Genomic DNA, 114,732 nt, shown 5'->3' on the forward strand with positions numbered 1-114,732 from the left:
TGCGGCGCGCTATTTTTTGACTGCTTCCTGACGATGACCGCGCTCGCACGGCGCGGCGGCCAATGGCGATCGCGGCTTAGGCGACCGCGTCCGCCGGTTGATGGCTCAACAGTGCCATCAGTTGCGCCAGTTCCTCGCGCAGCTTGCGACGGTCGACGATCATGTCGATCGCGCCCTTCGTTAGCAGGAACTCGGCGCGCTGGAAACCTTCCGGCAATTTTTCACGCACGGTTTGTTCGATCACGCGCGGGCCGGCAAAGCCGATCAGCGCCTTCGGCTCTGCGATCACGACGTCGCCGAGGAACGCGAAGCTTGCCGACACGCCGCCCATGGTCGGATCGGTCAGCACGGAGATGAACGGCAGCTTGGCTTCGGCGAGCTTGGTGAGCATGGCCGTGGTTTTCGCCATTTGCATCAGCGACAACAGGCTTTCCTGCATGCGCGCGCCGCCCGAAGCGGTGAAGCAGATGAACGGCACTTTCTGTTCGAGCGCGTTCTGCGCGCCGCGCACGAACCGTTCGCCGACCACCGAACCCATCGAGCCGCCCATGAACGAGAACTCGAAGCATGCGACCACCACCGGCAACGTGTGGATTGCGCCGCCCATCACGACCATTGCGTCGGTTTCGTCCGTGTCGTCCATCGCCTCTTTCAGGCGATCCGGGTACTTGCGGCTGTCCTTGAACTTGAGCGCGTCCACCGGGACGACTTCCTGACCGATTTCATAGCGGCCTTCGGCGTCGAGCAGGCCGTCGAGCCGCTCACGCGCGCCGATGCGCATGTGATGCTCGCACTTCGGGCAAACGTGCAGATTGGCCTCGACGTCGTTGCGATACAGCACGGCTTCACACGACGGGCACTTGATCCACAGGCCTTCCGGAATTCCCTTGCGGTTCTTCGGGTCGGTTTGTTTGATTTTCGGCGGCAGCAGCTTGTCGAGCCAGCTCATATTGAATCCTTCTGGGGTCAGCGGTTGCGCAAACGGCGGGACGAACCCGCCGCTCACACTTCAGACGACAAAAAATGACTGTTATCGGGCAGTCGCGACGCTATCGAGCGCTTCGCGCACTTCGGCGACGAAACGCGTGAGCGCCTCGGCGGCGGCTTCCGGGGCCGCTTGTTCGAGCAATTGCACGATACGGCTACCGATCACGACGGCATCGGACACCTCCGCCACCAGACGCGCCGTTTGCGCGTCGCGGATCCCGAAACCGACGCCCACCGGCAAGGGCACGCGCGACTTGATGGCCGGGATTTTACTCGCGATGCTGGAAACGTCCAGATTTGCCGCTCCGGTCACGCCTTTCAGCGAGACATAGTAGACGTAGCCGCTGGCGATCTTGCCGACTTCCGCGATGCGTTCATCCGTCGAGGTGGGCGCAAGCAAAAAGATCGGATCGATGCCCGAGGAGCGCATCTGTTCGGCGAACTTGACGCATTCTTCAGGCGGATAGTCGACTACCAGCACACCGTCGACACCGGCTTCCTTCGCCGCCTTGGCAAAGGCCTCGGTGCCCATGCGCTCAATCGGATTGGCGTAGCCCATCAAGACGACGGGCGTCTTGTCGTTGGTCTCACGGAAACGCTTGACGTCGGCGATTACATGGCGCAGCGAGACGCCCTGCGCCAACGCGCGCTCGGACGATTGCTGGATGACCGGGCCGTCGGCCATCGGGTCGGAAAAGGGCACGCCGAGTTCGATGACGTCCGCACCGCCAGCGGCAAGCGCATGCATGAATTCGACCGTACGGGCCGGGTCTGGATCGCCGGCCGTCATGAACGGAATCAGGCCTTTCTTGCCTTGGGCGGACAGTGCGGCAAACGTATTCTTGATACGGGACATGGAAATATTCTCGGTTTTGGGCTACTGCGCTTGTTGCACGTTGCTCATTGCACTTCGGTCTGCCGTTGAGTTTTGGCTTTAACCGAGCGGGTCACGGCGGGGGCTGCCGCGGCACTGACGCGTTCACGCGCTATCGCGCAGTAACTTTCATTGATCTCATAGCCGACGAATTCGCGCTGCTGACGGGCGCAAGCGACTGCGGTGGTGCCGCTGCCCATGAACGGGTCGAGAACGCGCCCGCCCTTTGGGCAGCTTGCCAGCACCATGCGCTCGACAATTTCCAGAGGTTTCTGGGTGGGGTGATCGACGCGCTCGGCATGTTGCCGATGCAGCCGCGATACCGACCAGACGTCCTTCGGGTTATAGCCGAGCTCCAGCCACTTGCTGCCTTCGAACAATTTACGCGAACGCGCCTTCTTCGTGACGGCATCGTACGGGATGCGGACGGGATCGAGGTCGAAGTAGTAATCCTTCGACACCGCGAAAAAGCCGATGTTGTCATGCACCGAGGTAAATCGGCGCACCGTCCCGCCCATGCTCGGCACGCGCCGGTCCCAGATGATTTCGTTGATCATCGTGAGTTTGGTCTTCAGATAGCTGAAGATTTCCGGGGCGTACTGCCAGGTGCAGAAGATATAGAGCGAACCCGACGGCTTGAGCTTCGGAATAGCCAGCTCAAGCCAGCCACGCGTCCAGGCGAGAAAATCGTCGCCGCTTCGCATGTCGGAGTCGTTGCCATAATCCTTGCCGAGCCCGTAGGGCGGATCGCAAAGGATCAGGTCGATCGACCCGTCGGGAATGTTCGCCACATCGGTCAGGAAATCGCGGTTCAACAGCTGGATGCCGGCCGGCACCTGCGGCAGCAGGGATGCAGGTGCCTCGGCCGCCGGTGTTACGGCGGCCGGCGTGGATTCAAGCGCCGGCTGCGGCTCGTCGAACTCGTCGCGCATCGTCGCGGCGCTCAGAACTGAATGCCCGATCGCTCGGCGACCGTATGCATGTCCTTGTCGCCACGGCCCGACAAATTGACTAGCAGCACTTTGTCCTTGGGCAACGTGGGCGCGAGTTTCGCGGCGTAGGCCAGCGCATGGCTGGATTCCAGCGCCGGAATGATGCCCTCGATGCGGCAGCAATCGTGAAATGCCTTGAGCGCTTCCTCGTCGGTGATGCCGACGTATTGCGCGCGATTGCTCTCTTTTAGCCAGGCATGCTCCGGGCCGACGCCCGGATAGTCGAGACCCGCCGATACCGAATGCGTCTCGATGATCTGACCGTTCTCGTCTTGTAGCAGATAGGTGCGGTTGCCGTGCAGCACGCCGGGACTGCCGCCGATCAGGGAGGCTGCGTGACGCCCGGTTTCGAGGCCGTCGCCGGCCGCTTCCACGCCGATCAGCTTCACCGAAGCGTCGTCGATGTACGGGTAAAAGATACCCATCGCATTCGAACCTCCGCCAACGCACGCGATGACGGCGTCCGGCTGGCGGCCGACGAGTTCGGGCATTTGCACCTTGCATTCGTCACCGATTACCCGCTGGAAGTCGCGCACCATCATCGGATACGGATGCGGTCCCGCCACTGTGCCGATGATGTAGAACGTGCTTTCGACGTTCGTCACCCAGTCGCGCATCGCTTCGTTGAGCGCGTCCTTCAACGTACGCGAGCCCGACTCGACCGGCACGACGGTCGCGCCGAGCAGCTTCATGCGGTACACGTTCGCAGCCTGGCGGCGGACGTCTTCCGAGCCCATGTAGACCACGCACTCCATGCCGAAGCGCGCTGCGATGGTCGCCGTGGCGACGCCATGCTGGCCCGCGCCGGTTTCCGCTATCACGCGCGGTTTACCCATCCGCTTGGCGAGTAGCGCCTGGCCAATCACGTTGTTGATTTTGTGGGCGCCGGTGTGATTCAAGTCTTCCCGCTTGAGGAAAACTTGCGCGCCACCCAGCATTTCGCTCCAGCGCTGCGCGTGATAAATCGGCGACGGACGGCCGACGAAATACTTCAATTCGCGCTCATACTCGGCGACGAATTCGGGGTCTTTCTGATATTTCTCGTAGGCGGTGCGCAGCTCGTCAAGTGCGTGAACCAGCGTTTCGGCGACGAACACGCCGCCAAATTGGCCGAAATGGCCTCTTTCATCAGGCAAGTTGTACATGTGATCACTCTTCTCAGTGTGGCGCGCGGCCTTGCTATGCGAAAGCCGCGCCGCCGGAGTCATTCGGCGTCCGCTGCGCGCACCGCGCGTACGAACGCCGCCATCCGGGCGTGATCCTTCACGCCCTTGGCGCCCGGCACTTCGATGCCGCTCGAGACATCGACCGCGTACGGGCGCACGTGATGGATCGCATCACTGACGTTTTGCGCGTTCAACCCACCACTCAAAACGGCCCGACGCGCGAGCTCTGCTGGAATAAGTGACCAATCGAAAACCTTCCCGCCGCCGCCATAGCCCTCGACATGGGTGTCGAAGAGAAAGCTGCTGGCTGCTGAATAGTTAAGCGCCGATTTTACCAAATCGGCCGGCTGAGTATCCGCCGCAACGCGCAGCGCACGCAACCAAGGCAAACCCGCAACGCCGGCGAGCGATTCGCACTGTTCCGCCGTCTCGTCGCCGTGAAATTGCAACAATGTCAGCCCGACGTTGCTCGCGACTTCGCGAATCCAGTCGGGCGTGGCGTTGACGAACAAACCCACCACCGACACGAACGGCGGCACATCGCGCACCAGTTCGACGGCCTGCGCGACGCTCACCGAGCGCGGGCTCGGCGGATAAAAGACGAGGCCGATTGCGTCGGCGCCGAGTTCGATCGCGTAAGTCACATCCTCCGGCCTGGACAACCCGCACAGTTTGATGCGCGTGCGATGAGGCACGGCGGCGCCGGTTTCGTCTGGTAGTTTGTCGGTTGAGTTCATGTCTTCGGTTGCTCGGTCCATACGGTGCTCCACGGCACGCTGCCCGTTTGCGGCGCGGGCACGGCGAAATGCTCAGGATAGCCCACCTGCGCGAGATACAAGCCGTCCGGCATGAAGGTCGGTGCGGCGTATTCGCGGTCGCGGCTCGCCAGAACCTCGGCCATCCATTCGGCCGGGCGACGGCCACGGCCGATGTAGACCAGACAGCCCATCAGGTTGCGCACCATATGATGCAGGAACGCGTTCGCCCGGAAGCGGAAATGGATGAAGTCGCCCTGCCGCACGACGTCGATCTGATACAGATGCTTGAACGGCGTCTTCGACTGACATTGCGACGAACGGAACGCCGAAAAATCGTGCTCGCCGATCACATACGCGGCGGCAGCGCGCATCGCGTCCACGTCGAGCGGCGTGTGCACCCAGCCGGCCCGCGTCGCCAGCATGGGCGAGCGCACCGGATGAACATACAGAACGTAGTAATAAGTCCGCTCGAACGCCGAGAAACGCGCGTGGAATTCGTCGGGCATCGGCTTGGCCCACTGCACCGCAATCGTCTTCGGCAAGAACGAATTGGTGCCGCGAACCCAGGAAACGTCCGCGCGATCGAGTTCGGTATCGAAATGCACGATCTGGCCGAGACCATGCACGCCCGTGTCCGTGCGACCCGCGACGACGGTTTGCACCCGCGTCTGCGCGAATTCGCGCAGCGCCCGTTCGAGTTCGTCCTGCACGGTCTGGCCGTGCGGCTGCGACTGCCAGCCGAAGAATGCCGAACCGTCGTACTGGACGCCTAGTGCAATACGCTTCACGACAACGGTGCGAGCGTCGAGAGCAACGCGCGGGCCTCGGTGCGCGTGGCCGGGTCGTTTGCCTCGATGACTTCGTTGATGAGCGCGCGGGCGCCGGACAGATCGCCGAGTTCGATGTACTCGGCGGCAAGGTCGAGCTTGTTGCGGGCGATGCGGACGAGATCGGCCTGGGTAAACGCCGGCAACGGCTGAGCCGGACTCGGCGGCAACTCGAGGTCGAAATCGAGCTTCAACGCCCCGAAGCCGGCCGCGCCGAGACCCGCGATGGCGGCGTGACGCCCGGTGCCGGCGGCAATTTCGTCGGCGATATGTGGGGCGTCTTCCTCGTCGTGCGGTACGGCCGGATGCTGTGGGGCCGCTTCCGGCGAAGTCGCGGCACGCACGCTTTCCGCACCCGGTTCGGCGCGAGGCGGCAACGGCATGTCGAGACTGCCGAATGCGTCGACAGCGTCGCGCGGGAATTCGGTCGGCATGGCCGGCGCGGGCTGAGCTTGCGACACGGGCGCGGGCTCGAACGCCGGCGCGCCGCCTGGCGTCGCTGTTTGCGTCGACGGTGGTTGCTCGTCGGACGGTTGATAGGGGGGGGCGACGTGCGCTGTTTCCTGATGCGCTGGCGGGGCGCTCTCGGACAGCGGAGGCGCTGAGGTCTCGCTGTACGGCTCGCCGGACAGCGAAGTCGTATGCGGCTCGACGTGTTGCTTCGCGAAGCCGGACGCCTGTGACTGTACGTTCAGAGGCTCGTGCGGTTCGCTCGACAACCGTGCATCTGCATCCTGCGTTGTAGCTGGCGCGCCCGGTGTGGGTTCGTCAGTTGCGACGTGTTCTGCTGCTGCGTGTTCTGCTGCTGCACGCTCTGCCTCAGCACGTTCCGCCTCAGCACGTTCCGCCTCAGCACGTTCCGCCTCAGCACGTTCCGCCTCAGCACGCTCCGCCTCAGCACGCTCCGCCTCAGCACGCTCCGCCTCAGCACGCTCCGCCTCAGCACGCTCCGCCTCAGCACGCTCCGCCTCAGCACGTTCCGCCTCAGCACGTTCCGCCTCAGCACGCTCTGCGGCCGCCTGCTCTCTCGCCGCTTGTTCCGCCGCTGCCTTCTCCGCCTCAACTCGCTCTGCCGCCGCTCGTTCCGCGAGTGCGTGTTCCTCAGCCGCACGCTCCGCAGCCACCTGCTCGGCCTGCGCACGTTCCGCCGCAACTCGCTCCGCAGCCGCCTGCTCCGCCAACGCACGTTCCGCCGCAGCTCGCTCCGCCGCCGCTGCTTGTTCCACCGACGCCGCCTCCGCCGCAAGGCGCTCTGCCTCCGCCCGCTCAGCAGCTTCGCGTGCCGCCGCCTCCCTGGAGGCCGCCCGGAGAATTTCCGCCTCGCGCTCCGCTGCGATCCGCTCCGCCATCTCGCGCGCCGCCGCCTCGCCCTCGGCGGCTTCGCGTTCAGCGGCGGCAAGCGCCGCCGCCTGCCGCACCGCGTCGTCGTCGCTTACATCCGACGCCTCACGTACCGGAGTCGGCTCATGGGCCGACTCGACCTGATGCAAATCCGCGCTTTTCGCCGATGCCGGCGCCGCGGCTTCGGCATCCGCCGACGCAGCTTCCGCCCCGGCAAGCCGCTCGCGCTTAGCCCGCCGCAGACGCAAGGCTCCCAGCAGCACGACCAGCGCAGCGCCAATCGCTGCCGCCACGCTCAAACTCGTTTGAGACATGCCAGCTTCGTTCGATGCCGGGATCGCCGCGCCGCCGTGGCCCGACACCACCGCGGCGGCTGAAGCGCCAGCCGCCGGCTGCGCGCCGCTCGTCGACGCAGTGCCCGTGGCCGCCGGCGCGCCACCGATGCCATGCTTTTGCAACTCCATCAACACGCGGTTTTTCAACGCCAGCAATTGCTGCAGGCTCGACACCTGCGCGCGAGGCTGCGACGCGGATTGCACGGCTGACGCCACCGGGGCGGCGCCTGTGATGGCTGCCGATGCGCCTTCGGCAGCCTCGCTGGCCGACGGCTGGATCGATCCGGACCAGACATGCGCGCCGCCGGCGGCCGACGCCGCCGTCTGCGAACCTGCGAGCGGCGCCGACGACGCGGCTCCGCTCACCGCCGCGCCGCCCGACGTCGTCGGGCTTGCCTCGCTCGCCGCACTGCCTGTTGCCGAAACCGCGGGCGTGACCGGCGCCGCAGCCGCATTGACCTGCGAAGCGCCGCTCGCCGCCCCGACCGCCACCGCTGCATTCGGCGCCGAAGCAGCCGCGGCCACGGGAGCCGAAGCGGCCGACGCCGCCGTGGTCGCCGACGCGCCAGAGCCCGCAGCCGCCGCAGAAGCCGCCAGCGCACCCGACGCATCCAGTGCCGGCACGGTCAACACCGCACCCACACGCATCCGGCTCGGGTCATGCCCCATGAAAGCGCCCGGATTCGCGTCGAACAACGCGCGCGTCGCGCGTGCGAGCGTCGCGCGGTCGCGGGACTGGGTGACGGCGATCGCGACGTCGTTCAACGACTGTCCGGGCTTCACCGTATATTGGCCGCCGGCCGCATAGGAAACTGAAGCGGCGTCCGGCGCGCTCGCCGCCTCGGCGGGCGCCGCGATTGCGCCGCTGACGCCACCGCCAGTCAGCGCAAGCGCCAAAACGACGGCAGCCGCCAATCGACCCGTCAATCGGCCGGTAACTCGATGAATGAACATAGCCCGAAGGGAAGAGAGTCGAAGATTCATCGGGACTCCTGGCGCTTCAGCGCGCAGCCCTTTTTTGCGGTTGGAAGGAGACAAGATAATCGGAGCACACAATGAAAAAGCGCCGCGCAAGCGCGACGCTTCTTGAGTTTTCTACGCGTCGTGAGCGCGTAGTTTACTTTACTTGTCGAGCACAATGCGAAGCATACGACGCAATGGTTCGGCTGCGCCCCACAGCAACTGGTCACCGACCGTGAAGGCCGACAGGTATTCGCCGCCCATCGCCAGTTTGCGCACGCGGCCGACCGGCACGGTCAGCGTGCCCGTCACCACTGCGGGCGACAGATCGCGCATGGATGCTTCACGTTCGTTCGGCACGACCTTGACCCAGTCGTTGCCCGAGGCGAGGATGCTGTTCACTTCGTCCAGCGGCACATCCTTGTTCAGCTTGATGGTGAGCGCCTGCGAGTGGCAGCGCATCGCGCCAATCCGCACGCACAGGCCGTCTACGGGGATCGAGCCCGGCGTGCCCATGGCCGGCTTGCCGAGAATCTTGTTGGTTTCCGCGCCGCCCTTCCACTCTTCCTTCGACATGCCGTTGCCGAGATCCCTGTCGATCCACGGAATCAGCGAACCGGCGAGCGGCACGCCGAAGTTGTCTGTCGGCATGCGGTCGCTGTTCATCGCGCTCAGCACGCGACGGTCGATGTCGAGAATCGCCGACGACGGATCCGCCAGATCTTCCTTGGCCGCACCGTAGAGCGTGCCCATTTGCTGCAGCAGTTCGCGCATGTTCTGCGCGCCCGCGCCCGAAGCGGCCTGATACGTCATGGCCGTCATCCAGTCGACGAGGTTTTCGCGGAACAGGCCGCCCAGCGCCATCAGCATCAGGCTGACCGTGCAGTTGCCGCCGATGAAATTCTTCTGGCCCTTGACCAGTGCGTTTTTGACTACGTCGAGATTGACCGGATCGAGAATGATGACCGCGTCATCCTTCATGCGCAGCGACGAAGCCGCGTCGATCCAGTAGCCATTCCAGCCCGCCGCACGCAGCTTGGGGAACACTTCGTTCGTGTAATCGCCGCCCTGACAGGAGATGATCGCTTCACACTTCTTCAGGTCTTCGATGCTTGTCGCATCTTTGAGCTTGGTCTCGTTTTTGGCGAACGACGGCGCGTTGCCGCCCGCATTGCTGGTGCTGAAAAACACCGGTTCGATCAAGTCGAAATCGCCTTCCTGCTGCATACGCTGCATCAGGACGCTGCCGACCATGCCGCGCCAACCTACGAGACCTACGTTCATGACTTCATACCCTTCGAATGGAGACTTCCCCGCATCTTTGCCCGCAGTGACCGCGCGGGGAAGATGAGCGGGCACGACGGACGATCAGCGTTTCGTGATCGTTTTCGGGGTAATCGTTTTGGTAGTAATGGCGAGCTCAACCACACGTGCCGTTTTGCCGTGGGTTTGACCGTGAATGGTCGAAATCGAGGAGATTTGAGAGATCCGCGCCATCGCTACAATATACACGAAAACCGAAATTTGGCGACGCCAGTCGCCGCTATCGTCCGAATTGCGCGCGAATCCACCCATTTCGAGGCGGATTCACGCTTTAAAGGTTGCTTGACAGCCCGTTTGACAATCCGACTATTGCTTCAGACCGGCGACATTGTTTTTACAGCGCGGCAACCACCGCATCGCCCATTGCCACTGTGCCGACCTGCTTGCAACCCGGCGTGAGAATATCGCCGGTGCGATACCCCTGTTCGAGCACCTTTTTCACCGCGGTTTCGATGCGGTCCGCCTGCTCCGCCTTGTTCAGCGAATAGCGCAGCATCATGGCGGCCGAGAGGATCGTCGCCAGCGGATTGGCCACGCCCTTGCCGGCGATGTCGGGCGCCGAACCGTGCGACGGTTCGTACAAGCCCTTGTTGTTCTTGTCCAGCGACGCCGACGGCAGCATGCCGATCGAGCCCGTGAGCATCGCCGCTTCGTCCGAAAGAATGTCGCCGAACATGTTGCCGGTGACGATCACGTCGAACGACTTGGGCGCCTTCACCAACTGCATCGCGGCATTGTCGACATACATATGCGACAACTCGACGTCAGCGTATTCCTTCGACACGTCGATCATCACGTCTTTCCAGAACTGCGACGTTTCGAGCACGTTGGCCTTGTCCACCGAGGTCAGCTTCTTGTCGCGCTTTTGCGCCGCCTGAAACGCGACGTGCGCGATGCGGCGCACTTCGGGCTCCGAATAGCGCATCGTGTCGAAGCCTTCCTTCGAGCCGGCAAAGAGACCATCCGGCGCTTCACGCACGCCGCGCGGCGCGCCGAAGTAGATGTCGCCGTTCAGTTCACGCACGATCAGGATGTCCAGACCCGAAACGATCTCTTCCTTCAACGACGAAGCGCCGGTGAGTTGCGGATAGCAGATCGCCGGGCGGAAGTTCGCGAACAGTTGCAGATGCTTGCGCAGACCGAGAATCGCCTGTTCGGGGCGCAGCGCGCGTTCGAGCTTGTCGTACTTCCAGTCGCCGACGGCGCCGAACAGAATCGCGTCGGCTTCCTTCGCCAGCGCCAGCGTTGAATCGGGCAGCGGGTGGCCCTTCGCTTCGTAGCCCGCGCCGCCGACCGGCGCTTCTTCGAGTTCGAACTTTTCGCCGAGTACGTTCAGGACCTTGACGGCCTCCTTGACGATTTCGGGGCCGATGCCGTCACCCGGCAACACTGCGATCTTCATGCGAATTCCTTGATGATTTTCTTGGGACGTTCAAGCGCGAATCAGCGAGCGGCGCTTTAACCGACAATGCGATGAGCCAGCCAAGGCTGCTTCGCAATACGCTCCGCTTCGAACTGGCGAATCTTGTCCGCGTGACGCAGCGTCAGGCCGATATCGTCGAAACCGTTCAGCAGGCAGTACTTGCGAAAGCCCGCGACTTCGAACGGATACTCCGCGCCGCCGTCCGAGGTGCGCACCACTTGCGCTTCCAGATCGATGGTCAGCTTGAAGCCGTTGAACGCGTACGTTTCGTTGAACAGGTGATCGACTTGCTGTTCGGTCAACACGATCGGCAACAGGCCGTTCTTGAAGCAGTTGTTGTAGAAGATATCGGCAAAGCTCGGCGCGATGATCGCGCGGAAACCGTATTGCTGCAGCGCCCACGGCGCGTGTTCACGCGAGCTGCCGCAGCCGAAATTCTTGCGCGCCAGTAACACGGACGCGCCTTGATAACGCGGCTGATTCAGCACGAAATCCGGATTCAGCGGGCGCTTCGAATTGTCCTGACCCGGCTCGCCGTGGTCGAGGTAACGCCATTCGTCGAACGCGTTCGGCCCGAAACCGGTGCGCTTGATCGACTTCAGGAATTGCTTCGGAATGATCGCGTCCGTGTCGACGTTCTCACGATCGAGCGGCGCCACGACGCCGGTGTGTACGATGAATTTATCCATGACGCTTGCGCCTGTTTCAAGACCGGGCGATGCGCGTGGCGGCTGTCGAACCGCTCGGCGCATTGCCGGCAAAAATCAAAAACCGCTTATTTGTCAGCGTGGTTGCTGATCGAATTGCCGAGGTGCGACATGTCCTCGCCGAATCCGTGCACCGTGTTGCAGCCCGTCAGACCGAGCAGCAACCCAGCCAGCGTACCGAGCGCGAAGCGGCGCAGTAGAGTGATGCGATTCATGTTCTTCATGATGCGTTTTATCCAAGCTTGCGAATATCGACGAAATGCCCTTCAATGGCCGCGGCTGCGGCCATTGCGGGGCTCACGAGGTGGGTACGGCCACCGGCGCCCTGACGACCTTCGAAATTACGATTCGACGTGGACGCGCAACGCTCGCCCGGATCCAACCGGTCGGCGTTCATCGCGAGACACATCGAGCAACCCGGCTCGCGCCATTCGAAACCGGCGTCGGTAAAGACCTTGTCCAGCCCTTCCCGCTCCGCTTGCGCCTTCACCAGACCCGAACCCGGCACGACCATGGCGAGGCGGATGTTCGGCGCAACGCGGCGACCGAGCTTCTTGACGACGTAAGCCGCGGCGCGAATGTCTTCAATGCGCGCGTTGGTGCACGACCCAATGAAGATTTTATCCGGCTTGATCGACTCGATCGGCGCATTCGGTTCGAGCGCCATGTATTTCAGCGCGCGCTCCATGGCGTCGCGCTTGACCGGGTCCTTCTCGCGTTCCGGGTCCGGCACGCGGCCGTCTACTGCCGTAACCATTTCCGGCGACGTGCCCCACGTGACTTGCGGCACGATTTCGGCAGCGTTCAGCTCGACCACGCGATCGAACTGCGCGCCTTCGTCCGACTTGAACTGCTTCCAGTACTCGACCGCGTGATCCCACTCGACGCCTTCCGGCGAGAACGGGCGGCCTTTCAAATATTCGATGGTGGTGTCGTCCACTGCGACCATGCCAGCGCGCGCGCCCGCCTCGATCGCCATGTTGCAGACCGTCATGCGGCCTTCCATGGACAACGCGCGAATCGTCGAACCGCCGAATTCGATCGCGTAGCCGGTGCCGCCCGCCGTGCCGATCTTGCCGATGATCGCGAGCACGATGTCTTTCGCGGTACAGCCGCGCGGCAACGGACCTTCCACCTTGACCAGCATGTTCTTGCTCTTCTTCTGCAAGAGCGTTTGCGTGGCGAGCACATGCTCGACTTCCGAGGTGCCGATGCCATGCGCGAGCGCGCCGAACGCGCCGTGCGTGGACGTGTGCGAGTCGCCGCAGACGATCGTCATGCCCGGCAAGGTAGCGCCCTGCTCCGGCCCGATGATGTGCACGATGCCTTGGCGGAGGTCGTTCATCTTGAACTGCGTGATGCCGTAGGCGTCGCAGTTTGAATCGAGCGTGTCGACTTGCAGCCTGGAAACCGGATCGGCGATGCCGTGGCTGCGATCCGTGGTGGGGACGTTGTGGTCCGACACCGCCAGATTCGCGCTGATGCGCCACACCGGACGCTCAGCCAGCTTCAGGCCCTCGAACGCCTGTGGGCTGGTCACTTCGTGCAGCAGGTGACGGTCGATATAAAGAATCGTCGTACCGTCTTCTTCCGTGTGGACCACGTGTGTGTTCCACAATTTGTCGTAGAGAGTCTGTGCCATGGTATGCGGGGTAGTAGTGACTGCGGACTGACCGTGTCGGTCGATTATGCCATGCAGCGGCTCGCATTGTGCCCCACGCCATCGAAAAAACCGATAAAAAACAGTGAGTTGGGTGGTAGTGTCGATACCTGTATTGGCGTTACCCGGCAAGGGTGCGGAGTGGCGCCCCACGCGCCGCCCCCGTGCGTGCGAACGCTTAGCGTGCGAGATCGAAACCGAATTGCGCACGTCCCAGCGGAGTCAGGTCGCTTTCTTCCGCGCGTCCGATGAAGTCGGTTTCGAAGTGATCGGCCGGAAAATCCGGCGGGCTCTCGCCGCGCAGGAAGCTCGGCAACTGGCGCTTGAGATACGCCTCGTTTTTCGCGCACCAGGGCGCGGACGAGATGTACATCACGTTGCTGTAGCCGTTGCCGCGGTGCGCGTCTTCCACGGAATGCACGACGTCGCTATGCCAGAACACGGCGTCTCCGGCATGCATGTGCGGAATCGGCGTGACCGCTTCGAGCAGCAGGCTGTGCCACGCCGGTTGGATCGACAGCGCGCGGGCCGGTTGGGCGCCGCAGAGTTCGTCGTCGGGCACGTCGTCTTGCAGCGCGCGCAGGATCACGTAGGCCATCGCGTTGGCGATCGGGATCAATTGCAGCGTGCCGTCGCCGGGCCCTTGCGGCGTCAGCGCGGTCCAGCCCTGGAAGGTGCGGAACATCGAGCAGACCGCCGGGGAGGGAATCTCCTGCACGTCGGGACGGAATGCGGCGTCGAACGGATCGTACGCGCGCCAGTTGCCCGACAGCACGTGCCGATACACCTTGCGGAAATTCGGATCGAGCCAGCGCTCGACGGAGCCGCCATCCACGTGCGGCGACAAACCCAGCGATTCCGATCCGGGCGGCCGGCGACGAATCCGGTCGGCGTAGACCGGTATGCGCTCGGGATCGAAGTGCTGTCTGCCTTCGCTCTCCGACGTCCAGAGGCGGTTCAGGAACACGCGCGTGTTGGTGAGTTGCTGCGATTGGCGCGCCATCGTCTGCGGCCTCGACCAGTAGACGCCATAGATCTGCGGCTTGCTCGACGACAGGTTGCCGAAGTATTTGTCTTCGGCGCGGTGCGCGAGCTTGTCGTCGAGCTTGTTGCGCTGCACGTAGTCGGCGATTTCGTCGTTCCAGTCGCTTGCCTGCTGCGGATCGAACACGCGCCGCACGACGCATGCGCCGCGCGTCTTGATGCGGGCGATGGTGGCCTGGTCGACGTCGCCGGAAACGATCGCCGAATAGTCGAAAACGGGAATCGCGTCACGCCCTTGGTCGCGCTCGCGACGGATGGCGTCGACTTGCTGCCTGATCGCGCTATCGACTTCGTCGAACACCTGCCTGTGGTTCGGTAACGCCGTTTGCAGCGCGCGCTTCGTAGCGCGGATCGCGTCGGGAAGATTGTCGATCACGAGCGGCATGGCCTGTCTCCTTGCATCGGTTTTGTCGGGATGGGGTGCGTCCAGATTAGGCATCTTTGGCACCCAGCATGCATCTCATCCGGCCAATTCTCGATACAATCTGGACATTCGCCGCTTGCCCCACGCGCGGCCAGGTTGCGTCCCGTGAAACCTCAGTACGAACGCGTCACCATCCCGGACGGCTGTTCGATTCGCGTCTACCACCGGCAGCTCGCGCAGATCCCGTTCGAATGGCATCACCATCCCGAGTACGAACTCACGCTGACGATGAATAGCCGCGGCCGTCGTTTCGTCGGCGATCACAGCGCTGATTACAGCGGCGACGATCTCGTGCTCGTGCCGCCGGATATGCCGCACACGTGGGCGTCGACGGAGCCTATCGATGCGCGCGAGCCGCAAGTGGCGGTTGTCATATGGTTCAGCGGCGACTGGGCGCGACGGGTGGCGGATTGTTGTCCAGAGTTTGCGTCGTTGCGTACGCTGCTGAGACGCGGCGCGCCAGGATTGCGGTTTGCGCCCGAAGCCGCGGCGCTCATGCGCGCGCAGTTGGGTGCGTTGCTGAATGAGTCGCCGCGTGTGCGGCTGGGTGCCGCGTTGGACGTGCTCGCCTGTCTCGCCGAGGCAAAGTCGGAGCCGTTGGCGTCACCGGCTGCGCATGGGCGGAACGGACGACAACAACGGGGCAGCGGCGCGCAACCGGCGCGAACCGCTCAACAGGCTGATCTGGTGCCCACGGCCTCTGCCGGCGGCAGCTCATCAGAAGCGGAACGGCTGAACCGCGTACTGGATCTGCTCGATCGACGCTTCCACGAACGGTTGCGTATCGCCGAATTATGCGAGGCAGCCAATCTCTCGGAGCGCTCGCTGCACCGTTACTTCGTGCGGCACGTCGGCGAAAGCGTGGGACGTTATCTGAACCGGCTGCGCATCGGTTACGCAACGCGGCAATTGACCGATACAAGCTGGCCCATCGCGCTAATCGCCACCAAGGCCGGGTTTCCGAACCTGGCGAATTTCAATCGACAGTTTCTTTCAGCGCGAGGCACGACGCCGAGTGCGTACCGGCGCTTCTTCGAAACCTATGGGCATGCGCCGCAAATCTCAGCGGAACCGCAAGCGCTCGGGATGCGCTCGCCGTCACTGGAGCGTACGAAAGCTAACGGTTCGCGACGTAAAGCACGTTCGGCCGCTTGATGCGCCGTTCACTGCAAGGTTGATCCACGTCAGCCACCGCTCAGGACAGAAGCAAAACGCCTCAAAGGAAGCTCCGTTGAGGCGTTTTCTTACCACTTGCCGCCGCGCGGCTCGCAGGCTTCACAGCGTGCCTGCCGCGCGGTGACGCGACCGCTTAACGCTGCGCAATCGGCTTCGCCTCACGCTGCGTATCGCCAATGAACAGCTGACGCGGACGACCAATCTTCTGTTCCGGATCGGCGATCATTTCATTCCACTGTGCAATCCAGCCGACGGTACGCGCCATCGCGAAGATACACGTGAACATCGACGTCGGAATACCCAGTGCGCGCTGCACGATGCCCGAGTAGAAGTCGACGTTCGGGTACAGCTTGCGCGACACGAAGTATTCGTCTTCCAGCGCGATTTTTTCCAGCGCCATGGCCAGCTTGAACAGCGGGTCGTCGTGCAGGCCGAGTTCGTTCAGCACTTCGTGGCAGGTTTCGCGCATCAGCTTCGCGCGCGGATCGTAGTTCTTGTAGACGCGGTGACCGAAGCCCATCAGCTTCACGCCCGAGTTCTTGTCCTTCACCTGCTTGATGAACTCAGGAATGTTGTCGACCGAGCCGATTTCTTCCAGCATGTTCAGCGCGGCTTCGTTCGCGCCGCCGTGCGCCGGGCCCCACAGACAAGCGATACCGGCCGCGATACACGCGAACGGATTGGCGCCCGACGAACCGGCGAGACGCACGGTCGAGGTGGATGCGTTCTGCTCGTGGTCTGCGTGAAGAATCAGGATACGGTCGAGCGCGCGCACCAGCACGTCGTTGACCTTGTAGTCTTCGCACGGGTTCGAGAACATCATGTGCATGAAGTTCGCGCTGTACGAGAGGTTGTTCCTCGGATACGCAAACGGCTGGCCGATGCTGTACTTGTACGCCATCGCGACCAGCGTGGGCAGCTTCGCGATCATGCGAATGGCCGACACGTCACGGTGACGCGGATTGTTGATGTCGAGCGAGTCGTGGTAGAACGCCGACAGCGCGCCGACTGCCGCGACCAGAATCGCCATCGGGTGTGCGTCGCGACGGAAACCGCGGAAGAAGAAGTGCATTTGCTCATGCACCATCGTGTGATTCGTAACGGTCTTCACGAACTCCGCTTTTTGCTGTTCGTTCGGCAGTTCGCCCTTCAGCAGCAGGTAGCAGGTTTCGAGGAAGTCGGCGTTTTCCGCGAGGTTGTCGATCGGGTAGCCGCGGTACAGCAGTTCACCCTTGTCGCCGTCGATGTACGTGATCGCCGAGTTGCAGGCCGCCGTCGACATGAAGCCCGGATCGTACGTAAATTTGCCGGTCTGGCCGTACAGTTTCCGGATGTCGATCACGTCCGGGCCGAGAGTGCCCTTGTAGATCGGCATTTCAACGCTCGGCGAATTGTCGCTGAACGATAGCGTGGCTTTAACATCTGACGGGGTCATAGCACATCCTCAATCGAAGTATGGAAACAGGGTTTCGATAATTGCACGCCTGGAACAACGGACAAGCGGCGCTCAAGCCGGTTAGGCGTTGCGCAGCAGCTCCAGCACCCGGATCACATCCGGGTCGGCAAGGTCGCCCTCAGGTTCCTTGCGCGCGAGCAGCAAGTCCATCAGGTCGTTATCGCTCAGCTCTAGCAGGCGGGTGAGTGCGCCTACGTCGGCGTCGCTGAGGTCATGCTCATATCGGCTGAAGAAACGCTCAAAGATCAGATCGTTTTCCAGCAAGCCCCGCCGTGCGCGCCAGCGAAGGCGCGCGCGGCGAAGAGGGTCGGACTGATGTGATGATTCGTCCATCTCAGACAGCGCGGCGAACCATCAATTCCTTGATCTTGCCAATCGCCTTGGTCGGGTTAAGGCCCTTCGGGCAAACGTCGACGCAATTCATGATGGTATGGCAACGGAACAGACGGTACGGATCTTCCAGGTTGTCGAGGCGTTCACCCGTCGCCTCGTCGCGGCTGTCCGCGATGAAACGATAGGCTTGCAACAGGCCGGCCGGACCGACGAACTTATCCGGGTTCCACCAGAAGCTCGGGCACGAGGTCGAGCAGCTAGCGCACAGGATACATTCGTACAGACCGTCGAGTTCGTCGCGCTCTTCGGGCGACTGCAGACGTTCCTTTTCCGGCGGCGGCGTATCGTTGATCAGGTACGGCTTGATCGAGTGATACTGGTTGAAGAACTGCGTGAAGTCGCAGATCAGGTCGCGCACGACCGGCAAGCCCGGCAGCGGACGCAGCACGATTTTTTGCGGCAGGTCGTTCAGGTTCGTGAGGCACGCCAGGCCGTTCTTGCCGTTGATGTTCATTGCGTCCGAACCGCACACGCCTTCACGGCACGAGCGGCGGAACGACAGCGTTTCGTCCATAGCCTTGAGCTTGACGAGCGCGTCGAGCAGCATGCGTTCGTGCGAGTCGATTTCGATGTCGTACGACTGCATGCGCGGCGCTGCGTCCTTGTCCGGATCGTAGCGGTAGATTTCAAATGTACGCTTAGCCATTTCTGAATTCCTTTGACTTGTGCCTTAGAAGGTCCGCGCTTTCGGCGGAACCGATTCGACCGTCAGCGGTTGCATGTGAACCGGCTTGTAGTCGAGGCGATCGCCTTCACTGAACCACAGCGTATGGCGCAGCCAGTTTTCGTCGTCGCGATGTTCGAAGTCGTTTTGCGCGTGGGCGCCGCGGCTTTCCTTGCGCGCTTCGGCGGAGACCATCGTGGCGCGCGCCACTTCGATCAGGTTCGCCACTTCCAGCGCTTCCACACGTGCCGTGTTGAACACCTTCGACTTGTCTTTCAGGTGGATGCTGTCGACCCGCTCAGCCACTTCGCGGATGCGTTCAACGCCTTCGGACAGCAATGCCGAAGTACGGAACACGCCGGCGTGCTTCTGCATGGTCGCGCGAATGTCGTTCGCGACGTTTTGCGTATACTCGCCCGACGACGACTTCTCGAGCTTGTCGAGGCGCGACAGCGCGAAATCGGCGGCGTCGGCCGGCAGCGGCTTGTGCTCCTTGATTTCCTTGACGTGCTTGACGATGTGGTTACCGGCGGCGCGCCCGAACACCACGAGGTCGAGCAGCGAGTTCGTGCCGAGACGGTTCGCGCCGTGCACCGACACGCACGAGCATTCGCCCACTGCGTAGAAACCGTTCACCGGCTCTTCGTGCCCCTTCGACGTGCCCACGACCTGGCCGTGGATATTCGTCGGAATGCCGCCCATCTGATAGTGAATGGTCGGCACGACCGGAATCGGCTCTTTGATGCAGTCGACGTTCGCGAACTTCAGCGCGATTTCGCGGATCGACGGCAGACGCTTCATGATCGTCTCCGCGCCGATGTGCGACAGGTCGAGCAGCACGTGGTCCTTGTTCGGACCGACGCCGCGGCCTTCCTTGATTTCCTGGTCCATCGAACGCGAGACGAAATCGCGCGGCGCCAGATCCTTCAGCGTGGGCGCGTAGCGCTCCATGAAACGCTCGCCGTTCGAGTTGCGCAGAATGCCGCCTTCGCCGCGCACGCCTTCGGTAATCAGCACGCCCGCGCCGGCCACGCCGGTGGGGTGGAATTGCCAGAATTCCATGTCTTGCAGCGCGATGCCCGAACGCGCGGCCATGCCCAGGCCGTCACCGGTGTTGATGAACGCATTCGTGGATGCCGCGAAGATCCGGCCCGCGCCGCCCGTGGCGAGCAGCGTGGTCTTGCCTTCGAGAATGTAGACGTCGCCGGTTTCCATTTCCAGCGCGGTCACGCCGAGCACGTCGCCCTCGGCGTCGCGGATCAGGTCCAGCGCCATCCATTCGACGAAGAACTGCGTCTTGGCCGCCACGTTCTGCTGATACAGCGTGTGCAGCAGCGCGTGACCGGTACGGTCAGCAGCCGCGCAAGCGCGTTGCACCGGCTTTTCGCCGTAGTTCGCGGTGTGGCCGCCGAACGGGCGTTGGTAAATCGTGCCGTCGGCGTTACGGTCGAACGGCATGCCGAAGTGTTCGAGTTCGTAGACTGCGTTCGGTGCCTCGCGGCACATGAACTCGATCGCGTCCTGGTCGCCGAGCCAGTCGGAACCCTTGATCGTGTCGTAGAAGTGATAGTGCCAGTTGTCTTCGCTCATGTTGCCGAGCGAGGCGCCGATGCCGCCTTGAGCAGCAACCGTGTGTGAGCGCGTGGGGAACACCTTGGACAGCACGCAGACCGACAGACCGGCGCGCGCCAGTTGCAGCGAAGCACGCATTCCCGAGCCGCCCGCGCCGACGATAACCACGTCAAACTTGCGACGCGGCAGAGAATTCTTGATTGCAGCCATTCTTTTACACTCTCCAGAGAATCTGCGCAGCGTAGCCCGCACATGCGAGCAGCCAGACGATCGTCAGCGCCTGAAGGAACAGGCGCGTGCCCACGGGTTTCACATAGTCCATCCAGATGTCGCGGATACCGACCCACGCGTGATAGAACAGCGAGAGCAGCGTGACAAACGTGGCGAGCTTCATCCATTGCGTGGCGAAGATCGAGGCCCAGCCTTCGTACGAGAAATCACGCGCGCCGAAGAACCATGCGAGCAGGATCACCGTGTAGATCGCCATCACGCAGGCGGTAATGCGCTGGGCGAGCCAGTCGCGCAGACCGTAATGTGCGCCGACGACGAGACGCTTCGGACCGATTCGGTTATTAGCTGCCATTTTTTTAAAAAACTCCGAACAGTTTTGCCGCGAATGCAATCGTAAGAAGGGACGACACGACGAGAACGACGATGGAGGTTTGCTTGCCGCCTTCCTTCGTGACCGCGCGGTGCGTGTCCATCACGAGGTGACGGACGCCCGCGCAGAAGTGAAACAGGAAGGCCCACGCAAGAACGAGCGTGATGAGCTTGACGATGACGTTGGAGAGGAAACCTTTGAAGACCTCGAAACTCAGTTCGGAAGTCAGGCTTTGATCGAAGAGGTACAGCAGGAACGGAAGAAAAACAAAAAGCAGACCACCGCTTAAGCGATGCAAGATCGAAACTCGCCCCGCTAGCGGGAGACGGTATGCCGTCAATATCTGCCCGATACCGATGTTCCGGAACTCCGGCCTCGGTTTTTTTACGGCTTCAGCCATGCTAGACCCCTACTATGTAGTCACACTAATCCGCGATTTTAGCGCCTTTTTATATCGCGCTGCAGCGAAAACCACGACAGGTCCGTTACAGCGTGCGCGATAAAGGTGCCTTCAAACAGGCGTGCGTGTGGGACGCCGCGCCTCGTTCAGCCCGACTCAGCTCAGGTCGTTCTGATAGTAATACCCGGTTGTGACATACCAACCTCGCCGCACTTCCACCGGCCGATCCCCATACGTATACGACACCCGCTCGACCGACAGCAGCGGGAAGCCCGCAGGCACGCGCAGGAGATCCGCAACCGTTGGCTCGGCCGCCACCGCGCGGATTTTTTCCGTTGCGCGGATCATGCGCGTGCCGAATTCCGTCTCGAACATCGCGTAGAGCGGACCCTTGTACTCCGACAGCCGCTCGAGTGTGAGTCCGCGAAATACCGCGCCGGGCAGCCAGATTTCGTCGAGTACGGTGACTTCGCCATCGAACTGCAGCAAACGCTTGATCAGCACCACGGGATCGGCGGGTTTCAGATCGAGCTGCCGGGCGATATCCGCCGATGCTCGCAAACGCCGGCATTCCAGCAGGCGGCTCACGTGCGGATGTTCCGCGCCGTCATCGGCCAGCAATCTAAGGAAGCGAAACTGGGCGCGGTCTTCGTTGTGCGTTGCGACAAACGTGCCCTTGCCCTGGCGGCGCACCAGCAGGTTGTCGGCAGCGAGTTCGTCGATCGCTTTGCGCACCGTTCCCTGGCTGACCTTGTATCTGGCCGCCAATTCGACTTCACTAGGAATGATCTCGCCGGGTTTCCATTCGCCACTTTCGAGGCTCTGCGTAATCAAGCCCTTGATCTGCTGATACAACGGGCTGAAGGTGGGCGACGCAGCGGCGGGCACGGCAGCGGATACACCTTCTCCCGTGGCGCTGGAGCCATTCGGATTCGTGGTGTTCGCCGGGTTCGAATTCATGCGCGCATTTCATCATAAAGGGCTGGGCCACGTCTAGGGTTTTCCCCTCAATAGATATGTCTTATATAAGACATAAGATAATGTTGACTTTGTGTCTGACGACTCCTACACTCCCTTCCGAGCAAGGGTTTGCGGGTTTTTCGGCGCCTCTTTTCAGGCCGCGCCGTAGCGCACCGGCAGTCACTCTGCACCATGCTGTTCCCACGCAGTCCCGGTTTCGATTCGCCGCCATTCGTTGGCCAGACGTTTGCCGAAACGCGCTGTTTGCAGGAGCCCGCACCGTGCAGCGGCTATCCGGCGCTACCCCTATCCACCCCCTGCTCGTGAGTAAGGTTTCCGGCATGGCGGTCTTGCCGCAGCGCGCCGCACCGCCTCGGCATTTCGGGGCTGTCCGCGAACAGTGAATTCCGCCGTGTTTCACAACGCTTCGCTGAACGCGCATATAGAATGGCGTTTTCCCTAGCGTCTAACGCATCGTCCTGGAGATTTCTCAATGGCTAAGCCCGCAAAGCGCGTTGCCGTCACCGGCGCCGCAGGTCAAATCGCTTACTCCTTGCTGTTCCGCATCGCCAATGGCGACCTGCTCGGCAAGGACCAGCCGGTTGTCCTGCAATTGCTCGATCTGCCGCAAGCGCAAGGCGCCGTGAAAGGCGTCGTGATGGAACTGGATGATTGCGCATTCCCGCTGCTGTCGGGCGTCGTGATCACCGACGATCCGAAGGTTGCATTCAAGGACGCCGACGTGGCCCTGCTGGTCGGCGCGCGTCCGCGTTCGAAAGGCATGGAACGCAAGGACCTGCTGTCGGCCAACGCCGAGATTTTCACCGTCCAAGGCAAGGCGCTGAACGAAGTCGCCAGCCGCGACGTGAAAGTGCTGGTGGTCGGCAACCCGGCCAACACGAACGCCTACATCGCCATGAAGTCGGCGCCGGATCTGCCGAAGAAGAACTTCACCGCCATGCTGCGTCTGGACCACAACCGCGCGCTATCGCAACTGGCGGCCAAGTCGGGCAAGCCGGTCGCTTCGATCGAAAAGCTGGCTGTGTGGGGCAACCACTCGCCGACCATGTACCCGGACTTCCGTTTCGCCACCGCGGAAGGTCAAGACCTGACCAAGCTGATCAACGACGACGAATGGAACCGCAACACGTTCATCCCGACCGTCGGCAAGCGTGGCGCGGCAATCATCGAAGCGCGCGGCCTGTCATCGGCGGCGTCGGCGGCTAACGCTGCAATCGACCACGTCCGCGACTGGGTGCTCGGCACGAACGGCAAGTGGGTCACGATGGGCATCCCGTCGGACGGCTCGTACGGCATTCCCGAAGACATCATCTACGGTGTGCCGGTCACGTGCGAAAACGGCGAGTACAAGCGCGTCGAAGGCCTGGCAATCGACGCGTTCTCGCGCGAAAAGATGGACGGCACGCTGCAGGAACTGCTGGAAGAGCGCGAAGGCGTTCAGCATCTGCTCGGCTAAGCGCCTGATGCAGGCAAACCGGAACTCGTGAGAAACCGCTGGGCCGCCCAAATTTTTTTCGCTCTGCTGGGATCCTCTTGAGCATGGAGATCCCCTCGGGCGGCGCACCGCGAAACGCCATGTCCGGGGGCGCTCCCGGGCATCGCCTCAGCGAGTGAGTTCCGGTTTTTTACGTGCGAATGCAGCTATTCGCATCTGATCCGAGCGCGTTTTGCGCCGCTGCGCAATGAGCGTCAGCAGAGCGCGCCCGAATCAGATTCCCTAAACACGACCACCCCAAACCCTGACGCCGAAGATGCGCGCCCTCACACCCGCCGAAGTGCTGTTTGACGGCGAAGTGCCGCCCGCTGTGCTGCCTGCCTGCGATCACTACGCCGGCAGCGAAAAGCTGATGCTGAAATCGCTCGCGTTGCAGCAACAACTGGGCCCGGTGTTCGACATCACGCTTGATTGCGAGGACGGCGCGCAGGTCGGCCGGGAGGCGGAACACGCTGAGCTGGTCGCTTCCCTGCTGGGCAGCGAGCATGACCGCTTCGGCCGGGTCGGCGTGCGCATTCACGACTTCGATCACGCGCACTGGCGCGACGACGTCCGCCTCATTCTGCGTGCGGCGAGACGAGCACCTGCTTACATCACCCTGCCGAAGATCCGCAACCTGCCCGACGCCGCCGAGATGGTCGCGTTCATCGAGGCGACGCGATGCGAATTCCGCATCGCCCAGCCGGTGCCGGTGCAATTACTGGTTGAAACCCACGGCGCGCTCATGCGTGTGTTCGATCTGGCCGCGCTACCAGGTGTGGAAGCACTGAGCTTCGGCCTGATGGACTTCGTCTCCGCGCACGACGGCGCAATTCCCGATACCGCGATGCGCTCGCCCGGCCAGTTCGATCATCCGCTGGTGCGGCGCGCGAAGCTGGAAATTTCGGCAGCCTGCCATGCGTACGGCAAAGTGCCATCGCACAACGTCAGCACCGAAGTGCGCGACATGGGCGTGGTCGCCAACGATGCCGCCCGCGCCCGCAGCGAGTTCGGTTACACGCGCATGTGGAGCATCCACCCGGCGCAGATCGAGGCGATCGTAGCCGCGTTCGCACCGCGCGACGAAGAGATCGCCACCGCAACCGAAATCCTGCTGGCCGCGCAGTCCGCGCATTGGGGACCGACGCGCCATCACGACACGCTGCACGACCGCGCCAGCTACCGCTACTACTGGTCCGTACTTCGCCGAGCGCAATCCACTGGCCGCGCCGTTCCGCAAGACGCCGCGCCGCTCTTTGCGAAAGTGGGCGCTAACGTGCAAACCGCTTCATGAAGGCGATGACCAATGCGACAGCCGGCGCCGCAGCGTTCAACGGCGTTCACAGGCAGTGCGATTCGGCCGGATCATGGCATGACCTGCCGCGGCGCAAAGCAGTCACCAGCGCTGCAAGACGACCGCAAGCGGCACAGAGGCACCAAGGAGACAGCGGGAGATGAGCGATACGACGCAAACCGCCGGCGCACAAGGCGGGAACGAAGCCCAAGGCGGCTTCAAACCGAAAAAGTCCGTGGCGCTGTCCGGCGTGACCGCGGGGAATACGGCGCTGTGCACGGTCGGCAAGACCGGCAACGACCTGCACTACCGGGGCTACGACATTCTCGACCTCGCCGGCGCGTGCGAATTCGAGGAGATCGCGTATCTGCTGGTCCACGAGAAACTGCCGACCCAGGCCGAACTGGGCGCCTACAAGACGAAGCTCAAGGCGCTGCGCGGCCTGCCCGCGAACGTGAAGGCCGCGCTCGAATGGATTCCCGCCGCCGCGCATCCGATGGACGTGATGCGCACCGGCGTCTCGGTGCTCGGCACCGTGCTCCCGGAAAAGGACGATCACAACCTGCCGGGCGCGCGCGACATCGCCGACAAACTGATGGCCTCGCTCGGCTCGATGCTGCTCTACTGGTATCACTACTCGCACAACGGCAGGCGCATCGAGGTCGAAACGGACGACGATTCGATCGGCGGCCACTTCCTGCATCTGCTGCACGGCGTCGCGCCGTCGAAGTCGTGGGTCGACGCGATGCATGTATCGCTGAATCTGTACGCCGAGCATGAGTTCAACGCGTCGACCTTCACCGGCCGCGTGATCGCGGGCACGGGCTCGGACATCTATTCGGCGATCACCGGCGCGATCGGCGCGCTGCGCGGCCCGAAGCACGGCGGCGCGAACGAAGCCGCGTTCGAGATCCAGTCGCGCTACCCGACGCCCGACGAAGCCGAGGCGGACATCCGCCGTCGCGTGGAGAACAAGGAGGTGGTGATCGGTTTCGGTCACCCGGTGTACACGATCTCCGATCCGCGCAACAAGGTGATCAAGGAAGTCGCGCGGAAGCTCTCGAAGGAAGCGGGCAACACCAAGCTGTTCAGCATCGCGGAGCGACTTGAAACAGTGATGGCTGAAGTGAAAAAGATGTTTCCAAATCTCGACTGGTTCAGCGCGGTTTCGTACCACATGATGGGCGTGCCGACGGCGATGTTCACGCCGCTCTTCGTGATCTCGCGCACGGCAGGCTGGAGCGCGCACATCATCGAGCAGCGCATCGACAACAAGATCATCCGTCCGAGCGCGAATTACACGGGACCTGAGAATTTGAAGTTCGTGCCGCTAAATAGGAGAAAATAGCGGTCGCTGTGCGCTTCCAAAGCGCGTGCAGTTCAACCCTTGCGGTCGGCCTGGACCGGTAGCCCGCACCGTTCAACTGAAATTAGATAGAAAGGTTTTCTCCATGAAAAAGCTGATGATCGCCGCCGTGATTGGCGCCCTGTCCACGACGGTGTTGACCGTCGCGACTGACGCCGCTGCGCAAACGGCGACGACCACGAAGCCCGCTGCCACGAAAGCCACGCCGAAAAAGCCGCAACCCAAGCGCCTGATCAAGCGCAAGCCGAATCCCGCGAAGGAAGCGAAGATCGACCCGATTCCGGAAGGCGCGGAAAAGTGGTCGTGCAACGAAGGTCTGGCCTTCCAGCTCAAGGGCGACATGAAGCGTGACCAGATCGTCACGGTTCACTGGGCGAACAAGAACTACAACTTGCCGCGCGCAACGACCACCACGGGCGCGGACCGTTTCCACGACGCTGCGTCGGGTATGGATCTGATCGTGATCCCGACCAAAGCCATGTTGTTCTCGGATAAGGACAGCTCGCGCCTCGCCGACGAATGCAAGACGGCGGCGATGCTGGAAGGCGCGCCGGCTCCGACGCAATCGAACGCGATCGACAAGACCAGCAACTAATTTTCCTCACCAGGAAAGGCCTCGATGTCCGCTCCCATTTCCAACGTGCGACCCGCCCCGGACAAAGTCCTGGTCGATATCGTCGATTACGTGCGGAATGAACAGATCGGCGGCACGCTCGCGCTGGAAACCGCGCGTCACTGCCTGATCGATACGCTTGGCTGCGGACTCGAGGCGCTCACCTACCCGGCTTGCACCAAGCTGATGGGACCGATCGTGCCGGGCACGATCGTCCCCAACGGCGCGAAGGTGCCGGGCACGTCGTTCCAGCTGGACCCGGTTCAGGCCGCCTTCAACATCGGCGCGATGATCCGCTGGCTGGACTTCAACGACACGTGGCTTGCGGCCGAATGGGGCCATCCATCCGATAACCTCGGCGGGATCCTGGCCACGGCCGACTGGCTCTCGCGCAGTGCCGTCGCAGCGGGCAAAGCGCCGCTGACGATGAAAGACGTTTTGGTCGCCATGATCAAGGCGCACGAAATTCAAGGCTGTATCGCGCTCGAAAACTCCTTCAACAAGGTCGGGCTCGACCATGTGCTGCTGGTGAAGCTGGCCTCGACCGCCGTGGTCGGCCAGATGATCGGCCTGAGCCGCGACGAGTTGATCAACGCGGTATCGCAGGCATTTGTCGATGGACACCCGCTGCGTACCTACCGTCACGCGCCGAACACCGGTTCCCGCAAATCGTGGGCCGCGGGCGATGCGACGTCGCGCGCCGTGCGTCTCGCGCTGATGTCGAAGACCGGCGAGATGGGCTATCCGTCGGTGCTGACGGCCAAAACGTGGGGCTTTTACGACGTGCTCTTCAAGGGCAATGCGTTCAGATTCCAGCGCCCGTATGGCTCCTACGTCATGGAAAACGTGCTGTTCAAGATCTCGTTCCCCGCTGAGTTCCACGCGCAAACCGCGGTGGAAGCCGCGATGACGCTGCATGCGCAACTCGCCGCCCAAGGCAGGCGCGTGGAAGATATCAGGAAGATCACGATCCGCACTCACGAGGCCGCGATCCGCATCATCGACAAGAAGGGTCCATTGAACAATCCGGCCGACCGCGATCATTGCATCCAGTACATGATCGCCGTGCCGCTGATCCATGGCCGCTTGACGGCTGCGGATTACGAAGATTCGATCGCGCAGGACGCGCGTATCGATGTGCTGCGCGCCAGGATGGAATGCGTCGAAGACGCGCGGTTCACGCAGGATTACCACGATCCCGAGAAGCGTTCGATCGCCAATGCACTGACGGTCGAATTCAACGACGGATCGAAGTTCGACGAAGTCGTGGTCGAATACCCGATCGGTCACAAGCGTCGTCGCGAAGACGGAATTCCGTTGCTGGTCGAGAAGTTCAGGACCAACCTCGCGCGCCGCTTTCCGGTCAAGCAACAACTGGCGATTCTCGACGTATCGCTGGATCAGGCAAGGCTCGAAGCCATGCCGGTTCATGAGTACGTCGATCTGTACATCATCTAGTCAAAGTTAAGTACTGTAGTTCCGCGATCAAACCAAGGAAAACACCATGGCCCACAACCTCCACAAAACGCTCAAGGAATTCGACAGCGGTTCCGGCAAAGGCAAGTTCTACTCCCTGCCGCAACTCGGCAAGGCATTGAACATCAAGATCGAGCGTCTGCCGGTCTCGATCCGTATCGTGCTGGAATCGGTGCTGCGTAACTACGACGGCAAGAAGATCGCCGAAGAACACATCACGCAACTCGCTAACTGGAAGCCGAGCGCCGCGCGCGTCGACGAAATCCCGTTCGTGGTGTCGCGCGTCGTGCTGCAGGACTTTACCGGCGTGCCGCTGCTCGCCGACATCGCTGCGATGCGCGGTGTCGCGCAACGCGTCGGCAAGAACCCCAAGTCGATCGAGCCGCTGGTCCCGGTCGATCTGGTGGTTGACCACTCGGTGCAGATCGATCACTTCCGCGAAAAGAACGCGCTCGACCTGAACATGAAGCTGGAATTCCAGCGCAACAACGAGCGCTACCAGTTCATGAAGTGGGGCATGCAGGCCTTCGACACGTTCAAGGTCGTGCCGCCGGGCGTCGGCATCGTTCACCAGGTGAACCTGGAATATCTCGCACGCGGCGTGCACAAGAAGGCCGAAGGCGCGGATACCGTGTACTACCCGGATTCGCTGGTCGGCACCGACAGCCATACCACGATGATCAACGGCATCGGCGTGGTGGGCTGGGGCGTGGGCGGTATCGAAGCTGAAGCCGGCATGCTCGGTCAACCGGTGTACTTCCTGACGCCGGACGTGGTCGGCGTGAACCTGAAGGGCAAGCTGCGCGAAGGCGTGACGGCGACCGACCTGGTGCTGACCATCACCGAACTGCTGCGCAAGGAAAAGGTGGTCGGCAAGTTCGTCGAATTCTTCGGCGAAGGCACGCGCTCGCTGTCGCTGCCGGACCGCGCCACGATCGGCAACATGGCGCCGGAATACGGCGCAACCATGGGCTTCTTCCCGGTCGACGAAAAAACCATCGACTACTTCAAGGGCACGGGCCGCACCGACGCGGAAATCTCGGCCTTCGAGAACTACTTCAAGGCGCAAAACCTGTTCGGTATTCCGAAGGACGGCGATATCGACTACACCAAGGTCGTTACGCTGGATCTCGGCACGGTTGCTCCGTCGCTGGCAGGCCCGAAGCGCCCGCAAGACCGCATCGAAATCGGTCACGTGAAGTCGACCTTCAGCGACCTGTTCTCGAAGCCGGTGGCGGAAAACGGCTTTGCGAAGAAGGAAGCCGACCTGGACGCGCAATACACGACGAGCAACGGCGTGAACGTGAAGAACGGCGACGTGCTGATCGCCGCGATCACGTCGTGCACGAACACGTCGAACCCGAGCGTGCTGCTGGCCGCCGGCCTGCTGGCGAAGAAAGCGGTGGAAGCCGGCCTGACGGTCGCGCCGCACATCAAGACGTCACTCGCGCCGGGATCGCGCATCGTCACCGAATATCTGACGAAGACCGGCTTGCTGCCGTACCTCGACAAGCTCGGTTTTACGCTTGCCGCTTACGGCTGCACGACCTGTATCGGTAATGCAGGCGACCTGACGCCGGAACTGAACGAAGCGATCACGAAGAACGACATCGTCGCGGCAGCGGTTCTGTCGGGCAACCGTAATTTCGAAGCGCGTATTCACCCGAACATCCGCGCGAACTTCCTGGCCTCGCCGCCGCTGGTTGTCGCTTATGCGATCGCCGGCAACATCACGCGCGACCTGATGACCGAACCGGTCGGCAAGGGTAAGAACGGCAAGGACATCTACCTGGGCGACATCTGGCCGACCAGCGAAGAAGTCAACGCACTGCTCAAGTTCGCGCTGGATGCGGACGCGTTCCGCAAGAACTACTCGTCGCTGACCAAGAAGGGCGACCTGTGGAGCAAGATCGAAGGCGAAGAAGGCCAGGTCTACGATTGGCCGAAGTCGACCTACATCGCCGAGCCGCCGTTCTTTGGCAACGATTTCTCGATGACGCCGGCCGACAGCATCGCAGCCGTGAAGAACGCGCGCGCATTGGGCATTTTCGGTGACTCGGTCACGACCGACCACATCAGCCCGGCTGGCTCGATCAAGGAAGACTCGCCGGCAGGCAAGTGGCTGAAGGAAAACGGCGTGCAGAAGGCCGACTTCAACAGCTACGGCTCCCGCCGCGGCAACCACGACGTGATGATGCGCGGCACGTTCGCAAACGTCCGGATCAAGAACCTGATGATCCCGGCGAAGGCAGACGGCTCGCGTGTGGAAGGCGGCCTGACGATTCACCAGCCGAGTGGCGAACAGCTGTCGATTTACGACGCAGCGATGAAGTACATCGACGCCGGCACGCCGACCATCGTATTCGCAGGCGAAGAGTACGGCACGGGTTCGTCACGTGACTGGGCTGCGAAGGGTACGCAACTGCTAGGCGTGAAGGCCGTGGTCGCACGCAGCTTCGAGCGGATCCACCGTTCGAACCTGGTCGGCATGGGCGTTCTGCCGCTGCAGTTCAAGGGCTCGGATAGCGTGCAATCGCTGGGCATCACCGGCGAGGAAACGTACGACATCGAAGGCCTGGGCGCGGACTTCAAGCCGCAACAGGAAGTGACGCTGGTGATTCGCGGCAAGGACGGCAAGGAAAAGCGCGTTCCGGTGCTGCTGCGTATCGACACGCCGATCGAAGTCGATTACTACAAGCACGGTGGAATTCTGCCGTTCGTACTGCGCTCGCTGCTGGCTGCCTAACTTCGGCGGTAGCGCAAACGGCTTTGCTGTTTTGCAGGGGCTGCATTCTGTGGAGGATGCAGCCGACTTTAGAAGCCCGGCCAAATGGCCGGGCTTTTTTTTCGTTGCTCGAAATAGCAACCGCGGACAACCGGCTGTTGAATGCGGCGACTACTTCGGACCGAAGTCTGACCGAAAAGCGTCGGGGTTGTCGGTGATCCGTAAGCGCGAATTTAAACGCACCTAGAATTCCAAGCTGAACGAGCGCAGGCTTGCGTCCGCAACTACAACTTGCGGACGCAACCGATGACAGAGAACGAAGTTGATTTCTTTCCGCTGCGGGTGACCGGCGTGACTGCGGCAGGCAAGAGGAAGTTTGACGCCGAGGGCAAGCGCAGGTTGATTGACGCCTGCCTGCAGCCTGGTGCGTCAATTGCCGGACTGGCGTTGAAGGCGGGTGTGAACGCGAACCAACTGCATAAGTGGATTCAGTTGCGCGAACGCGAGAATGCTGCCGCAGCGACGGTGGCCGTTGCGCCTTTGCCGTCGTCGGCGTTCGTGCCGGTCGTCACGGTCAACGAGGCGGCGCCGGTGCGCGTGAACCGCGAGGCCGTGGCAGTGCGGGAGCCGGCCAGGAGATACGAATCGGCAAAGCCCGCGACACCGGCCCGACTGTCGACGCAGTTGCCCAACGGCGTGACGCTACAACTCGAATGCGGCGCCCACGATGGTGCTCTCGTGAAGGCGATGATCGAAGCGTTGGGAGCGCGCTGATGTTCCGCTTCGACGCGGACCTGCGGATCTACCTGCACCGTGAGCCAATCGACTTCCGGGCCGGGATCAATAGCCTGGTCACGCTGGTTGAGCAGTCGATGCAGCTCGATCCGCTGGCGCGCGCCGTGTACGCATTCCATAACCGCAAGCGCAACCGTGTAAAGCTCCTGCTTTACGATCGCTCCGGCTTCTGGCTCATGTTGAAACGGCTCGAGGCGGACCATTTCGTCTGGCCTCGCCGTCAGCAGGCCGTGGTCGAGCTGACGACGGAGCAGCTTCATTGGCTGCTCGAGGGCATCGACATCGACGCCGTTCGCCGCCATCCCAAGCGGCAGTACCTTCACGTGGACTGAAGCGAGCCTGACCTTGTTGCCGGTAAACAACGGCGGGGGCGACGGTTACAAATTCACGTAAACCCATCGGGCCTCGCGCTTCGCTATGGTGGAGCGCATGACCATCCCCGATCCGTCCCGACTGCCCAAGGCCACCAAGGCCTACATCGACGAGCTCGAAGCGCGTGCAGCGGCTGATGCGCAGCGCATCGCCGAGCGCGACGCGCAGATTGCGGAATTAACCAGGCGCCTGGATACGCTCGAAGAGCAGTACCGTCTTGCGTTGGCCCAGCGTTTCGCCCCGAAGAGCGAGAAGCGCAAGGACCGCGTGTTCAACGACGCCGAACAGATTGCCGCAACGGAGCCGGCTGAGGAAGACGACGATCTTCCCGAACTGCCCGATACGGGACTACCTGATACAGGCGCCCCTGCGCCGGGCAAACGCGGTCGCAGGCCGCTTCCAGCGGATCTGCCGCGCGAGCGCGTTGAATACGATCTGCCGGAAGATCAGAAGGTTTGCTCGTGTTGCGGCAACGCACTGCATCGCATCGGCGAGGACGTGAGCGAGCAACTGCATATCGAAGTGAAGGTCACGGTTCGCCAGAATGCACGTTTCAAATACGCGTGTCGGCATTGCGACACTCATGCCGAACGCACGCCGGTCGTGCTTGCACCCATGCCCGCCCAACCGCTGCCGGGCAGCCATGCCAGCGCGGCGATGATCGCCACCGTCACTGCGGGCAAATTCGTTGACGGCACGCCGCTGTACCGCATGGCCGATGTGCTTGCGCGCTCGAACGCACCGGTCAGCCGTGGCACGCTGGCAAACTGGATCATCCGCCCCAGTGAACTGCACTACAGCCGGCTGTATGAAGCGCTGCACAGAACGCTGCTGTCGCAGGGCTTGATCCACGGTGACGAAACGACGGTTCAGGTGCTCAAGGAGCCCGGCAAATCCGCGCAGAGCAAGAGCTACATGTGGTGCTACCGCAGCGCCGAAGACAGTGCCGAACCGGTCGTGCTGTTTCAATATCAGCCTGGCCGGGGCCAGCAATACCCGAAGGAATTCCTGGGCGACTACCAGGGCATGTTGATGACCGATGGCTATAGCGCCTGGCGCACGCTCAGGAAGGCCACGCACTTCGGATGCATGGCTCACGCGAGGAGAGCATTCACCGACGCCCTCAAGGGGCAGAAGAACAAGCCCAGCCCCCGCGTGGCCAAAGCGCTCGAGTACTTCCAGGCGTTGTATCAGGTCGAGGCGCTCGCCAAAGGCGAACTGCCTGACGGCGAGACGCGCGTCGGCTACACGTGCCGCCTTCGACAGCAGCATAGCGTGCCGTTGCTGAACTCCTTCAAGGCGTGGCTGGACGAACTGGCGCCGAAGGTACTGCCCGAAAGCCTGCTGGGCAAGGCAATCAGCTACTGCCGCAATCAATGGCCGTACCTAAGCCGTTATGCGATGGACGGTCGGGCCCCAATCGATAACAACGTCATCGAACGGGACATCAGGCCATTCTGTACAGGCAGGAAGTCATGGCTCTTCGCCGACACTGTCGCTGGCGCTAAGGCAAGCGCAATGGTGTATAGCCTGCTGCTGACGTGTCGCGCCTGCGGCGTCGAGCCCTATGAATACCTGCTGCACGTTCTGACCGAGTTGCCGCAGCGCGCATCGGATGCCGACGCCACCGACCTGCTGCCATTCAACTTCGCCAAACAGAAAAGCGCGGCGATGCCTCCCTGAGCGTTTCAACGGCAGATCGCTCGCACCCCATCCGAAGTTACCCGGTAACTTCGGGCGGTGACACTATCGTTCGGCGATGAAATACGCATCCCACTGCGGCGAGGAGGGCTCAAGCCGGCGCACGATCGCGTCGTCCGCCCGCGTGATCAATCGTTCCAGCATCTGACGCTTGGTCATCGCATAGCGTCGTGCCAGGCGAGCCAGGGCAAGGTCGGCTTCCGTACTCATCCACATGTCGAGCCGCCGATCCCCGTTGCCGCTCTCGCCCGCTGTGGCTCTCCTTGCCCGATAGGCAGCTTGCCGTTGTGCCGTCGTCAATGCCATCTCACACTCTCCACTCTCGTTACCCGGTAACTGACGCTTGTAATGATGTTACCCGGTAACGGAATGTCCGGCGATGTGTGCTTAATTTACCGCTTACGGTGATCCTGCGCTGAATCATGCGGGCGTTCCAGTCCGTGTTGCCCGGCACTGGCGTCGACGCCCGCGTTGTAACCTTCGCGCGCTGGTGCTTCGCCCAGTCGAGCAGGGCCGCCTGTTCGGCGGAATCGTGGTTAGCCGACGCTCGCGCAATCCACTCGGGTTGCTGCGAGATCGAAGGCCGGCTGGCCGGACGAGCGGATCGGGTCAATGCAAGGCGCTTGTCGACTTGCGTCTCGCTCAAGCGCGCGATTGCGGCTTTGCGATCGACCTTTGCAAGACGATTCGTCGTCGTGCCATGTGTCGTCGCGCGTGCGACGAGTGGCTGCTTCACACGCGGCGCGTCAGCCCGCACCAATTGTGCTGGCTTGGCTGGCGGTACTGCCTTCGCGGCAACGGAATCGTTCTTCGCGCGAGTTGCAGGCGCCATGGCCGCCGCACTGGAGTTTGCCAACGTTGTCGTCGGCACCGAGCTAGCCGCTGCGGGCGCGCGCTCCGCACTTGTCGACGCTGTTTCAACCACCGGTTGCGTCCGCTTGACAGCACCTTCGGAATGCCGCACCTCGGCCCTCGCGACGGGATCCAGCGTCGCGGCCAGCGTGGTCGCGCTATCGGCGTCGGGCGTCGCACTTGTGACCAACAGCTAGGCCAGCGCAATGCTGCAACTCACGAAGATCGCCGCGCCGGCCACATGATCTGCACGAGACGAAGACGAGCGCTGCTTACCCGCATCGAGATAACGCCTGGCTTCGGCCAACTGCGCGTCGAAACTATAGGAATAGTCGCGTCGCTGTGGCGCCTTATAGAGAAAAATATACTTCGCGTCTGACGGAAGCCGGCTGCGGGATGCCAATGGCTCCGCACGTTGCACGGCGTCCTGGATCGCCCGTTGCGCCGCGGTGAGCGCCGCAGGCTGCGGCTCTCGCCGCGCCTGTACCGGCCGACGGCCCGAGCCGTAAGGCGGCGGCAAGCCCGCGAGTGACCGCGCGCTGGGAAGCGCCAGATCGCCTTCGATCAAGGCCAGCGGTCTGTTCATCGTACGGTGCTCCGTTGTGGGTCATGCGCTGCGCCGAGTTGCATGACAAGGGTTCGGGTGCGTTCCGCGAGCGCGTCGATCGCGCCGGCGTTGCGTTCCCGCGGCGAGGCGCTAGCGCGCCGCAGCGCTTCCATCAAACCACGCGCGCCGACCAGACCGACGGCGCCGCTCAATCGGTGCAGCAAGGCAGGCAGGTGCTCATCGTCTTCCGGGCGACGCAATGTGGCGAGGCGTGTGAGGTCGTCATTCATTGCACGACGCCAGCCATCCAGAAACGAGGGCAGATCGACACCTTCTTCTGACAGCGCGGTCAGATACCGACGCTCGAAAGGTTCATGAGAAGCAACTGTTGAAGCGGCATCGGCATGCACGGCATTGCACGTCGCAGGCAACGGTATATTGCCATCTGCCTCTCGCTCCGATTCCCATTGCTCGACGGCGAACGGCGCATTGAAACTCGCGAAAACGCCAGCCTCCGCGCCGCTCGCGACGGAAAGTTCACCTCGCATGCGCTGAGCGAGCAACCGGCAAAGCGGCAGGGAAGCATCAGCGTCACCGAAACCTTCGCTCGTGCGCGATCCATCAGCATCAGTACCGCCAAGCTTGCCGCCGCCGACCCTTATGCTGAAAAAAATGCGCTGCGAACCCAGGTTCAATGAGTCGGCCCGCACCACAAGCGCAATCTCTTTGTGCATGCCCGACTGGATCGCACGGTTCAGCAAATGGAAAAGGATCTGACCGAGACGGGTGCCGTCGACGATAATCACCGCCGCCACCGTTTGGTCGACGCTCGCGCTCAAGCGCACGCCTTGATGCGTAGTCGATGGTGTAAGGAGCGTGATCACACTCTTGATGAACTCGCGCACGTTCGTCGCGCTTTCGTCGAGAACGAGAGCGCGCGATTCCAGAGGTGAATTGTCCAGCAGATCACGAAGCGTTTGGCGCCAGATGCGCATTGCGGATTGAATCGCCTGCAACTGTGCGGATTGTGCGGACGGCTTGGTTATCACTTGAAGCGGCTCGAATAAATCCGCAACCGCGCTCAATGGCGCTTCGATATAGAAACGCACCACGCCCAGGAATCTGTGCCGCTCCCGCATTAGGTCAGCGCTCGCCTGCTGCGAAGCCGCGGCGCGTGTAGTCCGCTCCCGCGCTTCGATTGCTTCGCACCGGCGGGCCCACTCGCTGACAATCCGTTTGTTGTTCTTGGCAATGCGCGTTAGCGCGGCTCGCGACAAACACGCGCCAGCCAGTACGGCGAACCCCAGCGCCGCGAGTGTCAATTGCCACGTTCGCTTTCCGACCGAGGTTGCGTGTTCGGTCCACTCTAGTTGGCTAGGCGAGGCATTCCCACTATCACTGTTACTCGAAGCGAGTACCAAAGGCGTCCCGGCAGCGGCGTCCTCATGTGAAAGGTGAGCAAGGGCCGCCCGCCCGGGGTGCGGCTGAGCGTCGTGAGCGGCCAGCGCTTACCGGACGCGGCGCATGGACGCGCATGGAGGGCGGTGCGCCGTCGACGGACAGTGCGGCGTTGACGCGCGTCGAAAACATGCACGGCAGCAATGCCGATGCGCACAGCCATGCAAATATCGTCGCGAAACGGGTCAAAATCGACCACGCATTGCCACCGTCGCAGCGAGAAAGGCCGTGTAGGAAGCGCGACGTGCGACAAGGCGCACCCGCCGAAAAACCCGGCAGGCTTATTTTGTTCATGGCCCGCAAACCTAGTCGATCAGCCGGTGCAACGAGGCAAACTCGATCAGCGCCGCTAACGACGACAGCCCCAGTTTTTCCTGGATGCGGCTTTTGTAGGTGCTCACAGTCTTGTCGCTGATAAACAACGCATCGCCAATCGCCTTGTTCGACATGCCTTTCGAGAGCATCTGCAGAATCACGAGTTCCTTGTCCGACAGTAGCGCAATCCTCTCCTCTTCGCCTTCCGTGCGGCACGAAGGCGAGATACCCGCACCGTTCGCTGTGACGGGAAAGACCGTATAGCCGGCCAGCACCGCCTCGACGCCGCGCATGATTTCCTTCATCTCCTGCGATTTGCAGACGAAACCGTGGACGCCGGAGCGCATCGCCCGCGGCGCGAACGTCGCCGGATCATGTCCTGACAGGACCAGCAAGCGGATCGACGGATGAACGAGTTTAAGGCGTGGAATTACGTCGAGCCCGCTGATGCGCGGAATGTCGAGATCGAGTATGGCGAGTTTCGGCGTGAATTGCCGCGCCAATTCGACTGCGGCCTGTCCGTTGTCGGCCTCGATCACCTTTTCAATGCCAAGCAGCTGCGTGAGCTGCATCTTGATGACCATTCGGAATGCAGGATGATCGTCGATAACGAGAACAGTTGACATCCATTTGCTTCCTCTTAAAACATCGCTTGCCAGGCTGATTCGTGCTTTTGACAAGCTAAAGGCGCATCGGTATTTGCCGCAAGCAAACCAGGATATCGACCCGCCGGAAAAGGTTCGCATCGTATCGTCACGCGACGCAAGCGTACGTTAGGAAGCTCCGACCACGATTTCTATCTCGACGCGGCGATTCGGTGCAAGGCATCGCAGTAATTCGTCGCGCTTTGTTTGTCGGCAGTCGGCCAGTTGGTTCGTACTGCCTTGACCTCGGGCAGTCATGGGCAAAGTCACGCCGCGGGCTCGCAGATACTTCTGAACGGTCTGAGCACGTTTCAAGGACAAGCTCTGGTTGTATGCCTTGGCGCCAAGACGGTCGGTGTAGCCGGTGATCGTCAGCTCACGCAAGGCGGGAGCGTTCTTCAGACCGTCCGCCACCGTATCTAGCTGCCGCTTGCCGGCAGGTAGGATGGCGGCATCGTCGCCGCCATTGAAACGGAAGAGAGAGTCGGCGCGCAGCGTGATGATCCGTGGCGCGCTTGCAGACTGCTCACCCAGGGCCGGTGCGGCCGCTGACGTCTGCATCGCCTGTTTGCATTGCAACGCGGTCTCGGCGGATTTGCGCAAGTTATCCTGAACTTCCGGCAAGCGCTTCTCGGCCTTTGAAAAACTGCGTATCCACGCGTCATGCCCGGCTTGCATCAAGCCGACTTCAGCGCACGCGAGCGGCTGCTGCGCCCGCGGACATTGAGCAAGAACAGGATCTGCCTTGATGGTGTTGACGATCTTCCACAGATCGGGACGCACCATGGACACCGTGCGCAGCGCCGGATTAGCCGCGGATAACGGCGTGCCGTTCTCGAGGCTCATCGTGATCATTGCCGCCTGGCCGATCGCTTCCTCGACGAAACCCCAATGATCGCGATTCTGCCGAGTCTGCTGGCCGGCGTTAAGCCAACACTGTGCCTTGGCGTGAAAATAACTGTTCTTGTCGGCGGGCACCCCATCGAGCCGCTTTTGCAACGATGCTAGCGCGGCACTGCTGCTGACGATCGGTGCGTAGGTAGTGACCCACTGGCTGTTGGCCGCGCCCGCGGCTTCATCCTGCGAGGCGCCGATGCCCGGTTTGAGCACCGTGGCGTCCGTGATGCCTAGTCGTTCGCGCGCGGCGTGATCCGCACAGCCCGCCAGGGCCAGCGCGCATACAAGCATCGATAGCTGGAGTTTCATTGACTTTCTGCGCCGAGCGCGTCTTCTGGAAGAAGGTCCAGAGTATGAACAGACGCGGACGCAGGAGGAATGGGAACATTCTTAGAATGACATCGGAAATTTGCCGGTTAGGCTTGCTACTCGACTGGCGGTCATCCATGCAAGCCGATGTTCACGCTTTCACCGCCCGCGCCGCATTTCTTCCGCGCAGCCACTCGAGCGCCAGCAAAAGGCAAGTAGAAAACACGATCAGAATCGTCGCAAGCGCAGCGATGGTCGGGCTGATGTTCTCGCGGATACCGGTGAACATTTGCCGCGGCAATGTCGTCTGGTCAGCGCCCGCGAGGAACAGCGTCACGACCACTTCATCGAATGACGTCGCGAAAGCGAACAGCGCGCCCGAAATCACGCCCGGCGCGATCACGGGCAACGTGATGCGGAAAAACGTCGTGAGCGGATTGGCACCCAGCGACAAACTGGCGCGCACGAGGTTGTAATTGAATCCCTGCAAGGTCGCCGCCACCGTGGTCACGACAAAAGGCACCCCGAGCGAGGCATGCGCCAGAATCAGGCCAACATACGTGTTCGCCAACCCGAGCGGCGCAAAGAACAGATACATGCCGACACCGACCACCACGACGGGCACGATCATCGGCGAGATCAGGACGGCCATTAGCAGCGCCTTACCACGAAAGTTCGCCTTGGTCAGCCCGATCGCGGCCAGCGTGCCGAGCACGGTCGCGACCACCGTCGCGGACGGCGCCACGATAAAACTGTTCTTGGCGGCCATGCGCCATTCATCGGACGCCACCAGGTTTTGATACCAGCGCAGCGACCAACCCGGAATCGGATACACCAGAAACGTGCTCGACGAGAACGACAGCGGCACGATCGCCAACACGGGCAGAATGAGATACAGCAGCGTCAGCACGGCAAGCGCGCGCAATGCGAAATACCACACGCGCTCGACCCACGACGTATGCGGCGCGAACAGGGGCTTGGCAAGTTTCATCGCAGTAGGCTCCGGTTCAGCCGAGGCTCAGTGAAGAACGCGTGAAGCGCCCGTAAATCACGTACAGCACGAGTGTCGCGGCGAGCAGCAAGCCGCCTAGCGCGCACGCCATGCCCCAGTTGATCGTCACGTTGGTGAAGTACGCGACGTAATAGCTGACCATCTGATCGTTCGGTCCGCCGAGCAAGGCCGGCGTGATGTAGTAGCCGATCGCCAGGATGAACACCAGCAGCGCGCCCGCGCCGATGCCCGGATAAGTCTGCGGCACGTACACGCGCCAGAACGCGGCGAACGGATGGCTGCCGAGCGAGATCGCAGCGCGCTGATAGGTCGGCGGGATCGATTTCATCACGCTGTACAGCGGCAGGATCATGAACGGCAGCAGAATGTGCGTCATCGAGATGTACACGCCGGTGCGGTTGAACAGCAGCGAAAGCGGATCGTGCAGCAGCCCGCTGCCGATCAGCGCTTTATTCACCAGCCCTTCGCTTTGCAGGATCACGATCCATGCCGCGACGCGCACGAGGATCGATGTCCAGAACGGAATCAGCACGAGAATCATCACCAGGTTCGCGCGGCGCTCGGAGAGCGTCGAGATCCAGTACGCGAGCGGATAGCCCAGCAGCAGCGCAAAAAACGTCACGGCCGCGCCGATCACAAAGGTGCGGCTGAACACGGCGAGATAAATCTGCTGATCGGGATCGGTCGGGATGACGTGACCGAACGCGTCCTGCTTATGGTCCAGCGAAGCGAGTAAATAGAACGGCGAATACACACTGGCATTCTTTGCGATGGCCTGCCAGTACGCGATATCGTTCCAGCGCTCGTCCAGTTCGACGAATTTCGCATGAATCTGGCCGGGCGTCAGTTTCAACGGCTGGCTGTTATCGTCGACGAACGGCATGGCGCGCGCGGATTTTGCAACCAGCGAGCGATAGCCGGGAATCTCCACGTTGAGGCGCCGCGCCAGCGCACCCATGCCGTCGCTATCGGCGACCGCGGTGAGGTCGACGGCCAATGCGGCATACGCGGTATCCGGCGGCGGAGATTTGCGATCCCAACCGCTCAACGCGCTTAGCGTATGCGGCAGAGCGCTGACCACTTCGGGATTCTGCGCGGCACGGGTCAGCAGCGCGCCGATCGGCACGACGAAAATCAGCAGCAGAAAAATCGCGAGCGGCGCGATCAGCAGCAGCGCCATTGCACGCTTTCTCGATTCCGCGGCTTTCAGTTCGCGCTTGAGTCGGCCGGTTGATTCAGGCGTCGAATCGGCGGCAATCGTCATCGTAGTCACACCCGTCTCCTGTCGACCAGAGTGAGCGCTTCAACGCTTAACTCTGGTCCCACCCAAAACTAACAAATCACTTCGAAGCCCACGACGAAAAACGCTGCTCCAGTTCATCGCCATGATCGGTCCAGAACCCGAGATTCTGCAGCACCGCATTCTTGCCGTTTTCCGGCGAGTTCGGCAGATTCGCGAGCGTCTTCGAATCGAGCGCCTTGATCGCCGCCACGTTCACCGGACCATAGGCGATGTGATGCGCGTATTCCGCCTGCGGCTTCGGCGAGATCGAATAGGCGATGTACTTCTCGGCCAGCGCCTTGTTCGGCGAACCCTTCGGAATGCCCCAATAGTCGAGGTCATAGATGCTGCCGTTCCACACCACCTTCAGGTTCTTGCCTTCCCGTTGCGCGGCGTCGATCCGGCCGTTGTACGCGGTGGACATCACCACGTCGCCCGCGACGAGAAACTGCGGCGGCTGCGCACCCGCTTCCCACCACTGGATGTTCGGCTTCAGTTCGTCGAGCTTCTTGAACGCGCGGTCCTGACCCGCCTTGGTGGCGAGCACCTTGTAGACATCCTTCGGCGCGACGCCATCCGCCATCAGCGCGAACTCCAGGTTGTAGCGCGCACCCTTGCGCATGGCGCGCTTGCCCGGGAATTTCTTGACGTCCCAGAAATCGGCCCAGCCGGCCGGCGCGGTTTTCAGCTTGTCGGCGTTATACGCGAGCGCCGTCGACCACACGAAGAACCCCACGCCGCAGGTTTGCGGCGCTTCAGGAATCAGATCCGACTTCTTGCCGATCTTCGACCAGTCGAGCTTCTCGTACAGCCCTTCGTCGCAGCCACGGCCGATGTCGCCCGATTCGACCTCCACCACGTCCCAGTTCACGTGCTTGGCTTCGACCATCGCCTTGACCTTGGCCTGCTCGCCGTTGTATTCGACGGCGGTCACCTTGTTGCCCGTTTGCGATTCGAACGGCTGGTTGAACGCGGCCTTTTGCGCGTCGCCGTTCGCGCCACCGAAATTGACGACCGTCAGTTCGGCGGCATTGACTTGCGCGGCTCCCAGCGCGAGCGCCACGGCACCGACAGCGATGGCGCAGCGCGATTTCCCGATCTTGCTCATGGTGTGTTGCTCTCCTTTGGTGGTATGCGTGAAGCTAGGTACGGTGCGGCTTGTTATGTGCGGCTGACTTCGACTGCGTGCGTCCGACGAATCGTGCGTTGACCGCGCTCACGCCCCCGCGAAAACCCGCAGATGCTCGGGCGCAAACTCCAGCGCAACCGGTGCGCCGGGCGCGAATGTATCGAGCAATTCCGTGCCGAGCGGCACCTTGACGAAGCATTCGTCCTGTTCCGGCAGACCGCAACGCATGCGCACGTGGTCGCCGAAATAGATCAGCCCGCGCGCCTCGCCGCTCAGCGCATTGGCGCCCGCGCGCGACACGCCGTTCGCCAGCTTCATGCGCTCGGGCCGGATACACGCGACGGCCGGCGTGCCCGCCCGCGCCCCTCCGATATTGCGGCCCGTCAGCCGCGTGCCGTCAATCAGATGAAACTCGCAGTACTCGCCGTCCACGTTCGCGATCGTGCCGCGCAGCTTGTTGCTGTCGCCGATGAAGTTGGCGACGAACTCATTGCACGGCGATTCATAGAGACGGTCGACGGTATCCAGTTGCTGCACGATGCCTTTATCGAACACCGCGACGCGGTCCGACATGGTCAAGGCTTCGCCCTGATCGTGCGTAACGTAGACGAATGTGACGCCGAGCTTCTCGTGCAGCGATTTGAGCTCGTACTGCATGTGTTCGCGCAACTGCTTGTCGAGCGCGCCGAGCGGTTCGTCCATCAGCACGAGCTTCGGCTCGAACACCAGCGCGCGCGCCAATGCGATACGCTGCTGCTGGCCGCCGGAAAGCTGCGCCGGATAACGCTTGGCGAAGCTCTCCATGCGCACCATCTTCAGCGCGTTATTCGTACGATGTGCGCGTTCTTCGGCAGAAAGCTTGCGCACGGTAAGCGGGTACGCGACGTTCTGCTCGACCGTCAAATGCGGAAACAGCGCGTAGTTCTGAAACACCATGCCGATGTTGCGCTTATGCGGCGGCACGGTGTTGAGCAGCGTGCCGTCGAGCCAGATCTCGCCGCCGGTGGGAAATTCAAAGCCCGCCAGCATCATCAGACAAGTTGTCTTGCCCGAACCCGACGGCCCGAGCAGCGTCAGGAATTCGCCCTGATAGATATCCAGATCGAGTTGCTTGACGACCAGCGTTTCGCCGTCGTAAGTCTTGCGCACACCTCGAAAGCTGACGATCACGTCATCGGTTTTCATCGCCCTAGTCTCCTCTGTCGACCGGAGTAAGCGCTGAAGCGCCAGCTCCGGTCCCATGCAAGATGGTTGCTGCGCTCCGGCCGGTTCCCCCTGCAAAACAGAGGGATAGCGTCAATTGCGTGGCCCACTATAGTCTCTTACGGTTCTACAATATGGAACCATTTCATTATTCCGGATAGAACCACTTGGACACCGTGATTTTGTCGGATTGGCTCGCCGCGCGACTCGACCGCACCGCCGCCGAGCCGGTCTACCGGCAGACGCTGCGGCTCATGCAGCAGGCGATTCTGACCGGCCAGCTACCGCCCGGCACCAAGCTGCCGAGCTCCCGCACGCTGGCCGAAGACCTCGGCATCGCGCGCAATACGGTGCTGCACGTCTACGATCAGTTGACCGCCGAGGGCTACGTGATCTCGACCACCGGCAGCGGCACCTATGTGGCTGACACGCGGCCGGACGCCGCGGCGGTGAACGCGCGCAAGAAGCCGGCAGTGGCCCGTGCCGACGCGCCGGGCGATCGGGCCGCGGAGGCCCCGAAACCGCCAAAACGCGGTCTCAGCGACCTCTCGACTCGCGGGCGGCGCCTGATCGATCAGGCCGGCGTCTCCGCCAAGCAGTGGGGCGCATTCATGCCGGGCGTGCCCGACGTCGCCGAATTCCCGGCGCGCACGTGGAGCCGCTTGCAGGCGAGGTTGTGGAAGGAAGCCAATCCCGATCTGCTCACCTATGCGCCGGGCGGCGGCTACCGGCCGTTGCGGCGGGCGCTGTCGGATTACCTGCGCGTCGCGCGCTCGGTGAATTGCACGCCGGATCAGATCATCATCACGACGGGCATTCATCAATCGATCGATCTGGCCGTGCGTTTGTTGACCGACGTCGGCGACCGTGCGTGGGTCGAGGAGCCGTGCTATTGGGGCGCGCGCAGCGTGCTGCAATCGTCGGGGATCACGCTGGTGCCGGTCCCGGTCGACGACGAAGGCCTGAACCCCAGCGAGCAGGATTTGCAACAGCCGCCGCGCCTGGCGCTCGTCACGCCGTCGCATCAATATCCGCTCGGCATGGTGATGAGTCTCGCGCGCCGCCGCACGCTGCTGGAATACGCGCGCCAGCACAACGTCTGGATCATCGAGGACGACTACGACAGCGAGTTCCGCTACGGCAGCCGGCCGCTCGCGTCGCTGCAAGGGCTCGACGACGCGGGCCAGGTGATCTACGTGGGCAGCCTGGGGAAGATGCTGTTTCCGGGTTTGCGGATCGGCTACATGATCGCGCCGGAACATCTGGTGGATACGTTTCGCACCGGCGTGGCCGAGCTTTATCGTGAAGGGCAATTGATGCAGCAGGCGGTGATGACCGACTTCATCATGGACGGCCATCTCACCTCGCACGTTCGCCGCATGCGCGCGCTCTACGGCGAACGCAGGCAGATTCTGATCGACGCGATCACCGCGCGTTTCGGCAACGAACTGCCGGTGATAGGCGACGAAGCCGGGCTGCATCTGGTGCTCTGCCTGCCGGATCACGCGGACGATCGCGCGGTGACAGCCGCGGCTTTCGATGCCGGCGTGATCGTGCGGCCGCTCGCCGCCTACTACAGCAGCGCCACCCCCGCGCGGCGCGGACTGCTGCTGGGTTATGCATGCGTGGCGAACGAAAAGATCGGGCCGGCGTTCGACACGCTCGCACGCGTGATCGAGCGAACCGCGTTGAAGGCGCCGACGCGCGCGGCCTGATCGGCGCGGCTCGCGCAGGTCGCCGGTCGATTCGCAGCGAAGCGCGCGCCGCCGCGCCCTGCCGAACGGCGAGCGGGCGCTTACAACACACCTCAGTTCAAGCCGAAATCCACCCGCGTCGTCGCGCCCTTGTCCTTGATGCCCTCGGCGTTCAGCTTGGGCGCGACGATAAACACACGACTGCTGTCGATCTTGCCCTCCAGATACTGCTGCACGCTTTGCGCACGCTGCTGCGCGAGCTGGCGCAAGCTGGCCTCGTCGATCGGGGCGTTGGCGGCGAGCGCGCTCTTCATGTCGTCGTCCGGCAGGCTCCTGGTCAGGCCGACAAAGTTGCGCGGCTTCTTGAAGTCCGCCGACTTGTAGGCTTTGGTCAGATACTTGTCGTATTCCTGCGGATCGACGGTCATGGTCGAGACATCGACACTCTCGCCGTTGCCCACCACATCCTTGATCTTCTGCTGCCTGACGAGGCGATCGACATAGCGCATCCGCAAGGCGGGCTCGTCGATGGCCGGGTCGACCCGGCCGATCACGTCCATCCGGATCGACGACTTGTCGGCGAGCACCTTCACGATCGTGTCCAGCTTCTTGCTGTCGGCGCCCGAGAGCTTCGCCGAGCCCGGCTCGAACTCGACGTAACCCAATTCCTCGCCGTTGCCGCCGAAGGCATTGGCGATCAGCGAGAACGGCGACGTTACCGCCTTCTGCAACAGGTTGAGCACCGCGTGCCAGATCAGGCCGCCAATGCTGAACTCGGGATTCGACAACGAACCGGACACGGGCAGATTCACGTCGATTTCGCCGCGCGAGTTTTTCAGCAGCGAGATGGCGAGACGCACCGGCAGTTTGGTCGCCGTATCGTTTTCGACGTGATCGCCGAACGTTAGCTGATCGATGAACAGGTGATTGTTCGCGTTCAACTGGTCGTTCTCGAGCGTGTAATGCAGGTCGACGTTCAGCTTGCCCTTGGTGATCGGATAACCGGCGTATTTCGCCGAATACGGCGTGAGGTTGGTCAGCTCGATATCGTGCGCGCTGGCGGTCAGGTCGAGCGACGGCTTCGCAACCAGCGGATTGACCGTGCCGCGAATCGACAGCGGACCGTTGGCCGCCAGTTTCGCGGCGATGTCCACCGGCGCGGGCGTGGTCGATTGCGTGCCGAACGCGCCCACCGTGCCCTGAATGCCGACCAGGTTGGCCGTGAAATTCGGCTTGACGAAGTTGTCCGTGTACGTCACGCGGCCCTGCTGCAACACCAGTTGGCCGAAGTGCAGCTTCACCGGGCTTTGCGGCGGCGCGGCGGCCGTGACGGTCGCCGTCGCCACCGGCACGATCGCGGGCGTGGCCGCCGAAGCCGGGACCGGCGCGGACGCCGCCGCCACGGCCGACGACGCTTGCGGCGTCAACGGCACCGGATCGGCGCCGCTGCCGTCGCGCGTGAGCGATTGGGCGGCGCCACCTTCATGGGCGACCACCTGATTGAGGTTGAGCTTGCCTTGCGCGTCGAGCAGCACGCGCCCGTAGAACCTGGTGAACGTGACACGGCCCGCGTCCACCACGGTGCCGCGCTCGTCGTAGTCGGCTTTCAGATTGGACAGCGCGAGCGAGCCCCAGCCGGCGAACCGGTCGGAAGTCGCCTTGTCGAGCATTCGCACGTCGACCAGCGCCATGTCGCCGTGGTAGCTCGCCTTCAACGTCTTCGCCTGAGTCACCGCGAGTTCGCCGTTTGCATTGAGCAGCGCGCTCGCGATCACCGCATTCAACTGACTGCCGAAATACGGTTCGAAGGCCGCGGCGTCGAGCCGGTTCGCGTTCACCTTGACGGCCAGCTTGAGCGGCGTGGCCGTGACGTTGCCCGTCAAGCCGAGCGTGCCTTTCTTGTTCAGTGTTGCCTGGAGCTCGATTGGCAGCGCACGGCTGAGGTCGTCGCTGATCTGCCGCACCTTGAGTTGCAGCGGCGCGATGTTCAGCTTGACCGGCTGCGGCGTGGTGTTGTCGGTGAAATTGGCCGTGGCGTCCTTCAGGCTCAACTCGCCGATCTTGTAACGCCATACGGGCGCTTCCGCCTGCGCTTTCGTGACCGCGTGCGTCGCCGTGCGCCGCTGCTCCGTTTCATGCGGACCAGCGAGCGAAGCCAGGTCGATGCTGCCGTCTTTCAGCCGCGCCGCGTTGACCAAGAGGCCGGTCGTGTCGACGCCCGTGATGTCGGCCGTGCGTGCCGCCACGTCCACCTGCTTGACCGTCACGCGGCCTTGCGCGAGCGAGATGACCGGCTCCTTGCTGCCGCGCGCCGCCAGCTTCAGCGATTGCAGATCCAGTTGCGTATCCGCGACCATCACGGCCACCGGCGATCTGGACCAGTTCGCGCCGACATTCGCGCTGGCGGAGAGCGCGCCGTCCAGCACTTGCGCGGCAGTCGCGGTGTCGAGATACGGTTGCAGCAGCGGCAATTTCAATGACTTCAGGTCGAGCTTGGCGCTGGCCGTTTGAGCGACGAGGCCGAACGCGCCCGCCGCGCCGAGCGAGCCGCCATCGCCCTTGAAGTCCGTGTTCAGCGTGTAATGCGCGGGCGCGGTGGCGAGCGTCGAAAAATCGGTCAGCGTGACGGCCAGCTTTTGCAGGCCGAGGTCGACAGGCCGCGAGCCGGCTTCGTCGTGGACGTTCACTACGCCGTCGTTGAGCGCGAAGCGTTTGATCGACAGATCCAGCGGCGGGGCGGCCTTTGCACCGACCGTTGGCGTGGCGCTGGCGCCTGATGCCGCGGCCGGCGCGCTAGCGGCGGGCTTCGCCGCAGTCGCGTCGGATGCGGATGCAGCCGCGCTTCCCGAAGCCGCCGGCGTCGGCGCGAACATCCGCTCCACACTCAGCACACCGTTTTTGTCGCGCGCCAGATTGGCGCTCGGCGCGTCGATACGAATATCGTCGAAGTGATAAAGGCTCTTGAGCGGCTCGAGCGTCGCGGCGGCCACATGCACCGTGCGCGCGGCGAAGAACGGCGCCTTGCCCGGGTCCCGCACGTCCACGTCGTTCATATCGACGGTGCCCGCCACGCGCAACGAAGGCGCGTCGTGGGACATCACGAAGTTGAGCTTGAGGTCGGTGGAGAGCTTGCCGGATTGCACGATCACCGGCAGCCTGGCCGGCGCGTACGACATGAGCCGCGGCACATCGAGCCCGTCGAAACGCAGCGACACTTCCGACTCGCGCGACGCCGCGAACGGCTTGGTCTTGCCGTCGATGGCAAGCGGACTGCCGTCGATGCGCGCGCGCAGCAGCGGTTCGACGAAGATATCGGTTTTCGAAGGCAGCGTGGCGATGAACGGAATGCCGAGCTTCCACTGATCGATCACGTGGGTCGCGCCGAGCAGCTTGTCGTCGAACGTGATCTGGCCGTTTTCCAGACGAATGTTCGACACCGAGAAGAGCGTCGGCTTGCTATCGGGCGCGCTTGGCTGGCTCGCGAACTTCTCGATCAGGTCGGTGAAATTGAAGCGTTGCGCGTCGTAGCGCACGATATGAAAGCGCGGCGAATCGAGTTGCACTTCATCGACGATCGGCGCGGCGCGAAACAGCGAACTCCACGACGCCCGCACGATGAGCCGCGCGATATCCACGAAATCGCCCGCGCCGCCGCGCTCGCCGATATGCACGCGGTCGGCTTCGAGCGTGAGCGTGTAGGGATTGAGCGCGATGCGGCCGATGCTGGCCGGCCGGTCGAGTTGTTTGCTGAGCTGTTGTTCGGCGATATGGCGAATCAGCGGCGGCGCCGCGAAAAAACCCAACAGGCCGAACGCTACGAGGAAAATCAGCAGACCCATGATAACGCGCCGAGTGCGGCGTGACTGCGCGACCTCGCGCACGGTCTGAATGGAAGAGGCTAGTGACGCTTTATTGAGGCTTGCCATGCTCGGTCTTGGGTAATGCGGCGGCAAGCCCGCCGCGAAACGAAAATCCCGCAAGCGGCAGTATAAGTCTGGAACCTCGCACGAGACAGCAATGTAAAGCGTGCTTACACAATGCTCCACGCGACAGCGCCGCATGTGCGTCGCGCCACAGCGGCGGACATGCGGCGCTTCATACCTCGCTCATGCGTTGCTGTCACATCGCTGCCGCATGGCAGCGATGCATGCCGCTGAAGGAGTCGACTGAAGCGGTCTACTGACGCACGACGGCCGGCGGTTGCCAACTGCCGTCGGTGGCTTCCGGCCTGGGTGCGTACAGACGCAGCACCAGTTGCAGATCCGCGCGCGGCGCGGGCAGCCAGTTGCCGCTCTTGCCGCGCGTGGACGACACGATCACGTCGAGCGAACCGTCGCGATTGCGGCGCGCGCCATTGCGGTCGCCGACCGCGAGACGCGCCGGCGCGCTTTCGCCCAACGCGCCATCCTTCGTATAGGCGGTGATCGACCAGAAGCCGCGCACCGGCGGCAACTGGTTCGGCGCGAAGTGAATCACGTAGCGGTTCGCGCCGTTGAGCGCATGGCCGTCGCTGTCCTGGGTGACGACCGCGCGCACTTCGTCGTCCTTCGTGCCGATGCCCGGTTGCGTGGCGGCGGCATAAGCGCGCAGCGCGTAATCGGGACCGTAGTTGCCCACGCCGTCGCCGAACCAGTTCCAGCCGTTGCCGGTCAGCAGATTGGACGGCTGCGTGACGACGCGCTCGTGACCATCGGCGAGACCGGCCGCGACGGCCTCGGGCGCGTTCGGCAGCTTCACGGGCTCGCCTGGCGTCACGCCCAGGTCCGAAAGGAATTTCAGTGCATGCGGGTCGGCCGGCGTCGGCGGATTGTCCGGCAAGGCCTGCGCGAGCCGGTTGAAGAAACCGTTGGCGTCGAGCGCGGCGACCTGCGCGGCCGGCGTGCCGGAGGCGCCCACTGCGGCATCGGCGGCACTCACGCGTGGCGCAGCGATCGACACCGAGCGCGTGTCGCCTGCATAGACGCTCAGCGGCGCGACGCGAATGGCGCGCTGCAGCTTGCGCACCGCCGTCAGGTCGCGCGTGCCGTTCGACTGAATGCGCACGATCACCCACGCGTTGCGGGTCGGCACGTCGACGCGCTTCACGCCCTTGGGCAAGTCGCCCTGCCAGCCGGGGCTCACGAACGCAATCGTTTGCGCCTTGATGCCCGCGGCGCGGGTGGCGAACTGCGAACTGGTCGACCAGACGACGTTGGTCCACATGTCGAGCACGCGGGCGTCGACGTAACGGCCGCGCGAGTCGGGCAATGACACGATCACCGGCTCGCTGCCCACGTCCAGCCAACCAGTCGAATCCAGCGTATCGAGGCTCGGCTGCAACGGATACGCCGCGCCGATCGGCGGCAATGCCTGGGCGTGGCGCAACGTATTGAGCGGCGCCTGGCCCGGATCGGTGCCGACCGCCGCGTCGCGTGCGACGCCCATCAGCACCAGCGGATAGCCGAACACATAAGAATCGGCGACTTCGTCCTTGATCCAGCCAGTATTTTTTTGCGTCGCGGACGGGGTGGACGCGCACCCCGCCAGAAGTGCGAGGCCCGCGAGCGATGCGCAGGTCCAGTGAAGCGTAAACAGTTCTCGGCGATTTTTTATCATTCGTTCAGGTGGCGGAACGTGCTGCCCTAAGGGAGACGTCGGTACGCAGCGAATCTGTCCGCGTGGTCTCGCAAGACCCAGCGCAGCCAGTCCGCGGTGGCGATGCCGACAACATCGGGGTTGTATCGTATCCTTGTCCGCCAGGCAAGCGCAAAGGTCGCAATAGCGGTTGTAACGAGCGAACAACGTGCATTTGCGGTGCGGTTGACGATTTTTGTCAGCCCGCCCGGCGCGCGCCGCCGAGATTCTTTTTCGTTCACCGCTGCCTCGGTCCACCCATGATTCCTCCTTGACCTTGCCATCATGGGAAGGTTAATACTGGGTTCAGAACGCGGCCTCATGCCGCCACGAGCCTTCCACCATGACTGAACTTGCCAACCCGCAGCGCTCCGCCGAGGCTGCCGCCACGCCCGCCCGCACCGCCGAACTCGACATCGGCGGCATGACCTGCGCCTCGTGTGCGATGCGCGTCGAAAAGGCGCTGGCCAAAGTGCCGGGTGTCGTGCGCGCGTCGGTGAATCTCGCCACTGAAAGAGCCCGCATCGACAGCGATGCCACCGTCGAACTCGAAACGCTCGCGAACGCCGTGCGCAAGGCGGGCTACGAAGCCACGCCGTCAGCACGCGCCGACGACGCGGCGTCCGTCCAAACGCCGCAAACCGCGGAGCTGACGATCGGCGGCATGACCTGCGCGTCGTGCGCGATGCGCGTCGAAAAAGCGTTGGCGAAGGTGCCGGGCGTCGCTAGCGCGTCGGTGAATCTCGCGACCGAAACGGCAACCGTCAATCTGAGCGACGCGGCCACCGAAGCGGAGGCGCTGATCGCCGCCGTCACGAAAGCGGGCTACGAAGCGTCCTTGATCGCGCCGCCGGACACAACGCCGGCCGGCGACAACGCCGGCAACGCCCTCCCCGCCGACCGCAAACGCGACGAGACTCGCCGCGAACTCGCGGCCGTGCTCGCGTCCGCCGTGCTGACGCTGCCGCTCGCCGCGCCGATGATCGGCGAATGGTTCGGCGTTCACGTCATGCTTGCGCCGTGGCTGCAATTCGGCCTCGCCTCGATCGTGCAGTTCGTGTTCGGCGCGCGCTTCTATCGCGCGGCCTATCGCGCCGTGCGGGCCGGCGCCGGCAACATGGATTTGCTGGTGGCGCTCGGCACGTCGGCGGCTTATGGCATCAGCGTCTATGAACTCGCGACCCATCCGGGCGACATGATGCATCTGTACTTCGAGGCTTCGGCGGTGGTCATCACGCTGGTGCGCTTCGGCAAGTGGCTCGAGGCGCGCGCCAAGCGCCAGACCACCGACGCCATCCGCGCGCTCAACGCGCTGCGCCCGGATCGCGCGCGCATCCGCGTCGGCGCGGACGAACGCGACGTGCCGCTCGCGCTGGTGCGCGTCGGCACGGTGGTGATCGTGCGGCCCGGCGAGCGCGTGCCGGTCGACGGCGCGGTGCTCGAAGGCCGCACCCACATCGACGAATCGCTGATCACGGGCGAAAGCCTGCCGGTGCCGAAGCAGGCGGACGATCCGGTCACGGCCGGCTCGATCAACGGCGAAGGCGCGATTGCCGTGACGACCACCGCGATCGGCGCGGAAACGACGCTCGCGCGAATCATCCGGCTGGTGGAAAGCGCACAGGCCGACAAGGCGCCGATCCAGCGGCTGGTCGACCGGGTCAGCGAAATCTTCGTGCCGGCGATTCTGGCGATCGCGGCATTCACGCTGGCGGGCTGGCTGATCGCCGGCGCGGGCGGCGAAACCGCGATCCTGAACGCGGTTGCCGTGCTGGTGATCGCCTGCCCGTGCGCGCTCGGGCTCGCGACGCCGGCCGCGATCATGGCCGGCACCGGCGTGGCGGCGAAGCACGGCGTGCTGATCAAGGACGCCGAGGCGCTGGAAACCGCGCATCGCGTGAACATCGTCGCGTTCGACAAGACCGGCACGTTGACGCTCGGCCAACCGTCGGTGACGGCGTTCGAACCGATCGGCGGCATGGGCCGCGACGAGGCGCTCGCGCTCGCCGCCGCGGTGCAACGGCACAGCGATCATCCGTTGGCGCGGGCCGTGGTGAAGGCGTATGAAGCGGCGATGTCGGCGTCGGCTGAGGAGCCGTCGACGAGCGACGAGGCTGCCGCCTCCGACTCCGCCGCCGTCGCGGCACCCGCGTTGGCTATGGCGCTCGCCGCCAGCGCCGCACGCGCGGTCCCGGGCCGCGGCGTCGAAGCGGACATCGACGGCCACACGCTGGCGCTTGGCAGCACACGCTGGCTCAACGAACTGGGCATCGCGTTGCAGCCGGAACTCGCCGCACGCGCCAAACAACTCGAAGCCGACGGCAACACCGTCTCCTGGCTGATGCGGCGCGATTCGCAAGCGCCCGCCGCGCTCGCGCTGATCGCTTTCGGCGACACCGTCAAACCGACCGCGCGCGCCGCCGTCGAACGTCTCGCGCGGATGGGCATCAGGAGCGTGCTCGTCACCGGCGACAACCACGGCAGCGCGGCAAGCGTCGCGAGAGCGCTCGGCATCGACGAGTTCCACGCCGAGGTATTGCCCGACGACAAAGCCCGCGTGATTCGCGACCTGAAAATCAACAGCGCCGGCATCGTCGCGATGGCCGGCGACGGCATCAACGACGCGCCCGCGCTCGCCGCCGCCGACATCGGCATTGCGATGGCGACCGGCACCGACGTCGCGATGCACGCGGCCGGCATCACGCTGATGCGCGGCGACCCGGCGCTGGTGGCCGACGCCATCGACATCTCGCGCAAGACCTGGCGCAAGATCCAGCAGAACCTGTTCTGGGCTTTCGTCTACAACCTGATCGGCATTCCGCTCGCCGCCTTCGGTTTGTTGAACCCGATGCTGGCGGGCGCGGCAATGGCGTTTTCGAGCGTGAGCGTGGTCACCAACGCGCTGCTGCTGCGCGGCTGGCGCGGCGCACCGGGCCGCTGAAGCGAGCAAGCGCGGAACATCTCGTAAGCGATGTTCCGCAATGACCCGACGCTTTCGATTAGCTAAAGAAAACGGGCGGTGCGGTCGTAAACAAGACACCGATGCCGGATATGCCTACGCATGGTCCGCGCAGCGCTTCTCTTCCCTTACTCCGCAACCGCCCATGGAACTTCTCTCATTGCGCCGCGCCAGCGTCGGCGCCCGGCTCGCCGTGCTCTCCTGCGTGCTGGTGGCGTTGATTTTCGCCGCCTTCGCGCTGGCGCTCACGCGCACCGCCGGCAAGCAGGTCAGCGATCAGGTGCTCGAACGCATTGCCGATAAGGACCGCTCCATCGCGGCGATGATCACGCTGTTCGACAAGGCGCTATCGACCGAAGTCGATCGCTCGACGTCGCTGTTCGCGAGCTTCCTGCCTCCCACCTATACGCTCGACGAAACGCAGAAGATCGACGTCAACGGCGTCGCCGCTCCCACCATGAAGGCCGGCGACAAAGTCCTGAACATGGATTTCACGATCCCCGACCAGTTTCTGGAACGCAGCGGCGCGATCGCCACCGTGTTCGCACGCAGCGGCGACGACTTCGTGCGCGTGACCACATCGCTGAAGAAACAGGACGGCTCACGCGCGATCGGCACGCTGCTCGACCGCAAGGGACCGGCGTATGCGCTGGTCGTCGCGAACAAGTCCTATACGGGACTCGCCGCGCTCTTCGGCAAACGCTACATCACGCAATATCGCCCCGTCACCGATGCAAGCGGCCGCGTGATCGGCGCGCTGTTCGTCGGCGTGGAGGTGGACAAGGAAATCCAGTCGGTCGAGGAAGGCATTCGCAAGCTGAAGATCGGCGACAGCGGTTATTACTTCGTGCTCAACGCGTCGAAAGGCGCGGATCGCGGCAAGCTGATCGTTCATCCGGCCGCCGCCGGCCAGAACGCGGACAACGCGAACGCGCCGTATCAGCAGATGCTCGACATGAAGGAAGGCCGGCTCGAATACAGCTCGGCCGACGCGACGCTCGGCGAGAGCGGCCCGCGCGACAAGTTCGTGTCGTTCGTCACCGTGCCGGAATGGCAATGGCTGGTGGGCGGCGTCGCGCCGCGCGACGAGGTGATGGCCGACGTCACCGCCACCCGCAATCAGTTCCTGCTGATCGGCTTCGCGCTGGTCGGCGTGTTCGCCGTGGTGTTCCTGTTCGCGGTGCGCCGCCTCGTGAGCCGTCCGCTCGATGAAGCCGCCAAGGCGTCCGAGCGTTTCGCGGCGGGCGATCTGAGCGTGCGCGTGGCGCAAGCCGGCAACGCGCGCGCCGATGAGATCGGCCGCCTGATGCAGTCGATCGACGGCATCGGCGAAGGTCTTGCGCGCATCGTCTCGCAGGTGCGCAACGCGTCGGCCGACATGTCGCACGGCACCGAAAAGATCGCCACCGGCAGCGGCAACATCGCCGCGCGCATCGCCACGCAGGCAAGCAGCCTGGAGGAAACGGCGGCCAGCATGGAGCAGATCACGTCGACGGTGCAGCAGAACGCCGACCACGCCGTGCAAGCCAACACGCTCGTCACGCGCGCCGCCAATGCCGCGCTCGAAGGCGGCCGCGCCGTCGAACGCGTGGTCTCGACGATGGGTGAAATCAGCCGCTCGTCGCAGAAGATATCGGAGATCACCAGCGTGATCGAAGGCATCGCGTTCCAGACCAATATCCTCGCCTTGAACGCCGCGGTGGAAGCGGCGCGCGCCGGCGAACACGGCAGGGGCTTCGCGGTGGTGGCCTCGGAAGTGCGCGCGCTCGCGCAGCGCAGCGCGGCTTCGGTGAAGGAGATCGAGAGTTTGATCGCGGCCTCCACGGCGACCGTCGACAGCGGTTTTCGCATCGCCGAGGAAGCCAGCGCCACGATGCAAGGCATCGTTCAACAGGTCGGCCAGGTGCGCGCGATCATGGGCGAGATCAGCGTGGCGTCGCGCGAGCAATCGGGCGGCATCGAACAGGTCAATCTCGCCGTCACGCAGATCGGCGAGGCGACCCAGCAGAATGCGACGATCGTCGGCGAAGCGGAACTCGCCGCGGCCGAGTTGCGCGAGCAGGCCGCGCGTCTCGCGCAGGTGGTGAGCGTGTTCAAGCTGGGAAGCGGGCGCGATTGAATCCTGCCGCAGCGACGGCGCGTTGCTTCTCACGCGCCGTTATCGTCGCCCGTTTTCGCTGTCGCCGCGCCTCAGAACTCGACGTCCAGTTCGTCGATCTCTTCCACTTCCTGTTGCGCGTCGGCGATCCACTGCCGCATTTCGGGCAGCGCCATGATGCGTTGTCCGTATTCGACGATCTCAGGGTCGAGCTTCACGTCGTAGGTGACGAAGCGCGTCACCACCGGCGCGTACATCGCATCCGCCGCGGTGCGCTCGCCGAACAGAAACGGACCGCCGTACTCCTTCAGGCACTCGCCCCAGATCGCCACGATCCGGTCGATATCCGATTGCGCGCGCGCCCATACCTTGAAGCCCGGAAAATGCGCCTTGAGGTTCATCGGCAACGCCGAGCGCAACGAGGCGAAACCCGAGTGCATCTCGCCGCAGATCGAGCGGCAATGCGCTCGCGCGCGAATGTCTTTCGGCAACAGCGCCGCTTCGGGTTTCAGTTCGTTCAGATATTCGGCGATCGCCAGCGTGTCCCAGACCTTGATGCCGTCGTGCACGAGACACGGCACGAGGATCGACGGCGACAGCAGCAGCAGTTCGGCGCGTGCGGCAGGGTCGTCGATCGGCGTCACGATCTCTTCGAACGGCAAGCCGCTGAATTTCGTCAGCAACCAGCCGCGCAGCGACCATGACGAATAGTTCTTGCTGCTGATGGTGAGCGTCGTTTTCGTCATACGTTTCTCCTCCGATGAGGCGTTCGTCGACGCCGGGCGATGTCCATGCACGCTGCCGTGCGCGGGCGCACCAAAGCGCGGCAATCCGGGCGCGCTCGTTTAAGGCGCGCAAATGCTATGCCAACGCGGGGCACCGCCGCCCATGCGCGCCTATCATTGGCACATGACTTGCCTATATTCGTGCTCTTTTTCCTCTTACGCATTCGTGCGAAGGTTATGAACCTGTTCGCATACCCTACTTACCAGGCTTTCGCCGACATGATGCTGCCGATTCGGCACGGCGCGGCACTGGTGAATCATTCGCTCAACGCGTGGCCCGCGTTCGGCGAAACCTCGCGTGGCCGCTCCCTCGGCGCGGCCTGCGATCTGTTGACGCTAGCGGGCCTTACGCCCGTGCGGCCGCCCTTCGGCATCGACAGCGTGGTGGCGGAAGGCAAGTCCGTCGCGATCGTCGAGGAGATCGCGGCGCACACGCCGTTCTGCTCGCTGCTGCATTTCCGCAAGGACACTACGCTCTCCTCACCCCAACCGCGCGTGCTGGTGATTGCGCCGATGTCAGGCCACTTTGCCACGCTGTTGCGTGGCACTGTGCGCACCATGCTGGCCGAGCACGATGTGTACGTCACCGATTGGCACAACCCGCGCGACGTGCCGTTGAGTCAGGGGCGCTTCGGCTTCGACGAATTCGTGCAGCACGTGATCGACTTCACCGAAACGATCGGCCCCGGCGCGCACCTTTTGGCGGTGTGCCAGCCGACGGTCGCCGCATTGGCCGCGGTCGCGCTGATGGCCGACGACGATCACCCCGCGCAGCCCGCCAGCATGACGCTGATGGCCGGCCCGATCGATACCCGCATCAACCCGACGCGCGTCAACGATCTGGCCAAAAACAAACCGATCGAATGGTTCGAGCAGAACCTCATCAGCGCGGTGCCGTTCGGTTTCGCGGGCGCTCACCGGCGCGTGTACCCGGGCTTCGTGCAACTGAGCGCGTTCATGTCGATGAATCTCGGCCGCCACCTCGAGTCGTTCGAAACCATGCACTACGAGCGCGCCAAGGGCGATCCCGGGAAAGCCGACACTATCCGCACGTTCTATGAAGAATACTTCGCGACGATGGACCTGACCGCCGATTTCTATCTGGAAACCGTCGATACCGTTTTTCAGCGGCACGCCCTGCCGTTGAATGAACTCGAAGTGCAAGGGCGCCTGGTCGATCCTTCGAAGATTCGCCGCACGGCATTGCTCACCGTGGAGGGCGAAAAGGACGACATTTGCGCGGTCGGCCAAACGCTCGCCGCGCAGGACATGTGCGATAAATTGCGGCCGTATCTGAAGACGCATCATGTGCAAACCGGCGTGGGGCACTACGGTGTATTCAACGGACGCCGCTGGGAGCGGCAGATTTATCCGCGCGTGCGGGCCGTGATTTACGACAACGAACCGCGCGCGGTCCTCGTGAGTTCGCGGGCGCGCACGATCGCGCCGGTGCATATCACCGCTGCCGCCGAAATCAATCGAGCAGCGCCGGCCGCGACGGCGGTGGTCGAGGTCGAAGTGGAAGGCGCGCTGGGTTCGGCGCCGAACGGCGCCGGCTCCCGTGCCGCCGCGAAGCCCCAGGCGTCGCAGGCATCGCGCCCGATACGCAGACGGCCTCCCGCCACGCCATGAGTGTTTAACGGGCGGCGGCTCGCTTCACGCTCGCATCAGGTGATGCGGAGCCGCGCTCGATCCGCGCCTGGTTTTGCCCCGGTTTCCGCTCATGCCTCGACGCTTTTCCACGGCGTCACCGCCGGCACGTCGCACGGACCTTCCACTTTGAGCGACTTGAAATCGGCCGGCGAAACGATCTCGAGGTACTCCATATCCTCTGAGTAATCGAACAGATAATGGACGATGCCCGGCGCCTGATGCACGCAGTCGCCGGCGGCGACGAGCGTCTCCTTGTCGCCGTACATGAAGCGCGCCCAGCCCTTCAACATGATCACGATGTGGAAATCGGCCTCATGCCGGTGCCAGCCGGTGCCTTGCTCTGGTGCGTGATTCGCCTTCACGAGTTGCGCGAGCACCTTGCCGTCGGTCGCTTGCGCGATGCCCAAGTCGCGGTAAAGAAAAAAATCGCGTAAGCCCTGATCCACGTAGGACGTATCTTGCGGACGGACATGACTGAATTGCGTGGCGAATTCGGTGGACATGATCGCGCTCCTGGACAGTGAGCCGGCGGTTGAAAACGACGCGTTGGAGCGTCGGTGGCAAGCATCAAGCGGGCCAGTCGTTGCGCTTCGATCTTGCGCGATCCGCGAGAGGTGCGATGGGTGTCGCGCCGCATTGCGCGGCGCGATGCGCTTGCAACGCGGTAGTGTCTATACGCTCGGGCGGAACATCTGGAACATGTCGCCGATGGCCGCGTAGTCGGCGCGGTAACCCGCGCGCATGATCGGCTGCGCGGCGTGGGTATCGAACAGGCCGTCTTTCAGATACGCCTCGTCGATGTGCACGCCGACCACCTGGCCGAGCGACAGGTAGTTGTCCATCGGCTTACCGTCGAGGGTATGCAGGCGCACCACTTGCAGCAGCTTGCATTCGAGCGCGGCCGGCGCTTCGGCGACGTGCGGCACGCCGACGTTGCAGCCCGCGGCGGGCGTCAGCCCCGCGAGTGCGAATTCGTCGACATGCGGCGGCACGGGCGCTGAAGAGCGGTTCATCTGTTCAGCGAGCGGCCTGCTGGCGAGATTCCAGACGAACTCGCCGGTTGCCTCGATGTTGGCGATGCTGTCCTTGCGACCTTCGCTGCAAAAACCGATGATCGGCGGAGAACTGGCGAACGCGCCGAAGAAACTGTAGGGCGCGAGGTTCAGCGTGCCGTCCGTGTCGCGCGAGGAAATCCAGCCGATCAGGCGCGGGGCGACGATCGCCTTGAACGGGTCATGTGGAAGGCCGTGACCGGCAGCGGGGTCGTAGAAGTAATGGGACATGGGTTGGCGTTGACGTGCGTTTTTGTTGGCGGACAGGCGAGCGGTCTTTATACCGCAGACTCGCTCCAACTGCCGGCGCGCGCGATTCGTCACCGCGGCTAATCAAGTCCGATCACGCCAACGCTTCCTGCACGTGCCTCGGCAACACCACTCTGAATGACGAACCTTTGCCGATTTCCGTTTGCACGTCGATCCGGCCGCCCTGCTTTTTGACAACGCCGTATGAGATCGACAGACCCAGCCCGGTTCCGCCGCCGACGGGCTTGGTCGTAAAGAAGGGATCGAAGATCCTGCCGCGGTGCTCGGGCTTGATGCCGCTTCCGGTATCTTCCACTTCCACCCACACGTGCTGTTCATCGTGACCTGTCCGCACGGTGATGCACCCATGCTCCTCGATCGCCTGGGCCGCGTTGACGAGCAGGTTCATGAACACCTGGCCCAGTTGCGACGGAATACATTCCACTTGCGGAATCGCGCCGTACTCCTTCTTCACTTCCGCCTTGTGCTTGAGTTCGTTCCAGACGATATCGAGCGTCGTATCGAGGGTGCTTTCGAGGCAGGCCCACCGCCGCTCCGTCGCCTCCTGCTGCGAGAAATCCCTGAGACCCTGCACGATGCGCTTGACTCGCTGCATGCCGTCGACGGATTCCGTCAGCAGTGTCGCGATGTCGGTTCGCAAGTAGTCGAGATCGAGCTCGCGTTTCAATTCGTGGATCGCCGCGCGCGACGCGGGTGTCATTTCCGATTCGACTTTCTCGTAAGCGGAAAGCGCAGCGAACAGATCGGCCACATACCGTTTGAACGTACCCAGATTTGCGTTGACGAAGCCGACCGGATTGTTGATTTCATGCGCGACGCCTGCTGCAAGCTGCCCGATCGACGCCAGCTTTTCCGATTGCAGCAACTGACCGTGAGCGTGCGCGAGTTCGTGGATCAGTTCTTCCTGGCGCGCCCTCTCCTCTTGAAGCGCGACGTTGGCCAGTGCAAGCTGCCGGCGGTCCCGCTGAAACTGTTCGACCGCTCGCGCCATCTCGCCGATCTCGTCGCGGCCCTGAACGGGAACCGGCACGTGTTCGCGGCCAACATCGTCAAACCGCAGGTTGCTGCTGACCAGTTCCAGCCGCGAAAGCACATGCTTGCCGAGAAATGCGTGCGCGACGAGCCATGCGAACGCAAGACAGCTCGCGATCATCGCCGTGATCCAGCGCTGATTGTCAGCCGACGTATCGGCCAACCGCTGCACCGCCTCCTGAAAGTCGCGCGTGTAACGGTCCGATTGAAGCTCGGCGGATTCCACCATGACGGCTGCCTGCCGGCGCAGCGCTTCGCTGAACCGGTCGTCGATCTTTTTAGCGCCGGCCTCTGACCCGGCGACTCCCGGCCCGTGATGCGAAGCAGCCGGAATGCGCGCGTCATCCGAACCCAGTTGGCTCTCCCGCAATTGCGCGACGATATTCACGGTATTGCGGAACAACTGGCTCGACTGATGCAGGTCGAGCACGCTGACGTCGTTGTTGGCGGCGGCAAGGCGGCCCGACAGATGATCGAACGCTTCCAGTTGCTTGAGGATATCGGCGTAGCTGGCTCGCGTCGTCTCGACCGACCCGGCCGTTTCCAGTTGCGAGGATTCGCGCTCGATCAGCAGCGTTTGCTGAACCAGTTCGTGCGCGACGTCCATGAGAACGAGCTGATCGTTGGCCAGCAGCCGGGTCGCGCTGGTCGACGCCCGCAGCGCGTACACCGCGGTAATCCCGCAGGTCGCGATGAGCACGGCCAGTACCACCGCGGCCCAGATGAATTGCGAGCGCAGTGATCGTGGCAGCATTGCGGCGCGGACGTCCCGCAAATTCATAGTCGGTTCCTGTGCATTCGCCGCCGGAGGCTATCGCTTCCAGATGCCGCGGTAGATGGTCCGGTAACCGTTGTCCGGGTCATATTGGCCAAGCAATCCGCCGTCGAATTCGATATTGCGCGCCGTCACCAGATGAACCGGCGACACATAGCCGGTGACCTGCTGATGCGCGAGCAGACGGTTTAACTCGTCGACGAGTTGCCAGCCCTGGAGATTGAGCGGCTCGGCGACCGTGCCGGTCTGAAACGTGCCGGCCTGGATGCGCAGGAACGCGGCGGCGCTGCCGTCGCCGGCCGACAGCATGCTGAGGCTTCGGCTCGCGCGCCCGGCGCGCGTGAGTTCGGCAGCCGCATAGTCGAAGTAGATATCGTTGATGGCGAGCGCATACGTCCAGTTCTTTCCGTGTCGAGCGAGAAGCCGGTCCGTGACGGCCGGCATCAGTCCGGCGCTTTTCGAAATGGCGAGATCCTGCACGGCCAATAGCGTGCAATCCTCGCATGCGCGGATTACCTCCAGCATCGCATCTGTCTTGGCCTTGGCGATCTGGAAATTGCTGTCGGTGAAGACCACGATCCCGCCGTGTCCCGCCGATTGCGTGACCGCCGCCATGGCCGTGATGCGCGCCACGTCCAGCGGATTCGTGGAGACGTTCACCGCCACGGGACTATCCGGCATCACGCCGGCGCGAGAACCGACATGCCAGCCGACCATCGGAATCTTTTGCGCCGCGAACGGCAAGAGCTGCGGCTTCATCTCTCCGGCATCCACGCCGACGAGTATCACGCCGTCGGGCCGCAGCGCGAGCGCGGCGGCGACCGCGTTGCGCCGGCCCTCCGACGTGCCGCTCGCGTCGTAGACGCGCGTTTTCCAACCGATGACGTCCGCGGCTTCCTTGATGCCTTTCGCCACGCCGAGGATGCCGCCGTTGCGCAAATCCTCGCTGACGATGGCAATGGTCGCGCCGGACACCGCCGCCGGTCCCGACGCCGGTCCGCTCCAGCGCGAACTGCGCTCGGACGCCTTGTCGACCGCATGCTGCATCTGAGCCATGCTCATTGCGGCGCGCGGTTCATTGCCTTCCGGGTTTGGCGACGCGGCCAGCGTGTAGACGGGCTGGATCGAACACCAGCAAAGTGCTAACGCCCCCATTGTTCGTTTGCAACTCGAGAGCATGCTTCCCCCAGATTACGAGGCACGAGGTCGACGTGAAGCGAATACGCGAACACGCCGGGAGTGACTTGTTAACGGCGCGAAGGCTATGCCAGTTGATAGCGGAATCGATAGCGGAAACCCTTACCGATCTTCAACGCGCTTCGGAGCCGGCCCTGACAGGCCGGTTTTTTTATGCCTTATCGCCCAGGGGTGACCCCGATACGGGAAGCGTTCGTGAGGCCGTTATTCCAAGAGAGCGGCAACATGAATCCATTGCTTACTACCGCGGGAAACAGCATTCCGCACCCTGCAAATATAAGGGGCGTTTCGTGACGACCAATCTGTCGGAATCCATCGTCGAACTCGTGAATTGCGGGGTCTTCGCTCTGGACCGCGATCTGCGCATCCTCGCCTGGAACCGCTTCATGCAATCTCATAGCGGCCGTTCCGCCGAGGAGGTGATTGGCCTGGAGCTTCTCGACGTGTTCCCCGAATTGCCGAGAGAGTGGCTGAAGAGAAAAGTCGAGGGCGTTTTCGTGCTGGGCACGCCCGCTTATTCGTCGTGGGAGCATCGCCCGTTTCTGTTTCACTTCGAGCACTCGCGCCCCATTACCGGGCCAATCGACGCGATGCGGCAGAACTGCAGCTTCATTCCGATCGAGAACGCCGAGCGCGAGGTGACGGCGGTGGCGGTCACCATCGTCGATGCGACGGATGTTTGCATTGCCTACGGCGAATTGCAGAAGCGCGAACAGACCGTGGCGAATGCATTGGCCGAATTGACCGTGCGCAATAGCCAGCTCACCGAGCTCAATGACGAATTGGCGCATGCGCACCAGCAACTGCTGCAATCGGAAAAACTCGCCGCGATCGGTCAACTCGCGGCAGGCGTTGCCCATGAGATCAACAACCCTGTCGGCTTCGTGCTTTCCAACCTGAACACGCTTGAGGGCTACATCAAGACACTGATCCGCTATGCAGAAGATATGAATCAGCTCGTCGCGCGAACCGCGCCGTCCATCGAGCCCGACTTGCGCGCATTGACCGCAAGCGCCGACCTGGACTATCTGCTGGACGATGCGCCCGCGCTCGTGCAGGAATCCCGGGAAGGTCTCGCCAGAGTTCGCACCATCGTGATCGATCTGCGGGACTTCTCCCGCATCGACAGCACGCACGTCTGGGAATGGTGCGATCTGCACCGCTGCATCGAGTCGACGCTGAACATCGTGCATAACGAGGTGAAGTATCGCGCCGATCTGGTTCGCGATTACGCCGAGATACCGCTCGTGCGATGCATCCCCTCGCAGATCAGCCAGGTGGCGTTGAATCTCGTCGTGAACGCGGCGCAGGCGTATGCCGGGAAACAGGATCAGCACGGCGCGGCGCAGGGCAAGATCACGATCCGCACCGGCGTCGACGACGCCGATCCGTCACGCATCTGGTTCGAGGTGGCGGACGCGGGGTGCGGCATACCCGCCGAGCACCTGAGCCGCATCTTCGATCCGTTCTTCACCACCAAGCCGGTGGGCCAGGGAACCGGCCTCGGGCTATCGGTCAGCTACGGCATCGTTAATGCGCATCACGGGCAGATTTCCGTGACCAGCACGGTCGGCGCCGGCACGACATTCCGCGTCACGCTCCCGGTGGACGCAGCGGAACAGTCGCCCCAACCCGGCAAGACGGAGCCGGTCGTCGCGCATGCGAGCGCGCCGGATGCCCAAACCCAATCCACGCTGGCTTCAACCGGCAGATAGAGGACCCTATGGCTCTGCCAATACTCGTTGCCGACGATTCGGCGCTCGCCAGGAAATTGCTCATTAAATCCTTGCCCGATGACTGGGAGGTGGACATCACGCAGGCGTCGGACGGCGCCGCGGCACTCGAATCCTATCGAGCCGGCAAAGGCGCCGTGATCTTTCTCGATCTGACGATGCCGCACATGACCGGATTCGAAGTACTCGAGGCAATCCAGCACGAAGGACTCGATGCCTTTGTCATTGTCGTATCGGCGGACATTCAGTCGGGTGCGGTCGAGCGTGCGAAAGCGCTCGGTGCGATCGGCTTTGTCTGCAAACCCGTTTCGCCCGAAGCGATCGGGGCAATCCTGAGGGAGTATGGTCTCCATGAATGAACAGGGTCTTAACGAAGACCAGCGCGATGCTCTGCAGGAGATCTGCAATGTCGGAATGGGAAAGGCAGCCGCCGCGCTGGCAACGCTACTCGGCGCATTCGTCACGTTATCGGTGCCGGGCATCAGGCTGGTGAGCACCGCCCAGTTGCCTGAAGCATTGCGAGGGCATGGCGTCAGTCAGTTGCCGCCTGTGCGCCAGGCTTTTCAGTCGGATATTTCGGGGGAAACCATCGTGCTGTTCGGCGCGGACGGTCAACGCGAACTCCGGCAATTGCTGGACTACGACCTCGAAAACAGCGACGCCGGCAACGAAGCGCTGTGCGACATCGCCAACCTGCTGGTGGGTGCTTGTGTTCAAAGCGTCTTCGAACAACTCGGCAGGCGCATCAGCTTTTCGAGCCCGACGCTGCTGCCGGTAACGGAAGGGTCCAACCTTGGCCACTTCGAGAACGGCCGCTGGGGCCTCGCGCTGCTGCTGGAAATTCACTTCACGCTCGAAAAAGGCGGCTTCGGCGCACGCATGGTGATGTTGCTGCCCGACGAAGCCATCCGCGGAATGAAGCATGCGCTCGACCAGTTTCTCAGCTCGATCTAGTGCAATGCCGGCGAACAATCACCAAGGAAATCCATGTCCGAACTTCAGGTAACCGACCAGATGCCCGGCGCGAGCGAATCGCCCGCGGCATCGCAAGAACCCCTCGAAGCGCCGGTCCCCACGCTGTTGCTGGTGGATGACGAGCCAGGGGTCGTCTCATCGCTCAAGCGGCTGTTCCGGCCGCTCAAGTACGAGGTGCTCTCGGCGTACAGCGGCGCCGACGCGCTTCAGTTACTCGAAACAGCGCGCGTGGATGTGATCATCTCCGACATGCGCATGCCGAACATGGACGGCGCCGAATTCCTGTCCCGCTCACGCTCGATCGCGCCCGACGCGATCAGGATTCTGCTGACCGGATATTCGGAGGTGGAGGCCGTGGTGCGCGCGGTGAACGAAGGGCACGTCTATCACTACCTGCACAAGCCGTGGGACGACCAGGACCTGCTGCTGACCATCCAGCGCGCGCTCGAACAACTGCGCCTGCAACGCGAAACCGTGCGCCTGACCGAATTGCTGCAACGGCAGAACGAAAGGCTGGCGAGCTTCAACACGGAACTCGAGCGCGACGTTCATGCGCGGACGGAGGAAATCCGCCAAACGGTCATGTTTCTCGAAGGCGCCCAGCAAGATCTGAAGAGCAATTTTCTAACGATGGTGAAGGTCTGCGCGAACATGGTCGAGATGCGCTGCGGTCTTCCCGGTCATTCGGCGAGAATCGGCGAACTGGCGAAACAACTGGGTGCGTCGATTGGAATGAGCGACTACGCGTGTGGCGAATTGTTGATGGCGGGCCTGTTGCACGGCATCGGCAAGCTCTTTCTTCCCGACGCGTTGCTGAAGACGCCCATCGCGAAGATGCAGCCGCAGGAAGCCAAGCTTTATCACCTGCATCCGCTGCATGGACAAATGGCGCTGAGCCCCGTGTCGCAACTCGCCAATGTGCAGGCCATGATTCGCCATCAATATGAGCGCTTCGACGGACGCGGCGCGCCCGACGGCCTCGCCGGCAGTTCCATTCCGATCGGCGCTCGCATTCTCGCGCTGGCCCGCGACGTGGAAGATTTGCGCATCGGCGCGATTGCGCCGCAAAAGATGACCGACGCGCAAATCGTGTCCACCGTGCGTTCGCAGTCGGGCATTCGCTATGACCCGGCCATCGCCGACAAATACATCGAGTTGGTCACGAGTCACGCCGAACTATCGCCGGAAGGCGTGCCCGATACGGTCGACGCGTCGCATCTGAAAGAGGGAATGAAGCTCGCGGAAGACCTCCGCACTTCACGCGGCACGCTGCTGATGACCAAAGGCAAGGTGCTTTCCGCGGATCAGATCGCGCAGATCCGGCGCTTCGAGATTCATGAGGAAGAGCGCTTCGTCATCCTTGTGGAGCGAAGCCTGGTGGCTACCGCCGCGACGCGGGCGGCGTGACGTGCTGTCCGCTTCCACCGGGAAGCGCGTGTTTGGGCGAGGCCACCGGCCGTCAACGCGGTGGCCCGTCCGTATCGCCCGGCTCGATACGCGGCTGCGCGAGCCGCGGCTCGGGCTCCTTGCCGGCTATCGTCGCCAGAATCAGTTCGGCGATGACCCTGCCGGACGACTCCCCGGTCGGCTGCACGACGGATGTCACCGTGTGTGACGAAGCGACGTCCGGCGGCACGCCGTCATAGACGATCAGCGAGATTTCCGTACCCAGTTGCTTGCCGCTCTCGACGATCGCGCGACACGCGCCGGCGCCCGCGAGGTTGTTGTCCACCACCAATGCCGTCGGCGGCTCGGCCAGTTCGAGCAGCGCTCGCGCCGCTTCATACCCGCCCGTCCGGTTGAACGCACATTCGATCATGAGCGACGCCTCCGGTTGAATGCCGGCCTCCCGCAGCGCGCTGACGAAACCCGCGCGCCGTTGAGCGGCAAAGCTCATCGTCAGCGGCGCACTGAGCAAGCCGATTCGTCGGTGCCCGAATGCGATCAGACGTTGCGCGGCGGCCCGCGCTCCCGCCTCGTTGTCGAAGTCGAACCAGCCATAAGGCGTGGGGCTGTTGGTCCGCCCATAAGCGACGAAGGGAAACTGACGCGCCTGAAGAAACCGGATGCGCGGATCGTCGACGAGCGTGCGCGCCACGATCAGACCGTCGACCAGTTTGCCTTCGACCAGCCGACGGTACGTCTCGAGTTCCGCGTTTGGCCGTGCGGAAACAATGATCAGATCGAGGTCGCTTTCGCCGAGGCGCTCGGTCATGCCGGCCACGACCTCACCCAGACGCGGATCGCCAAGGTCGCCCGTACCGAATGGATAGACCATGCCCACCGCTTCGGCGCGGCCGGTGGCGAGCCGCCGCGCGGTTGGGTCGGGGTGGTAGCCGAGTTCGCGCGCCGCCTCGATTACTCGCAGGCGGGTTGCTTCATTCACGTCGTCATAGCCGTTGAGCGCCCGGCTAACGGTCGTGCGGGAAAGTCCGAGCGAGTCGGACAGCGTCTTTAGATTCACCTTCACGTTTCCACCTTGGCGTTGCTCTGTTTTCCCCTGGGGCGGCCTTGCGTGGCGGGGATTTGGCGCCGGTTGGGCAAGCGTCATGGTACCTCAAAACTTACCAATCCTTTGACAATCCAAACCGGTTTGGACTATGATCCAAACCGGTTTGGATATGTCGTGTCTCCGACGTATTGGAGTCACGGCTGTTCCTTGGGGTCCGCGAGAGACCATTCGTAGTTCCTAAAACAGACGTCCGGCAGGTTCTTGCCCGATCAGCAACATGGGCAAGGCCGGCCGACAAACGTCGTTTCCTATTGCTGTTTCCGGCAATGAGCTTTCCGCAATCCGGCGCCAGCGTCACAGGCGTCTCCGGCATCACCAGGTTCTGAAGCAGATATTTCGTACCAACAAGTCAAACGGCAACGCTCCGGCGGTTTCCCACGGCCCTCGTTGCGCACTCTTCCAGGATGTGAACCCGATGAACAGACTTCGATCCCCGCAATTCCCGTCAACTCGCGCCCGCCTGCGCTCGACCGCGGTGTGCGGCACGCTGCTCGCCGCCGCGGCGGCTCCCGCGCTGGCCCAATCGTCCGCGCCGGGCTTCCCCGCGCCGACTCCGCATACGCAGCAGGCCTACGACCCCGAGAGCAGTTTCACGATGCGCTGGACGCGTGCCGATGTCCGGCAAATCAAGGCGCAATCGCACACGGCGACCGCCGCCGACAAGAACTCGCTGCCCGCGGCGCTGACCATGCCGGACATTCCGGCGGACTTCCCGCTGATCAACTCGAACGTGTGGGTGTGGGACACATGGCCGCTGTCGGATGTCAAAGCGGACAACCTGAGCTACAAGGGCTGGGAAGTCATTTTCTCGCTGACCGCCGATCCGCACGCGGGCTATTCGTTCGACGATCGCCACGTGCACGCTCGCATCGGCTTCTTCTATCGCCGGGCGGGGATTCCGGCGTCACAGCGCCCGGCGAACGGCGGGTGGACCTACGGCGGACATCTGTTCCCGGACGGCACGAGCGCGAAGGTCTTCGGCACCGCGCCGATGACGCAGAACGCGGAATGGTCGGGCTCCGCGCGGCTGACGAACGGCAACAACCTCAGCCTCTACTACACCGCGCTGTCCTTCAACCGCTCGGCCGAGGGCGGCCAGGACATCACGCCGCCTATCGCGATCATCACGCGCACCGACGGGCACATTCACGCGGACGACACGCACGTCTGGTTCGACGGATTCGACAAGCACGACGCGCTGCTCGAACCGGACGGCAAGCTGTACCAGTCGCGCGAGCAGAACACGTACTACTCGTTCCGCGATCCGTTCGTGTTCACCGATCCGGCGCATCCGGGCAAGACCTTCATGGTGTTCGAAGGCAATACGGGCGGCCCGCGCGGCGCGCGCACCTGCACCGAGGCGGATCTGGGTTATGCGCCCAACGATCCGTACAAGGAGGATCTCAATGCGGTGATGAACTCCGGCGCGACCTACCAGAAGGCGAACGTCGGTCTCGCGGTGGCGACGAACAAGCAGCTCACGGAGTGGAAGTTTCTTCCGCCGCTGCTGTCGGCCAACTGCGTCAACGATCAGACCGAGCGGCCGCAAATCTATATCAAGGACGGCAAGTACTACCTGTTCACGATCAGCCACCGGCCGACCTACGCGGCGGGCGTCGACGGTCCTGACGGCGTGTACGGTTTCGTCGGCAACGGTATCCGCAGCGACTTCCTGCCGTTGAACAAGGGCAGCGGCCTCGTGCTCGGCAACCCGACCGATTTCGACCAGCCGATCGGTGCGCCGTACGCGCTGGACCCGAACCAGAATCCCCGGGCATTCCAGTCGTACTCGCATTACGTGATGCCGGGCGGCCTCGTCGAATCGTTCATCGACGCCGTCGGCCCGCGTCGCGGCGGCACCCTGGCGCCGACCGTGAAGCTGAACATTCACGGCGATTCGACCGACATCGACCGGACTTACGGCAAGGCTGGTCTGGGTGGCTACGGCGACATTTCCGCCACTCGCGCGGCTCCCGGCCAGGGCGGCGCGAACAACGGTCAGTAAGCCGGACGGTTGGATGCAGTGCGAGCGGAAGCTTTCCGCTTGCACTGCCGACCCGGCGACATTCGAAGCGGGCGAAGAACGGCAGCCATGAAATCCTGGATTCCCGACTTGTCCTCATACCGGGGCCCGGTCTATCTCGCCGTGGTCGACGAAATCGAAACGGCGATCGGGACCGGCCGTCTCCAACCCGGCGACACCTTGCCTTCGCAACGGATGCTGGCCGACTTCCTCGGCTTGCACGTGAACACGGTCAATCGCGCACTGCGCGAGACCGCGCGCCGCGGCCTGACGATCGGCAGCAGGCGCAAGGGGACCATCATTCTCAGGCTTTCCGCCTGATCGTCGGCCAAGCCGACGAATACTCATTGACTGCACTCGCGGACGTGACGGCATTCGCCGTTCGTCCGCGTGCGTAGATAGGGCAAAGCCATTCCATGTACGACCCGCAACGTCGCTTCGGTTCAAAAATGAGCGCACTGGCGATGTGTCTGCTTGCATCGCTAAGCGTTTCGTTCGGCGCGTTCGCGGCGCCGCCCGGCTCGCCGCACACCGCCGATGCCGGCACGCCGCAATGGCGCTCCGCGTTTCACTACACGCCGCAACGAAACTGGATGAACGATCCCAACGGACTCGTCTTCCACAACGGTCTTTATCACCTGTTCTATCAATACAATCCGAACGGGAATTCGTGGGGCAATATGTCCTGGGGACATGCCACCAGTTCCGATCTCCTTCATTGGACCGAGCAACCGGTTGCGATGCACGTCAATGCAACCGAGGAGATCTTTTCCGGTTCCATCGTGGTGGACGCGCACAACACGTCCGGCTTGGCCCGGCGAATTCCTCGCCGCTGATCGCGCTTTATACCAGCGTGTATAAGGCCGGCTCGGGACATCGACCAGGCACGCAGGCGCAATCGCTCGCCTACAGTACCGACGACGGCAAGACGTGGCGCGAATACGCGCGCAATCCGGTGCTGACGCTCGATCCCGAATCGCAAAACTTTCGTGACCCGAAGGTGTCGTGGTACGCGCCGGGGGGTTACTGGCTCATGACCACCGTGGTCGCGGACGCGCACGTCGTCAAGATGTACCGCTCGAATAATCTGATCGACTGGGATTTTCTCAGCGACTTCACTCTTCCCGACATTCCTCATCGAGGGGCGCTCTGGGAGATGCCCGATCTGTTCCCCTTGCCCCTCGATGGCGACAACCGCAAGCAGAAGTGGGTGATGATCGTGAACGTCAACCCGTGGTCGATCGCGGGCGGGTCCGGCGCGATGTATTTCGTCGGCAGCTTCGACGGCAGAACGTTCACGCCGGAAAACGTGGCGCCGGCCGGTTCCGATCCTTCGCGCTTCCAGTGGCTCGATCACGGCGCCGATTACTATGCAGCCGGAACATTCGCGAATGCGCCGGGCGGCGAGGCGGTCACGATCGGCTGGATGAGCAACTGGGACTACGCCGAACGCATACCGACCACGCCGTGGAAAGGCGCAACCGCGCTGCCTCGCGTACTCGCGCTGAAAACGGTCGACGGCGTGCCGCGATTGACATCCGGGCCAGTGGAGCAATACACGCGGTTCGTCAGCACAGGTTCGACCACGCGCATTAACGAACTCAGCGTTTCCTCGCGTGTGGAAGAACTCGCGCCCTCCACACGTGGTGTGGTGCAAAACATCGACGTGACGATCAGTCCGCACTCGGCGCGGCGTGCGGGCCTGGTCGTCAGAGGCTCGGCGAACGGCGAGGTGGGCACGCGGATTGTCTACGACACCGAGCGTCGGACACTGACGCTCGATCGCTCGAAGTCCGGCGAGAGCGGGTTCTCGAATGCGTTCAGCAAAGCGCACATCGTCGACTTGCCGTTAGTGGACGGGAAGCTGCATCTCACCGTGGTGGTCGACAGGGATTCCGTGGAAGTATTCGCGGATCATGGCCGCACTGTCATCACGGATCTCGTCTTTCCGGGCGAGGACGACAACCGCGTTTCGGTTTTCGCCGAAGGCGGCAACGCAACGTTCAGCGATTTGGCGATTACCGACCTCTCCGCCCCCAAGCGCTAACGCGGACAGCGGCCGACAGCGCTTATGCCTTCGCGGGCCGCCCCGTCTTTACCGCTTCCACCGACGACACCGCGGCGAGAAGCCGTTTCGGCGCGGCGGACTCGAGCATCAGCAGCCCGGCGCGCAACAGCTCGCTCTTCTTGACCGAAACACCGGCATCCAGACACTTCTTTTTCAGCGCCGCGATTTTGTCGTAATCGGATTTCGGCATGGTGAAACTGTCTCGCACCACCTTGTCTTTCTTGGCCCGCTTTGCTCGTGGTTCCGCAGAGGCGACGGCCGGCGCGGACGCAACATCGGCAACAACCTGCTGTTTCGGTTTCGCGGTTTTCTTCGTGGTGACAGGCTTGTCTACAACCGGTTGCTCGGATTGAACGACGATGTTGCCGTCGCCTGCCGCGACGCCGTTCGAATTTTCAGTGGAGCGAGATGCTTTCTTGCCGGCTTTCCGGACGACGGGTGCGTTCATGTAGGCCTCCAGGTTTGTAATGGTATAAACAGTATATACCGTTTATTGAGGGGGCTGTTTGCATGGAAGGTGGGACGTCGCAGCAGTAAACTGCAAGCATGGCTTTTTGACGGGAGAACGTCATGCGTCTCGTTGACTGGAACATTCAGTGGGGACGCGGCGTGGATGGCCGCGTCGACCTCGCTCGCATCGTGCGCGAAGCAAAAGCACTGTGCGATTTCGACATTCTTTGCCTTCAGGAAGTGACGCGCGGTTTTCACGAGGGTCCGGCCGCGGGTGGACTGGCAGGCGGCCCCTCTGCCGATCAGTTCGCCGAGCTTGCCGCGTTGCTGCCGCACGCGAAGGTGATCGAGGCGATCGGCTCCGATCTTCCCCCCGTCGGAGCGGCGCGACAGCGGCGTCAATTCGGCAATGCGATCGTGACCCCTCTGCCTGTCCGACAGGTGCTGCGTCATTCGCTGCCCTGGCCGGCCGACCCTGCCCAGCCGTCGATGCTGCGTGTCGCGCTCGAAGCGGTGATCGAAACGGACATCGGCCCGCTGCGCGTCATCAGCACGCATCTCGAGTTCTATTCGGAAGCGCAACGGCTGGCACAGGTGGCAAGGCTGCGCGAATTGCACAAGGAGGCATGCGACCATGCGCGCCGTCCGGCGAAAGCGGAGAAACCGGACAGTCCGTTCGCCGATACGGCACGCCCGCTGAGCGCCATTGTCTGCGGTGATTTCAACAGCGCGTTTGAAGGCTCTGCTTATTGCAGGATGCTCGAACCGATTCCGGACGCGCCCGCGTTCGCCGACGCCTGGGCTTGCGCGCACCCGAATGCGCCGCGCGCCGCCACCGTCGGTCTATACGATCATGAACAGTGGGAAGACGGACCGTTCGCATGCGACTTCGTTTTCGTCACTGAAGATTTGAAGCCGCGCATTGCGAGTTGCGGCGTGGATCAGAATAGCCGCTCGTCCGATCATCAGCCGATGTGGCTCGAGTTGCGCTAACGCTTCGCAACTATCCGAATCGCTCCGGGCGGAACGGATAGGCAGGGGTGAAAGGCGTTGCGCCCGTCATCATTTCCGCCAGCAGACGGCCCGTTACCGGGCCGAGCGTCAATCCATGATGGTTATGCCCGAACGCGAACCAGAGCCCACGATGCCGGGGCGCCTGGCCGATGACCGGGCGCATATCCGGCGTACAGGGACGCAAGCCAAGCCACGGTGCGGGGTCGAGCCGCTTGCCCAGACCGAAGGTGGACCTGGCGACGGCCTCCGCCCGCTCCAGTTGAACACCGGTTGGCGCCGCGTCGCGCCGCGCGATTTCAACGCCCGTGGTCAACCGAAGCCGGCCTTCCATCGGCGCGATCACGTATCCCTCCTGAGCGTCCACGAATGGCACCGAGAGCATCGGCTTCGTGGGCTGATAATGCATGTGATACCCGCGTTTCGCCCGTAGCGGGATGCGATACCCCAGCGGCGCGAACACCCGATCCGACCACGGTCCGAGCGCTATCACGACCTCGCTCGCACTGAGCCTGCCCGACGCTGTCTGCACCGTCCATGCCCCTGCTTCCGCCCGCAAGGTGGTCGCCTCGCCGATCAGCAGCGTGCCGCCGCCTTCCTCGAACAAACGCGCGTAACCCTTCGTCAACGCACCGGGATTGACGATGCTCCTCGGGTCCTGCCAATGCAACGCGCCACAAAATCCCGCTTCGAGACCGGGCTCGCGCGCGACGAGCGCCGCCGAATCGAGCGGCGCCACCTGCAGGCCATGCGTGCGTGCGATGACCTCGGCGGCGGCGAGGTGTTTCGCGAATTCCGCCGGCGTGCGGAACGCTTCCATCCAGCCCTTGTTGCTGACGAGATGCGCGAGGCGCGCCCGCTCGATCAGCGCATCGTGCTCGGCCACGCTTTGCCGAATCAAGGGCAGCATGTCGCGCGCCGCCGCCGCGAGCCGTTCGGGAGACGACTCCCACCAGAAGCGTGCCAGCCATGTCGCAAACGACGGCAGCGCCCTGTAGTCCCAGTAAAGATCGGTCGACTGATTGCGCAGATAGCGCAGCAAGGTGCCGAGCTCGCGCGGGAACGCATAAGGGACCACAGACGAACACTCGATCAGGCCGGCGTTGCCGAAACTCGTTTCCTCACCAGGACCGCGCCGGTCGACGAGCGCCACGCGGCGTCCGCGATCCTGCAAGTGCAGCGCGGACGACACGCCGACAATGCCGGCGCCGAGCACGATCACATCGAAGTCCATAAACTCGCTCTGCTTTCGCTATCCGTGCCCGTTACTTGGCAATGATGTCGCGCTTGAAGTACTTCTGCGAGAGACTGCTCAGCGTGCCGTCCTTCTTCAGCGCGGCGAGCGCGGTGTCGATCTTTTTGGCCAGCGCCTTATCGCTCTTGCGCAAACCGAAACCCGTACCTTCACCGAGCGTTGCCGGATCGGAAAGCGGCTCGCCGACGATCGCATAGTCGTGGCCCTCGGGCTTGTTCAGAAAACCGTCCTGAACGGTCTGCGCTTCCTGAACAGCCGCATCCAGGCGACCCGCGGTGAGATCGGCGTAGACCTGGTCCTGGTCCGCATAAGAGACGACCGACACGCCGGCATTCGCCCAATGGCGCTTGAGGAAATCTTCCTGCGACGATCCCTGCAGAACACCTACGCGCTTGCCCTGAAGGCTCTTCACATCGGGCAGCAAGGGGGCGCCGCGCTTCGCCACCATCACGATCGGCACGACGTAGATGGGCCGTGTGAAATCAATGCTCTGCTTACGCTTTTCGGTGATGTTCATCGCGGAATTGATCACGTCGAATTTGCGTGCCTGCAACGCGGGAATCAATCCGTCGAACGAATTCTCGACCCACACACATTTCATTTCCAGCTTGGCGCAGACCGCGTTGCCGACATCGATGTCGAATCCCTGCAATTGCCCCGAGGGCGTCTTGCTTTCGAACGGCGGATACGCTGCCTCGACGCCGAAGCGCAAGGTGGATTGCGCCTGGGCGCTGGCAGCGCCGGCCAAGGCGACGGCAAGGAAAACTGAGAGCGGAAACTTCAGACGCATGGTGGTCACCTGATGGGTTGGATAGCAAATCCGGGTCGCCGCGGTCGCTGATTGACAGACAACTTCGAGACAACTTCGCTGCGAGGTCGAGATAGGAAACAGCTCGCCCTGGACCCACAGTCTATTCTGGACACTCCCAAATGCAAGCGATTTTCAAAATACTTGTCCAGACTGGACATTTTGAACATAGAATCGCAGCAACGCCCGAAGGCGATCTGGGAGAGCAGGCCAATGAGCAACGCAGACAAGACAAGCCCGTTGATAGTCCACGAGGACGCGGTACGCGAGGCGCTACCCCACCTGGATGTGCGACGTGCGCTGACGCGGGTGTTTCACTCGCTGGGCAACGACACGGCCGTCCAACCACCTCAAACGCTGAGTCCGTTTCCCCAGGGTCAGGGAGACTTCATCACCTACCTCGGTGCGATGGCGCACGCCAAGGTGTTCGGAGCGAAGTTGTCGCCGTACATCGTGACCGAATCGAAGCCGGTCATCACGGCGTGGACGGCATTGATGTCGATGGAAACCGGACAGCCTCTGATGTGGTGCGACTCCGCGCTGCTCACCGTCGAGCGAACCGCCGGCACGACTGCGTTGGCCGTCGAGCACCTGGCGGCATCGAACGCGCGCCGGCTTGCTATCGTCGGCGCGGGTGCGGTCGCTCAAGCGCACGTGCGTCATCTCGCACCGCTGCGGGCGTGGGACTCGATCCGCGTGTTTTCCCCGGCGCTCGATAAGGACGAGGCGAAGCGCGCAACGGTTGCGGCGCTCGACGAGCGCGTGACGATTTGCACGAAGATGGAAGATTGCCTGAGCGATGCCGATGTCGTGGCCTTGTGCACATCCTCGGCTACGCCTGTCTTGTCGGAAAGCACGCTGACAAAACCGGCGCTCATCACGTCGATCAGCACGAACGCCGCCAACGCGCATGAGATTCCGCCCGCCTGGATTCCGCACGTGGATGTCTATTGCGATTACCGGCAAACCACGCCGGCGAGCGCGGGCGAATTGAAGCTGGCCGCGCAGCAGCACGGCTGGTCTGCGCAAAGCGTGCTCGGCGATCTGCCCGAACTTGTGTCCGGCGTGGCTTTAAAGCCGTCTTACCAGAAGCACGCTTTTTTTCGTTCGATCGGACTCGGGCTCGAAGATGTTGCAATCGCCTTCGAGTTGTTCCGGCACCTTCGCCGCCCGTCAACGTGACAAGGACGCTGTCGCAGTTCGAGCGTTTCGTTCGGTTCGGGATGAATGCGGCAAAAGCGTGTGGCTAATGGCGGCGTGGTTCCGCGTGGCAAAATAATCGTGGAACGCAAAGCTCGCGGCACGTGGCGCAACACGTTGCCAGAGTTTCCGAAAACTGGAATTCGACCCATCCCCATGCGAAAGACCAAGACAACGGCCGCACGCCGGCTTCTTCTGGATCGATACGGCCGTGTCGCCGACGGTATCGCGCTGCTCTTTTTCCCTTACGTCGAGATCGTCATTCACGACTTGCAAAGCCAGACGATCGCCTACATCGCGAACAATCTGTCCAAGCGCGAACTCGGCGACGAATCGGCACTCGAGGAAATCGACCATTCAGCCGAGTCGGGCACGATCGGTCCATACGAAAAGATCAACTGGGATGGCAGGCGGATGCGCTGTGTCAGCACGGTGCTCTTCGACGACGCAGGAAGCGCCGTCGGCGTGATGTGCGTCAACTACAACATAGCGGTCTTCGAGGACGTGAAACATGTGATCGACCGCGTGATTTCCGGCGCCGGCGTGATCAGGCAGCCCGAGGAGTTGTTCAAGGACGACTGGCAGGAACGCATCAACACTTTTCTTCACGCGTGGCTTCAGGAACGCCAGTTGGCATTGAACTCGCTGACGCGCGATCACCGCCGCGAACTGGTCGAAGCGTTGTGGGCCGAAGGGGCGTTCAAGGGGAAGAGCGCGGCAAACTATGTCGCCAACGTGCTGGGGATGGGGCGCGCGACCGTGTATCAACACATCAGAGATTTGCGGGGCGCGGCAGCTTGAGAATGGAGGCGTTGATCACGCCTCTTCCAATCCCAGCGTGACAAAGCCGGTCTTGCGCGGCGAGACCGGCTTTGCGGACTTCGCGCCGCTTCGAGCGGCGTCGTTATGCGCGCATTAATAGCGCGGCGGCGGGCGATGATCGTTGTGATCGTCGCGGCCGTGGTGGCGCGGATCGTAGTCGCGCGGATGATGGCGCATCCACTCGTCGTGATCCCAGTAGCGACGACCGTCGTAGTAACGATCGCCGTGCCAGCCGATGTCGATCGACACGCCTACCGGCATCATGTGCGGCTGACCATAAACCACAGGTGCCGGGCCATTCCCGATGACCACGCGTTCCTGCGCGAACGCGCTGCCGGCCGCGAGCAATGCGCCGCCCGCGAGCAGGGTCGCAATAATCGAACGCGATGTCTTGTTGAAGGTTTTCATAGTGAGCTCCCGTCAAGGTTTCGTATCAAGCCGGCGTTGGGGTTCGGTCGACCTTTAACCGCCATGTCGAGCCCAAATCGGACGCCGTGCGCTTGAGACCAACTTTAACGGGACGAACCGCGTGAATACGTGAGCACGTGTAAGCGCACATTTCAAAGGCGGTGACCGAGGGTAGCGCCCGTTTTCAGGTTCGATACCCCGCTGCAACGCCGTGCGCGGTGAAACGTCCGCGCCGCGCGGCGGCCCTGTAGAAAGCCCCGCGACGTTCCGCCGTTACATTCATTTCCGCAGGGAAATATTCGCAGCGGAATCCGCCGCATAAACAAAAGCCACGGCCCGCGTTTCGCGGGCCGTGGCTTCAGTGATGCGAGCGCACCCGGGTGCGCGACCCATGCGCGGCGCTCCGCGCTCGGGCTTTAAGCTTGGCTCTTAGTCGCTCAGCTTGATGCCGAACAACGTAGCTTGTGCCTTGCGAACACGCTCGGCTTCGCGGCTACGCGCTGCGTACGAATAGTCCGAATCGAGCGGCAGATGGGGCGACGCAAAGAGGTCGCTGACCTTTTGGAACAGTGCAAAAATGAAGCTCATGGCGACTCCCGGTTAGTTACTGCATTTGCTAGGGTTTTCCCTTAAGAATGATTATAGGGTTTTCCCTAGGCAAAAGCTAGTGCAATGCAGCAATCTTCGGGGCGTGGCGCGTTGCTACGGGCTTCCAAGCAATGATGCGTTGCATCATGACAACGTCCCTGTTTTCCTAATCCGGGGCCAAAAGGATGACCTACTGAAGCGTCCTTGCCGGCTGCCTTTTGGCGCGAACCGGTTTCGCGCTCTCCACGCTCTTGCGCGGATTGACTACCGCGGCGTCGACGGCGCCCGCCGCCGCGCTTGCCGCCGGTATCAGCGTGGCGCTATTCATCGACACGATCAGTCCCGGCAGCGACCGCGCGGGGTTGTCTTGCGGCTTGACCGTGGCGCCGGTCGCGGAAAATTCCACGTTCAAGGCCCAAAACCCTTCGTGGACGCCCTTGTCGCGGATGAGCGCGGTCAACAGTTCCTCAATGGAAAACTTGTGTTCGCTAGTCGGCATGGTGGCTCCCGTCAGAAGAGGCGCTGGCGTATCCGGTCCGGCTTCGCAACAGCACTAGAAGTGTAAACGCGGGGATTTGCAGGTGCGATGCGCCGGCGGCGGGCGGCGCCTTACGGCGCCTATCCGGCGACGAACGCGTTAAGCGGCAGAACCTGCGATCAGACGGGGCGTTGAAATGGGCGGCCGCGGCCGGCTTGTCGCCGGCGCGGCGTCCCATTTTCAGTGGGAGGTGGCTGCTTTCGGCTTATGCGCGTGCTGCGCTCGCGCGGCACGCTTCGCCTGAGCCGGCGTAGCCGCAGCCTGCTGAGCCGCGGCGGGCGCTGCCGCGACCGCCGCGGCCGATGCAGCTTCGCTTGCCGCTGCCCTGGCCATTGCCATGTGTGTGTCGAGCAGGCTGGTCATGGCCGCCTGCTGGTTCTGCATCAACGCTTCGATGCGATGCTGCTGGGCGGTGGTCTCGCGCGTCAGACGCATCAGGAGCACGGTCTGCGTAATGCCAATGGCGACCGTGACGAGCAACGCGCCCACCACGATCGACAACATCCATTTCATACGGCGCGAGTGGTCGGTCGCGGCGCGACGCTGATCGGCAATCACGCCATACAGGGCGTCGACGGTATCGGCGAAGGCGGTCGCCCGCGCGCGGTCGAGTTCGGGCGCGGCGCGCTGTGCGGCTGCCGATGCTTCGGCGCGTTGGGCTTCCCACAAGGGTGCGGCATAGGCTGAGTTGGCGCTGGCGCTGGCATTCATGCGTGCGGACGCGGATGCGTTGACCGACGGCTTGCGCTCCGCAGCCACCGCGCCTGATTCCGGCGAAGTACGGTCGGCAGGCGCGCTCGCAACTTCGGCATCGGACGTTTCCAGCGAGGCGGCCGCCACTTTGGTCGCAGCCGCAGCCGCCGCGGACCGCGGCTGCGGTTGACCGCCGCGCGTGACCGATTCACGCACATGATCCGCCGCCGTCGCGCCCGGCTCGGCCGCCTGGCGCAGCGCGGTCACGCTGCGCGCCACGGTCGCTGCCGCCATGGCTGGCGTGAGCGGCGCCGCGTCGCGCGCCGCCGCCGATGTCGCTGATCTTTCTTCAGCGGTCAAGCCCGCGATCGGCGTCACATCAGCAACGGTCAGCCCGTCAGCCGACGAACCCGTCACTGGCAACGGCTCCGTTTCCAGTCCGCTCAATTGCGCATTCACCGGCACCGGTTCATCGGACTTCGCGGCGCGAGGCGCGCGGCGCGCCGCCTTCGCGTCCAGCGGCGCGCCGTCGCCGGCTTCGATCGCGCCGACCGCCGCCAACACCACGTCGGGCAATTCGAAACCATGCAGCGTGCCTTGGCGGATGTCGATGTTCATCGCTTCCAGCGTGGCGCGGGTGGGGTCGTCGGGGAACAGGTCGAGCGTGCTGTCGTCGCGGGTGGCGTCGCTCAATTGCGCGAGGCGTTGCGCCGAACGCGCGGCGCGTGCCAGCTTGTTTTCGGTTTCGGTCGAGACGGTGGCCTGACGCCGCTTCCTGGAAGCGGCGCGCGGAGGCCGGGACTGCGTGGATGCTGCGGAATCTGCCATAAAGAAAAAAGCGGTCGTCGCCGGAAAGCGGGCGCCGGGCACCGCTCGTGAATGCCATTGGAATTTTTCGAGCCCGCATTGTCGCATGGCCGCCCGCACGTCCTGAAGCCATTCGGCGACGATTTTGCGCTTCAGGACGACGCGTCGTCCTGCCTGAAGTGCTTGACGCCACGCAGTTGCCGCAGGCGTGAGCAGATCGCCTCGTATTCGGCGCTCGATACGCGGTGCAAGGTGATGATCACCTCGTCGCACTCGGGTTCGTCGTCGCTTTGCTGCATCACGAACTGCTTGACACGCGGACTCGCGGCGCCGAGTTCGTCGTGCAGCGAATGGAACGTCATGGCGCCGCGCTCGACGATCATCGTCAATTGACGTCGCTGCTTGACGGTGATGAAGCGGCGCTCGAGCGGCTTGATGCCGGCGAGGATGATCAGAATGATGATGGTCGCCGCGATCGATGCCGTGTACAGTCCGCCGCCCACCGCGAGGCCGATTGCCGCGACCGACCAGAGGCTCGCCGCCGTGGTCAGTCCGCGCACGATCTCGCCGCGCAGCAGGATCGAGCCCGCGCCGAGAAAGCCGATGCCGGACACGACCTGGGCGGCCATCCGCGACGGATCCAGCACGACGTGTTCGTTGTTCAGCACGTCGGCAAAGCCGTACGCCGAGACGATCATGATGAGCGCCGAACCGACGCACACCAGCATGTGCGTGCGCAAGCCGGCGGCCCACGAAAGCCGCTCGCGCTCGAAGCCGATCACGCTGCCGAGCGCCGCGGCCAACACCAGACGGGAGAGGAGTTCGAGGTTCGGCAACATTGTTCTGTCCTCCTTGCCTGAAATTATTCGAAGCGTTTGTGCCCCCATGACGGAGTGTCAGTGGAACCCGTTTGCTTTATCCTAGGCCGCACGTCGCAACGACCGCGACCGCCCACGTCCGTGGGCGCTTTGAAACACCGCGTTTGATCCACCTGACCATGCCGAGCACGAAAACTTCCGCCACCGCCACCTCCACGACCGCTCTTGCAGGTGCGCTGCGCGATCACTTTACGAACGTCGTGCTGCCGCTGTGGCGCGGACCGGGTTTCAACGCCGGGTTGAAGCTGCCCTACGAAGCCGTCAGCGCCGACGACCACCGGCCGCTGCCCGCCGAACGCTATCGGGCAATGGCATGCGCGCGACAATTGTTCGTGTTCTCGCAAGCAGGCGATGCGGCCCATGCGCAGGTGTTGTTCGACTCGCTGATGCACACCTTTCAGGACACACGCCAGGGCGGATGGTTCTATAGCGTCGACGCGCAAGGCGCGCCGCTCGACACTACCAAAGACCTTTACACGCATGCGTTCATCGTATTCGCGTGCGCGCAATACGGCCGGCGCTCCGGCAATCGCGACGCGCTGGAAGCCGTGCATCGCACGTCAGCGCTGATTCAGTCGAACTTCCTCGCCGAAGACGATCTGTTCAACGCCGCGCTCACCGCGGACTTCGCCGGGGTGAGCGGCACGCCGATCCAGAATCCCTTGATGCATCTGACCGAAGCCTGGCTGGCCGCACGCGAGGCCACGCGCGACAACGCGTTCGACGCCGCGCTGCATCGCCTGGCCGGCGCCGTCGCGCGTCATTTCGTGCATGCGCCCACGGGTTGCATCGCCGAATTGCCGATCGGCGCCGACGATAACCGGTTGGAGCCGGGTCATCAGTTCGAGTGGTACTGGCTGGTCAAGCAGGCGCCCGACCTGTTCGAAGCTTCAGGGCTTGACGAAGCACTCGCGCGCGCCTTCGCCTTCGCGCAGCAATGTGGCGTGAACCCGCAAACGGGGGGCGTGTACGCATCGCTCGACGAAACCGGCACGATCAAGGACGCGACCCAGCGCATCTGGGCTCAAACGGAATACTTGCGCGCGCTGGCAAGTCATGACAACCCAGCCTCGCTCGCCGCGCTGCCGCGGCAAATCGAGTTGTTCCAGCAACGCTTCCTGCGTTCGCAGGGCTGGTTCGAGTGCAAGACGCCGGCCGGGGAAGTGGCGCGCGCCGACATGCCGTCGACCACGCCGTATCACCTCGCAACCGCCTACGAGGCGTTACCGGACTGAGCAAAGTCGATCAGACCAGGCGGCGGGTACTCGCGCCGCCGCCCGCCAGTCCGTCAGTACTCTTCGCGCTGCCAGGGTCCCCAGCTCGCGTCGGCGGATTTAAAACGCATATAAGTCGCGCTGTGTCCGGTGGGGGTATCCGACGTGTCGCCGTGCGGCTTCCGGTCGGTGGTGTGAAGGGCAAAAGCCTGACGTTCCTCGCTGTCGACGGTGATGCGGCCGACCGGGTCCGGTGCGCCCTCTTGAGGTGATTTGGACTCCAATATCGCCAGATAGGGGGTCAAACGACTCCAGAACGAGGTGAGTTCTTCCTGCAGATAATGTGTCAATGTTTTTCCTGGAAGAGTAAGGCGACCAGTTTACCCTACCAGCCGAAGCGCTCCTGAAAACGCTTTCAGGGCTCCCAAAAGGCACGAACCTGGGAATACCCGAATACTGGTTGATTGGCATCCGTCATAAAGACGTGATACAACTCGTACTTCGCGCTCGATCTCGTGTTGAGAAATAGCGGTCGCGAATGCAATACACAACATTTACTGGATTAAAAATGGCAACAGGTACTGTGAAGTGGTTTAACGATGCAAAGGGCTTTGGCTTCATCACGCCGGACGACGGCGGCGAAGACCTGTTCGCGCACTTTTCGGAAGTTCAAGGCAGCGGCTTCAAGTCCCTGCAGGAAAACCAGAAGGTGACGTTCGAAGTTAAGCAAGGCCCGAAGGGCAAGCAGGCTGCGAACATCCAGCCGGCCTAAGTACCGTCAGGTACTTTGAGGCACCCTTAGGCGCTTGCGTCTGATGCAAAATGGCCCGCGAACGCGGGCCATTTTCTTTGGTTCATTGCCTTCTTTTTGAGCGCCTGCGCGGTTAAATTGCGCGCATTCCGGCCAACTCGAACCCCGCCGTCTGTCCGCGCGGTCCCTCGATTTGTTGCGTGCGCAACACAGATTCAGAAATTTCGAACACGGCAACCGCCTTTTTCAATTCCTGCGTCTGCTGATGCAGCGAAGCTGCCGCTGCTGCCGCCTCTTCGACGAGCGCCGCGTTCTGCTGCGTCATCTCATCCATCTGCACCACCGCCTGGTTCACCTGCTCGATGCCCGTGCTTTGCTCGAGCGACGACGCGCTGATTTCCGCCATCATCTGCGTGACACGGGAGATGGATGCCGACACGTTGCTCATCGCTTCGCCGGCATGCTCGACGAGCGCCGAGCCGCCCTGAATCTCGGCGACCGATTCGCTGATCAGCGTCTTGATCTCCTTCGCCGACTGCGCGCTGCGCTGGGCCAGCCCGCGCACCTCGCCGGCCACCACGGCGAAGCCGCGCCCCTGCTCACCGGCGCGCGCCGCTTCCACCGCCGCGTTCAACGCAAGAATATTGGTCTGGAACGCAATGCCGTCGATCACCGAAATGATCTCGGCGATCTTGTCGGAGCTTTGCGCGATGCCGCGCATCTTGTCGACCACCTCGTTGACCACTTCGCTGCCGCGCGAGGTCGCCTGGAGCGCGGTCGAGGCGAGCGCATTGGCCTCGCGGGCGTGCTCCGCGTTCTGGCGCACGGTGGCGGTCAACTCTTCCATGCTCGACGCGGTTTCCTCGAGCGACGCCGCCTGGTTTTCGGTGCGCGCGGACAGATCCGCGTTGCCGGTCGCGATTTCGTCGGCGCCCAGGTGAATCGAGTCGGCGGATTCGCGCACGGTTTGCACGGTGCGCGCGACGCTCGCCTGCATTCTCGCGAGGCCCGAGAACAGACGGCCGATTTCATTGGTGCCACGCGCGGCGATCGGCTGGTCGAGTCGTCCTTGCGCGATGCGCTCGAAGTGACGGCCGGCTTCCTCCAGCGGCGCCACCACGCCGCGCCGCAGCGCCGCGTACACCGCAGCCGTGCCGACCACCAGCAGCAGCAGGATAACGAGGCTCACGCCGCGGAACATCTCCATGCGTGCGTCGATCGAATCGAGCGACGCACGACTCGCCGCGTCGCCGAATTGCACGAAGTTGCGCAGTTCGACGAGATACGCGTCCTGGAACGACTGGGTCGGCTGATCGAGGAAAGCCTGAATATTGTTCGCATCGAGAAACTGCACGAGTTCGGCCAGCGCGTCATGCAGCTTTTTATAGCGATCGGCGAGCGCGGTGGCGCGAGTGCTGTTTTCACCGCTGGTCTTGCGCGCGTTCATGAACGCACCGAACGACTGATCGGCGGCCGCGAGCTGTTCGCGGGCATGCTGGACGATGTCGGTCGGCTCGGCGCCGCCGCGCACCATGCGCGTACCGGCGCGCGAGAGGTTGATCCGCGCGTCCATCAAATGCTGGGTCGTTTCATTGACCGCGTCCACCTGCTTCAACGCGATGTTCGACAGGTCGCCGACGTCGTCATGGGAGCGGGTAAGCGACCAGAAACCCAAACCCACGGTAACAAGCTGGAATACGCAGAACGCGGCCAGAACACACAACAGGCCGGAGGCGACCTTGATCTTGCTGAACATCGAGAACACCTGAAAGCAGAGAATAACGGGAGCTACGTCAGGGTTAACGGCACAGCAACGCCTTGCTTAAGGCCAATGTCGTCAAAAATCGCCTTACATCCTCCTTACCTCGGCTAACTTCGAAATTCGCGTCACTTGGCACACGCGTGTCGAGCACATATTTCCGATTCAGCTTGACGCGGTGCGTCGGCGCTTCCTAGAGTGGGTAGGGAACTGCATGACGCAGGCCACTGCAAGTACCGCCACCACCGCGGGGTTCACCGAAGGAATCACGATGACCGACCTACTCGACCGGGCGCGCGGCGCACTGCATGCCCAGCCGTTCAGCATGCTGCTGGGCGCTGACCTGATGCACACGGGCACCAGCGAACTGACGTTGTGCCTGCCGATCCGCGACGACTTGCGGCAGCAGCATGGCTTCGTGCATGGCGGCGTCATCAGCTACCTCGCCGATAACGCGCTGACGTTCGCCGGGGCGTTGTCGCTAGGGCCGAAGGTGGTGACCGGCGAATTCAAGATCAACTATTTGCGGCCGGCAATGAACGGCACGCTGATCGCGCGGGCGAAGGTGGTCTACGCAGGCCGCTATCAGGCGACCTGCCAGTGCAACGTCTATGTGATGGAAGGCGACCGTGAAAAGTTGATCGCCGTGGCGCAAGGCACGGTCAACCGGATCAGCGACAGCGGCGAGCACGAGCCGGCGGGTTGAAAAAATCCACGCGCCGGCTGCCGGCTTACTCCGCCGCGTAAGTGCGCTGCGTCTGCTCGCCCAATCCTTCGATACCCAGGCGCACTGTCTGCCCCGGCTTCAGATACACCGCATCCGGCTTCACGCCCATGCCGACGCCCGGCGGCGTGCCGGTCGAAATCACGTCGCCCGGTTGCAGGCTCATGCACTGCGACACATACGACACGAGCTTGGCGACGCCGAACACCATCGTCCTGGTGTTGCCGTTCTGATAGCGGTGGCCGTCCACTTCGAGCCACAGGCTCAGGTTCTGCGGATCGGCGACTTCGTCGCGCGTGACCATCCACGGGCCGATCGGGCCGAAGGTGTCGAAGCCCTTGCCCTTGTCCCACGTGCCGCCGCGCTCGATCTGCCATTCGCGTTCCGACACGTCGTTGATCACGCAGTAACCCGCCACGTAATCGAGCGCGTTGGCTTCGTCGACGTATTTCGCCGGCTTGCCGATCACCACGCCCAGTTCCACTTCCCAATCGGTTTTCTTCGAGCCGCGCGGAATTTCGATGTCGTCGTTCGGGCCGGAAATCGCGCTCGTCCACTTGTTGAAAATCACCGGTTCGGGCGGCACCGGCAGATTCGATTCGGCGGCATGGTCCGCGTAGTTCAAGCCGATGCAGATGAACTTGCCGATCTTGCCGACACACGGGCCCATGCGCGGATTGCCCTCCACCAGCGGCAACGAAGCCGGATCGAGCGCGCGCAGCTTGGCGAGGCCCGTGTCGGTCAGCGCGGCGCCGTCGATATCGGCGACCACGTTCGACAGATCGCGGAGCTTGCCTTGCGCGTCGAGCAAGCCCGGCTTTTCCTGGCCCTTCGGCCCATAACGAAGCAGTTTCATCGGTGCACTTCCCTTTATACGTTCAGTGATAGTCGTTCGAATCTCGGTGCCGGTGCGGGTCAGTTCGACCAGCCGCCGTCGATCACATGCGCGTGACCCGTGGTGAACGACGATTCGTCGGACGCGAGATACAGCGCCAGCGCGGCGATCTCCTCGGGCTTGCCGATTCGGCCCATCGGCTGGCGCGCGACAAAGGCGGCTTGCACCGCCTCGATCGTCGCGCCCTGCGCCGCGGCCTGCTCGGCGATCCGCTGTTCGAGCGACGGCGAAGCCACCGTGCCGGGGCAGATCGCGTTACAGCGTACACCACGCGTGATGAAATCCGCCGCGACGGACTTCGTCAAGCCGAGCACGGCCGCTTTCGACGCGCTGTACACGAAGCGGTTCGGCACGCCCTTCACGCTCGACGCCGCCGACGACATATTGATGATCGAGCCGCCGCCCTTTTCCAGCATCGCCGGCAGGAACGCGCGGATCATGCGGTACATCGCCTTCGCATTCAGATCGAAGGCGAAATCCCAGTCTTCGTCCGTGCATTCGAGAATCGTGCCGGCGTGCACGAAGCCCGCGCAGTTGAACAGCACGTCGATCGCGCCGACTTCCGCGGCCAGCGCCTTGATCGCCGCGTCGTCGCGCACGTCGAGCTTGCGCGCTTCGACCGGCTTGCCGGCGAGTCCGTCGATGCGGATATCGGTGGCGATCACGCGCGCGCCTTCGCGCGCGAACAGTTCCGCGGTGGCGAGACCGATGCCTTGTCCCGCTGCGGTAATCAGGGCCGTCTTGCCGGCCAGTCTTTGTGTCATCTACGACTCCAGTTGAATGGGCTTCTTGTGTCTTCGTATGCTCAAAGCCGATAAAACGCGGCGGCGTTGCCGCCGAAAACCGCTTCACGCTCGGCGTCGCTCAAGGACGCGAGCAAGGTATTCGCCACCGAGTGCCACAGCAGATAGTCGCCGTTCAGATCGAGCACGGGCCAGTCGCTGCCCCACATCAAACGCGCCGGACCGAACGCGGCGAGCAGATGCTCGACATATGGTTGCAGCGTTTCCTCGGTCCAGCCGGGCGAGGCTTCGGTGGCGAGGCCCGACAGCTTGCAATGCACCTGCGGCAGCCTTGCGAGCCGCGTGATCGCGTCGGCCCATGCTTGCCAAGCGGCGCGGCCGTAGCGGATCGGCGGCTTGGCGCCGTGATCGACCACGATGCGCAGCGCCGGAAAGCGCGCCGCGAAGGCTTCGATCGGCTCGACGTGGCGCGCGTAAATCAGCGCGTCGAATGCGAGGTCGTGCGCGATCAGCGCTTCGATCGCCGGCGCGAGGTCGGGATTGGCGATCCACGTGTCGTCCGGCAAGTCCTGCAGCATCGGCCGCACGCCCTTGAACTTCGGCTCATGCGCGAAGGCGTCGATGACGGCCGGCGCGGTCGGCAAGAGCAACGGCACCCAGCCCACCACGCCGGCGATCGACGGTTCGTTGCGCGCCATGTCCAGCAGATAACGCGTCTCGTCGATGGTCGGCGCCGCCTGCACGACCACCGTTCGCTCGATGCCCACCCTTTCGCGCAATGGTTTGAGATCCGTTGGGCCGAACGTCCGGTAAAGAATCTGCAGTTCCGGCGTGAGCCACTCGTAGTCGCCGCGGGCGGGGTCCCAGTAGTGCTGGTGGGCATCGATATGCATCGTCGGATCAATCCTCTGGCGCGGGCGCGCGGTGGTCGAGCAAGCCCTGGTCGCGCAACGCGGACCACAATTCCGCGGGGATCGGCTGCTCGAACGACGCGGCGTTCTCGCGCAATTCGTCGGCACTGCGCGCGCCGGTCAGCACGGTGGCGACCGCCGGATGCGCATACGGAAACTGCAAGGCGGCGGCGGCGAGCGGCACGCCGTGTTCGCGGCACACCGCTTGCAGCCGTGCGACGCGCTCGATCACCTCGCGCGGCGCATCGCCGTAGTTGAATTTCAGATCGCCCTCGACGCCGCGCGCCAGAATGCCCGAGTTGAACGCGCCGCCTAACAGGATGCTGACGCCGCGCTTCTCGCAGGCCGGCAAGAGATCGTCGAGCGTGGTCTGCTCGAGGAGCGTATACCGGCCTGCAAGCAACGCGCAATCGATATCGAACTCGGCCATCGCTTCCAGAATTACCGCGCCTTCATTCACGCCGAGACCGACGGCCTTGATCGCGCCCGCCGAGCGCAGCTCGTCCAATGCGCGGAAGCCGCCGCCTTCGGTCAGTTGCCGCCAGTAATGGGGGTTCTCGTCGCCGTGCGTGGCCCGGCCGATATCGTGCACCAGCAGAATGTCGATATCGACGATGCCGAGGCGCTGCTGGCTGTCCTCGAACGAACGCAGAATGCCGTCGTGCGTGTAGTCGTAGATCGCCTCGAAGGGTAGCGGGTTTTGCCAGCCTTCCTTGCCCTCGTAAGGCGTGGTGCGCGGCACGAAGCGGCGGCCCACCTTGGTGGACAGCACATAGTCGCCGCGCGGATAGCGGCGCAACGCGTCGCCCAGCCGATGCTCGGCCTTGGTGTTGCCGTAATGCGGCGCGGTATCGAAGTAACGCACGCCGGCGTCCCACGCGGCGGCGACGGTCGCGTGCGCTTCCTCGTCGGACAGGTCGCGATAGAGGCCGCCCAGGGGCGCCGTGCCGAGTCCCAATCCTGTCACTTGCAAGGCGGTGCGGGCAACGCCGCGCCGCCGCCCGACCTTCGAACCGATCGCTGCCGTCATTGAAGCTGTCTCCTGTTTCACCGTGTTTTAGCACGCGCGAGCCAAATATGCCCGCCGCGCGTGCGAACCGCCTGCGGAGGGACCGCGGTCCGGCCGCTCAATGCGGCTCGATCGCAACCACGCGATGCGGCGCCGCGGCGCTCGACGGCAGGCACGCCGGCCCGACCGGTTCAAAAGTCTTGTACGTCAGGATGAATTCCTGATGACCAAGCGTTTCCGATTTCGACGCCGCGCCGAGCGACACCGCCACCGTTTGCTCGAACACCTCGCGGCCAACCTCGTCGAGCGTGCCGCGGCCTTCGAGAATACGGCCCGCGTCGACGTCCATGTCGCCGGCGAGGTTGCGGTACGTCGCCGGATTCGCGCACACCTTGATGACCGGCGAAATCGCCGAGCCGACCACCGAGCCGCGTCCGGTCGTGAACAGAATCACATGCGCGCCGCAGGCGATCAGTTCGCCGATCTCCGCGTTGTCGCTGATGTTCGGAAAGCCGAAGCGCGGCTCGCCGTCGGGCACTACGTCGAGCAGATAGAGGCCGCCGGTCGGCGGAATATCGCCGGGTTTGATGATGCCGACAATCGGCGACGCGCCGCTCTTCGCATACGCGCCCAACGACTTTTCTTCCTGGGTGGTGAGGCCGCCGTCCGCATTGCCGACCGCGAAACTGCCGTGCCCGAGAATCGAGTAGTAGCGCGCGGCCTTCGCGACGCACGCAACGATGGCGTCACCAAGGTCGGGCCGTGCCGCGCGCGTTTTCATATGAAACTCGCAGCCCACCAGCTCGCCGGTTTCCTCGAAGAGGCAGGTCGCGCCCGCGTCGATCAGATGATCGAACGCCCGGCCCACCGCCGGGTTCGCCGTGATGCCGCTGGTGCCGTCCGAGCCGCCGCAGATGGTGCCGACCACCAGTTCGGAGAGCGCCATCGGCACTTTTCGTTGCGCGGCGAGTTGCTTGCGCGCGTCACGAATCCAGTCGACGCCGTATTGAATCGTGCTGCGCGTGCCGCCCTTTTCCTGGATCGTCAGCACCTCGACGGGACGGCCGCTCGCGCGCACCACGTCCACGAGGTAATGCTTGTTCATGCTCTCGCAACCGAGCGACACGAACAACACCGCGCCCACGTTCGGATGCGTGGCAAGCCGCTCCAGCATCTTTTCGGCGTAGCTGTTCGGATAGCAGCCGGGAAAGCCGATCAGATGCACCGGCGGTTCGCGCTCGGCCGAAGCGTCGTCGAATGCGTCGAACGGCTCGCGAAACTGCGTGACGATCTCGCGCGCGACGTGGTGCGCGCACTCCACCAGATACGCCACCGCGACCACATTGCGGATGCCCTTGCGGCCGTCCCGGCGCGGATAGCCTTGCAGCATGGGCTGCTGTGCGGCGACAGATGCTACGGAAGTGTCAGTCATGATCGTTCCAGCGCGGCGCAAGGCCGCGTCATTGAGCGCAAGTCAGTGATGTACGAACTCGTGTCCCGCGTCGTGCGTGTAAGTCGGCAGGTAATCGCTTTCGAGGTTGTGCGTATGCAGATGCGCGCCGGGCGCGACCGCTTCGGTCACGTGGCCGATGACCGCGCCGTAGCGCAGCACCTTGTCGTCTTTCGCGAGCTCGCGGCGCGCCACCTTGTGACCGAGCTCGATGGTTTTCGCGAGCGTTACGAGCGCGCCTTCGATCTCCACTTGCGTGCCCGCATCGAGACGCGCCGCCGCGATCAGGCAGTTATCGGCGGGACTGAGCAGGATCAGGCGTGGATCGGTTTGCAATGGGCGGCTGGTCAAGTGAGTTCTCCGTCAGGCATCGTCTTTCGAATTAGTTCTGGCCTTCGCCGCTGGCAAGCCGCGCCACCATCAGCGAGCCGAGGATGATCGCGCCGTAAATCGCCTGAATCCAGAACGACGGCACCTGGGCGAGCGTCAGCAGGTTCTGCACGACGCCGAGCAGCAGCACGCCGGAAAGCGCGCCGAGCATCGAGCCCTTGCCGCCGTCGAGCGAAATACCGCCGATCACCGCCGCCGCGAACACCGTGAAAATCATGCCGTTGCCCTGGTTCGCGTTGATCGCGCCGACATAGCCGGTCACGATCAAACCGCCCACCGCCGCGAGCATGCTGCCGAGCACGAACACGCCCCACGTGATGCGCTCGACGCGAATGCCCGCCGCGCGCGCCGCTTCCGGATTGCCGCCGATCGCGTACAACGCGCGGCCGAGGCGGTGATAGCGCAACATGAACGCCGCGATCGCGAACGCCACCGCCGCGAGCCATACCGACAGAGGCAGGCCGAGCACGATCGTGGTGGCGAGCGAGAAGAACGACGGCGGCATGTCGAACAGCGTGCCGCCCTTGGTCGCGCCCACCAGCATGCCGCGCAGCACGATCAGCATGGCCAGCGTGACGATGAACGCATTCAGCCGCAAACGCACCACCAGAAAGCCGTTGATGAAGCCGATCACGGCGCCGACAGCGAGGATCGCGAGCAGGCCGGCCGCCGCAGGCCATTGCGTGCCGAATCCCGCGGACATTGCCGGCATCACCAGCATCGCGCCGACAGCGGGCGCGATGCCGACGGTCGATTCGAGCGACAAATCGAACTTGCCGGTCAGCACGATCAGCGATTCGGCGAGCACGACCAGCGCGAGAGCCGCCGAGGCGCCCAGCACGCTGATCAGATTCGCCCTGGTCAAAAAACTCGGACTGACGAACGCGCCGATCACGATCAGCAAGGCAAGCGCGGGCAGCAACGCCAGCTCGCGCAAGCGCGCCAATTCGCTGCGGGCGCGCTTGCCGCGCGTCGCTTTCATGGCCGGCTGCGTTTGGCCGGGAGCCGCGGCGAACGCGGGACTGGGCACACTATTCTTCATGGAGACTGACTCCTTCAACGGATGCGATCAGATCGTGGTCCTGCCAACCGGCGGGAAATTCGGCCGCGACACGGCCACGGAACATGACCAGCACACGGTCACAGGTGCGCAGATCGTCGAGTTCGCCGGATACGACCAGCACGGCCTTGCCTTCCTCGCGCACGCGGTCCACGACGGAGAGCAACGCTTCTTTCGATTTCACGTCGACGCCCGCGGTGGGGTCGATCAGCACGAGCACGTTCGGGTCGGTGGCTAGCGCGCGCGCCATCACCACCTTCTGCTGATTGCCGCCCGACAGCCCGGATACGACATGCTCGGGGCCTTGCGCGACGATGCCGAGCGCGTCGATCATCTTCTGGCCGAAGGCGTTCTTCTTCGCGGGCGGCGCGATGCCGAATTTGCCGAGCATGCGCGCGATCGTCATGGACGCGTTTTCCGCCACCGATTGCGTCAGCACCAGGCCTTCGTGATGACGGTCCTTCGGCACGCAGCCGATGCCGCGCGCCAATGCCGCAGGCACGTCGCCGGGCGGCAGGCTTGCGCCGTCCACGCTGATCGTGCCGCGCTTCGCGGCGCGCAAACCGGCAATCGCTTCGGCCACGCTCGTGCGGCCGCTGCTCGTTGCGCCGGTCAGGCCGACCACTTCGCCGCGCTTGACCGTGAACGACACGTCTTCGTAGTCGGAACCGGCCAACTCCTTCACTTCCAGCGCGACGGCCGTATCGGCGGGCAACGCGTCGCGCGCCGCCGCGTCGGCGACCGCGAGGCCGCCGCGTTCGCCGGTCATCGCTTCGATCAACTGCTCACGCGGCAACGCGGAAACCGGCGCGCTGACGATATGCCGCGCGTCGCGCAGCACCGTCACCGCCTGGCAAATCTCATAGACCTCTTGCAGATGGTGCGAGATGAACAGGAAGGTCACGCCTTCGCGCTGCAACTCGCTGATGCGCCGGAACAGGCGCTTGATCTCGTCGCCGTCGAGCTGCGCGGTGGGTTCGTCGAGAATGATGAAGCGCGCGCCGTACGACAGCGCCCGCGCGATTTCCACGAGTTGCCGCGCTTCCACCGTCAGATCGCCGGCGCGCGCGTCCTCGCGCACGTCGATCTTCCAGTGGTCGAGCAGCTTGCGCGCGTCGCGGCGCATCGCTTGCCAGTCGATCACGCCGCCGCGCGACGGCTGCCGGTTGATGAACAGGTTTTCCGCGACGCTCAGATCGCGGATGATCGTCGAATGCTGATAAACGCAGGCGACGCGCTCGCGCCACGCGTCGCGATCCGCGATCGACGGCGCGGCCGCGCCGCTGAAACGCACCTCGCCGGTATCGGGCTTGCGCAGGCCGGTGAGGATCGACACCAGCGTCGATTTGCCGGCCCCGTTGCGCCCGACGAGCGCATGCGACTCGCCGGGCATCACGCGGATGCTCACGTCTTTCAGCGCGGGCGTGGAGCCGAAGCGTTTGGTGACTTCGAACGCTTCGACGACCGGCACGGAGGGCGTCGGCGCGTTCATTTGACCGTGTTGCCCCACAACGCCTTGTCGTCGACATTCGACTTCGTGACGAGCGGCGCGGGCAATTGATCTTCGAGAATGCCCGGCGCCAGCTGGATGATGTTGCTGCCGTGATCGGTCGGGCCCGGCTTGAAGGTTTGTCCGGCCAACGCGGCCTTGATGTAGAAGAGGCCGTATTTCGCATACGAATCGGCCGGCTGCGAAACCGTTGCGTCGATGTCGCCGCGGCGAATCGCGTCGAACTCCTGGGGAATGCCGTCGTTGCTGACGATCACGACGTGCTTCGCGTCGCCGGCGGGAAATAGCATCTGCTTGCGCCGCAGCGTTTGCAGGGTGGGCGACAGATAAACGCCGCCCGCCTGCATGTAGATGCCCTTCACGTCGGGATTGGCGGTAAGCAGACTGTCGAGCGCGGTGGCCGCGACGTCGCCCTTCCAGCTCGCCGGAATTTCCAGCAGCGTCAAGCCGGGATAGCCTTTCACACAGGAGCGGAATGCTTCCGAGCGGTCACGCCCGTTCACCGATGCGAGGTCGCCCATGATCTGCACGACCTTGCCCGACTTCACGTGTTCGCCGATGTACTTGCACGCTTTCTCGCCGTACGCGCGATTGTCCGCGCGCACCACCATCGCGACCTTGCCTTGCGTCGGCGCGACGTCCACGGCGACGACGGGCACATTCCTGGCCGCGGCGGAATCGAGCGCGCGGCTGATCGCCGCCGAATCCAGCGGGCCGACCACGATGCCCTTCGAACCGAGGTTCAACAGGTTGTTCATGTCGGTGATCTGCTGCACGGGATCGCCGTTCGAATTGACGGGCGCGAGGATGTCGAGCCCCATGTCTTTCGCGTACTTGGGCAAATAGGTGTTGTACGACTGCCAGAACGGCGAGGTCAGCAGCGGCAGATCGAGACCGATCTTGCCGGTCTCGGCGGCTTGCGCAGCGCCGGTGAAGCCGAAGCTGGCGACGCAGGCCGCCGCCACGGTGAAGAGCGAACTCCTGAATGAACGACGGGCCGCGAGCGGCCTTTTCACAAACGACATGGTTGTCTCCTGTCCTATATGCGTTGTTGAACTGCGTGATCCGGCCGAGGATGGCCGGCACTGCGTCCTGCGCTTTTATGAAGTATTGGCGTGCGCTCATTCACCAATGAACGTATTATTCATATACGAACTTTCCCAAGTCAAGCGAAGTGCACTGCACCAATCGTCCGTATTTTCCCTGGACAAGCGCTGCATCGCACAAGATTCAGTACGCACCGACCCTCTCGCGCCAGATAATGCGAAAACGACACGAGAACTCGCTCACGATGGACGTAGAAGACAAAGACGACGCCGACCGTTATCGCGCCCCCGCGCTCGATAAGGGTCTCGACATCCTCGAACTGCTCGCCGAGCAGAAAGAGGGGCTCACGCGCGCCGAGATCACCAAGCTGCTCGGACGCAACGCGAGCGAGATGTATCGGATGCTCGAACGGCTGGTCGCGCGGCAGTATGTCGTGCGCTCGGCGGCGGGCGACCGCTATTCGCTCAGCCTGAAGCTGTACGCGCTCGCGCATCGTCATCCGCCGATGAACCGGCTCATCTCCGAAGCGCTGCCGCTGATGCTGCGCTTTGCCGATGCCGCCGAGCAGTCATGTCATCTCGTCGTGTACGACCGCGGCAATCTGCTGGTGATCGCGCAAGTGGATGGACCGGGCACGTGGGGCATGTCGGTGCGGCTCGGTTCGCGGGTCGGCCTGATCGACACCGGCTCGGGCCGTGTGATGCTCGCGTTTCAAGGCATCGAGCAACGCGAACAGATGCTCGCCGAACACACCAAGGTGAAGGGCGAGGTCACGATCGACCGTGAGGCGTTGGAAGAGGCGTGCGAGCGGATTCGCGCGGCGGGTTTTTCGCAGAAGGACAGCCAGCAGATCTTCGGCGTGACCGATCTCACGTTTCCGATCCAGGGACCGTCCGGCCAGGCGATCGCGGCGCTGACCTGCCCGTATCTGCGGCGCATCGACGAATACGTCGCGCCGACGCTCGAAGTCGCGACCGCGCTGCTGCGCGAGACGGTGCAGGCGCTGTCGATGTTTCGGGAGAGTGTCCGTCTGGCGTGATGCTCGCGCACGCGGCATACGCACGGCAGGCCGTTGAACATCGCGTGCAGTCGCGCATGGTTTAGAATGGCGACCCCTCAAAAATCACGCCGCATGGGGTCCCTCATGCGCGCTCATCGATAAGCAATGGCGAAACTTCTGACCGATTCCGAATTCCAGCGTTTTTCCGAACTCCAGCAGAAGCAGTCGAGCTTCACGATCACGCCTGAAGAAGCCGACGAACTGCGCGACATCGTCGCTCATGCGCAAAAGCGCCGCGACGACCGCGCCGCGGCGATGCAAAGCATCGAAACCTTCATTCAGCAATTCGACATCAGCCCGGACGAGCTGTTTTCAGCCGAGCAGATCGGCGACGCCGCGCGCACTTACGGCCTGATTCCGGCGGCCAGGAAAGAGCGCGTGCTGCCGCCGTCGTTCACGTTCAACGGCAAGCCGTACCAGTGGACGACGCGTGCGCTGCCGGACGAGATTCGCGTGCCGCTGTTCGATGCGTTCAAGGCGGGTGAATCGGTGAAGTCGTTCATCGCGACGCCGAAGGACGCAAACCGTTGCGCGGCGACGATCGCGCGCCTGGAACGCGAGACCGGCGCTGTGTATGCGGATGCGTGGCTGGAAGAGTTGTCGGTGACGCGCACGCAGGTTGAGGAAGCGGCGGGGAAGCTCGCCGCGTAAATTCAGGCGTTCACGCGTACCAGTCCGAGATTCGTCGCGGACGGTCGTATCGGCGTCATCGCCGTGTTCCAGAAGCGGCACGGCGCTGAGCATCTCTCAAGAGCGCGCCGCGCCGCCGGTTACCGCTGCGAACCGGGCTCATCCAACGCCATCCTGAAGCCCACCACACCCGGATCCTCCGTCGGCGTCACGGTGAAACCACTGGCTTTCGCCAACGCGATCATCGGCGTGTTCTCCCGCAGCGCCTCGCCCACCAGCCAATGGATGCCACGCACCCTTGCGTAGTTGACGATGCGGTCCATCAGCAATTGTCCAAGGCGCCGGCCTTTCTGGTCCGAGCGCACTGCAACCGCGAACTCCGCGGTTTCGTTATCGGGATCGGCAACCGCGCGCACCACGCCCAACGTCCGCGCGAAACCCTCGTCGGTTTGCACGGTGGCGATGAGCGCCATTTCGCGGTCGTAGTCGATCTGCGTCATGCGCGCGAGTTGCGAATGATCGAAGCTGCCCACCGCGCCGAAAAAACGCAGCCTCAAATCCTCGGGCGTCATCGCCTCGACGAAATCGTGATGCGCGGCCTCGTCTTCCGGGCGGATCGGGCGCACCGTCATGCGCACGCCCTGCCACTCCAACGTCTCCTCGAAGCGGCGCGGGTACGGCACGATGGCGAGACGGCTGCGCGTCGACGCGATGCTGAGCGTCGGGGCAAGCACCGTCACGTGGTCGCGGAATACGCGCAGCGTCAGCGCAAGGCCGACGATTTCCTTGACGTCGCACACCGCCTGCGACAGCGCGGTGAGCGCGGCCAATACCGGCTCGGGCGCAACCAGCCGCGCATAAGGCGAGCGCGTGACGATGTCCCGCGCGAGTGTCGGATTGAGCGGCGGCAAACCGTACACGCGCAGCGGCTCGGACACGCCGTCGGCCGACGGCGCCGTAAAACGGAACACCGGGCCGAAGTTGTCGTCGTCGTGAAGTTCGACGGTGATGTCGACAATGGAATTCGGCGCGGCTGCTGCCGCGCTTTCCGCCGCTTCCACGCGCAGCCCGAAGCGTTCGAGCAACTGCGCCGCCGCCTCGCCGGCGAGTCGATCCGCACCCGCGGCAAGCGCCGCGCGCGCCTGCGCCTGAGCGGCGTCGATCGCCTCGGGAATCCGCGCCGGCAGTCCCTCCGGCGTCTGCATCAGCAACTCGCGGCCCATCCGGTAGTCGACCAGACGGGCGAAGGCGCGCGCGAGCCGCTGTGGCGTCGTATGAACCGGAATGCCCTGCGCATGCAGCGCGTCGCGCGTCGCCGCGTCCACGCCGCCGAAGAAACACGCCAGCAAGCCGCGATACGCAAAACGCTGATTCGCGATCAACGCCTGCGCGACCTCGCCGACCGGCGCGCCATGCGTCGACGCATGAACGACGAACGCCGTGCCCGCGCCGCGGTGGTCCGCGAGTATCTTCAGCGCGGTGCCGAAATGCTCGGGCCGCGCGTCGTCGCCGAGTCGCAGCGGATTGCCTGTCACCGCATACGGCAGCGCTTCGGCGAATGCCGCGTCGGCGGCGGCGGGCCATGCGGCGAGCGTGTCGCCGGCGGCGGCGAAGGCGTCGCAAGCGAGCGTCGCAAGGCCGCGGTCGCTCGTGATCAGCGTCGCCGTGGCGCCGGCCGCGACGCGGCCCACGCCGAGCGTCTCGATCTCGTCGAGCAGATCGTCGAGCGCGTCGACGCGCACCATGCCCGCGCGGCGGAATGCGGCGGTGTAGAGGCCGTCGGCGGGATCGGCGCGGCCCGAGCGCAACGCCAGCACCGGCTTGTTGCGCGCCGCCGCGCGCGCCGCCGACATGAACTTGCGCGCCGCGCGCACCGTATCCAGTTCGAGCAGAATCGCGCGCGTGCCGGGGTCGCTCGCCAGATAGTCGAGCACGTCGCCAGCGTCCACATCGGCCTCGCCGCCGAGCGCCACCGCATGCGAAAAACCGAGCCCGCGCGCGTGCGCCCAGCCGAGCACGGCATTGGTCAGCGCGTTCGATTGCGACACCCACGCGACGCCGCCCGCCTTGACCGTGCACGAAGGCGCGCCGAAATACGCGCGCAGCGCCGGCGACACCACGCCGAGGCTGCCCGGCCCGACGATGCGCAGCAGATTCGGCCGCGCCGCCGAAAGCGCGTGCCGCAGATGCAGCCGGTCGGCATCGCAACGCGCCTCGCCGACGATGATCGCCGCGCGCGTGCCGAGCCCGCCGAGCTTGTGGATGATGCCGGGCCACGTATCGGGCGGCGTGCAGATCAGCGCGACGGTGGGCGCTTGCGGCAGATCGCCGGTGTCGCCGAAAACCGGGTGGCCGCCGAGCGTTTCGTACTTCGGGTTGACCGGCCAGAGCGGGCCGCCAAAGCCGCCTTCCAGCACGCGCGACCACACCATCGCGCCGGTGCTGCCCGGCCGCTCGGACGCGCCGATCACGGCGACGGATTTGGGTCGGAACAAGGCATCGAGATTGCGAACGGTCACGGGCGCTCCGCGAATGGAGAGTGGCGCGCCGGAGGCAGGCGCATGTCTTCGTCAGGATAGGCGAAGTCGGCGGCTTGCGCGGGGGCTTCTCGAACCGCGGCTCATGCGAGATGCCAACGTCGTTGCCCGAAAGCGCTGGCGACAAACTCAGCGCGTAAAAAAACCGCGTCGATCGACGCGGTTCTCTGTTTCACCCGATGCCGTTCGCCGATAAGCGCACGGCCAGCGCGACCTACATCGCCTTCTTGAACGGCGCGCCCGAATGCTCGCGCAATTCGTTGAAGACGATTTTCGGCCACGCCTTCTGCGCGACTTCGATCTCCGACACGTGCGACGCGAGATAAGTCGGTGCATCGGACGCATCGAGCGCGATCCGCGCCGCGTATGAATCGGTGAAACGGCGCAGTTCGGCCGGGTCGTCGGAGGTCACCCAGCGCGACATCCGGTAACGCGCCGGCGCCATGCGCACGTCGACCTTGTATTCCGTCGACAGACGATGCGACACCACCTCGAACTGCAACTGACCCACCGCGCCGAGAATCATCAAGCCGCCCACTTCGGGACGAAACACCTGAATCGCGCCTTCCTCGCCGAGTTGCTTGAGCGCTTCGCCGAGCTGCTTCGCGCGCATCGGGTCGACCACTTCGACGGTCTGAAAAATTTCCGGCGCGAAGAACGGCAAGCCGACGAATTGCAACTGCTCGCCTTCGGTCAGCGTATCGCCGAGACTCAGCGTGCCGTGATTCGGGATACCGATGATGTCGCCCGGATACGCCTCGCTCACCGTCTCGCGGCGCTGCGACAGGAACGTCACCACGTTGTTGGCGCGGAACGTCTTGTTCGAACGCGTCACCTTGACGGCCATGCCGCGCTCGAAACGCCCCGAGCACACGCGGATGAACGCCACGCGGTCGCGGTGCGCCAGATCCATGTTCGCCTGCACCTTGAACACCACGCCGGTGAACTTCGGCTCGTCCGGCATCACCGGACGCTGCACGGTCATGCGCATCGAAGGCGGCGGCGCGAGGTCGACCAGCGCGTCGAGAATTTCCTTCACGCCGAAGTTGTTGATCGCCGAGCCGAACAGCACCGGCGACTGCTGGCCGGCGAGGAACTGCTCGCGATCGAAGTCGGGCGTGGCGCCCGTGATCAGATCGATCTCGTCCTTCGCCTTGATCCAGCTATGCCCGAAGCGGCGTTCGCCTTCCTCGTCGCTCAACGCTTGCAGCGTTTCGACCGCGCCGCCGGCGGTATCCTGGCCGGCGCGGAATACGCGCACCTGGTCGCGCTGAATGTCGTAGACGCCCTGGAATTCCTTGCCCATGCCGATCGGCCAGGTGAAAGGCACGGCGGCCACGCCCAGATGCTGCTCGATTTCGTCGAGCAGTTCGAGCGGCTCGCGCACTTCGCGGTCGAGCTTGTTGATGAAGGTGACGATCGGCGTCTTGCGGCTGCGGCACACTTCCAGCAGTTTCAGCGTCTGCGCTTCCACGCCGTTCGCGCCGTCGATCACCATCACGGCGGCGTCGACCGCCGTGAGCACGCGGTACGTGTCTTCGGAGAAGTCTTCGTGGCCCGGCGTATCGAGCAGGTTGATCACGGCGTCGCCGTACTCGAACTGCATCACCGAACTGGCGACGGAAATGCCGCGCTGCTTTTCGATCTCCATCCAGTCGGACGTCGCGTAGCGGTTGCTCTTGCGGCCCTTCACGGTGCCGGCGATCTGGATCGCGCCCGAGAACAGCAGCAGCTTTTCAGTGAGCGTGGTTTTGCCCGCGTCCGGGTGGGAAATAACCGCGAACGTGCGGCGGCGTTTGAGTTCGGAGACTGACATCGGGCTGGCGGTCACGGATAGGGGTTCGGGCGGTCAACGGCTGCTGGTGCGGCCGCTCTGCCTCGCGTTGCGCGGCGGCGCCGAACTGCGGGAGCCGGGTTGGAGACCCGCGTCACATGGCAACCCGGCTGCGTCGGAACAAGGTCACGAACGAGCGTTCGACAATACGGGAATCACCGGCGCAGAACAGCGCAGGGAACGAATGATACACGTCATGGGGAGAGGCGTTGGGAAATGCTGGCGCGCACGCGACCAGCACGAGCATACCGGTCAACGATACGGTTTGACCTGAGCACAGGGTTCGGCGCGCTCGGGCAAAGGCAAAGGTGAGAGTTTTCGGGACTTGCGGCGGCGCACCTCGAATCGAGGCAAAAGATGAACGCATCGACGGTCCGCTCGCGCACCATCACCATGAAGTCCGGGAGTTGATCGAGCTTCGCGAAATCGCTGCGCACGTCATCGAACTATCGTCGATGCGATTTTTCGCGGAGCCTGGAAACGCCCGCTGGCAAAGGCTCGCGCGGGTTTCACCGGGCTTCGTGCCGTGGTGACGAGCGGCAGCATCCAAGGAGTCACCAGCCGCATCGTTCGACAAAACCGGGGTCGCGCGAAGCAAAGTAGCCCCGCGTCAGCCGCTCCGAAAAACGCGCGGCTCGCGAGGCGATTTCAAACCAAAGGTGAGCGTTTTCGGGACCCGGCTCGCGGTGCGGAAAAAACCGCTCGCGGCCTCACTTCAGAACAATGGGCGCCCTCAGAACGAAAGCGCCATGCAGTACCGCGCTTCAGGCGTCGATCAGAAAGCGCTCGCGATTCTTGCCGGCGAGCCAGGCCGGCGAGCGGCCGCGGCCGCTCCACGTCTCGCCGGTTTTCGGATTGCGGTACTTGGCGGCCAGAGCCGGTTTGCGCGCCGGCGCACGCTTGACCGTGAAACCCAGTTCCTCGGCCGTGAGGTCGTATTCAGCCACCTTCTGTTTGATCTCGGCGATCGCCTGCGCGATTTCCTTCTCGCGGGCTGCCGCTACCTCCTTGTGGAGCTTTTCGAGCTGGGTAGTCAACTGTTTGTACGAGGCCATGACAGATGCTCCAATCGGTTTGACGAACTGCATGCTGTGCGCACACTAGCAGACGAAAAACGTGCCGGATAGCGAACCGCGCATTGCCGCCGTTCGATACCTTGGCCCGGCCTGACGAACCCAATGCACTCAATCGTCAATTGCATCGTACACGCGGCGTTCGAAATCGACCGCCATTGGAAACGGTTCAACCGCGCGGCGCTGAATCAGCATCAAACCAATTAGCTCTTCCACAGGATCGGCGAACCAGCTCGTGCCGAACGCGCCCGGCCAGCCGAACGAGCCCATCGAACGATAGCCGTGCGGCAACTGCTGCGCAGGGTCGTCGACGATCGACAAGCCGAGCCCGAACCCCTGGCCGGTCCATAGCACATGACCGAAGGCCGGCACGCGGCGCTGCTCGCGCGTGAGAAAGTTCGAGCGCCTCGGCGGTAATGGCGTTCGTCAGCGCCGTCAGCCGAGCCGCTGAAAATCCCGCTCGTCGCATGATTGTCCTGAATCGTTTCCACCGAAACCGTCGTTCGCCCGGACGGTCTGCGCAGCGGCCCGCCGTGGCGAGCGCCTAGGCTTTTTGCCGCGCCTCCAGCGCCGAAAGGGCGGCGTTCAGACGCTTGAGCCGGCTGGCCTGCGCCGGCACGCGAACCGCGCCGGAAACCGAGTCGATCCGGTTACGCCAATACGAAAGCGGGATGCGGTCTTCAGCCGAAAGATGCGAGATGACATGCTCAAGGTGTTCAATATCTTTTTCGAGTTGGTGGTGATTCATTGCTTTCCCCGGGATTCAGATCGAACTGATACAAAGCGTGAATCGAAGCATAAACCATGCCGCTGGTTATTTCGGCGACACGAAAATATTTCTTAAATGCTATTTGCGGCGATGCTCAATCGGCAAATCTGTCCGACGCTAAAATCGCGAGCCGGCTGAAACAGAATACAGCGGCTAATCGCACGCTTCCGTTGGCTGCCGCACCGACTTGCGCACGGCCCATTCGAGCGTGCACGCAGGCGCCGGAGGAAAGAAGGATAAACGAAAAGTTCTACTTTGAAATAATGCCCACTGCATGAACCGTCGACGGCATACATTGGCGTCCGTTTTATGACGGCCGCGCGTTTATGCCTGAAACAGAATTCATACCTTACTCCAAACAGGGACAACATTTGTTTGGTTGAGAATAATCTCGGCAATGGAAATGCCGCCGTCGCGGCTAGGCCGCGAACCAACGAAAGGCAATCTGCGAAAGCCGCCGTGCCGGCATGAAGCCGGCGTGCAGTCATTTCGCGCGACAGGCGTAAATCAGGCTAAGCGTGCCATTCTCGGTGGATTGACGCACGACGTCGAATGCGCCGCCGCAACTGGCGGTGGCCTGCTGCGCGCACGAGTCGGAGCGGGCCGGACATTGAACCAGCGTGGTGGCGCGGCCATCGGACAGAAACAGCGGCGTGGGGCTGCTGCAACCGTTCAGCGCGGCGAGCGCGCTCACTGCCAGCGTCGCGCAGGCCAGGCGCGCGAATGAGGAAGGACTGCGTTTCATTGGAAACCCCGAAACATCTTGTTTTTCGATCACGCGATTGTGCCATGTGGCCATTACGCTGCGCTGACTCGATGTCGCGGGACTTCGTCACACCTCGATGCCGTATGCCGCGATCTTCTTGTAGAGGGTCGCGCGGCCCATGCCGATCTGCGTTGCCGTGTCGATCACGCGTCCGCCGTTGGCGCGCAAGGCTTCGCTCAGGAAGCGTTTCTCGAACGCCGCCATTGCGTCGCTCCACGACGCCGGTTCGGGCGCGCCCGTGGCCTCGTTCGCGGCGCGTGCAACAGAGACCGCCTCGGGCACGTAAGGACGGTGGCCGCCGCCCTGCGCGGAACCGACAAACGGCGCGAGCGCGCGCGCGTCGATCCGCTCGCTGTCGGCAAGCATCACGGCTCGCTCCAGCGTATTGCGCAATTCGCGCACGTTGCCGGGCCATGCGTACGAACACAGCAGCCGCAGCGCATCGTCCTGCAATTCGAAGTGACGGCCGCCGCGCGCCTGCGTCGACAGCTCTTCGAGCATCGCGTAAGCCAGCGCCTCAATATCGGCGAGACGCTCGCGCAATGCGGGCGCGTGGATCGTCAGCACATTGAGCCGGTAGAACAGGTCCGCGCGAAAGCGCCCCGCCGCGACCAACGCCAGCAGATCAGCCGACGTCGCGGCGATGATTCGCACGTCCGCGCGCACGATCCGGTTCGAGCCGAGCGGCTCGAACTCCTTGTCCTGCAACACGCGCAACAGCTTGCCCTGCAAAGGCAGGGGCATGTCGCCGATCTCGTCGAGAAACAGCGTGCCGCCGTTCGCCAGCTCGAACTTGCCGACGCGCCCTTTACGGTCCGCGCCGGTGTAGGCGCCGGGCGCGGCGCCGAAGAATTCGACTTCGAGCAGGCTATCCGGAATCGCCGCGACGTTGACGGTCACGAGCGGCTGATTGGCCCGCGCCGAGCCGCCGTGAATCGCATGCGCGAGCAACTCCTTGCCGGTGCCGGTTTCGCCCAGCAGCAGCACGGGCGATTCGAGTTGCGCCGCGCGGCGCGCCTGGCGCTTCACTTCGAGGCTCGCCGGGCTCGTGCCGACGAAACTGCCGAACGTATATTTGGCGCGCCGCGCCTGCGCGAGCGACTGACGCGTCGCGATCAGTTCCTGCTGCACGCGCGAGTAGTGGGAAAAGAGCGGTGTCAGCGCCTTGAGTTCGTCGAACAGCGCGAAGCCGACCGCGCCGACGGTTTGTCCCGCATCGTCCTTCAGCGGCAGACGCGTGACGACGAGCGGCTCGCGGTCGGTTTCGAGAATATCGAGCAGGATCGGCTTGCCGGTGGTCACGACTTCGCGCATCAGGCTGTTCGGAATCACCGCTTCGCAATCGCGGCCAATGGCCTGCTCGGGGTCCGCAAAACCGAAGCGCGCCGCATAGCGCTTGTTGATCCAGACCACGCGCGCGTCCGCATCAACGATGAACGTGCCTTCGCTGAAATTTTCGAACGTGCGGAACAGCGAATCCATCGCGCGGCGCAGTACGTCGCCATAGGCGGCGGGAAGGCCCGCCCAGTCGTTCATCATCGTGTCGCTGTCTCCAGGTATCGTTCTATTGTGGCTGTCTCAATTCGGAGACGAGCTTATCTCATCCACGAGATCGCCAGCAAGCTTGTCGCATAAGGGTTTAACCTGTAATGCGCGTATGTTCAGCTGATTTACGTCCCGATTTGGAGACGTTTGGGTACAATCGCCCGCAGCGCGTTTCGAACTTCGGCCGGCGGAATCAGCAGGCGGGCCGCTGCGGCGTGTGTGGCATGGAACCTGCGTTCCCACGCCGCCATGCCGTCGCCATCGGGACGGCGTACACGTAGAACAACCAAGCTTTGGAGACTCAATGTCCTTTGTTATCGTCCTCGCCGCGCTGGCGTTTCTGATGTTTGCCGCCTATCGCGGCTACAGCGTCATTCTGTTCGCGCCGGTCGCCGCGCTCGGCGCCGTTCTGCTGACCGACCCTTCCGCCGTCGCTCCGGTGTTCTCCGGCATCTTCATGGAGAAAATGGTCGGCTTCGTGAAGCTGTACTTCCCCGTGTTTCTGTTGGGCGCCGTGTTCGGCAAGGTCATCGAACTGTCGGGGTTCTCGGAGTCGATCGTGGCCGCCGCGATCCGCTATATCGGCCGCTCGCGCGCCAATGCGGTGATCGTCGCGGTGTGCGCGCTGCTCACCTACGGCGGCGTCTCGCTGTTCGTGGTGGTGTTCGCGGTGTATCCGTTCGCCGCCGAACTCTACCGTCAGAGCAATATTCCGAAGCGCCTGATGCCTGGCGCGATCGCGCTCGGCGCGTTCTCGTTCACGATGGATTCGCTGCCGGGCACGCCGCAGATCCAGAACATCATCCCCACCACGTTCTTCAAGACCACCTCGTGGGCCGCGCCCGCGCTCGGCGTGATCGGTTCGCTGTTCATCATCGTGGTGGGCCTCTCGTATCTGGAGTGGCGCCGCCGCGCGGCGATGGCGGCCGGCGAAGGTTACGGCACGGAACTCGTCAACGAGCCGGAGCGCGTCGAATCGAAGCAATTGCCGCATCCGCTGCTGGCGCTCGCGCCGCTGGTGCTGGTCGGCGTCGCGAACTTCCTGCTGACCCGCTGGATTCCGAACTGGTACGGCGCGTCGTACACGGTTCCGCCGGAAATCCTGCCGGGCGTGCATGCACCCATCACGACGACGATCAAGAGCGTGGTCGCGATCTGGGCCGTCGAAGGCGCGCTGCTGCTCGGCATCGTCATGGTCGTGGCGACGGCGTTCGGCCGCGTGCGCGAGCGTTTCGCGATCGGCACCAAGGCCGCGGTGGCGGGCGCGCTGCTGGCTTCGTTGAATACCGCGTCGGAGTACGGCTTCGGCGGGGTGATCGCGGCCTTGCCGGGCTTTCTGGTGGTTAGCGACGCGTTGAAGAGCATTCCCAATCCGCTCGTCAACGCAGCGGTGTCGGTGAGTTCGCTGGCGGGTATCACGGGTTCGGCGTCGGGCGGCATGAGCATCGCGCTCGCGGCCATGTCCGACGTGTTCATCAAGGGCGCGGAAGCCGCGCATATCCCGATGGAAGTGCTGCACCGGGTCGTCGCAATGGCGAGCGGCGGCATGGACACGCTGCCGCACAACGGCGCGGTCATCACGCTGCTGGCGGTGACGGGCTTGACGCACCGTCAGTCGTATCGCGACATCTTCGCGGTGACGGTAATCAAGACGCTGGCGGTGTTCTTCGTGATCGCGGTTTATTACCTGACCGGACTGGTTTGAGCGGACATGCGTGGCCGCGGCGTGAAGGCGGGGCAAAGTAACGGCGTCAGGAGTTTTGATCGGTTACTTTGTCACCCTGCTTTCTCAACCCAACCGGCGCGCATTGCATGAGCTCAACCCCCGCTTTCTGGATGATCCCCGCGGCACCGACTCCGGTCGGTCCGTTCTCCCATGCCACCGAAGCCGACGGCTGGGTATTCCTCACCGGCCAGATGCCGACCTGGCCGACCGACGACACCGCGCCGCTGCCCGAGGGCGTCGTCGCCCAGACCCGGCGCGTGATGGACAACCTCGTGCTGGTCCTCGAAGGACTCGGCCTCGGTCTGCCGAACGTGGTTGCCGCGCGCATCTTTCTGACCGAGTTCAAGCGCGACTACGCGGCCATGAACGACACCTACCGCGCCTATTTCCCCGCCGACGCGCTGCCCGCGCGAACCTGCATCGGCGTCACGGCGTTGGCGCGCGACGCGCTGGTCGAGATCGACTTCATCGCCAGGCGACCGGCCTGATCGACCATTCGCCCCGCATAAAACAACCCTGCGTTAACGGCGCAAGGCGGTATAAACCTGAGTGGTTTACTGGGAAACCCTCAAGCGCGCGAGGTTAATTGTCGTTATTGCTGGCAAGACGTAAGCACCACGCTCACCTCCTCGGTGAGCACCAGCAAGGAAAGCCATGCGCAATAACCAGCCTGTCACCGGGCACGAGTACGAATACCCCTCGTCGCAAATGCTCGTTTCCGCGACCGACCTCACCGGCCGCATCCAGTATTGCAATCCCGCCTTCATGGCCGTCTCGGGCTTCACGCGCGACGAGCTGATCGGTCAACCGCATAACCTGATCCGTCATCCGGACATGCCGCGCGAAGCCTTCGCCGACCTGTGGACGACGATCCGCGACGGCCGTCCGTGGACCGCCCTCGTCAAGAACCGCCGCAAGAACGGCGACCATTACTGGGTCAAGGCAAACGTCACGCCGGTCGTGGAGAAAGGCGCCGTGGTCGGCTATCTCAGCGTGCGCGTGAAGCCGGAGCGCGACGCGGTGCGCGCCGCCGAGGCGTTGTATGCGCGCATGCGCGGCGGCGAGTCGCGTGGCGTGAAGTTGCGTCGCGGCGTGGTGGTGCGCACCGGCCTGGCCGGACGTTTGCAGGCGCTGATGCGTCTGCCGGTCGCCACGCGCGCGGCGGCCGGCTATGCGATCACGCCGCTGGCGCTGCTGCTGACCGGCCTCGCGGCCTGGCAAGGCGCGCCACCCGCGCCGTTCTGGCTCGCGTTCGGCGTCACGACGGCGCTCAGTATCGTGTCGTGGCGGTTGCTGAACCGGCAACTCGCCGCGCCGATCCGCAACGTGTCCGGTTTCGCGACCCGTATCGCCGCCGGCGATCTGACGGCCGATCTGGAGATCGCGCGTCATGACGACCTCGGCGAGGTGATGCAGGCCTTGAACCAGTTGAAGGCGAATCTCGCGGCGATCGTCTACGACGTGCGCGCGCAGATCACCGGCATGCTCGAGAACGCGCGCGAGATTTCCAGCGGCAATGTCGATCTCGCGCGCCGCACCGAATTGCAAGCGGCCTCGCTGGAGGAAACCGCCGCCACCATGGAAGAGTTGACCACCACCGTGCAGGCCAATGCCGACGCCAGCGTGCGCGCGCTCGATCTGGCGAAGGAGGCGCAAGCGGCGGCCGCCGTCGGCGGCAAGATCGCGGGCCAGGTCGAGCAGACGATGGCCGGCATCACCGCGGCGTCGAGGCGCATTGCGGACATCACTGGCGTAATCGACGGCATCGCGTTCCAGACTAATATTCTGGCGCTGAATGCCGCCGTCGAAGCGGCGCGCGCGGGCGAGGCGGGCCGCTCGTTCGCGGTCGTCGCGGGCGAGGTGCGCACGCTCGCGCAACGTTGCGCGGCGTCGTCGAAGGAAATCAAATCGGTGGTCGAGGCAAGCGCGACCGAAGTGGCGGCGGGCACCGAACTGGTTGCGCGCACCACGTCGCAAATGCGTGTGATCGACGAGGCGGTGAGCCGCGTGTCGTCGATCATCGTGGAAGTGGCGAATGCGAGTAGCGAACAGGCTGAGGGCATTCGCCAGGTGAATCAGGCGGTCTCGCATCTGGACGGCGCCACGCAGCAGAATGCGGCGCTCGTCGAGCAGGCCGCGGCCACCGCGCAGCGCCTCGCGGAACAGGCCGACGTGCTCGATGAAGCGGTGCGTCTATTCACCATCGCCGAGGCAGCGCCCGCGCAACGCGCCGCCACGCCGAAGCGTCAAGCGCTCGCGTCGAATGGGACGCACAAGCCCGCGCCCGGAATCGCACGCGATGCGGAGCGAGCCGAAGCCACATTGGTCTGATAGATCGGCATTAGTCCCATCTCGACAGGGGGGTAGCGACGCCTCAGGATTGACCCGTCAGCGCCCAATTTGCAACGGGCCGGCTGACCCGAGTAACAACGGCGTTTAACGGCCCGTCCCATTCCGGACGGGCTATTTTTTTGCCACGTCGCGGCGCTTGCCGTAGTCGTTGAAGTTCGGCTTTGCCGGCAGGCCAGCCGGCGAGGCTAGTGGTGAGGGAATACGGGAGCCGTCGGCAGCGGATCGCCGCGCGATGCTACGCTACGCAGGCAGCGCTTCGAGCCACATGCGCCACGCGCGCAGGGTTGCACGGGGCGCGAACCTTCCACCGATCCCCGTAACAGGAGGCCGACGTGACCCCGTCCGACGCTCCGGCAACCAATCTGCTGTCCGCGCACTTCGCCGACATGGCGCGCAACAACGCGTGGTCGAATTTGCGCCTTTACCGCGCCTGCCTCACCTTGACTGACCAGGCGTTCGCCGAACACCGGGTGAGTTTCTTCCCGTCGCTGCAACTCACGTTGAATCACATTCTTCTGGTGGACCGGTATTACTTCGACGCGCTCGTCGACGGCGGCGAGGGCCTCACCATTTTCGACAACGAACTGCCCTATCCTCGCGCAGCCGAGCTATGGGATGCACAAGCGCGAAGCGACCAGCAACTGCTGGCTTTTTGCGAATCGCTTCGCGACGAGGATTTGCACCTCGAAGTGAGCATCGATCGCGGACCAGCGGTCGGCGTGCAGCGCGAGAAAATCGGCAACGTGCTGCCGCATGTTTTCGTCCATCAGATTCATCATCGCGGGCAAGTCCACGCGATGTTGAGCGGCACGACGGCCGCGCCGCCGCAACTCGACGAGTTTTTCCTCGCTGCCGACGCGCCGTTGCGCGCCGCCGAATTGCGCGATCTGAACAGCATGCGTGAGTCTGCATGAGTCGCAACGCATACCCCGATAGACCCGCCTGCGCCTAACCGAAGCGCGCGTCATCCGCGTGACAGCCGGGCAGAACGATTGCACCGCCGAGGGGCACGAAAAATGCGTCCGCCTCTCGCGGGAGTCGCGTTAAACTGGTTGTCACAGCCGGATGTCACCTCTCCCGCTGCCCGGCGAGCCGCGCCAGCCAACGCGCTGCGCACGGCGCAAGGGCGGCGTCACGGCAAGCGGCGAATGAACGGGCGCACGAGCAAGCGTGAACATGGCGCGACAGACGGCGCGCTATCCTGCCCGTACAATGATTCGATCAACAACGGAACAAGGACAACTTCGATGCGCACTACCGGGTCCTCCGGGTCAATGGCCCTGCTCACCGAATACGACGACGCAACGGCGCGCGAACTCCGCTCGCTGCGCCTCGAATCGACAGAAGACGGCAAAGGCATTCTTCTGGTCGAAGTCGACGAGCGCAAGCCAGGCATTCATCGTGAAGTGCGCTATGAAATCACGCCCGCCGAGTTGATTGCCGCGATTCGCGCGCATGGCGCCGAATTACCCGGCGAACAGCATAATCATCGTCAATGAGTTTGGGGAGCGCGCGGCGTTCGCGCGTGAGCGCCTCATGGCCCGATGCCGTATGTCGTGCGTTGCAGGTAGTACGCCGCATGCGGCATGGGCGTCGCCGCCCTTGGTCGAGTGCGGTGACAAGTCGTCAATGCATTCGTGTTTTGTTCCGCCACTTGCATCGCACGCCGGCGTCAATCCTTTTTACTTGTTTTGCTCGCGCTTCGAATCCACGCTTCTAGTTGCTTCGGCAACGCCGCGATAGCGCTTTCACTCCCCGAATAACGGGCATCGTTTCAGAGCGTTTGCACGCCTTGAAAATGCGTCCATAATTCCTGAATTCTCCCTTTGCATTCCCTACCTGCGCCGCTCCCGAAAGGGCTGCGGATGTAAGCCGATGCTACATGACCTCGTCGAGCAATACGGGCCGGCGCTCATTTTCGTCAACGTGCTGGCCGCCTCACTCGGGTTGCCGGTGCCGGCGATGCCGTCGCTCGTGCTGTTCGGCGCGATGGCGGCCATGCATCCCGGCTCGGTGGGCACGCAGTTGATGCCGGTCCTCATCCTGTCGATCTTCGCCACGCTGATCGGCGACAGCGCGTGGTATCTCGCCGGCCGCGTGTACGGCGGCAACACGCTGAAGGCGATCTGCCGCCTGTCGCTCTCGCGTGACACCTGCGTGAAGAAGACCGAGCGCTTTTTCGGCCGCTGGGGTGTGCGCGTGCTGGCGGTGGCGAAGTTCGTCCCCGGCCTCGCGATCGTCTCGATTCCGATGGCCGGCGCAATGGGCACCCGCTATCGCACGTTTCTCACTTACGACAGCATCGGCGCCGCGCTGTGGTCCGGCACGGGTCTGATCATCGGCGCATTGTTCGCGGAGCAGATCGACATGCTGTTCGCCGCCGCGGGGCGCCTCGGCCGCACCGCGGGTCTCGTGGCCGTCGCGTTGCTGCTGCTGTACGGGACTTATCGGTGGGTGCGCCGGCGTCAGTTGATTTCGAAGCTCGCGTCCGCACGCATGGAAATCGACGAGCTGGCCTCGCTGGTTGCGGCGGGCAACACGCCGGTGCTGTTCGACATCCGTTCGCACGAAAAGCGCAAGCTCGATCCGTTCGTGATTCCGGGCTCGCAATTCGCCGACGAACGGCAGCTCGAAGCGATCATCGCGGCCTATCCGCGCGATCAGAAGATGGTGATCTACTGTTCGTGCCCGAATGAGATTTCCGCGGCATGGATGGCCAAGCAGTTGAACGGAGCCGGCTTCTCCGACGTGCTGCCGCTGCGCGGCGGCATGGAAGCCTGGCGCGACTCGGGCAAGCCAGTTGAAGCGCTGGCCCACGTGCCGCCGCCCGAAGTGGCGGTCGAGGACGTCGCGCCCAAGGCGGTGTAGCGCGGCGGCGTATCCGCATTTCGCGCGCTCGGCGCGCCGCGCCGCTTGATCCCGTTCGACCAATCAAATGAACTCCCGTAGGAGCGGTTCAATGCTTTCGACTCAAGAAGCTGAAGGGCAACAGCAGGCGGTCGTCGCCGATGCGCCGTTTTCGTCGCTCTCCACCCGCACGCACCAGATGTATCCCACGCTCACGGCCGCGGAAATCGATCGCCTACGCCGGTTCGGCGAAGTGGGTCACTGGGAAACCGGTGAACTGCTGTTCGAAACGGGCCGGCCCGGTCCCGGCATGTTCGTGCTGCTGGAAGGACGCGTGAAGATCTATCAGCGCGACGGCATCGGGCGCGAACTCCTGATCGGCGAGCATGGCGCCGGGCGTTTTCTTGCCGAGGTCGGCCAGTTGTCGGGGCGGCCCGCGCTGGTCAACGCCATGGCGCTTTCCGCGGTGGATGCGCTGCTGATTCCGCCGGAAGGGCTGCGCGCGCTGATCGTCGCCGAAGCGGAACTCGGCGAGCGCATCATGCGCGCGCTGATCCTGCGGCGCGTGGGGCTGATCGAAAAAGGCGCGGGCGGCCCGATCCTGATCGGCAACAGCACCGACCCGCGGCTCGTCATGCTGCAAGGCTTCCTGTCGCGCAACGGGCATCCCCATTCCGTCATCGACGAGCGCGATGAAGACGCGCTGCATCTGATCGAGCAATTCGCCGCGCGCAAGGAAGACATGCCGCTCGCGATTTGCCCGGACGGCTCGGTGCTGCATCATCCGAGCATGCCGGAACTCGCCACCTGCCTGGGCTTGCTGCCCGATCTCGACGATTCCCACGTGTACGACGTCGCGATCGTCGGGGCCGGACCGGCCGGCCTCGCCACCGCCGTGTACGCCGCGTCCGAGGGACTGTCGGTGATCGTGCTCGACAGCCGCGCGCCGGGCGGCCAGGCGGGCGCCAGTTCGCGGATCGAAAACTACCTCGGCTTTCCGACCGGCATCTCCGGCCAGGCGTTGGCGGGCCGCGCGTTCGTGCAGGCGCAGAAGTTCGGCGCGCATGTCGCGATTCCGGTTCACGTGAAGGCGCTGCGCTGCGAGCAGTCGCCGTATCAGCTCGAACTGAAGTGCGGCGGCCATATCACGGCCCGCGCCATCGTGATCGCAAGCGGCGCGGTCTATCGGCGGCCCGCGCTCGAGGGGCTCGACCGCTTCGAAGGGCGCGGCGTCTATTACTGGGCGTCGCCGGTCGAAGCCAAGCTGTGCAAGCGCCAGGACGTCGTGCTGGTGGGCGGCGGCAATTCGGCCGGCCAGGCGATCGTCTATCTGGCGACGCATGCGGCCAATGTGCATGTGCTGATTCGCCGGAGCGGCTTTGAGGCCACCATGTCGCGCTATCTGATCGACCGCATCCGCTCGCTGCCGAATGTGTTCGTGCATCCGAACTCGGAGATCGGCCGGCTGGAGGCGGACGACAGCGGGCTCGCGTCGGTGAGTCTGAAACGACCTTTGCCGGACGGCACCGATCATTTCGACACGCGGCATCTGTTCCTCTTCACCGGCGCGGACCCGAATACCGACTGGCTGCGCACCTGCGGCGTGAAGCTGGATGAAAAGGGCTTCGTGATTACGGGCACCGGCCGGGACGGCGCGTCCGTCTGCGATCTCGCCACGACGGTCGACGGCGTGTATGCGATCGGCGACGCCCGCGCGGGGTCGACGAAGCGCGTGGCGGCTGCCGTCGGAGAAGGAGCGGCCGTGGTTGCGCAGATCCATCAGATGCTGGCGGCGTCGGCCGGGGAAGCGGTCGCCTTGGGGGCCTGAGCGGCACGCCGCGGATAAGGCAACGACTCGCGTATTGGCGGGATTACTGCCTGGGTTACTGCCGGGGTTACTGCCTGTTACACACGCGTTCAACTGGTAGCACCTGCTTCTCTTTCTGCTTCGTAAGATTGTCGTTAGCCATTCGACAGCGAATGGCCCGCTCTTTCGGAACAGGAGACAAGCCATGCTCAAACGCGCAATCGTATTTGCCGCCCTCGGCCTCGCGGCCGCCGGCGCGTCGACTGCCGCCCTGGCCGGCGTGGACGTGGGCGTGTTCGTCAATACGCCCGGACCCATGTATGCGCCGCCGCCGGTGATCTACGCGCCGCCGCCGCCGGTGGTCTACTCGCCGCCCGTCGTCTACGCGCCTCAGCCGGTTTATAGCTACGGCGACGGCCACGGGTATCGGGGCGATTACTACCGCGAGCGTCGCTGGCATCATGACCACGGCCACCATCGCGGCTGGGATAAGCATGGGCGGGGCTGGTAACGCGTCTATCGCGTTGCCCCGCGGTTGGCCGGGTTTGCTTGATCCTCGCGCCGGTTCATCCGCGGTATTCACGCTACAGTAGCGGCTGCCGACCCATGCTGGACCCTGTGTCCGCTCCCCTCGCCGTCGCTCACTGACCACAATCCGCGTGAAGACGCTTCCGCTATCCGCAGCACGCACCCTGCATCTGGCCGCGCAAGGCTTGCTGACGCCGCCGCGCCGCAAGGCCGCCAAGGCCGATGTGCTCGACGCCATCCGTCGCATGACGCAACTGCAGATCGACACGATTCACGTCGTCGCGCGCAGTCCCTACCTCGTGCTGTTCAGCCGGCTCGGCGCGTATCCGCAGCAATGGCTCGACGAGCATCTCGCCGAGGGCAAGCTGTT

Annotated in this window: 102 protein-coding genes and 2 pseudogenes (1 of these 104 running past the window's edge); 39 read left to right on the plus strand and 65 right to left on the minus strand. The window is 63.5% G+C overall.

Features of this window, described 5'->3' with window-relative positions; translation table 11 throughout:
* Positions 1 to 76 precede the first annotated feature (76 nt).
* From accD to ACOCG7_RS14820, 7 genes are all read right to left on the minus strand, one after another.
* Complete coding sequence (gene accD / locus ACOCG7_RS14790; RefSeq protein WP_073428587.1) at positions 77 to 949, minus strand: acetyl-CoA carboxylase, carboxyltransferase subunit beta; 873 nt, start codon at positions 947 to 949, stop codon at positions 77 to 79.
* Between the two features lie 81 nt (positions 950 to 1,030).
* Positions 1,031 to 1,843 carry a tryptophan synthase subunit alpha gene (trpA, locus tag ACOCG7_RS14795; protein ID WP_073428586.1) on the minus strand — a complete coding sequence of 271 codons (813 nt, stop codon included), beginning with the start codon at positions 1,841 to 1,843 and terminating at the stop codon, positions 1,031 to 1,033.
* 44 nt (positions 1,844 to 1,887) lie between these two features.
* On the minus strand, positions 1,888 to 2,793 hold the full coding sequence (locus ACOCG7_RS14800) for a DNA-methyltransferase (RefSeq protein WP_421376118.1): 906 nt from the start codon (positions 2,791 to 2,793) through the stop codon (positions 1,888 to 1,890).
* 11 nt (positions 2,794 to 2,804) lie between these two features.
* On the minus strand, positions 2,805 to 3,998 hold the full coding sequence (gene trpB, locus ACOCG7_RS14805; protein ID WP_073428584.1) for a tryptophan synthase subunit beta: 1,194 nt from the start codon (positions 3,996 to 3,998) through the stop codon (positions 2,805 to 2,807).
* 59 nt (positions 3,999 to 4,057) lie between these two features.
* Positions 4,058 to 4,756 (minus strand): phosphoribosylanthranilate isomerase, encoded by a 699-nt coding sequence (locus ACOCG7_RS14810; protein ID WP_421377643.1) that lies wholly within the window; start codon positions 4,754 to 4,756, stop codon positions 4,058 to 4,060.
* Positions 4,753 to 5,565, minus strand: coding sequence for a tRNA pseudouridine(38-40) synthase TruA (gene truA, locus ACOCG7_RS14815; protein ID WP_073428582.1), 813 nt, complete (start codon positions 5,563 to 5,565; stop codon positions 4,753 to 4,755). The genes ACOCG7_RS14810 and truA overlap by 4 nt, the downstream gene beginning before the upstream one ends.
* Entirely contained in the window at positions 5,562 to 7,496 is a 1,935-nt protein-coding gene (locus ACOCG7_RS14820) for a FimV/HubP family polar landmark protein (protein ID WP_421376120.1), read from the minus strand. The genes truA and ACOCG7_RS14820 overlap by 4 nt, the downstream gene beginning before the upstream one ends.
* Positions 7,497 to 7,512: 16 nt before the next feature.
* Here ACOCG7_RS14820 and ACOCG7_RS14825 point away from each other — a divergent pair, with 16 nt between their 5' ends.
* Positions 7,513 to 8,088: a hypothetical protein gene (locus ACOCG7_RS14825; protein WP_244220113.1), complete on the plus strand. Its 576-nt coding sequence runs from the start codon at positions 7,513 to 7,515 to the stop codon at positions 8,086 to 8,088.
* A gap of 314 nt (positions 8,089 to 8,402) precedes the next feature.
* Here ACOCG7_RS14825 and asd read toward each other — a convergent pair whose 3' ends face one another.
* The 6 genes from asd to ACOCG7_RS14855 all read right to left on the minus strand — a co-directional run bounded on the left by asd (position 8,403) and on the right by ACOCG7_RS14855 (position 14,782).
* Positions 8,403 to 9,524, minus strand: coding sequence for an aspartate-semialdehyde dehydrogenase (gene asd / locus ACOCG7_RS14830; RefSeq protein ID WP_421376122.1), 1,122 nt, complete (start codon positions 9,522 to 9,524; stop codon positions 8,403 to 8,405).
* A 373-nt stretch (positions 9,525 to 9,897) separates the two neighbouring features.
* Complete coding sequence (leuB, locus tag ACOCG7_RS14835) at positions 9,898 to 10,965, minus strand: 3-isopropylmalate dehydrogenase (RefSeq protein ID WP_421376124.1); 1,068 nt, start codon at positions 10,963 to 10,965, stop codon at positions 9,898 to 9,900.
* Positions 10,966 to 11,021: 56 nt separating this feature from the next.
* Positions 11,022 to 11,675 carry a 3-isopropylmalate dehydratase small subunit gene (leuD, locus tag ACOCG7_RS14840; protein WP_114164095.1) on the minus strand — a complete coding sequence of 218 codons (654 nt, stop codon included), beginning with the start codon at positions 11,673 to 11,675 and terminating at the stop codon, positions 11,022 to 11,024.
* An 86-nt stretch (positions 11,676 to 11,761) separates the two neighbouring features.
* Positions 11,762 to 11,920 (minus strand): entericidin A/B family lipoprotein, encoded by a 159-nt coding sequence (locus ACOCG7_RS14845; RefSeq protein WP_073428576.1) that lies wholly within the window; start codon positions 11,918 to 11,920, stop codon positions 11,762 to 11,764.
* Between the two features lie 5 nt (positions 11,921 to 11,925).
* The gene (gene leuC / locus ACOCG7_RS14850; RefSeq protein ID WP_114164094.1) at positions 11,926 to 13,335 is read right to left on the minus strand and encodes a 3-isopropylmalate dehydratase large subunit; all 1,410 of its coding nucleotides are present in this window, start codon (positions 13,333 to 13,335) and stop codon (positions 11,926 to 11,928) included.
* Between the two features lie 196 nt (positions 13,336 to 13,531).
* Positions 13,532 to 14,782, minus strand: a complete 1,251-nt coding sequence (locus ACOCG7_RS14855) for a DUF1479 domain-containing protein (RefSeq protein ID WP_421376127.1) — start codon at positions 14,780 to 14,782, stop codon at positions 13,532 to 13,534.
* Positions 14,783 to 14,926: 144 nt separating this feature from the next.
* Between ACOCG7_RS14855 and ACOCG7_RS14860 the strand changes: the two genes are divergently transcribed.
* Complete coding sequence (locus ACOCG7_RS14860; protein WP_421376129.1) at positions 14,927 to 15,976, plus strand: helix-turn-helix domain-containing protein; 1,050 nt, start codon at positions 14,927 to 14,929, stop codon at positions 15,974 to 15,976.
* A 154-nt stretch (positions 15,977 to 16,130) separates the two neighbouring features.
* Here ACOCG7_RS14860 and gltA read toward each other — a convergent pair whose 3' ends face one another.
* The 7 genes from gltA to ACOCG7_RS14895 form a co-directional block, all read right to left on the minus strand.
* Entirely contained in the window at positions 16,131 to 17,432 is a 1,302-nt protein-coding gene (gltA, locus tag ACOCG7_RS14865) for a citrate synthase (protein WP_073428573.1), read from the minus strand.
* An 81-nt stretch (positions 17,433 to 17,513) separates the two neighbouring features.
* On the minus strand, positions 17,514 to 17,786 hold the full coding sequence (locus tag ACOCG7_RS14870; protein ID WP_083081771.1) for a succinate dehydrogenase assembly factor 2: 273 nt from the start codon (positions 17,784 to 17,786) through the stop codon (positions 17,514 to 17,516).
* Position 17,787: 1 nt separating this feature from the next.
* A complete protein-coding gene (locus tag ACOCG7_RS14875; RefSeq protein ID WP_073428571.1) occupies positions 17,788 to 18,492 on the minus strand; it encodes a succinate dehydrogenase iron-sulfur subunit in 705 nt (234 codons plus the stop codon).
* Between the two features lie 24 nt (positions 18,493 to 18,516).
* Positions 18,517 to 20,292 carry a succinate dehydrogenase flavoprotein subunit gene (gene sdhA, locus ACOCG7_RS14880; RefSeq protein ID WP_421376132.1) on the minus strand — a complete coding sequence of 592 codons (1,776 nt, stop codon included), beginning with the start codon at positions 20,290 to 20,292 and terminating at the stop codon, positions 18,517 to 18,519.
* Between the two features lie 4 nt (positions 20,293 to 20,296).
* A complete protein-coding gene (gene sdhD, locus ACOCG7_RS14885) occupies positions 20,297 to 20,665 on the minus strand; it encodes a succinate dehydrogenase, hydrophobic membrane anchor protein (protein ID WP_073428569.1) in 369 nt (122 codons plus the stop codon).
* 4 nt (positions 20,666 to 20,669) lie between these two features.
* Positions 20,670 to 21,083, minus strand: coding sequence for a succinate dehydrogenase, cytochrome b556 subunit (gene sdhC / locus ACOCG7_RS14890; protein ID WP_073428568.1), 414 nt, complete (start codon positions 21,081 to 21,083; stop codon positions 20,670 to 20,672).
* A 156-nt stretch (positions 21,084 to 21,239) separates the two neighbouring features.
* Complete coding sequence (locus tag ACOCG7_RS14895; protein WP_114164091.1) at positions 21,240 to 22,043, minus strand: GntR family transcriptional regulator; 804 nt, start codon at positions 22,041 to 22,043, stop codon at positions 21,240 to 21,242.
* 493 nt (positions 22,044 to 22,536) lie between these two features.
* Here ACOCG7_RS14895 and ACOCG7_RS14900 point away from each other — a divergent pair, with 493 nt between their 5' ends.
* The 9 genes from ACOCG7_RS14900 to tnpC all read left to right on the plus strand — a co-directional run bounded on the left by ACOCG7_RS14900 (position 22,537) and on the right by tnpC (position 33,862).
* On the plus strand, positions 22,537 to 23,520 hold the full coding sequence (locus ACOCG7_RS14900) for a malate dehydrogenase (RefSeq protein WP_073428566.1): 984 nt from the start codon (positions 22,537 to 22,539) through the stop codon (positions 23,518 to 23,520).
* Between the two features lie 295 nt (positions 23,521 to 23,815).
* The gene (locus tag ACOCG7_RS14905) at positions 23,816 to 24,832 is read left to right on the plus strand and encodes an HpcH/HpaI aldolase/citrate lyase family protein (RefSeq protein ID WP_421376135.1); all 1,017 of its coding nucleotides are present in this window, start codon (positions 23,816 to 23,818) and stop codon (positions 24,830 to 24,832) included.
* A 160-nt stretch (positions 24,833 to 24,992) separates the two neighbouring features.
* Positions 24,993 to 26,180, plus strand: a complete 1,188-nt coding sequence (prpC, locus tag ACOCG7_RS14910) for a bifunctional 2-methylcitrate synthase/citrate synthase (protein WP_421376137.1) — start codon at positions 24,993 to 24,995, stop codon at positions 26,178 to 26,180.
* Positions 26,181 to 26,283: 103 nt separating this feature from the next.
* Complete coding sequence (locus tag ACOCG7_RS14915; RefSeq protein WP_073431349.1) at positions 26,284 to 26,793, plus strand: hypothetical protein; 510 nt, start codon at positions 26,284 to 26,286, stop codon at positions 26,791 to 26,793.
* Positions 26,794 to 26,817: 24 nt separating this feature from the next.
* The gene (locus tag ACOCG7_RS14920) at positions 26,818 to 28,269 is read left to right on the plus strand and encodes a bifunctional 2-methylcitrate dehydratase/aconitate hydratase (RefSeq protein ID WP_421376139.1); all 1,452 of its coding nucleotides are present in this window, start codon (positions 26,818 to 26,820) and stop codon (positions 28,267 to 28,269) included.
* A 46-nt stretch (positions 28,270 to 28,315) separates the two neighbouring features.
* A complete protein-coding gene (acnA, locus tag ACOCG7_RS14925) occupies positions 28,316 to 31,033 on the plus strand; it encodes an aconitate hydratase AcnA (protein ID WP_083081779.1) in 2,718 nt (905 codons plus the stop codon).
* 285 nt (positions 31,034 to 31,318) lie between these two features.
* The gene (gene tnpA / locus ACOCG7_RS14930) at positions 31,319 to 31,786 is read left to right on the plus strand and encodes an IS66-like element accessory protein TnpA (protein ID WP_421376142.1); all 468 of its coding nucleotides are present in this window, start codon (positions 31,319 to 31,321) and stop codon (positions 31,784 to 31,786) included.
* Positions 31,786 to 32,139: an IS66 family insertion sequence element accessory protein TnpB gene (tnpB, locus tag ACOCG7_RS14935; RefSeq protein ID WP_421376144.1), complete on the plus strand. Its 354-nt coding sequence runs from the start codon at positions 31,786 to 31,788 to the stop codon at positions 32,137 to 32,139. The genes tnpA and tnpB overlap by 1 nt, the downstream gene beginning before the upstream one ends.
* Before the next feature lie 97 nt (positions 32,140 to 32,236).
* Positions 32,237 to 33,862 (plus strand): IS66 family transposase, encoded by a 1,626-nt coding sequence (gene tnpC / locus ACOCG7_RS14940; protein WP_421376146.1) that lies wholly within the window; start codon positions 32,237 to 32,239, stop codon positions 33,860 to 33,862.
* A 63-nt stretch (positions 33,863 to 33,925) separates the two neighbouring features.
* On the opposite strand, the gene ACOCG7_RS14945 is transcribed toward tnpC, so the two are convergent.
* The 10 genes from ACOCG7_RS14945 to ACOCG7_RS14990 all read right to left on the minus strand — a co-directional run bounded on the left by ACOCG7_RS14945 (position 33,926) and on the right by ACOCG7_RS14990 (position 43,510).
* Positions 33,926 to 34,186, minus strand: a complete 261-nt coding sequence (locus ACOCG7_RS14945; protein ID WP_310127213.1) for a hypothetical protein — start codon at positions 34,184 to 34,186, stop codon at positions 33,926 to 33,928.
* Between the two features lie 19 nt (positions 34,187 to 34,205).
* Positions 34,206 to 34,922, minus strand: a complete 717-nt coding sequence (locus ACOCG7_RS14950; RefSeq protein ID WP_421376148.1) for a hypothetical protein — start codon at positions 34,920 to 34,922, stop codon at positions 34,206 to 34,208.
* 3 nt (positions 34,923 to 34,925) lie between these two features.
* On the minus strand, positions 34,926 to 35,300 hold the full coding sequence (locus ACOCG7_RS14955; protein WP_421376150.1) for a hypothetical protein: 375 nt from the start codon (positions 35,298 to 35,300) through the stop codon (positions 34,926 to 34,928).
* Between the two features lie 14 nt (positions 35,301 to 35,314).
* Entirely contained in the window at positions 35,315 to 36,391 is a 1,077-nt protein-coding gene (locus ACOCG7_RS14960; RefSeq protein ID WP_421376152.1) for a sensor histidine kinase, read from the minus strand.
* A 651-nt stretch (positions 36,392 to 37,042) separates the two neighbouring features.
* Complete coding sequence (locus tag ACOCG7_RS14965) at positions 37,043 to 37,678, minus strand: response regulator transcription factor (protein ID WP_310123919.1); 636 nt, start codon at positions 37,676 to 37,678, stop codon at positions 37,043 to 37,045.
* Between the two features lie 147 nt (positions 37,679 to 37,825).
* Complete coding sequence (locus ACOCG7_RS14970) at positions 37,826 to 38,902, minus strand: OmpA family protein (protein ID WP_421376154.1); 1,077 nt, start codon at positions 38,900 to 38,902, stop codon at positions 37,826 to 37,828.
* A gap of 151 nt (positions 38,903 to 39,053) precedes the next feature.
* Positions 39,054 to 39,893 carry an ABC transporter permease gene (locus ACOCG7_RS14975; RefSeq protein ID WP_073431343.1) on the minus strand — a complete coding sequence of 280 codons (840 nt, stop codon included), beginning with the start codon at positions 39,891 to 39,893 and terminating at the stop codon, positions 39,054 to 39,056.
* 16 nt (positions 39,894 to 39,909) lie between these two features.
* Positions 39,910 to 41,178 (minus strand): ABC transporter permease, encoded by a 1,269-nt coding sequence (locus tag ACOCG7_RS14980; RefSeq protein ID WP_421377646.1) that lies wholly within the window; start codon positions 41,176 to 41,178, stop codon positions 39,910 to 39,912.
* A gap of 76 nt (positions 41,179 to 41,254) precedes the next feature.
* A complete protein-coding gene (locus ACOCG7_RS14985) occupies positions 41,255 to 42,304 on the minus strand; it encodes an ABC transporter substrate-binding protein (RefSeq protein WP_073431341.1) in 1,050 nt (349 codons plus the stop codon).
* A gap of 108 nt (positions 42,305 to 42,412) precedes the next feature.
* Positions 42,413 to 43,510 carry an ABC transporter ATP-binding protein gene (locus ACOCG7_RS14990; RefSeq protein ID WP_073431340.1) on the minus strand — a complete coding sequence of 366 codons (1,098 nt, stop codon included), beginning with the start codon at positions 43,508 to 43,510 and terminating at the stop codon, positions 42,413 to 42,415.
* A 185-nt stretch (positions 43,511 to 43,695) separates the two neighbouring features.
* Between ACOCG7_RS14990 and ACOCG7_RS14995 the strand changes: the two genes are divergently transcribed.
* On the plus strand, positions 43,696 to 45,243 hold the full coding sequence (locus ACOCG7_RS14995; RefSeq protein WP_073431339.1) for a PLP-dependent aminotransferase family protein: 1,548 nt from the start codon (positions 43,696 to 43,698) through the stop codon (positions 45,241 to 45,243).
* 92 nt (positions 45,244 to 45,335) lie between these two features.
* Here ACOCG7_RS14995 and ACOCG7_RS15000 read toward each other — a convergent pair whose 3' ends face one another.
* Positions 45,336 to 49,148, minus strand: a complete 3,813-nt coding sequence (locus ACOCG7_RS15000) for a DUF748 domain-containing protein (RefSeq protein ID WP_421376158.1) — start codon at positions 49,146 to 49,148, stop codon at positions 45,336 to 45,338.
* Between the two features lie 250 nt (positions 49,149 to 49,398).
* Complete coding sequence (locus ACOCG7_RS15005) at positions 49,399 to 50,817, minus strand: DUF1254 domain-containing protein (protein WP_421376160.1); 1,419 nt, start codon at positions 50,815 to 50,817, stop codon at positions 49,399 to 49,401.
* A 361-nt stretch (positions 50,818 to 51,178) separates the two neighbouring features.
* Here ACOCG7_RS15005 and ACOCG7_RS15010 point away from each other — a divergent pair, with 361 nt between their 5' ends.
* Together ACOCG7_RS15010 and ACOCG7_RS15015 are read left to right on the plus strand one after the other, a co-directional pair.
* Complete coding sequence (locus ACOCG7_RS15010; RefSeq protein ID WP_421376162.1) at positions 51,179 to 53,776, plus strand: heavy metal translocating P-type ATPase; 2,598 nt, start codon at positions 51,179 to 51,181, stop codon at positions 53,774 to 53,776.
* Positions 53,777 to 53,939: 163 nt separating this feature from the next.
* A complete protein-coding gene (locus ACOCG7_RS15015; RefSeq protein WP_421376164.1) occupies positions 53,940 to 55,913 on the plus strand; it encodes a Cache 3/Cache 2 fusion domain-containing protein in 1,974 nt (657 codons plus the stop codon).
* Positions 55,914 to 55,984: 71 nt separating this feature from the next.
* On the opposite strand, the gene ACOCG7_RS15020 is transcribed toward ACOCG7_RS15015, so the two are convergent.
* Entirely contained in the window at positions 55,985 to 56,638 is a 654-nt protein-coding gene (locus ACOCG7_RS15020) for a glutathione S-transferase family protein (protein ID WP_154872509.1), read from the minus strand.
* 216 nt (positions 56,639 to 56,854) lie between these two features.
* Here ACOCG7_RS15020 and ACOCG7_RS15025 point away from each other — a divergent pair, with 216 nt between their 5' ends.
* The gene (locus tag ACOCG7_RS15025) at positions 56,855 to 58,309 is read left to right on the plus strand and encodes a polyhydroxyalkanoate depolymerase (RefSeq protein WP_421377648.1); all 1,455 of its coding nucleotides are present in this window, start codon (positions 56,855 to 56,857) and stop codon (positions 58,307 to 58,309) included.
* Positions 58,310 to 58,398: 89 nt separating this feature from the next.
* Here ACOCG7_RS15025 and ACOCG7_RS15030 read toward each other — a convergent pair whose 3' ends face one another.
* From ACOCG7_RS15030 to ACOCG7_RS15045, 4 genes are all read right to left on the minus strand, one after another.
* Complete coding sequence (locus ACOCG7_RS15030; RefSeq protein ID WP_421376166.1) at positions 58,399 to 58,833, minus strand: cupin domain-containing protein; 435 nt, start codon at positions 58,831 to 58,833, stop codon at positions 58,399 to 58,401.
* 168 nt (positions 58,834 to 59,001) lie between these two features.
* Entirely contained in the window at positions 59,002 to 59,613 is a 612-nt protein-coding gene (locus ACOCG7_RS15035) for a flavin reductase family protein (protein WP_421376168.1), read from the minus strand.
* A 112-nt stretch (positions 59,614 to 59,725) separates the two neighbouring features.
* A complete protein-coding gene (locus ACOCG7_RS15040) occupies positions 59,726 to 61,465 on the minus strand; it encodes an ATP-binding protein (RefSeq protein WP_421376170.1) in 1,740 nt (579 codons plus the stop codon).
* A 30-nt stretch (positions 61,466 to 61,495) separates the two neighbouring features.
* Positions 61,496 to 62,614: a substrate-binding domain-containing protein gene (locus ACOCG7_RS15045; protein ID WP_083081800.1), complete on the minus strand. Its 1,119-nt coding sequence runs from the start codon at positions 62,612 to 62,614 to the stop codon at positions 61,496 to 61,498.
* Between the two features lie 332 nt (positions 62,615 to 62,946).
* On the opposite strand from ACOCG7_RS15045, the gene ACOCG7_RS15050 reads away from it, so the two are divergent.
* Genes ACOCG7_RS15050 through ACOCG7_RS15065 form a run of 4 tightly spaced genes read left to right on the plus strand, consistent with a single transcriptional unit; the run spans position 62,947 to position 66,771 of the window.
* On the plus strand, positions 62,947 to 64,371 hold the full coding sequence (locus tag ACOCG7_RS15050) for an ATP-binding protein (RefSeq protein ID WP_421376172.1): 1,425 nt from the start codon (positions 62,947 to 62,949) through the stop codon (positions 64,369 to 64,371).
* Between the two features lie 8 nt (positions 64,372 to 64,379).
* Positions 64,380 to 64,748, plus strand: a complete 369-nt coding sequence (locus ACOCG7_RS15055; protein WP_073431328.1) for a response regulator — start codon at positions 64,380 to 64,382, stop codon at positions 64,746 to 64,748.
* Positions 64,741 to 65,343 (plus strand): chemotaxis protein CheC, encoded by a 603-nt coding sequence (locus ACOCG7_RS15060; protein WP_073431327.1) that lies wholly within the window; start codon positions 64,741 to 64,743, stop codon positions 65,341 to 65,343. The genes ACOCG7_RS15055 and ACOCG7_RS15060 overlap by 8 nt, the downstream gene beginning before the upstream one ends.
* A 33-nt stretch (positions 65,344 to 65,376) precedes the next feature.
* Complete coding sequence (locus tag ACOCG7_RS15065) at positions 65,377 to 66,771, plus strand: HD domain-containing phosphohydrolase (protein ID WP_073431326.1); 1,395 nt, start codon at positions 65,377 to 65,379, stop codon at positions 66,769 to 66,771.
* Positions 66,772 to 66,823: 52 nt separating this feature from the next.
* On the opposite strand, the gene ACOCG7_RS15070 is transcribed toward ACOCG7_RS15065, so the two are convergent.
* Entirely contained in the window at positions 66,824 to 67,834 is a 1,011-nt protein-coding gene (locus tag ACOCG7_RS15070; RefSeq protein WP_421376176.1) for a substrate-binding domain-containing protein, read from the minus strand.
* Positions 67,835 to 68,291: 457 nt separating this feature from the next.
* Here ACOCG7_RS15070 and ACOCG7_RS15075 point away from each other — a divergent pair, with 457 nt between their 5' ends.
* The 3 genes and pseudogenes from ACOCG7_RS15075 (at position 68,292) to ACOCG7_RS15085 (ending at position 71,946) form a co-directional block, all read left to right on the plus strand.
* Positions 68,292 to 69,881 (plus strand): glycoside hydrolase family 68 protein, encoded by a 1,590-nt coding sequence (locus ACOCG7_RS15075; RefSeq protein WP_421376178.1) that lies wholly within the window; start codon positions 68,292 to 68,294, stop codon positions 69,879 to 69,881.
* Positions 69,882 to 69,968: 87 nt separating this feature from the next.
* Entirely contained in the window at positions 69,969 to 70,220 is a 252-nt protein-coding gene (locus ACOCG7_RS15080; RefSeq protein WP_073431324.1) for a GntR family transcriptional regulator, read from the plus strand.
* Between the two features lie 95 nt (positions 70,221 to 70,315).
* A pseudogene (locus tag ACOCG7_RS15085) lies at positions 70,316 to 71,946 on the plus strand (glycoside hydrolase family 32 protein).
* A gap of 22 nt (positions 71,947 to 71,968) precedes the next feature.
* On the opposite strand, the gene ACOCG7_RS15090 reads toward ACOCG7_RS15085, so the two are convergent.
* Positions 71,969 to 72,415 carry a hypothetical protein gene (locus ACOCG7_RS15090; RefSeq protein WP_421376180.1) on the minus strand — a complete coding sequence of 149 codons (447 nt, stop codon included), beginning with the start codon at positions 72,413 to 72,415 and terminating at the stop codon, positions 71,969 to 71,971.
* Between the two features lie 122 nt (positions 72,416 to 72,537).
* On the opposite strand from ACOCG7_RS15090, the gene ACOCG7_RS15095 reads away from it, so the two are divergent.
* A complete protein-coding gene (locus ACOCG7_RS15095) occupies positions 72,538 to 73,410 on the plus strand; it encodes an endonuclease/exonuclease/phosphatase family protein (protein ID WP_114164080.1) in 873 nt (290 codons plus the stop codon).
* 10 nt (positions 73,411 to 73,420) lie between these two features.
* Here ACOCG7_RS15095 and ACOCG7_RS15100 read toward each other — a convergent pair whose 3' ends face one another.
* Entirely contained in the window at positions 73,421 to 74,662 is a 1,242-nt protein-coding gene (locus tag ACOCG7_RS15100) for an NAD(P)/FAD-dependent oxidoreductase (RefSeq protein ID WP_421376182.1), read from the minus strand.
* 31 nt (positions 74,663 to 74,693) lie between these two features.
* Positions 74,694 to 75,473 (minus strand): ABC transporter substrate-binding protein, encoded by a 780-nt coding sequence (locus ACOCG7_RS15105; protein WP_114164078.1) that lies wholly within the window; start codon positions 75,471 to 75,473, stop codon positions 74,694 to 74,696.
* 231 nt (positions 75,474 to 75,704) lie between these two features.
* Between ACOCG7_RS15105 and ACOCG7_RS15110 the strand changes: the two genes are divergently transcribed.
* Positions 75,705 to 76,673, plus strand: a complete 969-nt coding sequence (locus tag ACOCG7_RS15110) for an ornithine cyclodeaminase family protein (RefSeq protein ID WP_421376185.1) — start codon at positions 75,705 to 75,707, stop codon at positions 76,671 to 76,673.
* 174 nt (positions 76,674 to 76,847) lie between these two features.
* Positions 76,848 to 77,492, plus strand: coding sequence for a helix-turn-helix transcriptional regulator (locus ACOCG7_RS15115; RefSeq protein ID WP_114164076.1), 645 nt, complete (start codon positions 76,848 to 76,850; stop codon positions 77,490 to 77,492).
* Between the two features lie 114 nt (positions 77,493 to 77,606).
* Here the strand turns inward: ACOCG7_RS15115 and ACOCG7_RS15120 are convergent, their stop codons facing one another.
* From ACOCG7_RS15120 to ACOCG7_RS15140, 5 genes are all read right to left on the minus strand, one after another.
* On the minus strand, positions 77,607 to 77,921 hold the full coding sequence (locus tag ACOCG7_RS15120) for a hypothetical protein (protein WP_073431316.1): 315 nt from the start codon (positions 77,919 to 77,921) through the stop codon (positions 77,607 to 77,609).
* A gap of 429 nt (positions 77,922 to 78,350) precedes the next feature.
* Positions 78,351 to 78,509, minus strand: coding sequence for a hypothetical protein (locus tag ACOCG7_RS15125; RefSeq protein WP_167363282.1), 159 nt, complete (start codon positions 78,507 to 78,509; stop codon positions 78,351 to 78,353).
* 190 nt (positions 78,510 to 78,699) lie between these two features.
* Positions 78,700 to 79,008 (minus strand): hypothetical protein, encoded by a 309-nt coding sequence (locus tag ACOCG7_RS15130; protein ID WP_154872504.1) that lies wholly within the window; start codon positions 79,006 to 79,008, stop codon positions 78,700 to 78,702.
* Between the two features lie 219 nt (positions 79,009 to 79,227).
* Positions 79,228 to 80,568 (minus strand): hypothetical protein, encoded by a 1,341-nt coding sequence (locus ACOCG7_RS15135; RefSeq protein WP_421376188.1) that lies wholly within the window; start codon positions 80,566 to 80,568, stop codon positions 79,228 to 79,230.
* A gap of 131 nt (positions 80,569 to 80,699) precedes the next feature.
* Complete coding sequence (locus ACOCG7_RS15140; RefSeq protein WP_154872502.1) at positions 80,700 to 81,386, minus strand: MgtC/SapB family protein; 687 nt, start codon at positions 81,384 to 81,386, stop codon at positions 80,700 to 80,702.
* 158 nt (positions 81,387 to 81,544) lie between these two features.
* On the opposite strand from ACOCG7_RS15140, the gene ACOCG7_RS15145 reads away from it, so the two are divergent.
* On the plus strand, positions 81,545 to 82,660 hold the full coding sequence (locus ACOCG7_RS15145; RefSeq protein ID WP_421376190.1) for an AGE family epimerase/isomerase: 1,116 nt from the start codon (positions 81,545 to 81,547) through the stop codon (positions 82,658 to 82,660).
* Positions 82,661 to 82,713: 53 nt separating this feature from the next.
* Here the strand turns inward: ACOCG7_RS15145 and ACOCG7_RS15150 are convergent, their stop codons facing one another.
* Positions 82,714 to 82,989 carry a hypothetical protein gene (locus tag ACOCG7_RS15150; RefSeq protein ID WP_073431313.1) on the minus strand — a complete coding sequence of 92 codons (276 nt, stop codon included), beginning with the start codon at positions 82,987 to 82,989 and terminating at the stop codon, positions 82,714 to 82,716.
* 218 nt (positions 82,990 to 83,207) lie between these two features.
* Between ACOCG7_RS15150 and ACOCG7_RS15155 the strand changes: the two genes are divergently transcribed.
* Positions 83,208 to 83,411, plus strand: a complete 204-nt coding sequence (locus tag ACOCG7_RS15155) for a cold-shock protein (RefSeq protein WP_007178724.1) — start codon at positions 83,208 to 83,210, stop codon at positions 83,409 to 83,411.
* A 112-nt stretch (positions 83,412 to 83,523) separates the two neighbouring features.
* On the opposite strand, the gene ACOCG7_RS15160 is transcribed toward ACOCG7_RS15155, so the two are convergent.
* Positions 83,524 to 85,146, minus strand: coding sequence for a methyl-accepting chemotaxis protein (locus ACOCG7_RS15160; protein ID WP_154872501.1), 1,623 nt, complete (start codon positions 85,144 to 85,146; stop codon positions 83,524 to 83,526).
* A gap of 274 nt (positions 85,147 to 85,420) precedes the next feature.
* On the opposite strand from ACOCG7_RS15160, the gene ACOCG7_RS15165 reads away from it, so the two are divergent.
* Positions 85,421 to 85,855 (plus strand): PaaI family thioesterase, encoded by a 435-nt coding sequence (locus ACOCG7_RS15165; RefSeq protein ID WP_073431312.1) that lies wholly within the window; start codon positions 85,421 to 85,423, stop codon positions 85,853 to 85,855.
* A 25-nt stretch (positions 85,856 to 85,880) separates the two neighbouring features.
* On the opposite strand, the gene ACOCG7_RS15170 is transcribed toward ACOCG7_RS15165, so the two are convergent.
* From ACOCG7_RS15170 to ACOCG7_RS15210, 9 genes are all read right to left on the minus strand, one after another.
* Complete coding sequence (locus ACOCG7_RS15170) at positions 85,881 to 86,729, minus strand: ureidoglycolate lyase (protein WP_421376194.1); 849 nt, start codon at positions 86,727 to 86,729, stop codon at positions 85,881 to 85,883.
* Positions 86,730 to 86,788: 59 nt separating this feature from the next.
* Positions 86,789 to 87,532: an SDR family oxidoreductase gene (locus ACOCG7_RS15175; protein WP_073431310.1), complete on the minus strand. Its 744-nt coding sequence runs from the start codon at positions 87,530 to 87,532 to the stop codon at positions 86,789 to 86,791.
* Positions 87,533 to 87,573: 41 nt separating this feature from the next.
* Positions 87,574 to 88,404: an amidohydrolase family protein gene (locus ACOCG7_RS15180; protein ID WP_073431309.1), complete on the minus strand. Its 831-nt coding sequence runs from the start codon at positions 88,402 to 88,404 to the stop codon at positions 87,574 to 87,576.
* Positions 88,405 to 88,411: 7 nt separating this feature from the next.
* Positions 88,412 to 89,452 carry an aldo/keto reductase gene (locus ACOCG7_RS15185; RefSeq protein WP_073431308.1) on the minus strand — a complete coding sequence of 347 codons (1,041 nt, stop codon included), beginning with the start codon at positions 89,450 to 89,452 and terminating at the stop codon, positions 88,412 to 88,414.
* A gap of 97 nt (positions 89,453 to 89,549) precedes the next feature.
* Positions 89,550 to 90,863 (minus strand): UxaA family hydrolase, encoded by a 1,314-nt coding sequence (locus ACOCG7_RS15190; RefSeq protein ID WP_073431307.1) that lies wholly within the window; start codon positions 90,861 to 90,863, stop codon positions 89,550 to 89,552.
* Between the two features lie 42 nt (positions 90,864 to 90,905).
* Positions 90,906 to 91,232, minus strand: coding sequence for a UxaA family hydrolase (locus ACOCG7_RS15195; protein WP_073431306.1), 327 nt, complete (start codon positions 91,230 to 91,232; stop codon positions 90,906 to 90,908).
* Between the two features lie 31 nt (positions 91,233 to 91,263).
* Positions 91,264 to 92,313, minus strand: coding sequence for an ABC transporter permease (locus ACOCG7_RS15200; RefSeq protein WP_073431305.1), 1,050 nt, complete (start codon positions 92,311 to 92,313; stop codon positions 91,264 to 91,266).
* Complete coding sequence (locus tag ACOCG7_RS15205) at positions 92,303 to 93,823, minus strand: sugar ABC transporter ATP-binding protein (protein WP_073431304.1); 1,521 nt, start codon at positions 93,821 to 93,823, stop codon at positions 92,303 to 92,305. The genes ACOCG7_RS15200 and ACOCG7_RS15205 overlap by 11 nt, the downstream gene beginning before the upstream one ends.
* Positions 93,820 to 94,866 (minus strand): sugar ABC transporter substrate-binding protein, encoded by a 1,047-nt coding sequence (locus ACOCG7_RS15210; RefSeq protein ID WP_073431303.1) that lies wholly within the window; start codon positions 94,864 to 94,866, stop codon positions 93,820 to 93,822. The genes ACOCG7_RS15205 and ACOCG7_RS15210 overlap by 4 nt, the downstream gene beginning before the upstream one ends.
* A gap of 266 nt (positions 94,867 to 95,132) precedes the next feature.
* On the opposite strand from ACOCG7_RS15210, the gene ACOCG7_RS15215 reads away from it, so the two are divergent.
* Positions 95,133 to 95,927: an IclR family transcriptional regulator gene (locus ACOCG7_RS15215; RefSeq protein WP_154872554.1), complete on the plus strand. Its 795-nt coding sequence runs from the start codon at positions 95,133 to 95,135 to the stop codon at positions 95,925 to 95,927.
* A 126-nt stretch (positions 95,928 to 96,053) separates the two neighbouring features.
* The gene (locus ACOCG7_RS15220; protein WP_073431301.1) at positions 96,054 to 96,599 is read left to right on the plus strand and encodes a hypothetical protein; all 546 of its coding nucleotides are present in this window, start codon (positions 96,054 to 96,056) and stop codon (positions 96,597 to 96,599) included.
* Between the two features lie 119 nt (positions 96,600 to 96,718).
* Here the strand turns inward: ACOCG7_RS15220 and ACOCG7_RS15225 are convergent, their stop codons facing one another.
* The 8 genes and pseudogenes from ACOCG7_RS15225 to ACOCG7_RS15260 form a co-directional block, all read right to left on the minus strand.
* On the minus strand, positions 96,719 to 99,097 hold the full coding sequence (locus ACOCG7_RS15225; protein WP_073431300.1) for a GNAT family N-acetyltransferase: 2,379 nt from the start codon (positions 99,095 to 99,097) through the stop codon (positions 96,719 to 96,721).
* Positions 99,098 to 99,329: 232 nt separating this feature from the next.
* Positions 99,330 to 100,931 carry a peptide chain release factor 3 gene (locus tag ACOCG7_RS15230; RefSeq protein ID WP_073431299.1) on the minus strand — a complete coding sequence of 534 codons (1,602 nt, stop codon included), beginning with the start codon at positions 100,929 to 100,931 and terminating at the stop codon, positions 99,330 to 99,332.
* 112 nt (positions 100,932 to 101,043) lie between these two features.
* Positions 101,044 to 101,316, minus strand: coding sequence for a hypothetical protein (locus ACOCG7_RS15235; RefSeq protein WP_143031931.1), 273 nt, complete (start codon positions 101,314 to 101,316; stop codon positions 101,044 to 101,046).
* 397 nt (positions 101,317 to 101,713) lie between these two features.
* On the minus strand, positions 101,714 to 102,004 hold the full coding sequence (locus ACOCG7_RS15240; RefSeq protein ID WP_073431298.1) for an H-NS family nucleoid-associated regulatory protein: 291 nt from the start codon (positions 102,002 to 102,004) through the stop codon (positions 101,714 to 101,716).
* Between the two features lie 129 nt (positions 102,005 to 102,133).
* Positions 102,134 to 102,427: pseudogene (locus ACOCG7_RS15245) on the minus strand (serine hydrolase); the annotation flags it as partial.
* A gap of 139 nt (positions 102,428 to 102,566) precedes the next feature.
* Complete coding sequence (locus tag ACOCG7_RS15250; RefSeq protein WP_073429596.1) at positions 102,567 to 102,770, minus strand: hypothetical protein; 204 nt, start codon at positions 102,768 to 102,770, stop codon at positions 102,567 to 102,569.
* Between the two features lie 505 nt (positions 102,771 to 103,275).
* Positions 103,276 to 103,536, minus strand: a complete 261-nt coding sequence (locus tag ACOCG7_RS15255; protein WP_073429732.1) for a hypothetical protein — start codon at positions 103,534 to 103,536, stop codon at positions 103,276 to 103,278.
* 87 nt (positions 103,537 to 103,623) lie between these two features.
* Positions 103,624 to 105,096: a sigma-54 interaction domain-containing protein gene (locus tag ACOCG7_RS15260; protein WP_421376202.1), complete on the minus strand. Its 1,473-nt coding sequence runs from the start codon at positions 105,094 to 105,096 to the stop codon at positions 103,624 to 103,626.
* Between the two features lie 310 nt (positions 105,097 to 105,406).
* On the opposite strand from ACOCG7_RS15260, the gene ACOCG7_RS15265 reads away from it, so the two are divergent.
* The 9 genes from ACOCG7_RS15265 to ACOCG7_RS15305 form a co-directional block, all read left to right on the plus strand.
* On the plus strand, positions 105,407 to 106,807 hold the full coding sequence (locus ACOCG7_RS15265) for a GntP family permease (protein WP_073429598.1): 1,401 nt from the start codon (positions 105,407 to 105,409) through the stop codon (positions 106,805 to 106,807).
* Positions 106,808 to 106,914: 107 nt separating this feature from the next.
* A complete protein-coding gene (locus tag ACOCG7_RS15270; protein ID WP_154872495.1) occupies positions 106,915 to 107,316 on the plus strand; it encodes a RidA family protein in 402 nt (133 codons plus the stop codon).
* A 166-nt stretch (positions 107,317 to 107,482) separates the two neighbouring features.
* Entirely contained in the window at positions 107,483 to 109,159 is a 1,677-nt protein-coding gene (locus tag ACOCG7_RS15275) for a PAS domain-containing methyl-accepting chemotaxis protein (protein ID WP_154872494.1), read from the plus strand.
* A 353-nt stretch (positions 109,160 to 109,512) separates the two neighbouring features.
* Positions 109,513 to 110,094, plus strand: a complete 582-nt coding sequence (locus tag ACOCG7_RS15280) for a DinB family protein (protein ID WP_421376205.1) — start codon at positions 109,513 to 109,515, stop codon at positions 110,092 to 110,094.
* A gap of 333 nt (positions 110,095 to 110,427) precedes the next feature.
* Entirely contained in the window at positions 110,428 to 110,679 is a 252-nt protein-coding gene (locus ACOCG7_RS15285) for a hypothetical protein (protein ID WP_035560791.1), read from the plus strand.
* A gap of 376 nt (positions 110,680 to 111,055) precedes the next feature.
* Positions 111,056 to 112,048 carry a DedA family protein/thiosulfate sulfurtransferase GlpE gene (locus tag ACOCG7_RS15290; protein WP_073429602.1) on the plus strand — a complete coding sequence of 331 codons (993 nt, stop codon included), beginning with the start codon at positions 111,056 to 111,058 and terminating at the stop codon, positions 112,046 to 112,048.
* Between the two features lie 91 nt (positions 112,049 to 112,139).
* Positions 112,140 to 113,855 carry an FAD-dependent oxidoreductase gene (locus tag ACOCG7_RS15295; protein WP_154872493.1) on the plus strand — a complete coding sequence of 572 codons (1,716 nt, stop codon included), beginning with the start codon at positions 112,140 to 112,142 and terminating at the stop codon, positions 113,853 to 113,855.
* Between the two features lie 184 nt (positions 113,856 to 114,039).
* On the plus strand, positions 114,040 to 114,345 hold the full coding sequence (locus tag ACOCG7_RS15300; RefSeq protein WP_073429604.1) for a hypothetical protein: 306 nt from the start codon (positions 114,040 to 114,042) through the stop codon (positions 114,343 to 114,345).
* Between the two features lie 148 nt (positions 114,346 to 114,493).
* Positions 114,494 to 114,732: the start of a winged helix-turn-helix domain-containing protein gene (locus tag ACOCG7_RS15305; RefSeq protein ID WP_421376209.1), read on the plus strand. The gene runs 985 nt beyond the window's last position; 239 of the gene's 1,224 nt are visible here — the first part of the coding sequence; the start codon lies at positions 114,494 to 114,496; its stop codon lies beyond the right edge, outside the window.

This window comes from Paraburkholderia sp. DD10 (assembly GCF_049177125.1).
GTDB lineage: Bacteria > Pseudomonadota > Gammaproteobacteria > Burkholderiales > Burkholderiaceae > Paraburkholderia > Paraburkholderia terricola.

Excerpts from the sequence above, each read along its gene's own strand:
- accD (WP_073428587.1), bottom strand. The coding sequence starts at position 949 with ATGAGCTGGCTCGACAAGCTGCTGCCGCCGAAAATCAAACAAACCGAC.
- trpA (WP_073428586.1), bottom strand. The coding sequence starts at position 1,843 with ATGTCCCGTATCAAGAATACGTTTGCCGCACTGTCCGCCCAAGGCAAG.
- ACOCG7_RS14800 (WP_421376118.1), bottom strand. The coding sequence starts at position 2,793 with ATGCGCGACGAGTTCGACGAGCCGCAGCCGGCGCTTGAATCCACGCCG.
- trpB (WP_073428584.1), bottom strand. The coding sequence starts at position 3,998 with ATGTACAACTTGCCTGATGAAAGAGGCCATTTCGGCCAATTTGGCGGC.
- ACOCG7_RS14810 (WP_421377643.1), bottom strand. The coding sequence starts at position 4,756 with ATGAACTCAACCGACAAACTACCAGACGAAACCGGCGCCGCCGTGCCT.
- ACOCG7_RS14825 (WP_244220113.1), top strand. The coding sequence starts at position 7,513 with ATGGCTGCCGATGCGCCTTCGGCAGCCTCGCTGGCCGACGGCTGGATC.
- asd (WP_421376122.1), bottom strand. The coding sequence starts at position 9,524 with ATGAACGTAGGTCTCGTAGGTTGGCGCGGCATGGTCGGCAGCGTCCTG.
- leuB (WP_421376124.1), bottom strand. The coding sequence starts at position 10,965 with ATGAAGATCGCAGTGTTGCCGGGTGACGGCATCGGCCCCGAAATCGTC.
- leuD (WP_114164095.1), bottom strand. The coding sequence starts at position 11,675 with ATGGATAAATTCATCGTACACACCGGCGTCGTGGCGCCGCTCGATCGT.
- leuC (WP_114164094.1), bottom strand. The coding sequence starts at position 13,335 with ATGGCACAGACTCTCTACGACAAATTGTGGAACACACACGTGGTCCAC.
- ACOCG7_RS14855 (WP_421376127.1), bottom strand. The coding sequence starts at position 14,782 with ATGCCGCTCGTGATCGACAATCTTCCCGACGCGATCCGCGCTACGAAG.
- gltA (WP_073428573.1), bottom strand. The coding sequence starts at position 17,432 with ATGACCCCGTCAGATGTTAAAGCCACGCTATCGTTCAGCGACAATTCG.
- ACOCG7_RS14870 (WP_083081771.1), bottom strand. The coding sequence starts at position 17,786 with ATGGACGAATCATCACATCAGTCCGACCCTCTTCGCCGCGCGCGCCTT.
- ACOCG7_RS14875 (WP_073428571.1), bottom strand. The coding sequence starts at position 18,492 with ATGGCTAAGCGTACATTTGAAATCTACCGCTACGATCCGGACAAGGAC.
- sdhA (WP_421376132.1), bottom strand. The coding sequence starts at position 20,292 with ATGGCTGCAATCAAGAATTCTCTGCCGCGTCGCAAGTTTGACGTGGTT.
- sdhD (WP_073428569.1), bottom strand. The coding sequence starts at position 20,665 with ATGGCAGCTAATAACCGAATCGGTCCGAAGCGTCTCGTCGTCGGCGCA.
- sdhC (WP_073428568.1), bottom strand. The coding sequence starts at position 21,083 with ATGGCTGAAGCCGTAAAAAAACCGAGGCCGGAGTTCCGGAACATCGGT.
- ACOCG7_RS14895 (WP_114164091.1), bottom strand. The coding sequence starts at position 22,043 with ATGAATTCGAACCCGGCGAACACCACGAATCCGAATGGCTCCAGCGCC.
- ACOCG7_RS14900 (WP_073428566.1), top strand. The coding sequence starts at position 22,537 with ATGGCTAAGCCCGCAAAGCGCGTTGCCGTCACCGGCGCCGCAGGTCAA.
- ACOCG7_RS14905 (WP_421376135.1), top strand. The coding sequence starts at position 23,816 with ATGCGCGCCCTCACACCCGCCGAAGTGCTGTTTGACGGCGAAGTGCCG.
- prpC (WP_421376137.1), top strand. The coding sequence starts at position 24,993 with ATGAGCGATACGACGCAAACCGCCGGCGCACAAGGCGGGAACGAAGCC.
- ACOCG7_RS14915 (WP_073431349.1), top strand. The coding sequence starts at position 26,284 with ATGAAAAAGCTGATGATCGCCGCCGTGATTGGCGCCCTGTCCACGACG.
- ACOCG7_RS14920 (WP_421376139.1), top strand. The coding sequence starts at position 26,818 with ATGTCCGCTCCCATTTCCAACGTGCGACCCGCCCCGGACAAAGTCCTG.
- acnA (WP_083081779.1), top strand. The coding sequence starts at position 28,316 with ATGGCCCACAACCTCCACAAAACGCTCAAGGAATTCGACAGCGGTTCC.
- tnpA (WP_421376142.1), top strand. The coding sequence starts at position 31,319 with ATGACAGAGAACGAAGTTGATTTCTTTCCGCTGCGGGTGACCGGCGTG.
- tnpB (WP_421376144.1), top strand. The coding sequence starts at position 31,786 with ATGTTCCGCTTCGACGCGGACCTGCGGATCTACCTGCACCGTGAGCCA.
- tnpC (WP_421376146.1), top strand. The coding sequence starts at position 32,237 with ATGACCATCCCCGATCCGTCCCGACTGCCCAAGGCCACCAAGGCCTAC.
- ACOCG7_RS14945 (WP_310127213.1), bottom strand. The coding sequence starts at position 34,186 with ATGGCATTGACGACGGCACAACGGCAAGCTGCCTATCGGGCAAGGAGA.
- ACOCG7_RS14965 (WP_310123919.1), bottom strand. The coding sequence starts at position 37,678 with ATGTCAACTGTTCTCGTTATCGACGATCATCCTGCATTCCGAATGGTC.
- ACOCG7_RS14970 (WP_421376154.1), bottom strand. The coding sequence starts at position 38,902 with ATGAAACTCCAGCTATCGATGCTTGTATGCGCGCTGGCCCTGGCGGGC.
- ACOCG7_RS14975 (WP_073431343.1), bottom strand. The coding sequence starts at position 39,893 with ATGAAACTTGCCAAGCCCCTGTTCGCGCCGCATACGTCGTGGGTCGAG.
- ACOCG7_RS14980 (WP_421377646.1), bottom strand. The coding sequence starts at position 41,178 with ATGACGATTGCCGCCGATTCGACGCCTGAATCAACCGGCCGACTCAAG.
- ACOCG7_RS14985 (WP_073431341.1), bottom strand. The coding sequence starts at position 42,304 with ATGAGCAAGATCGGGAAATCGCGCTGCGCCATCGCTGTCGGTGCCGTG.
- ACOCG7_RS14990 (WP_073431340.1), bottom strand. The coding sequence starts at position 43,510 with ATGAAAACCGATGACGTGATCGTCAGCTTTCGAGGTGTGCGCAAGACT.
- ACOCG7_RS15000 (WP_421376158.1), bottom strand. The coding sequence starts at position 49,148 with ATGGCAAGCCTCAATAAAGCGTCACTAGCCTCTTCCATTCAGACCGTG.
- ACOCG7_RS15005 (WP_421376160.1), bottom strand. The coding sequence starts at position 50,817 with ATGATAAAAAATCGCCGAGAACTGTTTACGCTTCACTGGACCTGCGCA.
- ACOCG7_RS15010 (WP_421376162.1), top strand. The coding sequence starts at position 51,179 with ATGACTGAACTTGCCAACCCGCAGCGCTCCGCCGAGGCTGCCGCCACG.
- ACOCG7_RS15015 (WP_421376164.1), top strand. The coding sequence starts at position 53,940 with ATGGAACTTCTCTCATTGCGCCGCGCCAGCGTCGGCGCCCGGCTCGCC.
- ACOCG7_RS15020 (WP_154872509.1), bottom strand. The coding sequence starts at position 56,638 with ATGACGAAAACGACGCTCACCATCAGCAGCAAGAACTATTCGTCATGG.
- ACOCG7_RS15025 (WP_421377648.1), top strand. The coding sequence starts at position 56,855 with ATGAACCTGTTCGCATACCCTACTTACCAGGCTTTCGCCGACATGATG.
- ACOCG7_RS15030 (WP_421376166.1), bottom strand. The coding sequence starts at position 58,833 with ATGTCCACCGAATTCGCCACGCAATTCAGTCATGTCCGTCCGCAAGAT.
- ACOCG7_RS15035 (WP_421376168.1), bottom strand. The coding sequence starts at position 59,613 with ATGTCCCATTACTTCTACGACCCCGCTGCCGGTCACGGCCTTCCACAT.
- ACOCG7_RS15040 (WP_421376170.1), bottom strand. The coding sequence starts at position 61,465 with ATGAATTTGCGGGACGTCCGCGCCGCAATGCTGCCACGATCACTGCGC.
- ACOCG7_RS15045 (WP_083081800.1), bottom strand. The coding sequence starts at position 62,614 with ATGGGGGCGTTAGCACTTTGCTGGTGTTCGATCCAGCCCGTCTACACG.
- ACOCG7_RS15055 (WP_073431328.1), top strand. The coding sequence starts at position 64,380 with ATGGCTCTGCCAATACTCGTTGCCGACGATTCGGCGCTCGCCAGGAAA.
- ACOCG7_RS15060 (WP_073431327.1), top strand. The coding sequence starts at position 64,741 with ATGAATGAACAGGGTCTTAACGAAGACCAGCGCGATGCTCTGCAGGAG.
- ACOCG7_RS15065 (WP_073431326.1), top strand. The coding sequence starts at position 65,377 with ATGTCCGAACTTCAGGTAACCGACCAGATGCCCGGCGCGAGCGAATCG.
- ACOCG7_RS15075 (WP_421376178.1), top strand. The coding sequence starts at position 68,292 with ATGAACAGACTTCGATCCCCGCAATTCCCGTCAACTCGCGCCCGCCTG.
- ACOCG7_RS15080 (WP_073431324.1), top strand. The coding sequence starts at position 69,969 with ATGAAATCCTGGATTCCCGACTTGTCCTCATACCGGGGCCCGGTCTAT.
- ACOCG7_RS15090 (WP_421376180.1), bottom strand. The coding sequence starts at position 72,415 with ATGAACGCACCCGTCGTCCGGAAAGCCGGCAAGAAAGCATCTCGCTCC.
- ACOCG7_RS15095 (WP_114164080.1), top strand. The coding sequence starts at position 72,538 with ATGCGTCTCGTTGACTGGAACATTCAGTGGGGACGCGGCGTGGATGGC.
- ACOCG7_RS15100 (WP_421376182.1), bottom strand. The coding sequence starts at position 74,662 with ATGGACTTCGATGTGATCGTGCTCGGCGCCGGCATTGTCGGCGTGTCG.
- ACOCG7_RS15105 (WP_114164078.1), bottom strand. The coding sequence starts at position 75,473 with ATGCGTCTGAAGTTTCCGCTCTCAGTTTTCCTTGCCGTCGCCTTGGCC.
- ACOCG7_RS15110 (WP_421376185.1), top strand. The coding sequence starts at position 75,705 with ATGAGCAACGCAGACAAGACAAGCCCGTTGATAGTCCACGAGGACGCG.
- ACOCG7_RS15115 (WP_114164076.1), top strand. The coding sequence starts at position 76,848 with ATGCGAAAGACCAAGACAACGGCCGCACGCCGGCTTCTTCTGGATCGA.
- ACOCG7_RS15120 (WP_073431316.1), bottom strand. The coding sequence starts at position 77,921 with ATGAAAACCTTCAACAAGACATCGCGTTCGATTATTGCGACCCTGCTC.
- ACOCG7_RS15125 (WP_167363282.1), bottom strand. The coding sequence starts at position 78,509 with ATGAGCTTCATTTTTGCACTGTTCCAAAAGGTCAGCGACCTCTTTGCG.
- ACOCG7_RS15130 (WP_154872504.1), bottom strand. The coding sequence starts at position 79,008 with ATGCCGACTAGCGAACACAAGTTTTCCATTGAGGAACTGTTGACCGCG.
- ACOCG7_RS15135 (WP_421376188.1), bottom strand. The coding sequence starts at position 80,568 with ATGGCAGATTCCGCAGCATCCACGCAGTCCCGGCCTCCGCGCGCCGCT.
- ACOCG7_RS15140 (WP_154872502.1), bottom strand. The coding sequence starts at position 81,386 with ATGTTGCCGAACCTCGAACTCCTCTCCCGTCTGGTGTTGGCCGCGGCG.
- ACOCG7_RS15145 (WP_421376190.1), top strand. The coding sequence starts at position 81,545 with ATGCCGAGCACGAAAACTTCCGCCACCGCCACCTCCACGACCGCTCTT.
- ACOCG7_RS15155 (WP_007178724.1), top strand. The coding sequence starts at position 83,208 with ATGGCAACAGGTACTGTGAAGTGGTTTAACGATGCAAAGGGCTTTGGC.
- ACOCG7_RS15160 (WP_154872501.1), bottom strand. The coding sequence starts at position 85,146 with ATGTTCAGCAAGATCAAGGTCGCCTCCGGCCTGTTGTGTGTTCTGGCC.
- ACOCG7_RS15165 (WP_073431312.1), top strand. The coding sequence starts at position 85,421 with ATGACCGACCTACTCGACCGGGCGCGCGGCGCACTGCATGCCCAGCCG.
- ACOCG7_RS15170 (WP_421376194.1), bottom strand. The coding sequence starts at position 86,729 with ATGAAACTGCTTCGTTATGGGCCGAAGGGCCAGGAAAAGCCGGGCTTG.
- ACOCG7_RS15175 (WP_073431310.1), bottom strand. The coding sequence starts at position 87,532 with ATGACACAAAGACTGGCCGGCAAGACGGCCCTGATTACCGCAGCGGGA.
- ACOCG7_RS15180 (WP_073431309.1), bottom strand. The coding sequence starts at position 88,404 with ATGCATATCGATGCCCACCAGCACTACTGGGACCCCGCCCGCGGCGAC.
- ACOCG7_RS15185 (WP_073431308.1), bottom strand. The coding sequence starts at position 89,452 with ATGACGGCAGCGATCGGTTCGAAGGTCGGGCGGCGGCGCGGCGTTGCC.
- ACOCG7_RS15190 (WP_073431307.1), bottom strand. The coding sequence starts at position 90,863 with ATGACTGACACTTCCGTAGCATCTGTCGCCGCACAGCAGCCCATGCTG.
- ACOCG7_RS15200 (WP_073431305.1), bottom strand. The coding sequence starts at position 92,313 with ATGAAGAATAGTGTGCCCAGTCCCGCGTTCGCCGCGGCTCCCGGCCAA.
- ACOCG7_RS15205 (WP_073431304.1), bottom strand. The coding sequence starts at position 93,823 with ATGAACGCGCCGACGCCCTCCGTGCCGGTCGTCGAAGCGTTCGAAGTC.
- ACOCG7_RS15210 (WP_073431303.1), bottom strand. The coding sequence starts at position 94,866 with ATGTCGTTTGTGAAAAGGCCGCTCGCGGCCCGTCGTTCATTCAGGAGT.
- ACOCG7_RS15215 (WP_154872554.1), top strand. The coding sequence starts at position 95,133 with ATGGACGTAGAAGACAAAGACGACGCCGACCGTTATCGCGCCCCCGCG.
- ACOCG7_RS15220 (WP_073431301.1), top strand. The coding sequence starts at position 96,054 with ATGGCGAAACTTCTGACCGATTCCGAATTCCAGCGTTTTTCCGAACTC.
- ACOCG7_RS15230 (WP_073431299.1), bottom strand. The coding sequence starts at position 100,931 with ATGTCAGTCTCCGAACTCAAACGCCGCCGCACGTTCGCGGTTATTTCC.
- ACOCG7_RS15235 (WP_143031931.1), bottom strand. The coding sequence starts at position 101,316 with ATGCGTTCATCTTTTGCCTCGATTCGAGGTGCGCCGCCGCAAGTCCCG.
- ACOCG7_RS15240 (WP_073431298.1), bottom strand. The coding sequence starts at position 102,004 with ATGGCCTCGTACAAACAGTTGACTACCCAGCTCGAAAAGCTCCACAAG.
- ACOCG7_RS15250 (WP_073429596.1), bottom strand. The coding sequence starts at position 102,770 with ATGAATCACCACCAACTCGAAAAAGATATTGAACACCTTGAGCATGTC.
- ACOCG7_RS15255 (WP_073429732.1), bottom strand. The coding sequence starts at position 103,536 with ATGAAACGCAGTCCTTCCTCATTCGCGCGCCTGGCCTGCGCGACGCTG.
- ACOCG7_RS15260 (WP_421376202.1), bottom strand. The coding sequence starts at position 105,096 with ATGATGAACGACTGGGCGGGCCTTCCCGCCGCCTATGGCGACGTACTG.
- ACOCG7_RS15265 (WP_073429598.1), top strand. The coding sequence starts at position 105,407 with ATGTCCTTTGTTATCGTCCTCGCCGCGCTGGCGTTTCTGATGTTTGCC.
- ACOCG7_RS15270 (WP_154872495.1), top strand. The coding sequence starts at position 106,915 with ATGAGCTCAACCCCCGCTTTCTGGATGATCCCCGCGGCACCGACTCCG.
- ACOCG7_RS15275 (WP_154872494.1), top strand. The coding sequence starts at position 107,483 with ATGCGCAATAACCAGCCTGTCACCGGGCACGAGTACGAATACCCCTCG.
- ACOCG7_RS15285 (WP_035560791.1), top strand. The coding sequence starts at position 110,428 with ATGCGCACTACCGGGTCCTCCGGGTCAATGGCCCTGCTCACCGAATAC.
- ACOCG7_RS15290 (WP_073429602.1), top strand. The coding sequence starts at position 111,056 with ATGCTACATGACCTCGTCGAGCAATACGGGCCGGCGCTCATTTTCGTC.
- ACOCG7_RS15295 (WP_154872493.1), top strand. The coding sequence starts at position 112,140 with ATGCTTTCGACTCAAGAAGCTGAAGGGCAACAGCAGGCGGTCGTCGCC.
- ACOCG7_RS15300 (WP_073429604.1), top strand. The coding sequence starts at position 114,040 with ATGCTCAAACGCGCAATCGTATTTGCCGCCCTCGGCCTCGCGGCCGCC.